This is a genomic window from Gammaproteobacteria bacterium, assembly GCA_035546635.1.
Taxonomy (GTDB): Bacteria; Pseudomonadota; Gammaproteobacteria; order JAURND01; family JAURND01; genus DASZWJ01.
In genome coordinates, this window is record DASZWJ010000028.1 from 230,685 (window position 1) to 346,027 (window position 115,343).

Annotated in this window: 104 protein-coding genes and 1 pseudogene (2 of these 105 cut by a window edge); 61 read left to right on the forward strand and 44 right to left on the reverse strand. The window is 40.5% G+C overall.

Annotated features, from left to right (window positions below; genetic code table 11):
* From VHE99_07815 to VHE99_07930, 24 genes are all read left to right on the forward strand, one after another.
* Positions 1 to 191, forward strand: the 3' portion of a protein-coding gene (locus VHE99_07815) for a beta-ketoacyl-ACP synthase III (protein HVV68916.1). Its footprint begins 766 nt before the window's first position; only the last 191 of its 957 coding nucleotides appear in the window; its start codon lies off the left edge, out of view; its stop codon occupies positions 189 to 191.
* A 267-nt stretch (positions 192 to 458) separates the two neighbouring features.
* The gene (gene fabD, locus VHE99_07820; GenBank protein ID HVV68917.1) at positions 459 to 1,409 is read left to right on the forward strand and encodes an ACP S-malonyltransferase; all 951 of its coding nucleotides are present in this window, start codon (positions 459 to 461) and stop codon (positions 1,407 to 1,409) included.
* 61 nt (positions 1,410 to 1,470) lie between these two features.
* A complete protein-coding gene (gene fabG, locus VHE99_07825) occupies positions 1,471 to 2,214 on the forward strand; it encodes a 3-oxoacyl-ACP reductase FabG (protein HVV68918.1) in 744 nt (247 codons plus the stop codon).
* Positions 2,215 to 2,461: 247 nt separating this feature from the next.
* Positions 2,462 to 2,710, forward strand: coding sequence for an acyl carrier protein (gene acpP, locus VHE99_07830; GenBank protein HVV68919.1), 249 nt, complete (start codon positions 2,462 to 2,464; stop codon positions 2,708 to 2,710).
* Positions 2,711 to 2,888: 178 nt separating this feature from the next.
* Positions 2,889 to 4,124: a beta-ketoacyl-ACP synthase II gene (fabF, locus tag VHE99_07835; GenBank protein ID HVV68920.1), complete on the forward strand. Its 1,236-nt coding sequence runs from the start codon at positions 2,889 to 2,891 to the stop codon at positions 4,122 to 4,124.
* A gap of 411 nt (positions 4,125 to 4,535) precedes the next feature.
* Positions 4,536 to 5,657 carry an endolytic transglycosylase MltG gene (gene mltG / locus VHE99_07840; GenBank protein HVV68921.1) on the forward strand — a complete coding sequence of 374 codons (1,122 nt, stop codon included), beginning with the start codon at positions 4,536 to 4,538 and terminating at the stop codon, positions 5,655 to 5,657.
* A 12-nt stretch (positions 5,658 to 5,669) separates the two neighbouring features.
* Positions 5,670 to 6,314: a dTMP kinase gene (gene tmk, locus VHE99_07845; protein ID HVV68922.1), complete on the forward strand. Its 645-nt coding sequence runs from the start codon at positions 5,670 to 5,672 to the stop codon at positions 6,312 to 6,314.
* Between the two features lie 3 nt (positions 6,315 to 6,317).
* Positions 6,318 to 7,136 carry a ScpA family protein gene (locus VHE99_07850; protein ID HVV68923.1) on the forward strand — a complete coding sequence of 273 codons (819 nt, stop codon included), beginning with the start codon at positions 6,318 to 6,320 and terminating at the stop codon, positions 7,134 to 7,136.
* A 34-nt stretch (positions 7,137 to 7,170) separates the two neighbouring features.
* Complete coding sequence (gene scpB / locus VHE99_07855; GenBank protein ID HVV68924.1) at positions 7,171 to 7,794, forward strand: SMC-Scp complex subunit ScpB; 624 nt, start codon at positions 7,171 to 7,173, stop codon at positions 7,792 to 7,794.
* Between the two features lie 17 nt (positions 7,795 to 7,811).
* Positions 7,812 to 8,531 (forward strand): pseudouridine synthase, encoded by a 720-nt coding sequence (locus VHE99_07860; protein ID HVV68925.1) that lies wholly within the window; start codon positions 7,812 to 7,814, stop codon positions 8,529 to 8,531.
* 135 nt (positions 8,532 to 8,666) lie between these two features.
* The gene (locus VHE99_07865; protein HVV68926.1) at positions 8,667 to 10,991 is read left to right on the forward strand and encodes an NHLP family bacteriocin export ABC transporter peptidase/permease/ATPase subunit; all 2,325 of its coding nucleotides are present in this window, start codon (positions 8,667 to 8,669) and stop codon (positions 10,989 to 10,991) included.
* Positions 10,975 to 13,131 carry an NHLP bacteriocin export ABC transporter permease/ATPase subunit gene (locus tag VHE99_07870; protein HVV68927.1) on the forward strand — a complete coding sequence of 719 codons (2,157 nt, stop codon included), beginning with the start codon at positions 10,975 to 10,977 and terminating at the stop codon, positions 13,129 to 13,131. The genes VHE99_07865 and VHE99_07870 overlap by 17 nt, the downstream gene beginning before the upstream one ends.
* 285 nt (positions 13,132 to 13,416) lie before the next feature.
* On the forward strand, positions 13,417 to 13,692 hold the full coding sequence (locus VHE99_07875; GenBank protein ID HVV68928.1) for a hypothetical protein: 276 nt from the start codon (positions 13,417 to 13,419) through the stop codon (positions 13,690 to 13,692).
* A gap of 354 nt (positions 13,693 to 14,046) precedes the next feature.
* Positions 14,047 to 14,259: a hypothetical protein gene (locus VHE99_07880; protein ID HVV68929.1), complete on the forward strand. Its 213-nt coding sequence runs from the start codon at positions 14,047 to 14,049 to the stop codon at positions 14,257 to 14,259.
* Between the two features lie 73 nt (positions 14,260 to 14,332).
* A complete protein-coding gene (locus VHE99_07885; protein ID HVV68930.1) occupies positions 14,333 to 14,554 on the forward strand; it encodes a hypothetical protein in 222 nt (73 codons plus the stop codon).
* 23 nt (positions 14,555 to 14,577) lie between these two features.
* Positions 14,578 to 14,796: a hypothetical protein gene (locus tag VHE99_07890; protein HVV68931.1), complete on the forward strand. Its 219-nt coding sequence runs from the start codon at positions 14,578 to 14,580 to the stop codon at positions 14,794 to 14,796.
* A 26-nt stretch (positions 14,797 to 14,822) separates the two neighbouring features.
* Complete coding sequence (locus VHE99_07895; GenBank protein ID HVV68932.1) at positions 14,823 to 15,041, forward strand: hypothetical protein; 219 nt, start codon at positions 14,823 to 14,825, stop codon at positions 15,039 to 15,041.
* Positions 15,042 to 15,071: 30 nt separating this feature from the next.
* Positions 15,072 to 15,287, forward strand: a complete 216-nt coding sequence (locus tag VHE99_07900; GenBank protein HVV68933.1) for a hypothetical protein — start codon at positions 15,072 to 15,074, stop codon at positions 15,285 to 15,287.
* A gap of 158 nt (positions 15,288 to 15,445) precedes the next feature.
* Positions 15,446 to 15,667: a hypothetical protein gene (locus VHE99_07905; protein ID HVV68934.1), complete on the forward strand. Its 222-nt coding sequence runs from the start codon at positions 15,446 to 15,448 to the stop codon at positions 15,665 to 15,667.
* Positions 15,668 to 15,807: 140 nt separating this feature from the next.
* The gene (locus VHE99_07910) at positions 15,808 to 17,073 is read left to right on the forward strand and encodes an NHLP bacteriocin system secretion protein (protein ID HVV68935.1); all 1,266 of its coding nucleotides are present in this window, start codon (positions 15,808 to 15,810) and stop codon (positions 17,071 to 17,073) included.
* 56 nt (positions 17,074 to 17,129) lie between these two features.
* Positions 17,130 to 18,284: an acyl-CoA dehydrogenase family protein gene (locus tag VHE99_07915; protein ID HVV68936.1), complete on the forward strand. Its 1,155-nt coding sequence runs from the start codon at positions 17,130 to 17,132 to the stop codon at positions 18,282 to 18,284.
* 9 nt (positions 18,285 to 18,293) lie between these two features.
* Positions 18,294 to 19,397 (forward strand): bifunctional diaminohydroxyphosphoribosylaminopyrimidine deaminase/5-amino-6-(5-phosphoribosylamino)uracil reductase RibD, encoded by a 1,104-nt coding sequence (gene ribD, locus VHE99_07920; GenBank protein ID HVV68937.1) that lies wholly within the window; start codon positions 18,294 to 18,296, stop codon positions 19,395 to 19,397.
* A gap of 125 nt (positions 19,398 to 19,522) precedes the next feature.
* A complete protein-coding gene (gene ribH, locus VHE99_07925; GenBank protein ID HVV68938.1) occupies positions 19,523 to 19,981 on the forward strand; it encodes a 6,7-dimethyl-8-ribityllumazine synthase in 459 nt (152 codons plus the stop codon).
* On the forward strand, positions 19,981 to 21,054 hold the full coding sequence (locus VHE99_07930) for an AI-2E family transporter (protein ID HVV68939.1): 1,074 nt from the start codon (positions 19,981 to 19,983) through the stop codon (positions 21,052 to 21,054). The genes ribH and VHE99_07930 overlap by 1 nt, the downstream gene beginning before the upstream one ends.
* 14 nt (positions 21,055 to 21,068) lie before the next feature.
* Here VHE99_07930 and VHE99_07935 read toward each other — a convergent pair whose 3' ends face one another.
* From VHE99_07935 to VHE99_07975, 9 genes are all read right to left on the reverse strand, one after another.
* Positions 21,069 to 21,728 (reverse strand): S24 family peptidase, encoded by a 660-nt coding sequence (locus VHE99_07935; protein ID HVV68940.1) that lies wholly within the window; start codon positions 21,726 to 21,728, stop codon positions 21,069 to 21,071.
* 338 nt (positions 21,729 to 22,066) lie between these two features.
* Positions 22,067 to 24,064 (reverse strand): adenylate/guanylate cyclase domain-containing protein, encoded by a 1,998-nt coding sequence (locus VHE99_07940; protein ID HVV68941.1) that lies wholly within the window; start codon positions 24,062 to 24,064, stop codon positions 22,067 to 22,069.
* A 9-nt stretch (positions 24,065 to 24,073) separates the two neighbouring features.
* Positions 24,074 to 25,981: a cyclic nucleotide-binding and patatin-like phospholipase domain-containing protein gene (locus VHE99_07945; GenBank protein HVV68942.1), complete on the reverse strand. Its 1,908-nt coding sequence runs from the start codon at positions 25,979 to 25,981 to the stop codon at positions 24,074 to 24,076.
* Between the two features lie 270 nt (positions 25,982 to 26,251).
* Positions 26,252 to 27,076 carry a glucose-1-phosphate cytidylyltransferase gene (rfbF, locus tag VHE99_07950; GenBank protein ID HVV68943.1) on the reverse strand — a complete coding sequence of 275 codons (825 nt, stop codon included), beginning with the start codon at positions 27,074 to 27,076 and terminating at the stop codon, positions 26,252 to 26,254.
* Positions 27,077 to 27,098: 22 nt separating this feature from the next.
* On the reverse strand, positions 27,099 to 28,058 hold the full coding sequence (locus tag VHE99_07955) for a glycosyltransferase family 2 protein (GenBank protein ID HVV68944.1): 960 nt from the start codon (positions 28,056 to 28,058) through the stop codon (positions 27,099 to 27,101).
* A complete protein-coding gene (locus VHE99_07960; protein HVV68945.1) occupies positions 28,051 to 28,971 on the reverse strand; it encodes an NAD(P)-dependent oxidoreductase in 921 nt (306 codons plus the stop codon). The genes VHE99_07955 and VHE99_07960 overlap by 8 nt, the downstream gene beginning before the upstream one ends.
* A complete protein-coding gene (gene rfbG, locus VHE99_07965) occupies positions 28,907 to 30,046 on the reverse strand; it encodes a CDP-glucose 4,6-dehydratase (GenBank protein ID HVV68946.1) in 1,140 nt (379 codons plus the stop codon). The genes VHE99_07960 and rfbG overlap by 65 nt, the downstream gene beginning before the upstream one ends.
* Positions 30,047 to 30,162: 116 nt before the next feature.
* Positions 30,163 to 30,642 (reverse strand): peroxiredoxin, encoded by a 480-nt coding sequence (locus VHE99_07970; GenBank protein ID HVV68947.1) that lies wholly within the window; start codon positions 30,640 to 30,642, stop codon positions 30,163 to 30,165.
* Complete coding sequence (locus VHE99_07975; protein ID HVV68948.1) at positions 30,642 to 31,169, reverse strand: ACT domain-containing protein; 528 nt, start codon at positions 31,167 to 31,169, stop codon at positions 30,642 to 30,644. The genes VHE99_07970 and VHE99_07975 overlap by 1 nt, the downstream gene beginning before the upstream one ends.
* A gap of 315 nt (positions 31,170 to 31,484) precedes the next feature.
* Between VHE99_07975 and VHE99_07980 the strand changes: the two genes are divergently transcribed.
* Entirely contained in the window at positions 31,485 to 31,850 is a 366-nt protein-coding gene (locus VHE99_07980) for a GtrA family protein (protein HVV68949.1), read from the forward strand.
* 8 nt (positions 31,851 to 31,858) lie between these two features.
* Here VHE99_07980 and VHE99_07985 read toward each other — a convergent pair whose 3' ends face one another.
* Positions 31,859 to 33,331, reverse strand: coding sequence for a hypothetical protein (locus VHE99_07985; protein ID HVV68950.1), 1,473 nt, complete (start codon positions 33,329 to 33,331; stop codon positions 31,859 to 31,861).
* A gap of 345 nt (positions 33,332 to 33,676) precedes the next feature.
* Here VHE99_07985 and VHE99_07990 point away from each other — a divergent pair, with 345 nt between their 5' ends.
* From VHE99_07990 to ttcA, 21 genes are all read left to right on the forward strand, one after another.
* Positions 33,677 to 34,606: a glycosyltransferase family 2 protein gene (locus tag VHE99_07990; protein HVV68951.1), complete on the forward strand. Its 930-nt coding sequence runs from the start codon at positions 33,677 to 33,679 to the stop codon at positions 34,604 to 34,606.
* Between the two features lie 9 nt (positions 34,607 to 34,615).
* Positions 34,616 to 35,353: a GNAT family N-acetyltransferase gene (locus VHE99_07995; protein ID HVV68952.1), complete on the forward strand. Its 738-nt coding sequence runs from the start codon at positions 34,616 to 34,618 to the stop codon at positions 35,351 to 35,353.
* 126 nt (positions 35,354 to 35,479) lie between these two features.
* Positions 35,480 to 36,661 carry a hypothetical protein gene (locus VHE99_08000; protein HVV68953.1) on the forward strand — a complete coding sequence of 394 codons (1,182 nt, stop codon included), beginning with the start codon at positions 35,480 to 35,482 and terminating at the stop codon, positions 36,659 to 36,661.
* A gap of 48 nt (positions 36,662 to 36,709) precedes the next feature.
* The gene (gene rffA, locus VHE99_08005; protein ID HVV68954.1) at positions 36,710 to 37,858 is read left to right on the forward strand and encodes a dTDP-4-amino-4,6-dideoxygalactose transaminase; all 1,149 of its coding nucleotides are present in this window, start codon (positions 36,710 to 36,712) and stop codon (positions 37,856 to 37,858) included.
* A gap of 75 nt (positions 37,859 to 37,933) precedes the next feature.
* Positions 37,934 to 39,061 carry a DegT/DnrJ/EryC1/StrS family aminotransferase gene (locus VHE99_08010; GenBank protein HVV68955.1) on the forward strand — a complete coding sequence of 376 codons (1,128 nt, stop codon included), beginning with the start codon at positions 37,934 to 37,936 and terminating at the stop codon, positions 39,059 to 39,061.
* Positions 39,062 to 39,229: 168 nt separating this feature from the next.
* Positions 39,230 to 40,144, forward strand: a complete 915-nt coding sequence (gene rfbA, locus VHE99_08015) for a glucose-1-phosphate thymidylyltransferase RfbA (GenBank protein HVV68956.1) — start codon at positions 39,230 to 39,232, stop codon at positions 40,142 to 40,144.
* Positions 40,116 to 40,652, forward strand: a complete 537-nt coding sequence (rfbC, locus tag VHE99_08020; protein HVV68957.1) for a dTDP-4-dehydrorhamnose 3,5-epimerase — start codon at positions 40,116 to 40,118, stop codon at positions 40,650 to 40,652. Before rfbA ends, rfbC begins: the two co-directional genes overlap by 29 nt.
* A 9-nt stretch (positions 40,653 to 40,661) precedes the next feature.
* A complete protein-coding gene (gene rfbD / locus VHE99_08025) occupies positions 40,662 to 41,543 on the forward strand; it encodes a dTDP-4-dehydrorhamnose reductase (protein ID HVV68958.1) in 882 nt (293 codons plus the stop codon).
* The gene (gene rfbB, locus VHE99_08030) at positions 41,536 to 42,597 is read left to right on the forward strand and encodes a dTDP-glucose 4,6-dehydratase (protein ID HVV68959.1); all 1,062 of its coding nucleotides are present in this window, start codon (positions 41,536 to 41,538) and stop codon (positions 42,595 to 42,597) included. The genes rfbD and rfbB overlap by 8 nt, the downstream gene beginning before the upstream one ends.
* On the forward strand, positions 42,594 to 43,658 hold the full coding sequence (locus tag VHE99_08035) for a glycosyltransferase family 4 protein (GenBank protein HVV68960.1): 1,065 nt from the start codon (positions 42,594 to 42,596) through the stop codon (positions 43,656 to 43,658). The genes rfbB and VHE99_08035 overlap by 4 nt, the downstream gene beginning before the upstream one ends.
* The gene (locus VHE99_08040) at positions 43,658 to 44,833 is read left to right on the forward strand and encodes a glycosyltransferase family 4 protein (GenBank protein ID HVV68961.1); all 1,176 of its coding nucleotides are present in this window, start codon (positions 43,658 to 43,660) and stop codon (positions 44,831 to 44,833) included. The genes VHE99_08035 and VHE99_08040 overlap by 1 nt, the downstream gene beginning before the upstream one ends.
* Before the next feature lie 43 nt (positions 44,834 to 44,876).
* The gene (locus tag VHE99_08045; GenBank protein HVV68962.1) at positions 44,877 to 46,166 is read left to right on the forward strand and encodes a nucleotide sugar dehydrogenase; all 1,290 of its coding nucleotides are present in this window, start codon (positions 44,877 to 44,879) and stop codon (positions 46,164 to 46,166) included.
* Positions 46,154 to 47,170 (forward strand): SDR family oxidoreductase, encoded by a 1,017-nt coding sequence (locus tag VHE99_08050; protein ID HVV68963.1) that lies wholly within the window; start codon positions 46,154 to 46,156, stop codon positions 47,168 to 47,170. Before VHE99_08045 ends, VHE99_08050 begins: the two co-directional genes overlap by 13 nt.
* Positions 47,171 to 47,276: 106 nt before the next feature.
* Positions 47,277 to 48,203 (forward strand): NAD-dependent epimerase/dehydratase family protein, encoded by a 927-nt coding sequence (locus VHE99_08055; GenBank protein ID HVV68964.1) that lies wholly within the window; start codon positions 47,277 to 47,279, stop codon positions 48,201 to 48,203.
* Complete coding sequence (locus tag VHE99_08060; GenBank protein ID HVV68965.1) at positions 48,200 to 49,249, forward strand: glycosyltransferase family 4 protein; 1,050 nt, start codon at positions 48,200 to 48,202, stop codon at positions 49,247 to 49,249. Before VHE99_08055 ends, VHE99_08060 begins: the two co-directional genes overlap by 4 nt.
* A gap of 154 nt (positions 49,250 to 49,403) precedes the next feature.
* On the forward strand, positions 49,404 to 51,281 hold the full coding sequence (locus VHE99_08065) for a nucleoside-diphosphate sugar epimerase/dehydratase (GenBank protein HVV68966.1): 1,878 nt from the start codon (positions 49,404 to 49,406) through the stop codon (positions 51,279 to 51,281).
* Positions 51,282 to 51,283: 2 nt separating this feature from the next.
* Positions 51,284 to 52,666: a UDP-glucose/GDP-mannose dehydrogenase family protein gene (locus VHE99_08070; GenBank protein ID HVV68967.1), complete on the forward strand. Its 1,383-nt coding sequence runs from the start codon at positions 51,284 to 51,286 to the stop codon at positions 52,664 to 52,666.
* 70 nt (positions 52,667 to 52,736) lie between these two features.
* A complete protein-coding gene (locus VHE99_08075; protein ID HVV68968.1) occupies positions 52,737 to 53,966 on the forward strand; it encodes a dicarboxylate/amino acid:cation symporter in 1,230 nt (409 codons plus the stop codon).
* 79 nt (positions 53,967 to 54,045) lie between these two features.
* Entirely contained in the window at positions 54,046 to 54,813 is a 768-nt protein-coding gene (locus VHE99_08080) for an SDR family NAD(P)-dependent oxidoreductase (protein HVV68969.1), read from the forward strand.
* 7 nt (positions 54,814 to 54,820) lie between these two features.
* A complete protein-coding gene (locus VHE99_08085; GenBank protein HVV68970.1) occupies positions 54,821 to 56,290 on the forward strand; it encodes a RimK family protein in 1,470 nt (489 codons plus the stop codon).
* A gap of 76 nt (positions 56,291 to 56,366) precedes the next feature.
* Positions 56,367 to 57,164, forward strand: coding sequence for a tRNA 2-thiocytidine(32) synthetase TtcA (gene ttcA / locus VHE99_08090; protein ID HVV68971.1), 798 nt, complete (start codon positions 56,367 to 56,369; stop codon positions 57,162 to 57,164).
* A gap of 222 nt (positions 57,165 to 57,386) precedes the next feature.
* Here ttcA and VHE99_08095 read toward each other — a convergent pair whose 3' ends face one another.
* The 9 genes from VHE99_08095 to VHE99_08135 all read right to left on the reverse strand — a co-directional run bounded on the left by VHE99_08095 (position 57,387) and on the right by VHE99_08135 (position 69,624).
* Positions 57,387 to 59,279, reverse strand: a complete 1,893-nt coding sequence (locus tag VHE99_08095; GenBank protein HVV68972.1) for a DUF6056 family protein — start codon at positions 59,277 to 59,279, stop codon at positions 57,387 to 57,389.
* A 9-nt stretch (positions 59,280 to 59,288) separates the two neighbouring features.
* The gene (locus VHE99_08100) at positions 59,289 to 61,184 is read right to left on the reverse strand and encodes a DUF6056 family protein (protein HVV68973.1); all 1,896 of its coding nucleotides are present in this window, start codon (positions 61,182 to 61,184) and stop codon (positions 59,289 to 59,291) included.
* A 57-nt stretch (positions 61,185 to 61,241) separates the two neighbouring features.
* The gene (locus tag VHE99_08105; protein ID HVV68974.1) at positions 61,242 to 63,221 is read right to left on the reverse strand and encodes an acetoacetate--CoA ligase; all 1,980 of its coding nucleotides are present in this window, start codon (positions 63,219 to 63,221) and stop codon (positions 61,242 to 61,244) included.
* Positions 63,222 to 63,228: 7 nt separating this feature from the next.
* Positions 63,229 to 64,170: a glycosyltransferase family 2 protein gene (locus VHE99_08110; protein ID HVV68975.1), complete on the reverse strand. Its 942-nt coding sequence runs from the start codon at positions 64,168 to 64,170 to the stop codon at positions 63,229 to 63,231.
* Complete coding sequence (locus VHE99_08115) at positions 64,154 to 65,467, reverse strand: O-antigen polymerase (protein ID HVV68976.1); 1,314 nt, start codon at positions 65,465 to 65,467, stop codon at positions 64,154 to 64,156. The genes VHE99_08110 and VHE99_08115 overlap by 17 nt, the downstream gene beginning before the upstream one ends.
* Positions 65,464 to 66,765 (reverse strand): oligosaccharide flippase family protein, encoded by a 1,302-nt coding sequence (locus VHE99_08120; protein HVV68977.1) that lies wholly within the window; start codon positions 66,763 to 66,765, stop codon positions 65,464 to 65,466. Before VHE99_08120 ends, VHE99_08115 begins: the two co-directional genes overlap by 4 nt.
* Positions 66,766 to 66,784: 19 nt before the next feature.
* Positions 66,785 to 68,104, reverse strand: coding sequence for a TRZ/ATZ family hydrolase (locus VHE99_08125; GenBank protein ID HVV68978.1), 1,320 nt, complete (start codon positions 68,102 to 68,104; stop codon positions 66,785 to 66,787).
* 178 nt (positions 68,105 to 68,282) lie between these two features.
* Entirely contained in the window at positions 68,283 to 68,702 is a 420-nt protein-coding gene (locus VHE99_08130) for a GtrA family protein (protein ID HVV68979.1), read from the reverse strand.
* On the reverse strand, positions 68,635 to 69,624 hold the full coding sequence (locus tag VHE99_08135; protein HVV68980.1) for a glycosyltransferase family 2 protein: 990 nt from the start codon (positions 69,622 to 69,624) through the stop codon (positions 68,635 to 68,637). Before VHE99_08135 ends, VHE99_08130 begins: the two co-directional genes overlap by 68 nt.
* A 260-nt stretch (positions 69,625 to 69,884) precedes the next feature.
* Between VHE99_08135 and gyrA the strand changes: the two genes are divergently transcribed.
* Entirely contained in the window at positions 69,885 to 72,419 is a 2,535-nt protein-coding gene (gene gyrA / locus VHE99_08140) for a DNA gyrase subunit A (GenBank protein HVV68981.1), read from the forward strand.
* 54 nt (positions 72,420 to 72,473) lie between these two features.
* Complete coding sequence (serC, locus tag VHE99_08145) at positions 72,474 to 73,556, forward strand: 3-phosphoserine/phosphohydroxythreonine transaminase (GenBank protein HVV68982.1); 1,083 nt, start codon at positions 72,474 to 72,476, stop codon at positions 73,554 to 73,556.
* Positions 73,557 to 73,663: 107 nt separating this feature from the next.
* On the opposite strand, the gene VHE99_08150 is transcribed toward serC, so the two are convergent.
* From VHE99_08150 to VHE99_08160, 3 genes are all read right to left on the reverse strand, one after another.
* A complete protein-coding gene (locus VHE99_08150) occupies positions 73,664 to 75,925 on the reverse strand; it encodes a hypothetical protein (GenBank protein ID HVV68983.1) in 2,262 nt (753 codons plus the stop codon).
* 487 nt (positions 75,926 to 76,412) lie between these two features.
* The gene (locus VHE99_08155; GenBank protein HVV68984.1) at positions 76,413 to 77,657 is read right to left on the reverse strand and encodes a tyrosine-type recombinase/integrase; all 1,245 of its coding nucleotides are present in this window, start codon (positions 77,655 to 77,657) and stop codon (positions 76,413 to 76,415) included.
* 8 nt (positions 77,658 to 77,665) lie between these two features.
* Complete coding sequence (locus tag VHE99_08160; protein HVV68985.1) at positions 77,666 to 78,208, reverse strand: adenine phosphoribosyltransferase; 543 nt, start codon at positions 78,206 to 78,208, stop codon at positions 77,666 to 77,668.
* 212 nt (positions 78,209 to 78,420) lie between these two features.
* Between VHE99_08160 and VHE99_08165 the strand changes: the two genes are divergently transcribed.
* The 3 genes and pseudogenes from VHE99_08165 (at position 78,421) to ggt (ending at position 82,493) form a co-directional block, all read left to right on the forward strand.
* Positions 78,421 to 79,374, forward strand: coding sequence for a pyridoxal-phosphate dependent enzyme (locus tag VHE99_08165; protein HVV68986.1), 954 nt, complete (start codon positions 78,421 to 78,423; stop codon positions 79,372 to 79,374).
* 80 nt (positions 79,375 to 79,454) lie between these two features.
* The gene (locus VHE99_08170) at positions 79,455 to 80,630 is read left to right on the forward strand and encodes a PLP-dependent aspartate aminotransferase family protein (GenBank protein HVV68987.1); all 1,176 of its coding nucleotides are present in this window, start codon (positions 79,455 to 79,457) and stop codon (positions 80,628 to 80,630) included.
* A 181-nt stretch (positions 80,631 to 80,811) separates the two neighbouring features.
* Positions 80,812 to 82,493 (forward strand): annotated as a pseudogene (gene ggt, locus VHE99_08175) (gamma-glutamyltransferase).
* Between the two features lie 174 nt (positions 82,494 to 82,667).
* Here ggt and VHE99_08180 read toward each other — a convergent pair.
* The gene (locus VHE99_08180) at positions 82,668 to 83,654 is read right to left on the reverse strand and encodes an N-acetylmuramoyl-L-alanine amidase-like domain-containing protein (GenBank protein HVV68988.1); all 987 of its coding nucleotides are present in this window, start codon (positions 83,652 to 83,654) and stop codon (positions 82,668 to 82,670) included.
* Positions 83,655 to 83,715: 61 nt separating this feature from the next.
* The gene (locus tag VHE99_08185; protein HVV68989.1) at positions 83,716 to 85,203 is read right to left on the reverse strand and encodes an oligopeptide:H+ symporter; all 1,488 of its coding nucleotides are present in this window, start codon (positions 85,201 to 85,203) and stop codon (positions 83,716 to 83,718) included.
* Between the two features lie 154 nt (positions 85,204 to 85,357).
* On the opposite strand from VHE99_08185, the gene VHE99_08190 reads away from it, so the two are divergent.
* Complete coding sequence (locus VHE99_08190; GenBank protein ID HVV68990.1) at positions 85,358 to 86,440, forward strand: FUSC family protein; 1,083 nt, start codon at positions 85,358 to 85,360, stop codon at positions 86,438 to 86,440.
* A 72-nt stretch (positions 86,441 to 86,512) separates the two neighbouring features.
* Positions 86,513 to 87,121: a PAS domain-containing protein gene (locus VHE99_08195; protein ID HVV68991.1), complete on the forward strand. Its 609-nt coding sequence runs from the start codon at positions 86,513 to 86,515 to the stop codon at positions 87,119 to 87,121.
* A gap of 20 nt (positions 87,122 to 87,141) precedes the next feature.
* Here the strand turns inward: VHE99_08195 and VHE99_08200 are convergent, their stop codons facing one another.
* From VHE99_08200 to VHE99_08220, 5 genes are all read right to left on the reverse strand, one after another.
* Entirely contained in the window at positions 87,142 to 88,476 is a 1,335-nt protein-coding gene (locus tag VHE99_08200; protein HVV68992.1) for an OprD family outer membrane porin, read from the reverse strand.
* Between the two features lie 275 nt (positions 88,477 to 88,751).
* On the reverse strand, positions 88,752 to 89,828 hold the full coding sequence (leuB, locus tag VHE99_08205; protein HVV68993.1) for a 3-isopropylmalate dehydrogenase: 1,077 nt from the start codon (positions 89,826 to 89,828) through the stop codon (positions 88,752 to 88,754).
* Positions 89,829 to 89,917: 89 nt separating this feature from the next.
* Entirely contained in the window at positions 89,918 to 90,487 is a 570-nt protein-coding gene (leuD, locus tag VHE99_08210; protein HVV68994.1) for a 3-isopropylmalate dehydratase small subunit, read from the reverse strand.
* A gap of 8 nt (positions 90,488 to 90,495) precedes the next feature.
* Positions 90,496 to 91,896 (reverse strand): 3-isopropylmalate dehydratase large subunit, encoded by a 1,401-nt coding sequence (gene leuC, locus VHE99_08215; GenBank protein ID HVV68995.1) that lies wholly within the window; start codon positions 91,894 to 91,896, stop codon positions 90,496 to 90,498.
* Entirely contained in the window at positions 91,893 to 93,491 is a 1,599-nt protein-coding gene (locus VHE99_08220; GenBank protein ID HVV68996.1) for an alpha-isopropylmalate synthase regulatory domain-containing protein, read from the reverse strand. Before VHE99_08220 ends, leuC begins: the two co-directional genes overlap by 4 nt.
* Positions 93,492 to 93,885: 394 nt before the next feature.
* Between VHE99_08220 and radA the strand changes: the two genes are divergently transcribed.
* On the forward strand, positions 93,886 to 95,253 hold the full coding sequence (gene radA / locus VHE99_08225; GenBank protein HVV68997.1) for a DNA repair protein RadA: 1,368 nt from the start codon (positions 93,886 to 93,888) through the stop codon (positions 95,251 to 95,253).
* Between the two features lie 3 nt (positions 95,254 to 95,256).
* Here the strand turns inward: radA and VHE99_08230 are convergent, their stop codons facing one another.
* Both VHE99_08230 and VHE99_08235 read right to left on the reverse strand, forming a co-directional pair.
* Positions 95,257 to 96,411, reverse strand: a complete 1,155-nt coding sequence (locus VHE99_08230; GenBank protein ID HVV68998.1) for an AAA family ATPase — start codon at positions 96,409 to 96,411, stop codon at positions 95,257 to 95,259.
* A 127-nt stretch (positions 96,412 to 96,538) separates the two neighbouring features.
* The gene (locus VHE99_08235) at positions 96,539 to 97,693 is read right to left on the reverse strand and encodes an ABC transporter substrate-binding protein (protein HVV68999.1); all 1,155 of its coding nucleotides are present in this window, start codon (positions 97,691 to 97,693) and stop codon (positions 96,539 to 96,541) included.
* Between the two features lie 98 nt (positions 97,694 to 97,791).
* Between VHE99_08235 and VHE99_08240 the strand changes: the two genes are divergently transcribed.
* Together VHE99_08240 and VHE99_08245 are read left to right on the forward strand one after the other, a co-directional pair.
* Positions 97,792 to 98,541: a SprT family zinc-dependent metalloprotease gene (locus tag VHE99_08240; protein HVV69000.1), complete on the forward strand. Its 750-nt coding sequence runs from the start codon at positions 97,792 to 97,794 to the stop codon at positions 98,539 to 98,541.
* A gap of 143 nt (positions 98,542 to 98,684) precedes the next feature.
* Positions 98,685 to 100,487: an ankyrin repeat domain-containing protein gene (locus VHE99_08245; GenBank protein HVV69001.1), complete on the forward strand. Its 1,803-nt coding sequence runs from the start codon at positions 98,685 to 98,687 to the stop codon at positions 100,485 to 100,487.
* Here VHE99_08245 and VHE99_08250 read toward each other — a convergent pair.
* Positions 100,472 to 100,891: a hypothetical protein gene (locus VHE99_08250; protein HVV69002.1), complete on the reverse strand. Its 420-nt coding sequence runs from the start codon at positions 100,889 to 100,891 to the stop codon at positions 100,472 to 100,474. The genes VHE99_08245 and VHE99_08250 overlap by 16 nt on opposite strands.
* Before the next feature lie 120 nt (positions 100,892 to 101,011).
* Between VHE99_08250 and VHE99_08255 the strand changes: the two genes are divergently transcribed.
* On the forward strand, positions 101,012 to 102,709 hold the full coding sequence (locus VHE99_08255; protein HVV69003.1) for a cytochrome c biogenesis protein DipZ: 1,698 nt from the start codon (positions 101,012 to 101,014) through the stop codon (positions 102,707 to 102,709).
* A gap of 3 nt (positions 102,710 to 102,712) precedes the next feature.
* On the opposite strand, the gene VHE99_08260 is transcribed toward VHE99_08255, so the two are convergent.
* Positions 102,713 to 103,915, reverse strand: coding sequence for a multidrug effflux MFS transporter (locus VHE99_08260; protein ID HVV69004.1), 1,203 nt, complete (start codon positions 103,913 to 103,915; stop codon positions 102,713 to 102,715).
* Positions 103,916 to 104,072: 157 nt separating this feature from the next.
* Between VHE99_08260 and VHE99_08265 the strand changes: the two genes are divergently transcribed.
* Positions 104,073 to 105,014 (forward strand): NADP-dependent oxidoreductase, encoded by a 942-nt coding sequence (locus tag VHE99_08265; protein ID HVV69005.1) that lies wholly within the window; start codon positions 104,073 to 104,075, stop codon positions 105,012 to 105,014.
* A gap of 273 nt (positions 105,015 to 105,287) precedes the next feature.
* Complete coding sequence (locus VHE99_08270; GenBank protein HVV69006.1) at positions 105,288 to 105,413, forward strand: hypothetical protein; 126 nt, start codon at positions 105,288 to 105,290, stop codon at positions 105,411 to 105,413.
* Positions 105,414 to 105,520: 107 nt separating this feature from the next.
* On the opposite strand, the gene VHE99_08275 is transcribed toward VHE99_08270, so the two are convergent.
* Positions 105,521 to 107,137 (reverse strand): Na+/H+ antiporter, encoded by a 1,617-nt coding sequence (locus tag VHE99_08275; GenBank protein ID HVV69007.1) that lies wholly within the window; start codon positions 107,135 to 107,137, stop codon positions 105,521 to 105,523.
* A gap of 198 nt (positions 107,138 to 107,335) precedes the next feature.
* On the opposite strand from VHE99_08275, the gene VHE99_08280 reads away from it, so the two are divergent.
* Together VHE99_08280 and VHE99_08285 are read left to right on the forward strand one after the other, a co-directional pair.
* Positions 107,336 to 107,989 carry a phosphoribosyltransferase family protein gene (locus VHE99_08280; protein HVV69008.1) on the forward strand — a complete coding sequence of 218 codons (654 nt, stop codon included), beginning with the start codon at positions 107,336 to 107,338 and terminating at the stop codon, positions 107,987 to 107,989.
* Positions 107,990 to 108,004: 15 nt separating this feature from the next.
* Complete coding sequence (locus VHE99_08285) at positions 108,005 to 108,652, forward strand: dienelactone hydrolase family protein (protein ID HVV69009.1); 648 nt, start codon at positions 108,005 to 108,007, stop codon at positions 108,650 to 108,652.
* Between the two features lie 24 nt (positions 108,653 to 108,676).
* Here VHE99_08285 and VHE99_08290 read toward each other — a convergent pair whose 3' ends face one another.
* From VHE99_08290 to VHE99_08335, 10 genes are all read right to left on the reverse strand, one after another.
* On the reverse strand, positions 108,677 to 109,975 hold the full coding sequence (locus VHE99_08290) for an ATP-grasp domain-containing protein (GenBank protein HVV69010.1): 1,299 nt from the start codon (positions 109,973 to 109,975) through the stop codon (positions 108,677 to 108,679).
* A gap of 39 nt (positions 109,976 to 110,014) precedes the next feature.
* Positions 110,015 to 110,662 carry an epoxyqueuosine reductase QueH gene (locus tag VHE99_08295; GenBank protein HVV69011.1) on the reverse strand — a complete coding sequence of 216 codons (648 nt, stop codon included), beginning with the start codon at positions 110,660 to 110,662 and terminating at the stop codon, positions 110,015 to 110,017.
* A 66-nt stretch (positions 110,663 to 110,728) separates the two neighbouring features.
* A complete protein-coding gene (locus VHE99_08300; protein ID HVV69012.1) occupies positions 110,729 to 111,103 on the reverse strand; it encodes a hypothetical protein in 375 nt (124 codons plus the stop codon).
* Between the two features lie 20 nt (positions 111,104 to 111,123).
* Positions 111,124 to 111,492 (reverse strand): hypothetical protein, encoded by a 369-nt coding sequence (locus VHE99_08305; protein ID HVV69013.1) that lies wholly within the window; start codon positions 111,490 to 111,492, stop codon positions 111,124 to 111,126.
* A gap of 117 nt (positions 111,493 to 111,609) precedes the next feature.
* Entirely contained in the window at positions 111,610 to 112,089 is a 480-nt protein-coding gene (locus VHE99_08310; protein ID HVV69014.1) for a hypothetical protein, read from the reverse strand.
* Between the two features lie 420 nt (positions 112,090 to 112,509).
* The gene (locus VHE99_08315; GenBank protein HVV69015.1) at positions 112,510 to 113,118 is read right to left on the reverse strand and encodes a hypothetical protein; all 609 of its coding nucleotides are present in this window, start codon (positions 113,116 to 113,118) and stop codon (positions 112,510 to 112,512) included.
* A gap of 17 nt (positions 113,119 to 113,135) precedes the next feature.
* The gene (locus tag VHE99_08320; protein HVV69016.1) at positions 113,136 to 113,747 is read right to left on the reverse strand and encodes a hypothetical protein; all 612 of its coding nucleotides are present in this window, start codon (positions 113,745 to 113,747) and stop codon (positions 113,136 to 113,138) included.
* Positions 113,748 to 113,844: 97 nt separating this feature from the next.
* Positions 113,845 to 114,432 carry a hypothetical protein gene (locus VHE99_08325; protein HVV69017.1) on the reverse strand — a complete coding sequence of 196 codons (588 nt, stop codon included), beginning with the start codon at positions 114,430 to 114,432 and terminating at the stop codon, positions 113,845 to 113,847.
* Positions 114,433 to 114,529: 97 nt separating this feature from the next.
* On the reverse strand, positions 114,530 to 115,138 hold the full coding sequence (locus VHE99_08330) for a hypothetical protein (protein ID HVV69018.1): 609 nt from the start codon (positions 115,136 to 115,138) through the stop codon (positions 114,530 to 114,532).
* 9 nt (positions 115,139 to 115,147) lie between these two features.
* Positions 115,148 to 115,343: the end of a PAAR domain-containing protein gene (locus VHE99_08335; protein HVV69019.1), read on the reverse strand. The gene runs 335 nt beyond the window's last position; 196 of the gene's 531 nt are visible here — the last part of the coding sequence; the start codon falls outside the window, past its right edge; its stop codon occupies positions 115,148 to 115,150.

Below are 115,343 nucleotides of genomic sequence, written 5' to 3' on the forward strand. Positions count from 1 at the left end.
CTAAAAAGCTGAACTTACCTATGGAGCGAGTGGTGTTGACTGTGAAAGAACAGGGTAATACCTCAGCGGCTTCTATTCCTTTGGCGTTGGATATTGCGGTGCGCGATGGGCGTATTAAAAGAGGGGAGAAGTTATTAATGGAAGCCTTTGGGGCGGGGTTTACTTGGGGATCGGCGTTAGTAAAGTATTAGAGTATTCCCTTTTTCAAAGCTAACTGTTTCTTACTGAGTCAGCCTATTAATTAAAGTGATTGCCACACACCGGTTGTCGTGCAGGGGAGGGGCTCAGCAGACACGCTGTGAATACATCCGTGTACGCTCGACGGGTTCATCCATGAACCCGACGGTCTGCTGAGCCCCTCCCCGGCACGACAACCTTACTTTTAAGTTATACGAGCTAATTGGATAGTGACATGTGGGTCGGTTTGTTTTTCAAAGGGAAATGCTTAGGAGATGTCCATGAAAAAAAAACTTGCATTTGTATTCCCTGGCCAGGGTTCGCAATCATTGACAATGTTGGGAGGATTTGAGAATCAGTTTCCGGTAGTCACAGAAACCTATCAGGCTGCATCAGATGCCCTCGGCTATGATCTTTGGGCTTTAGTGCAGCAGGGTCCTGAAATCCAGCTAAACCAGACTGAATTTACTCAACCTGCGCTATTGGTAGCTGGTGTAGCTTTGTGGCGATTATGGAAGCAGCATCCTGGGCAAGTGCCGGATTTTATGGCAGGTCATAGCCTGGGTGAATACACTGCGCTGGTGTGTGCGGGGGCAGTCGATTTTATTGCGGCAGTTACCTTGGTGGCCTTACGGGGTAAGTTGATGCAAGAAGCGGTAAGCCCCGGAAGAGGGGCTATGGCAGCGATTGTTGGTTTGGAAAATGATGTATTGTTAGATATTTGTCAGCATGCAGCACAAGGTCAAATATTATCTCCTGCGAATTATAATTCAATAGGCCAGACCGTATTAGCTGGAGAAGCGGAAGCGATTGCTCGGGCGATTGAACTTGCGCTCAAGGCGAAGGCTAAAATAGCCAAAATAATACCAGTGAGTGTGCCCTCCCATTGTGCGTTAATGCAACCGGCTGCTGAGCGGTTAGCTGAACATTTACAAAATGTCATGATTACCACCCCTGCTATTCCCGTGGTCAATAATGTGGATGTCGCTTGCTATGACCAGCCGGAGAAAATCCGTTCTGCTTTAGTTAGGCAATTATTTAGTCCAGTGCGTTGGGTGGAAACGGTGCAGTATCTGATTGCAGCGGGTGTAGATGGTATGATTGAGTGTGGCCCAGGTAAGGTATTAGCTGGCTTAAATAAGCGCATTAACGCTGATGTGGAGACGCTCACCATAGCAACTCCTGAATCATTTCAAAGTGCATTAGAAAGAACAACAGCTCTCCCCCTTTGATAAAGGGGATATTTCCCTTTCTGTATCACTGTGATCTCTTTAATAACAAAAGGAAATCGATATGCCTTTAACAGGAAAAGTCGCATTAGTCACTGGAGCCAGCCGTGGGTTAGGGCAGGCAATTCTTTTACGGCTGGCTAAGGAAGGTGCGTTAGCTGTAGGCACAGCAACCACTGAAGCCGGTGCTGACGCCATTACTGCCAAGCTTGCCGATGAAGGTTATAAAGGTCATGGATTTGTCTTGGATGTGACTAATCAGGCTTCAATGGAGGCTATGTTAGCTGAAGTACAGTTAGCCTATGGGCTTCCTGCAATTTTAGTTAACAATGCCGGTGTACGACAGGATAACTTGTTGTTGAGAATGAGTGATGATGAATGGATGCAGGTGATAGAAACCAATCTAAATTCGATTTTTAGACTTTCTAAAGCCTGTGTGAAAGGCATGCTGAAGAATCGATGGGGTAGAATAATCAGTATAAGCTCAATTGCAGGGATTTCGGGGAATCCAGGTCAAGCTAACTATTCTGCTGCCAAGGCCGGTGTAATTGGATTTAGCAAATCTCTAGCGCAGGAAATTGCTTCGCGAAATATTACTGTCAATGTGGTGGCTCCAGGCTTTATTAACACTGATATGACCCGTAGTTTAACTGAAGAGCAAAAAAAAGCCATTTTGCCGAAAATTCCTATGGGTCGTGTGGGTGAACCTGAAGAAATTGCCGCTGCAGTGGCTTTTTTGGCTTCGGATGAGGCGGCATATATTACTGGTGTTACCTTGCATGTTAATGGTGGGATGTATATGGCTTAGCTTGATACCTATGGTATATGCTATTGGCTGTCAATTTTTCACTTGCAACTTAATGACTTTCGAATATACTTCATCGGCAGCGGCGATTATTCATCTCAGACTTCTCGTCAAAACTTTGAGGAGTCCCAAGATTTAAGAGATTGTCAGCGGGAAAAGGCGCAGTTTTTCTTCGTTAGAAGCGTAGGAAGTCTATCCTACGTAAAATATAACAAATTGATTTTAAACATATTTTTAGAGGGATTATCACATGATTGCATCATCCATAGAATCACGGGTTATTAAAATTGTGAGTGAACAATTAGGAGTTGAAGAAAATAAGGTCACTGAAGAAGCTTCTTTTGTTGATGATTTAGGTGCGGATTCTCTGGATACCGTCGAGCTGGTTATGGCTTTTGAAGAAGAATTCAACATGGAAATACCAGATGAAGAAGCTGAGAAAATCAAGACTGTAGGTGATGCGATCAATTATATCAAACAGCACATCAAAGCGGCTTAAGCATATATATTGAATCCCGGATGTTCCATGCCGCTAAAGGTGGTCTTCTGTCGTCGCATGCTGACACGATAGAAAGAAATTTTTCAGGCACAGCTGGGAGCGTTTGCAACAGCATTAAATGCCTGAGTTGTTCCTATCTTCCACTGAAATAGCTGAACACACATTTGAGGAACTCATCTTGAAATCTGAAAGAAGGGTAGTAGTGACAGGCATGGGGGCGTTAACCCCCCTGGGACTGTCCGTTAAAGAAACTTGGGATAATTTACTCAAAGGTAAAAGTGGTGTCATATTAATCGATACATTTGATCCCAGTGCACTGAAAACACAGATTGGTGCTTTAGTGCGGAACTTTCATCCTGAGCAGTATTTATCTTCTAAAGACGCACATAAAGTTGATAGATTTATTCAATTTGGTTTTGTGGCAGCCAAAGAAGCTATTGAAGATTCAGGTCTAGCGATCACTGAGGAAAATTCGCCGCGAATAGGTGTGGCCATTGGCTCAGGGATTGGTGGCCTACCATTAATTGAGAAAAATCATTCTGCTTTGCTACAGGGTGGTCCACGTAAAATTTCTCCTTTCTTCATACCCGGGGCTATTATCAATATGGCAGCAGGTATGGTATCCATCAAATTTAATCTCAAAGGTCCTAATATTGCGATTGTGACGGCTTGTACCACAGGTGCGCATAATATAGGCCATGCAGCGCGCATGATTGCTTATGGTGATGCAGATGCGATGGTGGCAGGTGGCGTTGAGATGGCAACGACTGAATTGGGCGTAGGTGGATTTTCCGCTTCACGCGCGGTATCAGTCAGAAATGATGAACCTGAAAAAGCCAGCCGTCCTTGGGATAGAGATCGTGATGGTTTTGTTTTGGGCGAAGGAGCGGGTATCCTGGTGCTAGAAGAGTATGAACATGCGCGTCGACGTGGCGCTAAGATTTATGCAGAGCTGACGGGTTTTGGCATGAGTGGTGACGCTTACCACATGACTAGCCCAGGCGAAGATGGTACTGCTTTAGCAATGCGAAATACCTTGCAAGACGCTGGTGTAAATACCGGTGATATTGATTATATCAATGCCCATGCAACTTCCACACACGTAGGCGATTTGGCAGAAGCGCAAGCCATTAAGAAGGTTTTTGGTGCAGATGCTTATAAAATCCCTGTCAGCTCCACTAAATCTATGACGGGTCATCTACTAGGTGCGGCAGGTTCAGTGGAGGCTATTTTTGCAATTTTAGCCATACGCGACCAGATTGCTCCGGCGACAATTAATCTCGATAATCCAGATGAAGGCTGTGATTTGGATTTTATTCCTCATTATGCACGTCCAATGAAAATCGATTTAGTGTTATCGAACTCATTCGGGTTTGGAGGCACAAATGGGTGTTTGATTTTTAAGCGGATGTGAGCACTCTAACTTCCTTTTTCACAAAGGGAACGTTATTGGATAATTCTGCTTATGGAATCATCATTTGGTTAATATAGAGCATTAACCTAAATTTGAGTGCGCGCCGCCTGAGATCCCGCGATCAAGTCGCGGGATGACGTAGCTTAGGGGATAGCAAAAGCTATCCAAAATGCTCGTCATCCCGCGACTTGATCGCGGGATCTCAGGCGGCGCGCACTAAGGGTAGCAAGGCAAGAAGAGAAGTAATTATTCTAGCACATTGCTAAGAGTCACTTCCGTCCTGTGGTGAATAGTTACGAAAATTATTTAGCCTCCAATCTAGTTCTAAATTGTGTATACTGTCCAAATTCATCACTAAAAGATAGCAATACCTATTTGATACGTAGAATAAACTTCTAACTAGAGAATACTATGCGGCGTTGGCTCTTGGCTGGTTTTTTGTGTGTGATATTATTGGCGCTGCTGATTATTGGCTGGTTGAGCTACCGCTTCTTTTATGTACCTATCTCCACAGCTAGCCAACCGACCTTATATATAGTTTCCCCGGGCGAAACTATCAGTCAATTGGCCTTTAATCTCCATCAAAAAGATAAACTGCCCGATCCTCGTTTCTTTCTACTCATGGCAAAATTACATGGCCATGTCCACTCCATAAGATCCGGTGAATATCTACTGCCTGTCGATATAACTCCGAGGCGGTTATTGCAAAAAATTAACAAAGGTGATGTATTGTTGCATAAAATCACTTTTGTCGAAGGTTGGACTTTTAATCAAGTCATGCGAGCAATCAATGCTAATCCCTACCTGCAACATACTTTACAAAATAAAGATCCCCAAACGATTATGCAAACACTGGGATTATCCCCAGAAAATCCCGAGGGCATGTTCTACCCAGATACCTATCTTTTTGCTTTAGGTACCAAAGATACCAAGATTTTGCATATGTCCTACCAATTAATGCAGAAAAGGCTACAACATCTCTGGTCACAACGCGCGGCAAACGTACCTTACCAACAACCTTATGAAGCTCTGATTGTCGCTTCCATGATTGAGAAAGAATCTGCACAGGCTAAAGAACGGCCTTTGATTGCCGGCGTTATTTTGCGTCGTTTGAAAATAGGTATGCGTTTGCAGATTGATGCAACAGTGATTTATGGTATGGGTCAGAATTATTCTGGTGCCATCACACGCAAAGACTTACAAACGGATACCCCTTATAATACTTATACCCGAGCAGGTTTGCCGCCTACGCCTATTGCGATGCCAAGTTATACGGCAATTAAGGCAGCGTTACATCCACAGGGTGATAAGGCATTATATTATGTGGCCAAAGGTGATGGCAGTCATATCTTTACTGATAATTTGCAAGCACATCATAATGCAGTAGCTGCTTGGCTGTTACCAAAAACCGCGCTGTCGTATGCTTTATCACGGCGCTGTGTATCTGCCGCATTGATGCTGAATTACTTGAAATTATTGGCAGGCAATTCATTATCATTTACCCCCTTTGAAAAAAAGGGGGGGTACAACTAACAAGAGAAATTCATGGCCAAAAAAAGTTATTTCATTACCATTGAAGGAATAGAAGGTGCAGGTAAAAGCACCGCCATGCAATATCTACAGCAATTATTGGTACAAGCACATATTCCACATTGTGTCACACGGGAGCCGGGTGGCACGGAGATTGCTGAAGAAATACGACATGTGCTGCTTAAACATTATACCGAAGTGATGGGCGCAGATACGGAATTATTATTGATGTTTGCCAGTCGTGCGCAGCATATTGCCCGTGTTATTCTACCGGCATTACAGACAGGCCAATGGGTATTATGTGATCGCTTTACCGATGCCACTTATGCTTACCAGGGTGGTGGACGGGGTATACTCCCTGAGCGTATCCTGCAAATTGAACAATGGGTGCAGGGTGGTTTAAGGCCAGATTATGTGTTTTTATTGGATGTGCCAGCGGAGGTTGGGTTAAAACGCATAAAGAAACGTTCCGCAGAAGATCGCATTGAACAAGAAAAATCATTATTCTTTGAAAGAGTGAGGCAAATCTATTTGTCTCGGGCTAGTGCGTTCCCAGCGCGCTATAAAGTGATTGATGCCAGTTTGGAATTAGCACAAGTTCAGGAGAGAATACGTGCTGAAATGGAGTTAATTTTAACCGCTGATTCTCAAGGAGAGTAAGAGTTGAGCGAAACTGACCTACAGACTGCCATAGCTGCGCCTGAATCTGTGCCGTTTGCAGTCGTGCGCGGTGAAGCTGTGACCGTTCTGCCGCATGATTTATATATTCCTCCTGACGCTTTAGAAGTTTTTTTAGAGGCATTCGAAGGTCCTCTGGATCTTTTATTGTATCTGATTAAAAAACAGAACTTGGATATTCTGGATATTCCTATTGCGGAAATCACCCGCCAATATCAACAATATATTGAAATGATGCAGGTGTTGAAGCTGGAGTTGGCAGCGGAATATTTGCTGATGGGTGCTGTGCTGGCAGAAATCAAATCACGATTATTGCTGCCACGCCCGGAAAGTCTTAACGAAGAGGAAGATCCACGTGCAGAATTGGTGCGCCGCTTGAAAGAGTATGAGCTGTATAAACAGGCTGCTGAAGGTTTGGATGCATTACCCAGATTAGAACGTGATATTTTATTAGCATCGGTGCCTGAACCTGATACAAATGTGGCAAGGCCTTTGCCGCAGCTAGAGCTAAGAGAGTTGTTGCTTACTTTGGCTGAAGTTTTACAACGTGCCAAGTGGCGTATGCCGCATTTAATTTCTAAAGAGGTGTTGTCTGTCAGAGAGCGGATGACACAAATTCTGCAAAAGTTGACGGATACGGACTTTACTCCATTTCAACAGCTACTTGATTATGCGGAGGGACGCTTAGGGGTAGTTGTGACCCTGTCGGCTATTTTGGAATTGCTTAAACAGAGCACTATTGAAATTATTCAGGCGCAAGCGTTTGCGCCGATTCATGTTAAAATGCTTAATTCCGCCCTTTAAAAAAGGGTGAAAGACTCCTTTTTGAGAAAACATTATGCCTTTACCAAAAGACCAGATTAAATCCATATTAGAAGCTGCCATTCTCAGTGCCTCAGAGCCAGTTAGCCTTGAGCGTCTATCTCAGCTGTTTGCAGAAGATGAAGCATTGACGGCTATGCAGCTACGTGAAATTCTGCAGGAAATGGCGGAAGATTGTGGTGTTCGTGGTGTAGAGCTAAAGGAAGTTGCCAGTGGATTTCGCTATCAAGTTAAGACTGAGGTCATTCCTTGGTTGATGCGCTGGATAGAGGAGCGTCCGGCACGTTATTCACGCGCCTTGCTGGAAACTCTGGCATTAATTGTTTACCGCCAACCGATCACCCGTGCTGAAATCGAAGAAGTACGTGGTGTTGCTGTTAGTAGCACCATTATGCGTACTTTGCTGGAGCGTGAATGGGTCAAGGTGCTTGGCCACCGTGATTTACCTGGTAGACCGGCATTATATGGTACGACTAAACAATTTCTAGATTATTTCAATTTAAAAAGCCTAACAGAGTTACCGCCCTTGGCTGATATAGCAACTGAACTGCAAAACCTGGAAGGGGCTGAGCAGATGCTTCTGGAGCTAAAAGCGCAGACAGTGCCGGTTGTGGCGGAGCCAGATGTGATTACCGTTTAGCGACTTTAAAAATATTTATGCTTTCTTCAGAAAAACTCCAAAAAATTTTAGCTAAGCGCGGCCTAGGTTCACGTCGGGAAATAGAGCGTTGGATTGCAGCAGGTCGCATCACTGTTGACGGTCATACGGCTAAGTTAGGTGATAGAGCGGATGACAACGCCAACATTCAGATAGATGGCAAACCGATCAAACCAGCTGCAGTTAACAACACTGAGGTGCTGATCTACCATAAACCCGAAGGCGAAGTTTGCACCCGTCATGATCCTGAAGGTCGACCCACGGTATTTGATCGCTTGCCTTCGCCTTCATGTGGTCGTTGGGTCATGGTTGGACGTCTGGATTACAATACTTCAGGATTACTTTTATTTACCAATAATGGTGAACTGGCCAATCAATTAATGCATCCTAAATTTCATTTGCGCCGAGTTTATGCTGTGCGGGTTTATGGGACAGTAGATGCAGCAGTCCTCTTAAGATTGCAGAACAATGTCTCGCTGGAAGATGGTGACGCGCATTTTGATACGCTGGAATTTATGGGGGGTGAAGGGCGTAATCAATGGTATCAAGTTAGCATCAGCATAGGTAAAAATCGCATTGTCAGAAGACTTTGGGAGTCTCAAAATATTCAGGTTAATCGGTTGAGGCGGATTAGTTTTGGTAACATCATTTTACCTCGATCATTGCTGGCAGGTCAGAGTCGGTTATTGACTGCACATGAAATAAAAAGCTTGTACTGAGCAAAGCAGGGGTTATAAAAAAATAGTATTTTTTGGGGTGGGAGAGATTGGCAAAACACCACTTAGATACTATAATTATGAAATATTTTTATGGAATAGTTAGAACCCCTCCACCCCGCATGGATGCTAATCAATATGTTCAAGCAGCTTCTCAATAAAGCACTTAAACCCTTTCGTCTGGTTAAACAAGGTTTTTTGTCGATTAAAACCCGGCTTAGCGCAGTCAAAAAACAACTATTGGTAAAATATAAACGCACGACGGGTGCTGACATAGTCAGGGTAAAAACTGCCAGTATTTTGCAAATGGAAGCCACTGAATGCGGTGCTGCTGCTTTAGGTATTATATTGAATTATTATGGCTGTTATGTACCGCTTGAGCAGCTACGCATAGAATGTGGTGTCTCTCGTGATGGTAGTAAAGCCATCAACATGTTGCGGGCAGCGCGGCATTATGGGTTAAATGCCCAGGGTGCAAAAGTAGAGCCCGAAGCCTTAAGCACACTGACTTTTCCATTAATTGCATTTTGGGAATTCAACCATTTTGTAGTTATTGAAGGCATTAGTGAAACTAAAGTCTATTTGAACGATCCGGCGACAGGTCCGCGTACCGTCACCCTGGAAGAGTTTGACGGCTCTTTTACTGGTGTGGTGTTGTTATTTGAGACGACACCTGAATTCCGTCCTGGGGGACGCAAACCAAATATCCTAAATAGTATTATCCCTCGCCTGCAATCTGTCATAAATCCGTTACTGTTTGTCACATTGGCTAGCCTGGCGTTAGTAATTCCAGGGATAGCTATTCCTGGATTTACTAAAATTTTTATTGATGAAATCTTAATTAAGCATCTCCCAGGGTGGTTACTGCCACTATTATGGGGGTTGGGTATAACGGCAGTATTACGCACGATATTATCCTGGTTGCAACAATTTTATTTAACCCGTCTGCAGTTGAAGATGTCGTTGACTTCCTCGGCGCGTTTTATGTGGCATGTATTACGCTTACCGATGTCCTTCTTTAGTCAGCGTTTTGCGGGTGATATCCAATCGCGAGTCGCCGCTAATGACCAGGTGGCTACTTGGTTATCAGGTGATCTGGCTACTTCTTTAGTCAGTTTGGTTAGCATGGTATTTTATGCCTTAGTCATGTTTTTGTTTGATTGGCAATTGACCTTGATAGGCATAGCTGCAGCAGCAGCAAATGTCGGTGTCTTAATGCATGTCGCCCGCAAAATTGAAAACAGCAGCCGGCGGTTACAGCAGGAATTAGGTAAGCTTGAAGCGATAGAAATGAATGGATTGCAGGCGATAGAAACCATTAAAGCTACCAGCGCGGAAGATGATTTTTTTCAGCAATGGGCGGGATACCACGCCAAGACACTCAATAGCCAACAGCGAATCCATTTATATAATCGAACATTGCAAGTATTACCACAGTTGTTTACAGGCCTTTTAACGGTTGCCATTCTCGGTTTGGGTAGTTGGCGTATTATGCAGGGGCATTTGACTATTGGTGGTTTGGTAGCCTTTCAGAGTTTGTTGGTTAGTTTTAATGAGCCGTTAATGACGCTACTAGGATTTGGTGCGCGGCTGCAAGAAATACGTGCTGATTTGACTCGATTGGAAGATGTTTTGAATCACCCAGAAGATTCGCGATTAATACAGCTACCGGCAGAGGTTTCACCCCCTTCATCCTCGGAAACAGAAATTCCAAAATTTTCAGGCAAATTAGAACTGCGTGATGTCAGCTTTGGTTATTCGTCGCTTGATCCTCCTTTGTTAGAAAACATTAATATAAAAATAACGCCAGGCCAGCATGTGGCTGTGGTGGGGGTGTCAGGCGGTGGCAAATCCACTTTGGCCAGATTGATTTGTGGATTGTATCAGCCTTGGTCGGGTGAAATCCTTTACGATGATGTACCTATTCAGGATATTTCAGCTATGCGATTAAGCCAGTCATTGGGATTTGTAGATCAGGATATATTTTTATTTGAGGGAACTATTCACGATAACCTGACTTTATGGGATCACACGATCACCAGTGGAGCATTGCGTGAGGCTATCCATGCAGCAGCCCTGGAACCCGTGATTCAAACACGTGTCAATGGTTTGGATAGTGAAATAGAAAATGCGGGTGGAAATTTCAGTGGTGGGCAGCGTCAACAGTTGGAAATCGCGCGTGCATTAGCATCAAAACCGACATTGATGGTGCTCGATGAAGCAACTTCTTCGCTAGATGCAGAGACTGAGCAGACCATTATGGAAAATCTCAAAAAAAGTGGCCATAGCCTTTTGATTATCGCGCATCGTTTAAGCACTATCCGAGATTGTGATGAGATTATTGTCATCGATCAAGGACGAATTGTAGAGCGGGGCGCCCATGAGCAACTTTATCAAAATAAGGGCGCTTATTATCAATTGTTACAAAACTCGAATGAGGCGTTTTATGCCCAATATGCATGATGACGAAATAGTAGCTAGTGCAATTGATCAATTGGCATCTATTTTTAATGCCAGTTATACCAAGCCGATTGGTGAACAAAAAGATGTTTTATGGTTAGCGTGTAAGTTAATTGGCGATGCGATCGGTGTCAAAGTGGTAAATCCTGACAACATTCCCCTACACACTACGGTACATAATGTGGTGATGTCCGTTGCACATGCGTCACAGTTTCAAGTACGTAGGGTATTGCTTAAAGGTCATTGGTGGGAAAATGATAATGGTCCATTGTTGGCTTTTAGTCAGGAAACACATCAACCTTTTGTGTTGATTATGAATCATTCTGGTAAATACAATATCATTGAGCCTGCCAGTGGTTATTCACGGCCATTTGAAGCGGAAATGGCACAATCTCTAGATTTTTATGCCTATAGTTTTTACCGTTGTTTGCCCGATATTGCATTAAACCTCAAAGAATTATTGGTATTTGCACTCAAAAATCAGTGGCGGGATATTTTTCGTTTATTATTACTACAGACGTGTATTGGATTACTTGGGCTTTTGATTCCTGTTGCGACGGGCATTTTATTAAATACAGCCGTGCCGTTGGCCGATGTCAGTTTATTGCAGCAGTGGATTATCGGCTTGGTGGCGATTACTTTGGGTATGGTCGCGTTTAATGCAGCGAAAATATTGTCGATGATACGCCTGCGTTATAAAACCAATGCATCGACTCAGGCCGCTATTTGGGCGCGTTTAGTGCGATTGCCGGTGAGGTTTTTTCGCGCCTATACGCCTGGTGATTTGGCGCTGCGGGCTTCAGGTATCGATACCATACAGCAGGAATTGACTGATGCTACATTGCAGACATTTTTAAGCGGTATTTTTTCTGTGCTGACCTTGGGTTTGATGTTTTACTATTCGCCTTTACTGGCAGTTGTCGCTATCGTGATGCTGTTAATATTTTTGTCACTGATGTTTTTCAACGCCAGAATGCAATTGAAATATCAGCGGCCTATAGCACAATTGCAAGGTCGGTTAGCTAATTTAGTTTTACAGTTTTTAACCAGTATTAGTAAGCTGCGCGTCAGTCATAGTGAAGGGCGTAGTTTTGCATTATGGGCAGAAAAATTCAGCAATAAAAATCGTTTGTTTTTTAAATCATCTCTGCTGGAAATTCAGTTTAATATTGTGACGGGTATATTGAGCATTATTGGACTATTGAGTGTGTTTGGTTTAGTAGGTGCAGGTTATGTGAAGATCAGTTTTGGTTCTTTTATTGCATTCAATGCCGCATTTGGACAATTTTTTGCTGCGACAATTGGTTTTGCCAGTATTCTGATGACTTGGATCAGTCTCATTCCGCTTTATGAACGTATTAAACCCATTTTGACTACCCTGCCTGAAAGCGAGGTTTCCGGTTTAGATCCAGGGCCGGTTACGGGGAAAATTGCATTAAGCTCAGTAAATTTCCGTTATTATTCTGAAGGTCCTTGGGTGCTTGAAGATATTTCTTTGGCAATTGAGCCCGGTGAAATGGTAGCGTTAGTGGGTCCAACTGGAAGTGGTAAGTCTACCTTGTTTCGTTTATTACTCGGCTTTGAAACACCGGCGACAGGTGGCGTATTTTATAACGACCAGGACTTAAGTAAATTAAACATTCGGTTATTGCGTGAACAGATTGGTGTCGTGTTACAAAATGGTATGTTATTTGCTGGAACAATTTTTGAAAATATCGCAGGTACGCATCCCTTGACGATGGAAGATGCATGGGAAGTCGCAGCGCAGGTAGGATTGGCGCAAGATATAGAAACGATGTCTATGGGTATGCATACCTTAATTAGCGAGGGAGGTAAAACACTTTCTGTTGGACAGCGACAGCGTTTGATGATTGCCCGTGCCTTAGCGCGTAAACCACAAATGCTGTTTTTAGATGAAGCAACTTCAGCTTTAGATAATCCAACACAAGCGGAAGTAATGCGTAATTTGGAAGCGCTAAAGATAACTCGCATTGTTGCAGCACATCGGTTAAGCACCTTGGTGAATGCGGATCGAATATTTGTGTTGCAAGCCGGAAAAATTGTACAAACGGGTTCATATGATGCTTTAATGCGTGAGCCTGGGTTGTTTGCGACTTTGGCGCAACGTCAAATCATTTCCTAATTTGTATCTACTTATCTCTCTTGGGCACGTATTCCTCCTGTTGAAAAAGGGAAATCCAGGTGGAAAGAGGTCGCTCACACTCATAGACAATATTATTACCTTGAAACTCTTTAAATTCCCTAGGCTTCGCGGCCTGTAACCTCCTTTTCAAAGGGGTGAACATTTACAGTTGCAAGCATGGGAATATGGACTATATATGTAACTATAAGAAGATTTTTGGTTATATCTTGCTCATTTCATATGAAGAATATTAGACTTCAAGTTATTTTTACAGGAGAGTGTCTCATGAATATGCAAGTTCAGTATTTATCAGGTCAGGTTCAATATTTGTCGGATAAACAGTTAGCAAATTTAAGTGGTGGATTATCATTGTTTCAGTCAAGAAGAACTCCAGGCTCGAAAACGATAGGCTCAAGCACAGGGTCGCAAAGAGGCAACCATAATATTCAAATAGTACAGAATGGCGTTGCTTCTAATGGTGGTACTGTAGTGCAAGTTGCAAATATATATACTGCACCGGTTACAATCAATTACAACAATAGCGTAACGTTTCGATTTTAAATGTGATCAATATAAACAGAGTTATCATCGTACCTTGTATAACATAAGTTGTAGATTAGCTAATTTGATCTACAACTTGTGTTTATTTTTTGAAATTATTTCTTTAGAAATATTCCTAGTCTTCTTTTCCCCCTTAAATAAATGCAGTTGCGACATCAGATTCCTAGTGACGACCCTATTTTGGGTGTGGCTGTGGCTAAGTTATTGAAATTTAAGACAATTAAAGCAGGTGTGGGACAGTTTTGAGTGGTAAATACAGAATATTGAACTATAGTTGAGATATGTAGAGGTTAAATATCTCACAAATTAAATATATAAGAGTGTATTAATTAGAATTATTTTGGAGAAATTACAATGATTACTTATATTTGTGATACAGATTTGGAAATAGTGGTTGGTAATGGATACTCTCACAGAGATAGCAAACTTGTGGTGACTAAAGGTTTCACTAAAGGCATACAATTACAAAGTGGACAGGTTCAAGCTCTATCAAATGCCGTAGCCAGCACAGGTGGTAGTGCTTATGCAAGTTCTAAGATTGTCCTAGGAGGTCTTCTTGAATACTAGGAGGTCTTCTTGAATAAGAGGACTTATTTGGTAAATCTCGAAATGAATAATAATTCCTTTTTGGAGTAGTATCATGATTATCTTAAGCGAAGAGAAATTGGAGATGGTAGTGGGTGGATTACTACCAATGCGTCGATCTAGTTCTACAAAAATAATTACAAAAGGATTTACGAAAGGTATACAACTGCAGCCAGGTGAAACTCAAGCACTGGCAAATGCTGTTGCAAGCACAGGTGGCGGAGCTTATGCAAGTGCTAAGATCGTAGTGGGACTGGGGTCGTCAACAGAAGTATGAAATAAGTATTTTGGGAGAGTGCCATGATTATTTTAAGTGAAGAAAAATTGGAAATGATAGTGGGTGGACTTGGATTTCACCAATCTCATAGTTCTACAAAAATTATTACAAAAGGATTTACGAAAGGTATACAAAAAGAGGTGAATCAAACTCAGGCATTGGCAAATGCTGTTGCAAGCACAGGTGGTGAAGCTTATGCAAGTGCTAAGATCGTGGAAGGAGTGAGGGTATCATCATCCTAATCAAATAAGTATTTTGGGAGAGTATCATGATTATTTTAAGTGAAGAAAAATTGGAAATGGTTGTTGGCGGATTTCGCCATTCTAATAATTCTACAAAAATTATTACAAAGGGATTTGTCTTGGGTGTTCAAAAACAGTCGAATCAAACCCAAGCGTTGGCAAATGCTGTTGCAAGCACGGGTGGTAGTGCTTATGCAAGTGCTAAGATCATCGAGGGGGCAGTTTTACGTCCATTACCAGCTTAATAATAGGTAATAAAATTGTCGGAGAGAGTTATGATTATTTTAAACGAAGAAAAATTGGAAATGATTGTTGGTGGATTTCACCATTCTAATAATTCTACAAAAATTATTACAAAAGGATTTGTCTTGGGTGTTCAAAAACAGTCGAATCAAACCCAAGCGTTAGCAAATGCTGTTGCAAGCACGGGTGGTAGTGCTTATGCAAGCGCTAAGATTGTAACACTAGTAAATTTCCTTCCAGGGAGTTGATAGAAGTAGTTCCTTTAAGGCTGTGGTATTTTTTATACCGCAGCCTTAACTTGATAGTTAGGATAAACCGTATTGTGTATGTTCTACAATTCGGTTTGTGATTTAAGTGAATATTTTTAATTGTAGTGATTTTAAAATAAGTCAAAGGAGAGATTATCATGAATAATCGCATCGAATTTGTAGAAGATAGCGCATTGAAAAATATTGTTGGTGTAGGATCAGGATCATCATTTATAAAACTGTCGCTGACTAATTCAAGGCAAGGTGTAACATTTTCTATTAAGGTAGGTCCAATTTCTGTACCTGGGCCAGTACAAATCGGTAACAATTATTATCAGGCTGGTTTAAAGATTAATTTCACTCAGAGTATTACTTTTTAATCAGCCCTAGGAAAGTCTGAATGGAATTTATGCCATTCAAATAAAGCCTAGCAACTTCTGCTATAATTAGCAGGAGTTGCTGGGTAAGTTTTTTTGTTATACTTGTAAACCACATTATATTTTAGGGAAGGGAAAATCCCATGAATACAAATACTACACCATTTCGTGAAGCCGCATTAAAGCAAATGGCCTCTCCAGAGCAACTGGATCAGTTGTTACAGGTTGTAACATTCAGAGCTTGGGTTATAGCTGGGACGGTTTATGCTCTTTTATTTTTTATTGTCGCGTGGTCAATATTTGGCAGTGTATCGACTCGGGCTGATGGTAAGGGTATTTTACTGGCAGGTGGTGGTGATATTTATAATGCGGTATCCCCTGATGGTCCCAGTCATGTGAATACCATTTTAGTTAAAGTGGGTGAGAAGGTGACAAAAGGACAGATTGTAGCGACCTTGTCTCGTCCTGATCTGGTTGATCAAATTCAGGTCACTCGGAATTATCTTTCTAAGCTGCAAAATCAATATAATCAATTGCAGGTTACCTCTAAAACCGAGATTGCAACTCGTGTACAACAAACAACAGATCAACAACAGTCTTTGCAGCGTTCATTCCAAAACAGCCAACAAAAACTTGGCAATCTGCAGCAGTTGCTGGCAATTAAACAAGCCGCTTTTAAAAGAGGTATAGAAACACGTCAAAGTGTGGATCAGACATTCCAGGATTTTTACAATGTAAAAAGTGAAGTTGCAAGTTATGATAACCAATTGGTGCAGTTATCCATAGCTCAAAACAGTTTTAACGATCAATGGCGCGAGCGTTTGCGCGAGCTGCAGCTTAAAATCACCGATGAAACTGCACAATTGCAAAATTTGCTGATTCGCCTAAAAATGTCTACGGATGTGCAAAGTCCCGTAGACGGGGTGGTCACTAATGCTCAGGCAACAGTAGGGAGTATCGTCAATACGGGTGATCCTTTAGTCAGTGTGGCCAGCCAAGGAAAAGGCTTGGATGCGCTAGTTTATTTGCCCCCGCATGTGGGTAAACAGGTCAAACCTGGAATGCAGGCATTAGTGACTCCTACTTCTGTTGAAAAAGCCGAATATGGTAGTATCTATGGCAGTGTTATCAGCGTGGCGGCTTTTCCATCGACGCCACAAGCTATTTTAGCTGCATTGCAGAATCAGGATTTAGTTAAACAATTTACGCGCGATGAAGTTCCGATTGAGGTTAGGATTCGTTTGCAAAATGACCCTAATACTTATAGTAATTTGAAATGGTCATCCTCTAAAGGACCACAGCAGTTGATTACTTCAGGTACATTGGTAAGTGCGATGGTCACTGTGCGTAAGCAAAAACCAATTACTTTGGTTATTCCAGCATTTAAAAAGTTGACTGGGATGCAGTAATGTTTAATCCTTCCCCTTGTGGGAGAAGGGAATATAGACGTAAAAGAGCCTTTACCTTGAATGACCTATTATTATTAGATGACTTATTAACATCAGAAGAAAAATTAGTACGAGATACCGTACGCCAATTTATTGAATCAGAAGTGCTGTCTCTCCTGCCTGATGCATTTGAATCAGGCACTTTTCCCACTGAATTAGTTCCCCAAATTGCCGGGCTAGGTTTGCTAGGCATGACCTTGCCCGAAGCTTATGGTGGAAGTGATGCAGGCGCAGTCAGCTATGGCCTGGTTTGCCAGGAATTGGAGCGTGGTGATAGTGGTTTGCGTAGTTTTGTCTCTGTGCAAAGTTCTTTGTGTATGTATCCCATTTTCCAATTTGGTTCTGAAGAACAAAAGAAACGCTTTTTGCCTGCTATGGCACGCGGTGAAATCATTGGGTGTTTTGGATTAACGGAACCTGATGCGGGTTCAGATCCTGCTAGTATGAAAACCTGGGCTAAAAAAGTAGCCGGCGGTTTTCGCATCAGCGGCAGTAAAATGTGGATTACCAATGCGCCAATTGCCGATATTGCTATTGTTTGGGCGCAGACTGATGAAGGTGTGCGTGGATTTATTGTGGAAAAAGAAATGCAAGGTTTGCAACGGATTGAAATCAAGAAAAAGCTTTCTTTGCGCGTTTCTTCAACAGGTGAGTTGGTCATGGATGATTGCTTTGTTCCTGATGCTAATTTGCTGCCTGGAACTGAACGCGGTCTAGGTGCGGCTTTGAGCTGTCTGACCCAGGCACGTTATGGCATAGCTTGGGGGGTTATGGGGGCAGCGTTAGCATGTTTTGATGCCGCGTTAGCGTACACCAAGGAGCGGCAGCAATTTAATAAGCCAGTGGCTTCTTTTCAATTGGTGCAGAAAGATTTGGCGACTATGTACTCTGAAATTGTAAAAATGCAGGCTTTGAATTTGCGTGTGGGGCGTTTAAAAGAAGAGAATAAACTGAATCCTGCTTTGGTATCGCTAGCTAAAATGAATGGTTGTCAAGCCGCATTACTGATTGCGCGTATGGCGCGTAATTTATTAGGGGCTAATGGCATCAGTTTAGAGTATCCGGTTATTCGACATATGGTTAATTTAGAAGCGGTATTTACCTATGAGGGTACGGACAATATTCACCATTTAATTCTAGGTAAATATATTACTGGTTTAAATGCATTTTAGTCTCGATATATGTCAAAGATTTCCCATGAACATTATTTATTAATGGCTTTAGCGGAAGCTAAACAGCGTAGAGGATTTTGCGCGCCTAATCCGGCTGTGGGCGCAGTCGTAGTCAAAGACGGAATTGTATTGGCTATGGGTTTTCATTGGGCAGCAGGCTTTGCGCATGCCGAGGTAGATGCCCTAAATAAGCTCAGCTTAGAAGAAAGTTGTGGAGCGACAGTTTATGTTACTCTGGAACCTTGCTGTCATCAGGGTAGAACGCCACCTTGTACCCAGCTTTTAATTGAGCGGAAGGTGGCTGCTGTTTATTATGGTTATCAGGATCCTAATCCTTTAGTAGCCAGTCAAGGAGAGCAGCAATTACGTATGGCTGGTATTTTTTGTCAGCATTTACCTGTTCAGGAAATCAATGCATTTTATCAAAGCTATGATTATTGGACTCGCACTAAGCTACCTTTTGTAACGGCTAAATTGGCATTGAGCTTAGATGGTAAAATTGCTGGAGCCCATGGTCAACCTGTCAGTATTACCGGTCTTGAAGCACAAAAATTTACTCACCAAGGGCGTAGGAACTCTGATGCAATTTTGACCACTTCTAATACCATTATTCATGACGATCCACAGCTCAATGTGCGAATTAAACCGCAGCCTGAAGCTAAGCCAGTTTATATTTTAGATACACATCTTAAACTCCCATTGTCTGCCAAGATATTGACTACAGCAGTGTCAGTAACGGTTTTTCATCAGTCTGAAATTGATAGTCAACGTCTGTTAGCGCTAGAAGCTTGCGGGGTGCGCTGCGTGCCTATTCCCACAAAAAATGCTAAACTGCCTTTAGTTGCGATCTTACGCCAGATTGGTGCAGATGGTGTACATGATTTATGGGTAGAAGCGGGTGGAATTTGTTTTCAGGCGTTATTGGCGGAAGATTTGATTCATAGGGCTTATATTTATATTGGTCTTAAATGGTTGGGTGAGTCAGCCCAGGCGGCGTTTTTAGGGCAGATAAATCTTATGCAATCTGCTACTAAAGTCGCATGGCGGGCTTTAGGCAGTGATGGGTTGTGTGAATTGGAGTTTGTTGGATCAAGCCTTAAACATTCACTGTAAAGCTCATCCTGAGCCTTGGCTGTCATCCTGAGCGTAAGCGAAGGATGACAGCCAATGCTTAGGATGACAGCCAAAGCCCAGGATGACCCCTGGGAAGCAAAATTCCTTCGGAGAAACTAAATCTTATGCCTGTTATTACAGAAAAACCTTTAACATCTCCAGCGCGTCTTGCCCTTGTTGTCAGCCGTTTTAACGAAGAAATAACCAGTAAGTTATTAGCAGGCGCAGAACAACGCCTAGAAGCGTATGCTGGGACTGAAGCGACCGTAGTGTGGGTTCCAGGCGCAATTGAGATACCGCTATTAGCTCAGCGACTGGCTAAAAGTGGCAACTATGATGCGATTATTGCTTTAGGGGCGGTGATCCGCGGTGAAACGAGTCATTATGATTATGTGTGTCAGCAAGTTAGTGATGGCTGTCAAAAAGTGGCGCTGGACTCTAATATACCTGTTATTTTTGGCGTATTAACTACGGATGATGAGGTGCAGGCGCTAGCTAGGGTTGGAGGTAATCATGGTCATAAAGGTGTTGAAGCGGTAGATGTGGCTTTTGCGATGATTTCAGTATTGAGGCAATTAATTTAATGCAAGCATTAACACAATGGTTTCAGCGACGTTTTATTGGTACTGAATTAGGTAGTCTGGTTTTGATTCTTTTGGTCATCATTTTGCTTTTTTGGTGGCTGGGTAAGTTTCTTGCGCCAGTTTTGATTAGTATAGTGATCGCCTATTTGCTGGATGGACTGGTTAGAAAATTACAGCGTTGGAAATTCCCCTATTTTTTAGCAGTTAATTTGGTGTTTTTGCTTTTTTTGGGTTCATTGATTCTGGGGCTTTTGGTGTTGCTGCCGTTGATATGGGACCAGTCAGCTAATTTGTTGAATGAGCTGCCGGTGAAAGTGAAACAGATAGAGGTTTTTGTTACTGATCTAGCTCAGCGTTATCCTTCTTATATTTCCAAGGCGGAAATTCAAAAATGGATAGCGAGTTTTCAGTCTGATTTTGCCAGGGTGGGTAAAGTCGCTTTAACTATCTCCATTAGTACTATTTCTAATGTTGTCATGTTAGTCATTTACTTAGTGCTAGTACCCTTGATGGTTTATTTTTTTATGAAAGACCGTGATGCGATACTGAGATGGTTAACTTTATTTTTACCTAAAAAGCGACAACTAACCAATGAAGTATGGCAAGAAGTGAACCAGCAGATTGGCAATTATATCCGTGCTAAAATTTTGGAAATTATTATTGTTGCTATCGCCGCGACAATTGCATTTTTATTTCTGGGATTAAATTATGCAGTATTGTTAGGCTTTCTAGTGGGTTTATCGGTGTTAATCCCTTATGTGGGTGTTATTATCGTGACTGTTCCGGTGGTTGTGGTTGGTTATCTGCAGTGGGGATTTCATGCCGATTTTGTTTATCTGGTGATTGTTTATTCGGTGCTGATGATTGTGGATGGGAATATCTTAACACCGCTTCTGTTCTCTGAAACCTTAAAATTGCATCCGGCTGCGGTGATTATCGCAATTCTTATTTTTGGTAATTTATGGGGATTTTGGGGGATATTTTTTGCAATTCCTCTGGCTTCGGTATGTAAGGCGCTTATGAACGCGTGGTTGCAGCACGGAAATCTTCCTGCTGCTAAGCTGCCATCCTGAGCGCAGCGGTGCGCTCAGGATGACCTCGTGCGGGACGAGGTCATTTTCCTTCTGATTTCAATAACAACACCAAGGATTTTAATGCGATTGGTAAATTGGATAATGGGGTAATTAGGATTAAAAGCTTTTAAAATCTGCTCATCTCCATCTCTTAGCAATTGTCGCACTTTGACGGATTGTTTGATTTTAATGAGAACGATATCACCAAAGGAGGGAGTAGCATTTTTGTCAATAATAATTATATCGCCAGGGCAGATGCTGGCAGCAACGTTCATAGGAGACATCATGGCATCTCCTGTCATTTCGGAACAAAAGAGACCAGTTGTGTCTACTCTGTTTTCTTCACTGACCGTAGAAATCATGGTGTTCAGTGTTCCTGTGTTCCCTGAGTACCATTCATGAATTTTATCTGGTTCAACAAATGGTAGCTGTTTGATTGGTACTGTCGGTTTAGCTTCTTCATCATGCATTATGTCCAGCCAACCTTTTGGCTTTCCGGCAGCTAATTCCAGTTTCCTGGCAAGTTTATGACCGACACTCCCTTTAGCTTTTTTGCTCAATATTTGGCTAATGTAAGCCGGACTCGTGTTGGCAGCATATGCCAAAGAGGCAGCCGTTTTGGACTCCTTAAGGAGTTTATGTAGATTGATTAGCCTGATTTCTTTATTTTCCATGATTATAGCATTAAATAAGTAATCAGTGGTAGTGTAAATACCTAAAAAACTAAATTTATCAATAAAAAATTTAGTAAAAAGCTAAATTTTCTTGTATACTGTTAAAATTAGGCTAGTAAAAAAACTAATGTTTTTGCTGGATGTTTAGTGTTGAAGAAAATAGCAAGGCGTAATCTGTTAATAATTAAAGCAGTTTTCTCCGTGAAAAGAAGGGTAAAATAATACCCAGCATTTTGGTTAGCTGACATAACAAAATAGTGTGTAATTTATGTTCAGAAAAACCTTATCCAATTATTTTTCGTAGAACTATAGCTTTTTTGAGCTATATTATACAACCATTATCTTTCGTGTTGTGAAGTTTCAGCTCTTTCAGTATTTGATTGCTGGTAAGGGTTGGCTGCATTGTCATAGTCTCCCACCTTTTCTGCTATTAATTCGTAAATATTGAGCGTGTGTGTCCCTCCTTTGACGCTGGTTTTTCCTAATGATCGGAAGATAAATTTATGTTGGCTGTGAATATAAATATGCTCGCTGACAATAATAGAGGTGTTATATTGTTTGTTTAGCATTTCTAAGTGGGAGGCTAAGTTCACTACATCGCCGACAGCCGTATAATTCATGCGCTCAAGCGAACCCAGATTACCAATCAAAGTATTGCCAGTATCGAGTCCCATGCGGGTGTTAAATACCGGTTTTTTTTGCATCTGCCAAAATTTATTTAATTCCAGAACTTTCTTTTGACAAGCTAAAGCAGCCCGACAGGCATTAATAATATGCTCAGGATCTGTTGCCGGCGCACCCCAAATGGCCATTAGTCCATCCCCTGTATATTTATCTATCGTCCCAAATTCGGATTTGATGGTTTCAGTTAAAATTTTAAAATATAGAGCTAGCAAAGAGGTCAATTCTTCAGGAGATATTTTTTCTGAGATGCTGGAGAAGCCGGTGATATCAGTAAATAAAACCGTTAATTCGCGACGCTCAAATCCCAGTGTTGCTATTTCTCCCCGGGTGATGAGTTGTGCTACCAACTCTTTTGGCACATAGGCGCTAAATGATTTTAAGCTGGTGCGCATCGCATTGAGCGCATTAATCATGGTTTGATTTTCAGTGATATGAGTTTTGAAATAGGCTTTATGCTCTAGTTGCAAATCTTTAATTTTATCCATTTCTTTCGCTAGATAGACAATAGGTTTTGAGATATTGCGCGAAACAATAATGATTAAAATAATACCTATGGTCAGCACCATCAAAGAAAATAATAAGGCAAAGGTTTTGGCTTTTTTCACTGGATTCATAAAATCATCCAGGGGCGCCAACAATCCTATAGTCCATGATTTATTATCCTGATAAGAAAAATCTTTCAGGTAGGCTAGATAGTTAATACCCTGATATGAGAATAAAAAAGTGTTCTGTTTATGATCTAAAAAATATTGATAGGCTGATGAAATAGGTGAATTTTTAATGTCGCGAATATTTAGTAACTGTGTATTATTTTTTTCATCCTCTATGGCATTGAAGTTAGAATAAGCAATTAATTCGTTTTTGTTCGTCACTATGAAGCTAATGGCATTTTTAACCAGCTTTCTCTCCTTAAGAAAATTGGATAAAGCATCAATGTCGAAATCTGTTGCAATGACACCGGCTAAGCGTTTATTTTGGTCATATACACTATAAGATACAGTCAGTCCAAGTGTTGATGAGCTATAAAATCGGTAAACTTCCAACCAATATTTGCTGGCAGCATTTTGTGCGCCAAGATACCAAGGGCGGTTATAAGGGTTATAATTGTCTGCAGCATTTAAATTGTTCGTGCCAACAATATTTCCATCGGCATCTTTATAAATCCAAGAGCCAGTGATAGTGCTTGTTGTTTTGTTATCAATGGGTCTATTTAGTAAATAAGTAATAAACTTAGTATTGGGTGGTTTGTTTTGAATTTCTGGACGCGAGTAGGGTTTATTAGTGGCGCGAATTTCATTAACAAAGTTTCCTTGATTGTCCACCATATAAATTGCGCTCATATAGGGATAGGCGCGTAATACCCCTTCCATAAAGGTAGTTAAGTATTGTTTGTTTTTAAAGCTCAATGTGCCATTGTGGAAGAGGTGAGCTACCAATTCGGTAACTTGAGCAGGTTTAATGTAATCGTTGATTTCACTGGCAATGATATCCCCATTTTGCTGGACGATTTTTTTTGAAAAAGTAAGACTATGCTGATATTGAGTATATTGCATATAACCAATGATGACACCGGCAGTAATCACAAATAGCGTGACGAACACAATGAGAATATCTACATAGAGGCGACGGGTTTTTTTGATAAAATTTAACATGGATTATCTTTAAGAAGAAAAGCTTTTTCTTGATAAAATATAGCTGCTCACTTCCTTGGTAAAAGTGGTTGATTTGTTGCGATAAAATGTAGTGCATGTTTCGGATGCGGAAGAAAGTGGTAAAGCTATTTTCTGTACTAATTCTTGATTCATTTCCAGCGCTTTTTGGGTAGTTTGATAACCGATTTCTACTAGTTTTTCTGCTGGTATTTTTCGCCCCATGAAGGTATAGGCGCTTAAATCTGGTTGAATCAGAATATCAGCTTTTTTCATATTTTCCCGCTGCTGTGAAAAAGATCCCATTAACATGGAATCAATGAAGGTATAAAACAGCGAAGGGAATTTATAATTTTTTTTCAGTCGGCATTTAATTAACAAGGCGTCCCACCAGGAAATAACGGGGGGGAAAGTATAATCAGGGATAGTGCTATTAAATAAGCTAGAAATAGATATCGCAATTATAGTACCTGAGTTTTCTAAAAAATTGGACATGACATTTACCGGTAAATTATTGACTACACCCCCATCCACATGCAAATCGTTATTTAATACCATAGGTGGGATCACCCCGGGCAATGAAGCAGTGGTGCGTATCAATTCCCACAATTTTCCTTGCTTATGTATGGATTCTTTCTTCTGGGTGATATTGCAGGAAATACAAAAAAATGGTCGTGGCAGGTTTTCTAGGAGATGATTGGAAAACTCTTCTTGTGCGGTGGCTGTGATGCTTTTGCCACTGAAAATTGAAATCAATGGCCAGGTAATTTCACGTGTTGCCAATGTTTTTAGGGTAGATTTCGTGAGCTTGCGATATTTCGCTACAAAGCTGTCAAAATCGTCTGTCATTAGGTAAGCGGCGCCTACTGCAGCACCAGCACTCGTGCCGCCAATCGTATCAATAGGGATATTCGCGTCTAAAAGCGCTTTTAGTGCACCAATATGCGCCCAACCTTTCACCCCGCCGCCGCCCAAGACCACCCCCACGGCAGATCCAGTCATAAAACGTGCTAAGCGTTGAATATCAGCCGGCTTATCCAGAAATATATGGTGATGTCGAAAAAAACTACCTTGATCCAGCCATTCTTTAGTATAACTGGGTAGTTGGTGCTGCGAATCGTAGAATAAAACTAATTCGTTGTGTGTATGAATGTGATGCGTATTAAATAAAGTCAAGGTGATTGGGCTAATTTGCGGCGCTTGATAACCAGGCGCAGTTAGCACCACTTTATCGGCATATCTCATCAAGATATCCGTAATTTCTTGCTTTTGGTGAATATTGATAGGGTATATCACGTAATCACTTCTTTGTTTTAAGCTTAACAAAAGCTGCTGTATATGGTCGCCAGCTTGTTCTATCTCTTGATAACTTAAAAAAGTAGCCTTGTCAGAATTTGGGTAGAGCTGTTGGAAGCTGTGGATGAGCCAATTTAAGTCCTGTTGCTCATTGGCCGGTAGTAACGCGACAAATTGTGCATGATCGGACTTTTCGTAATGTTTTATGATGCCTTGGGCGCGTTTGGTAATGACTTCCAGTATTTTAAAGGCTAATTTAGGATTGTTTTGACAGTATTGCTGAAAATCCTGTTGATGGATCGTGAGCAGGGAACAATCTGTTTGAGCGGTCACGGTTAAAGAACGCGGTGTTTCTGCCAGTAAGCTCATTTCACCGACAATTTCATTAGGCATGATATAACCAATCAATTCACCAGGTTGGTGAGCTGTGGCCGTGGTGGCTGCGAGTTTACCAGAGATGAGAATATAAGCGTTTCGAGAGGCTTCATTGCGAGAAAACAGATGTTCCCCGGCTTTTAGTTCTATTAAGGTAGCGGCAGCTGCTAAGGACTTAATTTCAGATCGATTCAGTGCTGAGAAAATATCGCATGATTTGATAATGTCGGGTATGGATTTGTGCGTCATTTTCTCTATGCCGTGCGAGGTGTGCTTCTGAATGTCTCCTTGGTGCATTCGGGTTTGAAGCAGGTTTTTGGGTTGATTATATATTAGAAGATTAATCTTAGGGAAATCTTAAGGGAGGGATGGCTCTAGCTTCTATTGGGGTACGAAAAAACTCTACTACCTTCTCCCCTTGTGGGAGAAGGTAGAGGGGCTTTTTCGTGCCTTAAAGAGAGGTAAATTGTACTAGATTTTGCTTTGCAGCATTCCTAATAAATATTGATCTTTATAAGTTTATGATATTACTGATGTTTTTTGTTCTATAGGAAACAAAGAATCGCCAACCTGTTTAGTAACAGACCATGGTGCATTGCCAGTTTGCCACAAATTTTCTAAAAAACGTTTGTCGCGCAAGGTATCACAAGCTTGCCAAAAACCATGATGCTTATAAGCGATTAGTTGTTGATCTGTTACTAATCGAGTTAATGGCTCTTTTTCCCAAGAAGTATAATCATTATCGATATAGTCAATTACTTCGGGTTCGAGTACAAAAAAACCACCATTAATTGATCCTATCTCATCGCTTGGTTTTTCTTCAAATCGTGCAACCTGATGGTCAGCATTTATTTCAAGTACACCAAAACGCCCGGGCGGTTGAACAGCGGCCACGGTAGCCAGTTTGCCATGGGTTTTGTGGAATTTTATCTCTTCTGATAAATCGATGTCAGAGAGACCATCACCATAGGTTAAACAAAAGCTTTCATTTGTCAGATAATTTCTAATGCGTTTGAGCCGTCCACCTGTCATGGTCTCAAGACCGGTATCAATTAAAGTGATACGCCAAGGTTCTGAGCTTGAATTCAAAATTTGATGCTCACCCGTCGTTAAATCAATTTTTAAATCAGACATATGGCGATAATAATTAAAGAAAAATTCTTTAATGATGTAACCTTTATAACCAAGGCAAATAATAAAATCGTTTATGCCATGGTAACTGTAGTGTTTCATGATATGCCATAGCAAGGGGCGACCACCAATTTCAATCATGGGTTTAGGTTTTTGATCGGATTCTTCAGCAATACGCGTACCTAAACCACCAGCTAAAATAACTGCTTTCATGTAAAAACCTCAGATTGATGTGTCACAAGATTAATTCTTTTTCTGCAAAATTAACGGTTTGTTCAATAATAGCCAATGGCTCGGCACGAAGAATAATATAAATGCGTAATAGATATTCACCCAAGATGCCTAGTAATAAACTCTGAAAGCCAATACCAAATAAGACTAATACCAGTATACTAATAACCCCGTGTATAATCTCAGGGTGTAATATTTTTTGCCATAAAAAAAACAGCATCCCACAAAAACTGAGGCCTACAAATAAAATACCGATGTAAGAAGCGATACGCAAAGGAACAACAGAATGGTTGATAATACCAGTGAAGCCTAGCTTAAGTAGTTGGAATAATCTAAATTTGCTTTTTCCTGCTTGGCGCGCATCTCTATCATAGGTAAAACCAATTTGGCGAAAGCCCATTCCTGCGATCATCCCTCGCAAGTAAGGGTTAATCGATTTAGATTTTGCTAAAGCTTTAATTACTTTACGATCTATTAGCCTAAAATCGCCAGCGTTTTTAGGGATGGGATGTTCACTGATTTTATCAATAAACCAATAGCCTATTTTGCGAATCGTATGCATGAATTTATTTTCAGGTCGCTTGCGTCTTACGCCATATATCACATGATAGCCTTGTTGCCATAACTGAAAAAATTCTTCTAAAAGCTCGGGTGGATCTTGTAAGTCAGCATCAATTTGCAGGACTGCTTCGCCTTTTGTGTGCAAATAATTTGCTAAAATGGAACGTTGGAAACCAAAATTTTTAGAAAATCGAATTGCCTTAATGCGATTATCAACCTTTGCAAGTTCTTGAATTTTTTCCCAGGTGTCATCTGTTGAGTGATTGTCGGTGAAAATGAATTCGAGTAAACAGCGATCGCTCATTTTGATGGCCAATTGTGAGAGTCTTTTATAAAGACGTTGTATATTATCAGCCTCATTGTAGACTGGAATACTGATGGAGATAAGTGGAAGATTATGCATACTGTTTAATTATTTGCTCGCTGGCTAATTTGATTCCCGCCTCAAGCGTCCATGTTGGACGAAAACCACAAGAATTTTCTAAGCTACTTGGATCTCCTACCATGTAAGGCGTATCGTCAGGGCGTGTTGGGATGGCGCCGAATTTTAACAAATCTTCAGAAACATTTAATACCTTAGCTGTAATGGTAGCAAAATCTCTGACGCTGGTGCCAATACCAGTGCATAAATTGTAAAAACCACTGGCCATTCTTTTTTCAAAAAGATGGTTTAAGACATTCCATATTGCAGCACAGACATCTTGAACAAAAATAAAATCCCGAATCTGTTTACCAGCAGAGAGTAAGACCGGTTGGTTTTCGGTTAAATTTTTGATTAATGAAGGCAGAAGACGATGCGGTCCTTCTCCTCCCCCATAGACATTTGATACACGCATAACGGCAATAGGGCAATTATGTTTAATGGCAGAATCTAGTGCAAGTATTCCTCCGGCTGCTTTTGTCGCGCCATATAGTTTATTGGTTTCAAGCGGATCATTTTCTTTAAGCTTATGCAGGGGAAGCAAATTTTCATATTCTGAAAGGCTGCCAAGACTAATAATTGCCTGAGCCTGACAGTTTGCTGCCCATTTTCCCAATGCTGCCGGCAGCAAACAATTGATTTGCAATAAATTATTGGGATCGCGATCGGAGGGATGAACGCCGGCAGCGGCTAAGTGGATTAATGCATCAAATTTTTTATTTTTCAAGACATTTTCTATATGAAAAGGACTTAATTCGGGTAGCAGAAGTTGATCGATCGCAAAATTTTCTAATTTAGATCGGCCTAAGGATGTGATGCTAATGCCGGCCTTAAGCAGATAGGGAATCAGGTTGCGGCCGATGAATCCGCTCGCCCCGGTCAGTAGGATTTTCACTTTTCTGTCTCTTGCTTAAAATTGAACGCCAATGGTTTATTTGATTTAAAGTTATTTCTTTTGTTTGGTCGGGATTTTCATAGTAGGATTTATACCAAATCGCGGTATTTTCGATCATTTGGTTAAAATCCCAAGCAGGTGACCAATTTAATTGATTGCGCGCTAAAGAACTGTCTAAACTCAGCATGCCGGCTTCAGGTAGATTATGATCGATAATTTCAATTTCAGGCTGTTGCCAATAGCTTGAGAATAATTCTAATACTTGCATCACTGAATAGTTTAACGGTTGGTCAGGACCAAAATTCCATGCACACGTATATTTTTGTGGATCAGTCAATAAAGCGGAAGCTAATGAAAGATAAGCCTGAACTAAAGCTAAAACATGCTGCCAAGGACGCACTGCAGCAGGGTAGCGTAGGCTGAGCTTGGTTTTGTTGGTGATCGCTCGGACAAAGTCTGGAATTAGGCGATCTTCTGACCAATCACCACCACCAATGATATTTCCTCCTCTCGCAATAGCAATCCCCTTATCCGCCGTTCTTTTAGTGAAGGATTCAATATAGGACTGAATAACCATTTCGGCAGCAGCTTTTGAACCACTATAGGGGTCTTTTCCACCCAGTGGATCATTTTCTCTATAAGCCCAAGGCCATTCATTATTTTTATAAACTTTATCAGTAGTCACGCAAACTACGGCTTTTACTGAAGGTGTCTGTCTTGCGGCTTCCAGTAAATTGGCGGTGCCCATTACATTGGAGGCAAATGTTTGCAAGGGCTCAGCGTAAGAGCGACGTACTAACGGTTGGGCAGCTAAATGCAGTATGACATCGGGTTGAAAATTAGAAATAGAAGCTGAAAGTGCTTCATAATTGGTGATGTCTCCGTACTCAGAATCTATAGAATTTTCTAATTTTAATAGGGAGTAGAGTGATGGATTTGTTTCAGGTGGTAAAGAAAAACCCGCAATTGAAATTCCGAGTGACTTTAGCCATAAGCATAACCAGCTACCGCTAAATCCTGTATGGCCTGTTACAAAGATTCTTTTATTTAAGAGTATAGATTCGAAATTCAGCATATTTTCTTATCTTAACAGTATTGAAAAGAAGGGGTCAAGCATTTGCATGATAGAGGTTTCGCTATCAGCGTATTCAGCAGGATAAATAAGATAAGTTTTAATCATTAAAAGGAGGATCACGATTTTAATGCGGCTACCGCTGCCTGTACTTCAGTAGCGTGATTTGGAACGCGCACATTGCGCCATTCTTTACGAATAATCCCTTGTCGATCAATAAGAAAGGTGCTACGTTGAATGCCCATGCTGATGACACCAAATAATTTTTTTTGCTTAATCACATTAAAATAGTGGCACAAGGCTTCATCGGAATCACTAATTAATACAAATGGAAGTTTATGCTTACGAATAAAATTTTCATGGGATTTCAAACTATCTCTAGACACTCCTAGTACAATCGTGTCTAAGGCCGTAAATTGCTCGTGTAGATCCCGGAAATCTTGGCTCTCACGCGTGCAGCCAGGAGTGTTATCTTTAGGATAAAAATAAATCACTATATTTTTGCCACGCAGCTGCGAGAAACTATTAAGAGTATTTTGTGTGCTGACAAATTGCAGATCAGCAACGGGTTGGTCAATGAGTGAACTGGATTTGGGCATTAGCGTTTCTCGGGTTCTAAGATTCCATCCACATTGAGCTCGTCGCACAGCACCATGAATTGTTCCCTAAGATCAGCAATATTAATGTGCGCTGGCACATTGATGCGCATAGACAAAGTTAGCATCATGGTATTGGCATGGTTGGTTTTGAATGGATCAGTCTGTAGGTCAATGATTTGTATACTTTGATCTGAAAAAAAATGCGTGATTTCGTATACCAAGCTTGGGGTGTCCAAAGCAATCACTTGCGCCATATACGGAAGAAACTTTCCCTCAATTTTTGCAGTTTCGCTGCGTTTGACTTCAATTTTTATAAGATGTTCTGGGGATATATTGTTTAGGGCAGCTTCTAGTTTGGCAATGGAGTTCCAATTACCGGCAATGCGTAATACACCAGCGAATTCACCGCCCAAGAAAGCAAAGCGGCTTTCTTCTATATGGCATTGATTTTTAGCAATTAAATAGACGAGTTGCTTGATGACTAATTGTTGGTTGGGGGCTGAGAAGGTGATGTTGAGATGTTCCATTGTAAGTGTATGACCTGTTTGTGGAAATGCTTAAGGAGGTCGCATCATAATATTCGCGTTGACTATAGTCAAATTATCTAATCTGTTTAGGACAAAAATTTGGTATTGGATACAAAAGGGGGGCAAAATAAATAGCTCTTATAGTGACTTTTGGGCTAACTGGTTGATTTGACAGCAATTTAGGGTTTTTATGGGCATATTCCTCTACTCTAGCTATCAGGTGGAGTAATTTTTATCTATTGCGGAGAGAATTTTTGGAGTTTTTAAAAATTTATGAAATACTAAAGCCAGCCTAAAAGTTAAGGAACAAAAGTAATGCATATCAGAACTGAGTTTGCTCGATTTATCGTTGTTGGAATTATAAATACAGTTTGGGGTTACGCGTTGTACTTGTTTTTCTTGCTGTTTCTTCCCTATTTATATGCTTATTCCATCGCTTATATTCTTGGGGTAATTACTTCTTATTTTCTGAATTCACGCTTTGTTTTTAAAGTTAAATTTTCCTGGAAGAAACTTGCTAAATTTCCGATTGTTTATGTAGTACAGTATCTGCTGGGATTATTAATTATGTTCATTGTGGTTGAAAAATTTGGGCTAGATAAATCTTTATCTCTGTTTGTGGTCATCATTTTTAGTGTGCCGATTACTTTTATATTAAGTAGATTCATTATAAAAAAGTGACATAATTTTTAATAGTTTATATAGAGTGAATAGTTATCATTATTTATTACCGATGTATTCTTGTGCTGATCTGCCCCAGAACGCGAAAGTATATAATCTATTTTTTTGTTTTCGATTGGAACTTTATAATATCTAGCTATATATCTTAGCGAAAATCCGTCCTTTGTGATTAAAGGTAAGGAAAGTAAATCTACCGAGTTGTCTCGAGGTATATAGTCTAATAAAATTAGTGCGCTGCGTTTTTTATTTAGGGTAGTTGATATTTCATCAAATGCACTTACATTCTTTTCAAAATATTGATGCGTATATAAAGAATTTCTAGCTGCTACCCAAGTTTTTGCAGTGAGAGACGAAAAAATAAATGGTGCAATAAGAATTAAGAGTAATAAATAAAGTCTAATGGTATTTTTGGGTTCTGCAACAAAAAACAATAAAAAGAAATAAAAAAGTGGAGACATTGTTCTAATTTCACGCCATTGATTGGCATCATAAAACAAAAGTAATATCATGAAATTAGTGAGTGCTATTAACGTTATTGAATAAAACAAACGATTTTTGGTGGTGAAACTTTTATAGATGTAATAAAGTAAAAACCCGATAAGAACATATTTCCCACTAACATACGTAACAGTTTGTTTTATAGCGTGAGGAGAGAAACCAAATTCCGCATAAGATTCAATATTGGCAAGAAAATGATGTCCAAATGAAGCTAGCGCCGCTTTAATTTGTAAAGACTTTATAAGCGGTAATAATGTATCCAGGTAACGAGGTACATACTCATTAACTAAAGAATTTATATTAAATGCTACGATTGCTCCAACTAAAAATAACAAAAAATAAAGTAAAAATTGTTTTTTATTTTTAGCCAGTGGCAGTAATCCAATTAACCAAAAAGGCCAAAAAGGTCTGAAAATGCCAGCGAGGAATAAAAAGACAATATAAGTTCCAATATATTTATTGTTATTTTCAATATTATATATTTTATAAATTAATATGCTGGCAATCACTGCAAAAAAAACATGGATAACTTCTTGCATATAAGTCATCGCATATAGATTTAAATAGGGGAATAGCAGAAATAATATAGTATATAAAATTTTCTGGGAAATCGTTAAAAACTTCTGAGTTGAAACCAGCAATATTGAAATAAAAATAAGTGAAAAATTTGTATATATAAAATTTGCGTTGTGCCATCCACCAATTTTTGCAATAAAGCCATTAAACAAGGGGTATGCGAATCCATGCGCATCAGCCCCAAATATTCTGGCGCCTTCTCCATTATAAGTTATCGCAGCCTTTAAAGTGGAGTTCAGAAAAAAAGACCTTGAATTAATATAGTACAGAAATTCATCTGACCATACAGGCAAATAATTTTTTTCTACTTGGAAGAATAAATAGAGGTATACACCTAATGTTGAAAATAAGATGACGCATAAAATTACATTTTTAACATAAGCAGTCACTAAAGCATTTTGAGACAAATTCACTCTCTTCCTCCGTGTTGAGCCGGTGTATTTATGTCATGCATCATAATATTGGTGTTGGTTAGAGTCAAATTGCCTAAAGCCTATTCTAAACAAGTAGGATCAGAGCCGTGCTCTCTTAAGGAAGATTTTTGAACTGAAGTTCTTTAAATACCCCCCCCTGGCCTAACAGACTGTGCTTCTTTTCAAAGGCAGTTATTTAGAGTTTACTGTTAATATACTTTATAGTATTCATTGCAAAGTTTACCAATAGTCGGTAAAATTCAAGATTCAACATTTGGTGGAGTTATTTCTTAAGAAATCCTTAAATCAAATAAAGATTCTAACATTTTGTGGTTAAAAATGCCTTATATTTCAATTGTTATACCTGTTTATAAAGCAGAAGGATGCTTACATGAACTCTATTCCAGGCTAAAAAATTCACTCGAAAAAATTACAACTGATTTTGAGATTCTTCTGGTGGAAGATTGCGGTGGCGATCGTTCTTGGGACATTATCCAGGAGTTAGCGAACCAGGATAGACGTATTAAAGGTATACAATTCAGCCGGAATTTTGGACAACATTACGGTATTACTGCCGGCCTTGATCTTTGCCAAGGAGAATGGGTTGTGGTGATGGATTGTGATTTGCAGGATAGACCTGAAGAAATCCCCCGCCTACATGAGAAAGCATTGGAGGGCTATGAAGTGGTGCTAGCTAGGCGTGGCAAACGTAAGGATTCCCTATTAAAACGTTTGGGTTCTCGCCTGTATAATTATGTTTTTCGCTATTTTACTGATATTAATCACGATTGGGAAGTGGGTAATTTTAGGATTATTTCAAAAAAAGTCGTCGATAATTACCGCCAGGTGCGTGAACAGTTGCGTTTTTTTGGTGGTATAATCAGTTGGATGGGTTTTAACACGGCTAGTATTGATGTGCAACATGATGCTCGTTTTGATGGCAAAGGTTCCTATTCATTTAAAAAGCTTTGTAAGCTGGCGATGGAGACCATCATAGCACACTCGGATAAACCATTGCGCCTGGCCGTGGGATTTGGTTTTTTTATTGCGGCCTTAGCTTTTATTTATGGAATATGCGTGATAGGACGTGCTTGGTTATATGGCTCAGCTATTATGGGTTGGAGCAGCCTTATTGCATCAATTTATTTTATCGGCGGAGTAATTATTGCCATATTGGGTATTATGGGTATCTATTTAGGCAAAAACTTTGATGAAGCCAAAAAAAGACCATTATATATCATTGCAAAATCGACGAATAATTTAGCCTAGGGCGCGCACATGCATCGTTTAATTAGTCATTTGGATTGCCAAAGATTTGGCTTCAAAATTGCAAAAATAAATTCTTGGGATATTGATGTTAATGATACCATCCATCAGTTACGTAATGAGTCAGTCAAATTAATTATTGCCAGAGTGAATAATAAAGATTTGGCAATTATAAATTCGCTAGAAGAATATGGTTTTCGATTAAAAGATATTCAGATCACTTATCAATGTAAAATCGATCAATCGTGCCTAGAAAATTTTCAACAAAACTCCAACTTTGTCATTAGAGAAGCAGACACGAATGATATTCCCGCAGTTAGTTCAATTGCCTATGCTTCATTTTTAAATTATGGGCATTATTTTGCTGATGCTAGGTTAGATAAAGAACGATGTGGAGAAATATATCAAGATTGGATCAGAAATTGTTGTATAGATAAAAATTTTGCAGATATCGTACTGGTTGCGACCATTAATAGTAATGTGGTTGGTTTCGTCGCGTTTAAAATCTATAACAGTGAAGGCAAAAAATATGCTTCTGCTGCGATAAGTGCAGTAGCAGAAAATTATCGTGGCAAAGGTATTTATAAGGCGTTGATTAGAAAAAGTCTGGTTTGGTGTTTAGAAAATCAATGTAAATGGCAGGAGCATAATATATTGGCAATAAATTATCCTGTAAGCCATGCATTATGTAAATTAGGCTTTACTGTTGTTAATGCATTTATGACTTTCCATTACTGGCTTGACGAGTAATTCGGGAACAAATTTTTGCGCTTAGTTTATGTGTTTTTACTGTTTATGGTCAGTTTGCTACTAAATGTCAATTGGGTGTAATTGTTAATAGTCAAGGTCGAAGATAAAGTTACGATGGGATTTAATATGAATTCAGGTGCACAGTCGGTTATTGAAACGAATAGTTTTTGGACTGCTGAGCTAGCGCGTAAAACATTTTTTTTTATTAGTGTTTATATTACTAGTTTCTTGACTTTTTTTCGCGAATCTCAGAGTGTTAAAGATGATATTTTTGTGCATATAAAGATGGTGTCTCAGGTTGTAAATGGCGAACTTAAGATACCTCACGTTGGATTTCAATATACAGTTTATTATATTAATAAGTTATTTCATTTATCATTTAATATTGCAGCTTTTATGCTGCTTGCACTTGCATTTACATTTTTGGCATATATCATTTTTCGGCTTCTGAAACATTTTTTAGAGGTGTCTACATCGATAGGTATTTTAAGTACCACCTGTTTATTGTTAGTATCGGCACTATATATCCCTTGGTTTAATAAATACATTTTTTTGGGGCAGGGTAGCCCTAACGTATGGCATAATCCAACACTTATTATGGTGAAGCCTTTCGCTTTTTTAGTGACTTATTTATCTATTTTAGCTTTGGATTCTAAGAAATTGAAGCATTGGGTATTAGTTTCTATTCTTCTGTTGCTGAGCATGGCGTATAAACCAAGTTTTGGGGTGGTATTTATTCCCGCTTTTTTTTATTTTATTGTTATCAATCATACTAAGGAATTAACAGTTTATATTAAGGCAGGCTTGGCAGTTTTTCCTAGTTGTTTATATGCACTATATCAATATTATGTTATGTCGTATCAGTTTAATAACAATCCTGAGCAAGGTGCTATACAACTCTCTGTATTTGGTGTATTGCATTTATTTACTCACAATGTGTTTATATCTTTGCTGTTAGCTACAGCTTTCCCATTGTCTTTAATGCTATTTCGTTTTAAGCAGTTTGTTTCTAATAAATATTTACAATTGATATTGATTATGTTTGTTATTGCTTATGCGCAGATGGGACTTTTGGCGGAGACTGGGCGTCACTTCGGTGATTGTAATTTTTTCTGGGGTTATCTAATTGTTTTGCAGCTATTGTTTGTTTTTAGTTTCATAGAATTTGTTAAGTGGGTTAAAACTGCTAAATCACAAAATATTCTCGTTAAATCGGAGATAGGATTAGTATCAATAATATTTGCTTTACACCTTTTTTCAGGGATTTATTATTTTAGTAGAATAGTACTTTTAAATAACTTTAGGTAGCTAGTTGTTTTTATAAATCCCTTACAAGATAAAGTTGGAGGATTCACATTGACAATACCATTTAACAAACCTTATATCGTTGGTCACGAGCTTCAATATATCAGTGAAGCCCATGCCTTGGGCAAATTAGCTGGCGATGGTTCATTTACTAAAAAATGCCAAGCATGGCTTGAACAAAATGTAGGCTGCAAAAAAGCTTTGTTGACCCATTCTTGTACGGCAGCTCTGGAAATGGCAGCCATTCTCCTTAATATTCAGCCGGGTGATGAAGTGATTATGCCGTCATATACCTTTGTGTCTACGGCAAATGCATTTGTGTTGCGCGGAGGAGTGCCGGTATTCATTGATATTCGCGCCGATACGCTCAATATGGATGAAACTAAAATTGAAGCTGCCATTACTCCCAAGACCAAAGCCATTGTGCCGGTGCATTATGCTGGTGTGGGTTGTGAGATGCAGGTGATTATGGACATAGCTAAAAAGCATAATCTCTATGTGGTGGAGGACGCGGCACAAGGAGTTATGTCATCATACCAAGGACGTCCTTTGGGAAGTTTTGGACACATGGCAGCATTCAGCTTTCATGAAACTAAAAATATTATTTCAGGAGAAGGCGGAGCACTTTTAATTAATGACCCGCAATTCATTGAGCGGGCTGAGGTTATTAGAGAAAAGGGCACAGACCGTAGCCGTTTTTTTAGAGGTGAAGTCGATAAATATACCTGGCAAGATATTGGCTCTTCATTTTTACCAGGAGAAATTATTGCAGCCTTTTTATGGGCACAAATGGAAGAAGCTGAGAATATTACCTCCCATAGACTTGCGTTATGGGATGCTTATCATGCAAGTTTTGCGGGGGCAGAAGCTGAGAAACTGCTGCGCCGACCTGTTATACCGGGAAATTGCCAGCATAATGCGCATATGTACTATTTATTATTGCCGGATTTGGCGCGGCGCACAAAATTTAAGCAGCAATTACAAGACAATGGTAACATACATGCAGTTCCACACTATATTCCATTACATAGTTCACCCGCCGGACAAAAGTTTGGTCATACGCCTGGCAAAATGGATATGACTAATACCCTGGCCGATTGCTTAATTAGGCTGCCATTGTGGGTAGGTTTGGAAGATAATTTGGACTCCATCGTGGATCAGGTAAATAAGGCTATTCGTTCAAGTCAAGTCGTAGTTTGACGATGGTTGTGTTTTTTTAAGATATACGGTAGCATGACATTCCACATTTAGGCACATATTAGATCGAAACATACTATGCAATTTATTGATTTAAAAGCACAATATCGTTATATTCAAAATAGCATTCAACAACGCATCAACCAGGTTCTGGAGCGTGGTCAATTCATCAATGGTCCAGAAATTAGTGAATTAGAAACAAAATTAGCGCAATATGTCGGTGCAAAGCACTGTATAGGTGTGGCAAGCGGTACAGATGCTTTGCTAATAGTGCTTATGGCGCTTGATATTCAGCCCGGTGATGAAATCATTACTACTCCCTTCAGCTTTATTGCTACCGCCTCAATGATTAAGTTGTTAGGTGCAGTTCCTGTTTTCGTAGATATTGACCCTAAAACCTATAATATTGATCCTAAAAAAATCGAGCAAGCCATTACCCCTAAAACCAAAGCCATAATGCCGGTTAATTTATATGGCCAGTGCGCAGATTTTGATGTAATTAATACTTTGGCGAAAAAATTCGGCTTATATGTGATTGAGGATGCTGCACAGAGTTTTGGGGCTAAGTACAAAGGCCGTCAATCCTGTAACTTAAGCGATGTCGCCTGTACGAGCTTTTATCCTGCCAAGCCATTGGGTGCTTATGGTGATGGTGGTGCCTGTTTTACTGATAACGATGAGTTGGCCTTGCAGTTACGGCGTATCAGAAATCATGGTCAAGATCGTAGTTATCACCATGTACGGGTAGGCATTAATGGTCGTTTGGATACTATTCAGGCTGCTATATTGTTAGCTAAATTAGAGATATTTCCTGAAGAATTGGAGCGCAGGCTAGAAATCAGTCAAAAATTTGATGCCTTATTGTCTAAATCTGTAGCAACTCCTTATATTGAACCACATAATCAAAGTACTTACGCTCAATATACGATACAGGTTAGTGATCGTGACGCAGTGATTAAAGCTTTGGCACAAAATCAGATCCCAAGTGCGGTGCATTATCCGACTCCCATACATTTACAGCCTTTATTTGCTGATTTTGCACAAAGTCATATACCACATTCACTTCCCCATGCTGAAGCTATGGCTAAAACTGTCTTGAGCCTGCCATTTCATCCTTATTTGCAGGATCAGGAAATTGAAAATATAGCGGAAGTAGTCGTTGCTGCAGTTACCGCCACAAGTGAGGCTTTGTCTCTTTGTGGTTGAAGTTAAATACTCAAGCCTTCATTCTTGGCTTAAATAGTCAGTTTTACCGCCTTCTCCCAAGAGGTATAGACATTAAGTTACAAATTTCCCCTTATCAAAGGGGAAATTTTCTGGCCAAATTAATAATGGGACAGTGTATATGAGCTTTAGCAAGTTTTTAGGTGACCTATGAAGGGAATAATTTTAGCCGGTGGTTCGGGTACTCGTCTTTATCCTCTCACTAAAGCTGTCAGCAAACAATTAATGCCAGTCTATGATAAACCCATGGTTTATTACCCATTATCGACTTTAATGTTAGCGGGCATACGCGATATCCTGGTGATTACTACCCCTGATGATGCTTGGCAGTTTAATAAGTTACTTGGTGATGGTTCGCAATGGGGAATTTCCATTAGTTATGCTGTTCAGCCTGAACCAGGTGGATTGGCGCAGGCTTTTTTGATTGGTGCAGAATTTATTGGCCAAGAAAGAGTCTGTTTGATTCTCGGTGATAATATTTTCTACGGCGATGGACTTAGCCATTTGTTACAGAATTCAGTGAAAAACTGTGATGGTGCCACCGCTTTTGCTTACTATGTAAAAGATCCACAACGCTATGGGGTTATTGTATTTAACCAATATGGTAAACCTGTAACAATTGAAGAAAAGCCACAGGAGCCGCGCTCACATTTTGCGCAGACAGGACTCTATCTTTATAACAATGATGTAATTGAAATTGCTAAAAATTTGCAACCCTCTGCCCGAGGTGAATTAGAGATTACCGATCTTAATATGGCTTATCTACGCCAAGGTCGCTTGGAAGTAGAAATTTTAAGCCGGGGTATGGCTTGGCTAGATACGGGCACCCATCAATCTTTATTAGAAGCTTCACAATTTGTTGAAGTAATCGAAGCCAGACAAGGTTTAAAAATCGCTTGTCCGGAAGAAGTGGCATGGCGTATGGGCTTTATCAATGATACGCAGTTAGAACAGACTGCACAGGAATTATATAAGAGTGGTTATGGTAAATATCTGTTGAATTTATTGGAGAGGAATTTAAGTGAAGGTCACCTCTATGAAGCTGCCAGGCTTGCTACTTATTGAGCCACAAGTCTTTAAAGATCCCCGTGGATTTTTTTTAGAAACGCATAATCTGCGAAATTATCTAGCGAAAGGGATATCTACTTCATTTGTACAAGATAATATTTCACGTTCGGTGAAAGGCGTGTTGCGTGGTCTACATTACCAGCTAGAACACCCTCAAGCTAAATTGGTTTCAGTTATTCGTGGCGCGGTATTAGATGTAGTTGTAGATATTAGAAGAGGTTCACCAACCTTTGGTCAATGGCAGGGGGTTGAATTGAGCGATGAAAATCATTTGCAACTCTTTATTCCTGAAGGGTTTGCGCATGGTTTTTCTGTGCTTTCAGAAGAGGTTGATTTTCTTTATAAATGCAGTGATTATTATCATCCAGAGTCTGAGTTTGGTATTCGTTGGGATGATCCTAATATCAATATCAGTTGGCAAAATTCAGAACCTATTCTCTCCCAAAAAGATAAAGCTTACCCCCTATTGAGTGAAGTTGTACCCGAGCATTTACCCAAATTTTGAGGTTCTAAAGTGAAGTTATTAGTAACAGGCGCAAGCGGGCAGGTAGGTAGTGAATTTAGAAAACATCAAGAACTTTCCAAAGAGCATCAATTAATCGAGCTAAGCCGCCAGGGGTTAGATATTACACAAGCCGCAGCGGTAGACTCCATACTCCAGCAATACCAGCCTGATTTAATTGTCAATACCGCAGCTTATACTAAAGTGGATATGGCAGAGCAAGCATCCGAATTGGCTCATGCTGTCAATGCTCAAGGTCCCGCATATCTAGCCGCAGCCTGCGCAAAATTACAAATCCCACTGATTCATATTTCTACAGATTATATCTTTGATGGCGAAAAGGCGACCCCTTACACAGAAGAAGATATGCCTAACCCACAAAGTGTTTATGGAAAAACCAAGTGGCTGGGGGAGGTCGCTATCAGAGAAGCGCTCAATACCCATATCATTTTACGGGTCAGCTGGGTTTATGGTGTTCAGGGACATAATTTTGTCAAGACCATGTTGCGCCTCGGCCGGGAAAAAGATAGGCTCACTATTGTCGATGACCAGATTGGCGGTCCTACCGCAGCAAAAGAAATCGTAGATGCCATATACAGAATTGTCAGTAAAATTGCAGTCGGAGAGGTCATATGGGGTACTTATCACTTTTGTGGTGCGCCTTTCGTCAGTTGGTATCAATTCGCTCAAGCTATTTTAGATATTGCAGCACAATATGAAGTATTGAAAGTACAAGAAATTGCAGCAATTAAAACTGAGAATTACCCACTTCCTGCCAGACGTCCTAAAAATTCAATTCTGTCATGCGAGAAAATTATTTCTCACCTGGATATAAAACCGCAACCTTGGATGAATGCATTAACCGCTGTGATACAGGAATTATATGATGAATGACTATATGCCTCAGACTATGCTAGTCACAGGCGGGGCTGGGTTTATTGGTAGCCATTTTATCCGCTATGCGCTAAAAGCCCATCCCCATTTAAAAATTGTTAACCTAGATATATTAAGCTATGCTGGCTCGTTAAAAAATTTGGAACTACTTCCTGATGCAAATCGACATGAGTTTGTGGTCGGCAATATTTGTGATAGCGCACTGGTATCTCATTTGCTCAGTAAGTATAACATAGATACCATCGTGCATTTTGCAGCAGAAAGTCATGTAGATCGATCTATCACAGGCCCAGCTGCATTTATAGAAACTAATCTTAATGGTACTTTTATTTTGTTGGAAGCTGCCCGGCAATATTGGCTCAATGAACGTCAATTAAAGCCAGATGCGTGCCGTTTTCACCATGTTTCTACAGATGAAGTTTATGGGACATTATCAGAAACTGATCCGCCATTTACTGAATTGACGCCTTATGCACCCAATTCTCCTTATTCTGCCAGTAAAGCCGGTTCAGATCATTTGGTCCGTGCTTATTATGAAACCTATCATCTACCGGTGACTATTTCCAACTGCTCCAATAATTATGGGACTTACCAGCATCCTGAAAAATTTATTCCTACCGTGATCCGTAGTTGTCTCAATTGGCAGCCTATCCCGGTTTACGGTAATGGCAAGAACCGGCGTGACTGGTTATATGTTGAAGATCATTGTTCAGCAATTGATAAAGTTATTCGTCAGGGTACGCTTGGTGCAAAATATAATGTCGGCGGAGAATGTGAAGTAGAAAATTTAAAATTGGCTAAAGAAATCACTCATATTATGGATAAATTATTTCCAAAAAATAATACCCATGAAAGCTTGATCTCGTTTGTGACTGATAGGCCAGGGCATGATTGGCGCTATGCAATGGATATCCGCAAAATTTCCAGCGAATTACAATGGTTTCCAGAGACCTCTTTAGAAGATGGATTATTAAAAACCATAAAATGGTATGCACAAGAATCTTCCGCCAATGTGGCAAGGTCTGTTGATTCTGCGGCTGAGTTAAAAGCATGAGAGTTTTAGCGTTGACTCGTTATGATCGGCAAGCCGGTAGTTCCAGGTTGCGAACGTTACAATACTTACCATTTTGGCAAGCATCAGGCATTGAAGTGGATTTTTCGTGTCTTTTAGATAAGCATTATTTGGCAGCGCTCTATGGAAAACGTCAAATAAACAAATTCCATATCATTAAAGCTTACTTGCGACGCATAAAACAATTATTACAGGCTAAAAAATATAAATTTTTATGGATAGAAAAAGAATTATTTCCCTGGATGCCGGCGTTAGCAGAAAAAATTTTACATAGACTAAACATACCTTATGTTGTCGATTACGATGACGCAGTATTTCATTATTATGATTTACATCGTCAACCGTTGATACGGAGCATGTTGGGCAAAAAAATTGACCAGGTCATGCACCATGCTAGATTGGTCGTGGCGGGAAATGAATATCTGGCCAATCGTGCGAAAACGGCAGGCGCTAAAGAAATCGCCATTATTCCTACGGTGATTGACATAACGCGTTATGCATTACCGGTGGCCACAGAAGATTCAACAGATTTAATTATTGGTTGGATCGGGGCTCCGACTACTTTTCGTTTACTGCAGACATTAGCGCCTGTGTTAGCAAAAGTTTTACCTAAATATAACGCAAAATTGTTAGTGGTAGGTGCTAAGGGTGAAGGTTTTGCTGATTTACCGGTTGAATGGTTAGACTGGAGTGAAGACTCTGAAGTAGAGGCTATTCAGCGTATGTCTATTGGAATTATGCCTTTACGTGATGTTCCTTTTGATCATGGTAAATGCGGTTATAAATTGATTCAATATATGGCTTGTTCCAAACCCGTGGTTGCCTCGCCTGTGGGTGTCAATAGCCAAATAGTGCAAGAGGGCAAGAATGGGTTTCTCGCTCAAACGGAAGAGCAATGGCAGGAAGCGTTGGAACGTTTATTGCGTGATGCCGGATTGCGGGACGCTATGGGACGACAAGGACGGTTATTAGTGGAGCAAAAATACTGTTTACAAGTGACAGCTCCTGTAATGATTGACCTTTTTCAAAAGACTTTCAAATAATGACTAAATTAATTGTTGTTGCCCACCAATCACATACTTTAGTGAATCTACGGTTTCACCTGATTACTGATTTTTTAAAAGCTGGGCTTAAGGTGACCGCTTTAGCACCACCGGATCAATATTTTGAAAATGCTCGTCAAAAACTCAATTCCATTGGCGTTGAATTACTACCGCTAGCGGTGCGCAATACCAGTTTAAATGTTTTCAATGATATTAAGCTTTTTTCGACATTAAAACGTTATTTCCGCGAGTTAAAGCCGGACCTGTTATTTTTTTATTCGATCAAACCCGTTATTTTTGGCAGTCTTGCTGCGAAGTTCAGTACACGGGCTAGAGTCAATGTCATGTTTCCGGGATTAGGTTATGTTTTTACCGGAGATTCTTATAAGCAACGCCTACTGCGTTTTTTAATAAAACCACTGTATAAATGGCTATTGGCTAGTGTTGATAACACATTTTTTCATAATGCTGATGATGCGGCGTTATTTTTACAATCAGGTTTAGTCAAACAAAACCAAGTCGTATTGACTGATGGTTCTGGGGTCGATACCCATCATTTTGCGCCGTTACCTTACCCTCAGCAACTTAGCTTTTTATTTGTAGGGCGTCTAATCCGCGATAAAGGCATCAATGAATTTATTGAGGCGGCAAGATGTGTAAAACAACAATACCCCGAAGTACGTTTCTTGATTGCGGGAGGGTTACACAATAATCCGACCGGACTAACGCAAAGCGCTTTGGATGAATTAATACAAAGCGGTGTGGTTGAATACCTCGGCGAATTAATGGATATCCGTGAAGCACTTAAGCAAGCTTCCGTTTTTGTATTGCCTTCTTATCGTGAAGGTTTGCCACGTTCAGCTTTAGAAGCTATGGCTACTGCTAGACCCATTATTACGACAGATGCGCCAGGATGTCGTGAAGTGGTGCGTTTGCAACAAAACGGTTTTTTAGCGCCGGTAAAAGACGTTGAGCATTTGGTAGAGTTTATGCATTATTTTATTGAACATCCTGAAGCGATTGCCCAAATGGGTGCAGTTAGCCGCGAGATAGCTGTCCAGCGTTTTGGGGTTTCTCGGATCAATAGAATCATGCTAGAGGCTATGAAAATTTTTCCTAGGATAGAAAATGAAGATATGGATGCTGCGAAAAACATAACTGCCCACCCACTTTGAAAAGAGGGAGGGAGGTTAGCGAAAACTTTCTGAGTAAATTATTATGCATAAATCGCGTCAGTTAGCTGTAATTGGTTTAGGATATGTTGGCTTGCCCGTGGCGGTAGCGTTTGCAGCAAAACGTCAAGTCATTGCTTTTGACATTAAGTTGCAACGTATCCTTGAGCTTAAAAATGGTATTGATAAAACCGGTGAAGTATCTACAGAAAATTTGCAGCAAACCCATTTAAAATTTACTGCCGATCCCGAAGATTTGCACCAGGCTGATACCTTTATCGTCGCAGTTCCTACCCCAATTAACCGCGCCAAACAGCCAGATTTTACTCCTTTAATCGAAGCTTCAAAGTTAATCGGTCGTTATCTCAAACCTGGCGCAATTGTGATTTATGAATCAACAGTTTATCCCGGTGCGACGGAAGAGGTTTGCGCTCCTATTTTAGAGCAAGCCTCGCAATTGCAATCCGGGGTAGATTTTTTTCTAGGATATTCACCTGAGCGTATTAATCCAGGTGATCGCGAACATTCGTTTACTAAAATATGTAAAGTAGTTTCAGGACAAACTGAAGAGGTGTTAGAGATAATCGCCAATTTATACGCAGAAGTGGTAGAGGCGGGAGTTTATTCTGCGCCTAGCATCCAAGTGGCTGAGGCAGCTAAAGTTATTGAGAATACGCAGCGCGATCTCAATATCGCCTTGGTTAACGAATTGGCTATGATTTTTAACACCTTGAATATTGATACTGCTGAAGTGTTAAAAGCCGCAGCGACGAAGTGGAATTTTTTGCCATTCAAACCAGGACTAGTAGGGGGGCATTGCATTGGCGTTGATCCCTACTATCTGACACATAAAGCACTCATGAGCGGTCTGCACCCTGAAGTCATTTTAGCAGGGCGCCGTATCAATGATGATATGGGCAAATATATCGCTGCCCAAACCGTAAAACAGTTGATTCATGGGGGTGTTGCGATCAAGCAGTCACGCGTCGCAGTTTGTGGTTTAACGTTTAAAGAAAATTGCGCCGATATGCGCAATAGTAAGGTCGTCGATGTGGTACGAGAATTACAGGATTATGGCATTGAGGTAACGGTGCATGACCCTGTCGCCGAAGAGGCAGATATTCATCAAGAATATGGATTACAAACTGTTGATTTTGCCAATCTCGCCCGTATGGATGCTTTGATTTTAGCTGTTCCACATCAGTTTTATTTAGATAAAACACTGACGCAATTGACACAGTGCCTTTCAAACCCATTTAAGCTGGTTGTCGATGTTAAAAGTGTATTGGATAGAAATGCATTGCATACACTGGGAGTTCAATTATGGCGACTATAGCTTATCAACAATTATGCCAACGTTTATCGCAGGAAAAATATACTTGGTTAGTTACAGGTGCGGCGGGTTTTATTGGCAGTCATTTAGTTGAGCAATTGCTGCGACTTTCGCAGCAGGTCATTGGCTTAGACAATTTTGCAACAGGGTATCAACATAATTTACAACAAGTATTAAATAATCTGCCGCCTGATCGGGCACAGCTTTTTCATTTTATCGAAGGTGATATTCGTGATTTAGCCGTTTGTCATCAAGCAACCGAAGGTGTTGATCTGGTATTGCATCAGGCGGCATTAGGTAGTGTGCCGCGCTCAATTAAAGATCCATTAACCACGCATGCGGTGAATGTTGATGGATTTATGAATATGTTGACGGCTGCGCAGAAAAATAATGTCAGACGTTTTGTTTATGCTTCTTCCAGTTCGGTGTATGGCGACTCTCCAATACTGCCTAAAGTTGAACATCACCTTGGTCAATTATTATCGCCATATGCTGTGAGTAAAATGACAAATGAACTGTATGGTAAAGTGTTTACCCGTTGTTATAATTTTGTGACTTTTGGGTTACGCTATTTTAATGTATTTGGCGCAAGGCAGAGCCCTGTTGGACCCTATGCTGCGGTGTTACCGCGTTGGGTACAGAGTTTGCTATCGGGTGAGCAGGCGGTAATTTATGGTGATGGCACCACTACCCGTGATTTTTGTTTTATAGATAATGTGGTACAGGCAAATTTATTAGCTGCTATGACGGATAATTCAAAAGCTTTTGGTCAGGTGTTTAATATCGCGGTGGGTCAGCAGACTTCCTTGAATGCCTTATTTAAGCAAATAGCGACTTTGCTGGGTGTTGCTGATGCCGGCCCGGTTTATCAAGCGTTTCGTCCTGGTGATATCAAAGATTCGTTGGCGGATATCACTTTAGCTAAAGAATTATTGGGTTATGTGCCTACACATGATGTGAATGATGGGTTGGGGGTGGCAATGGCTTGGTATAGAAAGCAAAAATAAAGTATAGCTTAAATCCTTCTCCACTAGCGGCAAAAGGTTAAATTAAGCACTGTAGTGCCTATGCCCAGAAGGGGAAGAGGAAAAAATTAAAGAATGTGAGTAAATAATGACTACCTATCTTGTCACTGGTGCAAATGGTTTTATCGCAAATCGCCTTTGCACACATTTACTAAACCAGGGGATCGCTGTTATAGGCACCGTGCGTGATGCATCACGTTCAGTCCCCAAAGGCGTGCAGCCCAAGGTCACAGGTTCGATCTGTGCGACTACCGATTGGAGTTCGGCTTTAACAGGTGTTGACGTAGTCTATCATTTGGCCTCAACAGTACACCGACTAGACATTCAGGATGCTGCAATTTATCAAACAACCATTACCGCAGCCACAGCCACATTGGCAGAGCAGGCAGCAGCCGCGGGTGTTAAGCGACTGGTACTACTCAGTACCGCCAGTGTTTATGGAGAAACAAGTACGAATTCATTAACAGAAGATGCGCAAAAACAGCCCGTTACACTTTATGGAAAAACCAAACTGCAGGCTGAAATGGAATTGCAGGCTATCGCACAACAAACTGCATTAGAAACTGTGATTGTGCGCGCACCCATGGTGTATGGTAAAGACGCGCCAGGTAATTTCAATGCATTAGTTAGATTGGTACAAAAAATCCCTTTGCTACCTTTTGGCTTAGCCCTGGAAAAACGCAGTTTTATTGGTATTGATAATTTATTAGATTTTTTATTGTTGTGCGCGAGGAGCCCAGCGGCAGCCAATAAAGTATTTAATGTTGCTGATGATGATGATATGAATTTGAAAGACTTATGTATGATGATTGCTTTGATACTCCATAAAAAATGTTTGTTATTACCTGTTCCACCGGCGCTCATGCAAGTGGGTTTAACAGCCATAGGCAAAGCGAGTATGTATAATAAGTTATTTGAATCACTGAGACTGGATGTGACGCGGGCTAAAGCCGTGTTAGCGTGGAAACCAGCCCATACGTTACATGAGCAGTTAATAAAAGCTTTGCAGTTATGATATACCTAATTTTAATACTATTATTTATTCTCTCCCTTGTTATAACCTATGGTTATATCCATTTAGCAGTGAGAAAAAAATGGCTTGATGTACCTAATCAACGCAGTTCGCATACGCGCATTGTTCCACGCGGTGGCGGCTTGGTGTTTATTAGCTTATGGCTGTTAGCCGCCGTGATTGCCAGCTTTTTTCAATTGTGGACTGTTAGACAATTTCTGGCTGTTATTCCTTCCGCTATTATAATCGCGGTTACCGCTTTTTATGATGACCGTCATTCTTTATCAGCGAAATATCGCTCATGCGCCTATGTGGCTGCGGCATGTATCAGTGTTGGTGCATTAGGGGGATTCGATCATCTCATCATTGCCAAAAATTTAAGCATACCTTTGGGTTGGTTAGGCTCTATCATCGCTATTTTAATCATCGCATGGTCGATCAACCTGTTTAATTTTATGGATGGTATTGATAGCATCGCTGGAGTTGAAGCTTTATTTATCTTGGGTGTGGGTGGTTTTTTCCTGCAACAATCAGGCGGGCAGAGTATGGCATTTTTATCTTGGATGCTAGCAGCCACGATTGCCGGCTTTCTGGTGCTCAATAAATCTCCGGCCAAAGTATTTATGGGTGATGTGGGTAGCGCCAGTTTGGGTTTTATTATCCTGGTCATCGCTTTATTGGCAGATAAATACTATGGGATTCCATTGTTGCTTTGGCTAATTTTGTATGGTGTATTTCTATTTGATGCGACTATCACGCTGGTACGCCGCATATTGGCCAAGGAAGTCTGGTATCACGCACATCGACTTCACGCCTATCAACGTTTGCATCAGTTAGGGTGGAGCCATGGCCAGGTAGTATGGGCAGTCATTGGAGTGAATTCTTTTTTGGCGGTTTTGGCAATTTTAGGCTTTTATTATCAAAATTTAATGATTTGGTTGGCTATCTTTGCACTGGGAGTTTTGGTATTGTTGTACAAAATTGTGGAAAATCTTAATCCTATGTATCGTAAACCCAATTACTTGCCTCCGTTGAAAAAGGGGGATTAAGGGGGGTAGAGGCATGAAGCCACTTATTGACGCTGGCATCCCGGCAAGCTTTGTAGCTTGCGATCCACTTTTCAAAGTGGTGTGAATACTTGCTTGTAAATATAGAATGGTCAGGTATCGTTACGCAAAGCTATTAGGAAATATATACGTGAAAATGAAATATGCCACCTTAAAGAAACGCTCTATTGTGTTTTGCCATGACTTAGTGATGATCGTATTGGCATGGTATGCTGCTTATTGGCTGCGTTTTAACCTGGGCGAGGTGCCGGCAGATAAACTTCAACAAGCTGAAATTATTCTGCCCATGCTCATGGTCATACAGGTTGGGTTTTATTGGATATTTGGTTTATATCGCGGTATATGGCGCTTTGCCTCGTTGCCTGATCTGATGCGTATTGTCAAAGCAGTGGTTACGGCTGTTATTCTCACGATAGTCATACTTTTCTTGGATAAACGTCTCATTCAGGTACCGCGCTCCATTTTTCCGCTTTATGGTTTATTGCTTATCATGTTTTTAGGTGGGTCGCGTTTCCTTTATCGTTGGTCTAAAGACAAAGGTAAACGACATGGCAAGCGGGTTTTAATTGTAGGGGCAGGTCAGGCTGGTGAAGGTATAGCCCGTGATTTGAAACGGGATGTGAATAGAGAATATCATGCAGTGGCTTTTGTCGATGATAGGGTTAGCAAAGAAGGTCAGGAAATACAGGGTATACGCGTCGTAGGGACGACCAGAGTGATTCCGGCGATTGTTAAACGCTATCAGATTGATTTAATCATTATTGCTATGCCGTCTGCCCGATCTGCAGATATGCGGCGTATTGTGGAATATTGCGAATCAACTGGCGTGCCATTTCGGACACTACCGGGATTAGATCATTTAGCTAGTGGCAATGTTAAAATTGATGCCTTACGAGAAGTCTCTTTAGAAGATTTATTAGGTCGAGACCCAGTATCATTGGACTGGCAGGATATCCGCCGTGGCATTGAAGAGCGGACGGTCATGGTGTCGGGCGGTGGTGGTTCAATCGGATCAGAGCTATGCCGGCAGGTGGCGCGCCTTGCTCCTAAAAAGCTGATTGTAATCGAACAAAATGAATATAATCTGTATTCTCTTAAAATGGAAATCAGTCAGAAATTTCCAGAAATTGATTTTATGGGTTATTTGGTTGATGTCACTGACCGAGTTGCAGTACGTGAAGTCATGTGTCAAAACCGAATAGATGTCGTATTCCACGCAGCAGCGTATAAACATGTGCCTATGTTGGAAAGCCAGTTGCGAGTGGCAATACACAATAATACCTTGGGTACGCAGATTCTCGCGGAAGAAGCGGTAGCGACCAAAGTTAAAAAATTCGTATTAATCTCAACGGACAAAGCCGTAAATCCTAGTAATGTGATGGGAGCTACTAAAAGAGCAGCGGAAATTTTTATACAAAACTATAATGCCCATTCTGATACAAAATTTATAACCGTACGATTTGGTAATGTCCTGGGCTCTGCTGGGAGCGTTGTGCCTTTATTTCGTAAACAAATAGAGTCGGGTGGCCCAGTGACTGTGACTCATCCAGAAATAACACGTTTCTTTATGACTATCCCCGAAGCGACACAATTAATTTTACAAGCCACAGTGATGGGGAGTGGCGGTGAAATTTTTGTACTTGATATGGGAGATCCGATTAAAATACGCTATTTGGCCGAACAGATGATCTTGTTAGCCGGTTTAACGTTGGGAGAAGATATAGAAATTCAATATACCGGCTTACGTCCTGGTGAAAAACTTTATGAAGAACTATTTCACGAATCTGAGGCGCTTAAAAAAACTGCACATGAAAAAATCTTACAGGCCTCTTATCGCGAACGCGATTGGCCAAAACTGCTTGAGACATTAAAAGAGATGAAACAAGCCTGTGATGAGAATAAAGAATCGAAATTGTGGCATCTGTTGTTATTATTGGTCCCAGAGTACTCAAGAGCAGCAATTATTGAGCTTGTTGGGAATAATCAACCCACTCTCGTACCCGAAGAAATATAATTATGGAAAAAACTATAACCATCTATGGTGCAGGCTATGTAGGGCTGGTTACTAGTGTTTGCTTTGCAGAATTGGGCAATCATGTATTATTGGTTGATATCAATGCACAAAAAATCGCGGAATTGCAGCAGGGAATCAGCCCAATTTATGAACCGGATTTAGAAGAATATTTGCAACGTCATATCAATACCACTGGTCGAATAGCATTTAGTACGGATTTAAAAGCAGGGGTCGACCATGGATTATTTCAATTTATTGCAGTAGGTACCCCTTCAGCCGAAGATGGTTCTGCCGATTTACAAAGTGTATTTGCGGTTGCAACCGGTATTGCTGAATGTGCAACGGAATATCGTATTATTGTCAATAAGTCCACAGTCACAATTGGTACTGCCCAAAAAATAAAACGCTTGATGCTGGAAAAATTGCAGCAACGCGGGGCTCATACTGATTTTGATGTCGTTTCTAATCCTGAATTCCTAAGGCAAGGCGCTGCTATCTACGATTTTATGCAACCCGACCGTATTATTATCGGTGCTGATAATGATCGGGCAGCTAAATTACTGCATGAGCTATATCAGCCATTAGATGATAACAGCCAACGTTTTATTTTCATGGATAATAATTCAGCTGAGCTAACCAAATATGTGGCCAATGCGTATTTGGCTGCGCGAATTAGTTTCATCAATGAAATGAGTCATTTGGCAGAGCGTTTTGGTGCTGACATTGATATGATCCGCCGCGGAGTTGGCTCTGATCATCGTATTGGTCACCAATTTTTATATGCAGGTTGTGGTTTTGGTGGTTCTTGTTTTCCTAAAGATGTGCGCGCACTGAAAAAAATGTCAGAAGAGCTAGGGTATTCACCCGCCATTCTCAAAGCGGTAGAAAGCGTGAATAACCAGCAAAAACGCGTGTTGTTCAATAAAATTTCTACTTATTTTCAAGGAAATGTTGCAGGTAAAACCATAGCCATTTGGGGTTTAGCATTTAAACCCAATACGGATGATATGCGCGAAGCTTCCAGCTTAGTATTAATTGATGCATTATTAGCCGCTGGAGCGAAGGTACAAGCATATGACCCGGCAGCAAGCAGTTTAGCACAAAGAATTTACGCGCAAGCTCAAGGTTTTAATCTATGCACGAAAGCGAATGATACTTTAGCAGGCGCTGATGTGTTGGCGGTAGTGACTGAATGGGATGAATTCCGCCACCCGGATTTTGATTTAATCAAGAGAAAATTACGTTATCCGGCAGTTTTTGATGGTAGAAATTTATATGCGACTCAGGTTTTAGCTGAACATGGATTGAGTTATTTTGCTATTGGACGTGGAGAGAAGTTGAGTCATTCTTTGTCTGCTTCCCTTGTGGAAGAAAGTATCTTTTAGATTTTCATCTCTCCCTTCAGTCACAGACGGAGAGGTGAATGAATTAATTGAAAACCTGCGAGTTCAATTGATGAATTTGACAATAAAAATTTTGCTTGCCATGTTGTTGGGGTGTGTCGCTGGATTATTAATACGCATGAATGCCGGCCATGCCATTATACAAGTCCTATTGGATGATATTTTAAAAACCGGTGGTAACATCTTTATCACTATTCTGAAAATGCTCGTAGTGCCCGTGGTGTTTGTGTCTCTAGTCTGCGGCAGCAGTTCTCTGGATATCAAAAAATTAGGCCGTATTGGTGGTAAGACTTTAGTTTTGTATCTCATCACGACAGCCATTGCTATCACTTTGGCCATTTTGTTCGCCAGCATTTTTTCAATTGGCTCTGACTTGCAAGCAGCATCGACTACACCGTTAGCCATCAAAGAAGTGCCTTCCATTAAAGATATTATCAGTAACCTATTTCCAAGCAATTTTTTCAAAGCCCTTGTTGAGGGTGAAATGTTGCAGATCATCGTCTTTTCCATATTATTTGGTATGGCACTTTCAGCTGCCGGAGAAGCGGGTAAGCGTATAGGTGCAATTTTTCGTGATCTCAATGATGTAATCATGCACTTTATCACGATGATGTTGCAGCTAGCGCCTTATGGTATTTTTTGTTTAGTCGCTGTGAGCTTTGCCCAGATGGGCTTTAATTTAATCGGCCAGCTATTCGGATATTTCTCTATTGTCTTGTTAGTATTATTAATACATCTGACCGTCACTTATTCTTTATTGCTTAAAGTAGTTGGTGGCTTAAACCCGCTGATGTTTTTTAGAAAATTTTATCCCTGCATGTTATTTGCTTTTAGTACTTCAAGTAGTAATGCCTCTATCCCAGTCGTATTGGAAACGGTAGAACATAAGCTCGGAGTCAAAAATCAAGTGGCCTCATTTATCGTGCCTTTGGGTGCGACCATCAATATGGATGGTACTGCTATTATGCAGGGGGTAGCTACGGTATTTATTGCCCATGTTTATAACGTGCCTATTGGATTGACAGGTTTTTTAATGGTCATCATGATGGCTACTCTGGCTTCAATAGGGACGGCCGGTATTCCCAGTGTGGGTTTGATTACCTTGGCAATGGTTTTGAAGCAGGTTAATGTGCCGGTTGAAGGCATTGCCTTGATTATCGGGGTTGATAGGTTGCTGGATATGGCAAGAACAGCGGTTAATGTGTCGGGGGATGCGGTGGTAGCCTGTATTGTTGCTAAAAATGAAAAAAGCATGAATACAGAGGTTTATGATACGGTTTAGGGGGGGAGAGTTCTTTTCCTTCTCCCCTTGTGGGAGAAGGAAAAAAGTGTAAACGGAGGATAGAGGAGGAGGACTTAAAATGCAATTCAGCAATCAAGTTGCAGTTATTACCGGCGGCGCTTCCGGTATGGGTGCTGAAACTGCCAAGCAATTAACGCAAGCCGGAATGCGAGTAGCCATTTTAGATCGTAACTTGGCTCAAGAGAAACAAACGGCACAGTTAATCAATGGAATAGCCATCACTTGTGACGTAACCAATAGCAGTGATGTGACTCAAGCTTTTGCACAAATTGAAGCAGAGCTAGGAGTCCCACGCGTTTGTGTCAACTGCGCCGGTATCTGCCCGGGTCAGCTGATCGTAGGCAAAGATGGCTCTCCATTGCCGCTTGAAGACTTTACTCCCACTATCCAGGTTAATTTAATCGGCACTTTTAATGTGCTGCGGGTAGCAGCCGCACGCATGGCTACATTACCTCCTATAGGCGATAGCGAAGAGCGTGGTGTGATTATCAATACCGCTTCAGTTGCCGCATTTGAGGGGCAAATAGGCCAGATAGCCTATAGTGCTTCCAAGGGCGGTGTAGTGGCTATGACATTACCCGCCGCAAGAGAATTGGCACGTTTCGGCATCCGCGTTATGGCTATTGCGCCAGGATTGATTGAAACCCCCATGTTGAGAGGCTTGCCTGACAAGGTGCGTGATAATCTTGCAGCCTCGGTGCCCTTTCCAAAACGCTTTGGTAGTCCTGCTGAGTATGCTAAGCTAGTCCTACATATTGTTGAGAATCCCATGTTAAACGGTTCGGTGATCCGACTGGATGGGGCATTGCGAATGGCGCCTAAATAGATACCTCATGTTAAGCATAGTCGTTGTCAACAATCCAAAAAAATGGAATTTTAACATTCCCGACGTAGAAATTGTCTCCGCCAAGTCCTACCTCACTGATAGCAAATATTCTGAAATTCGCAATATTCGTATCTATAACCTTTGCCGTTCTTATCGTTACCAAGGCATGGGTTACTATGTTTCTTTATTAGCTGAAGCGCGGGGACATCGGGCTTTCCCTAATGTCACTACGATTCAGGATCTAAAATCACAATCTATATTGCGTGTGATGTCAGATGAAATTGACCAACTGATTCAAAGCAGCTTCTCCAAGCTAAAATCAACAACTTATAATTTAAATATTTATTTTGGCAGAAACGTTGCCAAGCAATACGATAAATTAAGTCAGCAGCTTTATAATCTATTTCAGGCACCTTTACTGGAAGTCACTTTTTCATATAATAAAAAATGGCTGCTACAAAATGTCAATCCTATACCCATCACTGAAATACCAGAAGGCCATGAACCTTATTTGATAGAATTTGCCAATGCGTATTTTTCGAAAAAACGTATTCATTCTTTCCGTAAAACTGCATCCATTTACGATTTAGCCATATTACTCAATCCCCAAGAAAAAGTTCCACCTTCCAATAAAAAAGCCATCAAAAATTTTATCGATGCGGCAGAGTCATTGAATTTCCGAACGCGTTTAATTACTAAAGATGATTTCAGCAGAGTGGCTGAATTTGATGCGTTATTTATTCGTGAAAGAACTGAGGTTAATCACCATACTTATCGCTTTGCGCGTCGCGCCTATGCAGAAAATTTGGTGGTTATCGATGATCCCGAATCAATAGTGAAATGCACGAATAAAGTCTATTTAGCTGAATTGTTAACTAAAGCAAAAGTACCCATTCCCAAAACCATTATTGTGCATAAAGACAATGCTAATCATATCTCGCGTCAATTGGGATTGCCCTGTGTACTAAAACAGCCTGATGGTTCATTATCTACTGGTGTTATTAAAGTAAGTCATGAACAAGATTTAAAAAATGAGGTAGAAAAATTTTTAAATCGTTCTGACTTGATTATTGCGCAGGAATTTATTCCTACGGAGTTTGATTGGCGTATAGGTTTTATAGACAAACAGCCATTATTTGCTTGTAAATATTTTATGGCTAAGGATCATTGGCAAATTTATAATCTATCTAACAAATCTTCATTGTTTGGATGTGTTGAAGCAGTTCCCATCCACACTGTCCCGACTAAAGTATTACAATTGGCAAAAAAAGCTGCCGGTTTAATTGGTGATGGTTTATATGGAGTTGATTTAAAACAAATAGGCAACCATGTGGTGGTGATTGAAGTCAATGATAACCCCACGATCGATAATAATCAGGAAGACATTTTGCTTAAAGATGAGCTGTATTTGACGATTATGCGCTCGATATTAAAACGTATCGAGAGCAAAAAAAGTATGAGTGGGGTCAAATCTTGACATATGACATTGAAGTAAGAATCAATGTCATATGTTAAGATTTGACCCCATTCTATAAAAGTTTGGAGTGTGTTTTTTGAAAGTAGAATCTAAAATAGAAAAAAAATTACTGCACTATACAGGAAAAGCCATTGCTGATTATCACATGATAAAAACAGGCGACAAAGTGATGGTCTGTTTATCTGGTGGTAAAGACTCATTTACCATGCTCACTTTGTTAAATTTATTGCGTCTGCGCTCCAACAACAAATTCCAGATTTTTGCATTTACTTTAGATCAGGCGCAACCTGGCTGGGATGATTCACAATTGCGAGCTTGGCTTGATGCTAAGGAGATTCCTTACGAGATTTTACGTCAAGATACTTATTCCATTGTGAAGGATAAAATACCTGAAGGTAATACTTATTGTTCATTGTGTTCGCGATTACGGCGAGGAATTATTTACACCTATGCTAAAGAAAAAGGCTTTACCAAAATTGCGTTGGGACATCATCGTGATGATTTGATTCGCACTTTATTAATGTCGATTTTATATAATGGTGATATCCGCTCTATGCCACCGAAATTATTAACCGATGATAAAAAAAATATTGTGATTAGACCAATGGTGTATTGTCAGGAAAAAGACATTATTGCTTATGCACAGGAAAAAGAATTCCCCATCATACCTTGTAATTTATGCGGTTCTCAAGAAAACCTGATGCGGCAACGTGTCAAAGTTCTCATTGATGGGTTAGCCCATGAAAATCCGAAAGTGCCGAGTAACATACTGCATGCACTCAGTAGTGTACGTCCCAGTCAGTTGATGGATGAACGCTTATGGGATTTTAAAAATTTGGAAACTATGGCTGAGGCGGTTGTTGTTGAAGGTTAGTTAACTCCCCTTTTTCAGAAATGTTGTCATTCCCGCACAGGCAGGAATCTATTTATTTTCTGGCACAGAGCCAAAATCAGGATGGATTTCCGCCCGCGCGGAGTGAAAGTGTTTTTTTATTGGGTGGGTAGTTACTCAAAGTTAATATTTCATAATTATGTTGTCAATTTGCATCATACGTCATAAATTTTGACAAAAGCAAAATTTATCCTGATTTAAATCTTACTGATTAACTTCTATTCTTTTAATTTTATAACCAGGCAAACTCTTGGTTAGTACGCAAACCTGATTATCTATTTGGCCATTTGCAGAAATAATGGTCATTGCATAGTCAGGAGTAAATTTTAGTTCAAAATTTTCAAATCCTTGCTTTCTTTTATCTTTAGATAAATTGTTTACGTTGCTAGGATAAATATGAATAGAGACAGGTTGTTTATTTGGGAGAGAGCTGCAGGATCCAGCATTGTATACCCAGAATAAATTATTATCTTTTATAAAGGTATTAGAATTTTGATTTTTCTGAGCTATAGATAACTCTTGCTCAATATCACTCCACAATGCGACAGGCTTAATGGTGATTTTTGCGGCTGGAAAGCCATAATATTTAGCAAAAGATCGATTTCGCCAATCAGCAGGATCTGTTGCAGAAAGGTCGCTTATATAGATATTTTTCGTGCGAATAAGTAAGGCTTTATTTCCAGAACTAGCTCTCCAAGCATCAATGGCGGGTATATGGTAAGGGGGTAAGATAACATTATTCACTTTATTGTTTTTGTAAAGCATCATCAGCTGTACTCGCTTTTGAAATTGGTTATGAAATAACCTGATATTAAAATAGGTTGATGTCATGCTAATAACCAGAGCTGCCAAACAGATAGCCGCAATGATTGGATAGAGCCATTGCCAAAATTTTTTGGAGTACTCTTGTGAAAAAATAGTGGTTAAGCACATAACTAGAAAAATATCGGGGAAAAATGATGTCCTATCGCCAGACATAATATGAGGTACGCCCATCATGGTATAGGCTGAAATGAACGATAGGATAAAGAATAATAAACCCCGTGGATTATTTTTATAATTCTTAAATAACAAAACTATAAAGACGATAGTGGGTATCATTATAATGATACCTGTTAAAACGTGAATATGCGCTTGTTTAGACATTACATATGCGGCCAAAACAGCCAGTAACGCTACGGCAATACTTAATATTTTATTTTTAATATAACCATTTCCTATGAGCAATAATAGGGTCAACATAGCTATTACACCCAAGGGAATACTGTCAGCAACAGCTTGAGATAAATGAGTTCCTATAGACTGATTTAGAGTAATAAATTTTTTAATGTAATAACCAATGCTTGTAATATGCGGATAAGCAGCTGCTATACTGTGGGCTCTGACATAGTTGCCTGGAGCAATAACAAGGATGATTACACCAATAAAATAAAAAATACTACTGGATATAACCCAGGTGGGAATCTTTTTGTAACGACGCCAGCAATAAATATTAATAAATAACAGGAATATGAGTATCGTAATGTTCAAGCTTTCATGAACTATTCCCAGTAATAAGGCTGCCAAAGAAAACGCGATTATTTTTAGCCAACCGGATATGTTTATAGGTTGGTTTGTAAATAATTTTAAAAAGGGATAAATGAAATATAATGTGGCAGTCATAGGCCATAAATAAAAAAAAGCGCCGACTTTCCAAAAAGAGGCTTCAGCTAATTCGATAATGCAAAACCAGGCAATGGTTGTAATGAAAATTAAGGTTGCTAAATCTCGTAATTTATTCGGCGCACGTAATGTGGTAGTTAAGAAAATGCCATTGATGAGTAAACAGAATATAGCAGCATTAAGTAGATTGAATAGAGTTATAAAGGGAAGCAATGCGTCCATAGCAAAATAAGCTGATATTCTTCCGCTCCAAGTAAGGTAAAGTAATTTGGTTGTAGAGAAAACTTGAGAAATGGCATCAGCTATACTGGAAAAATGTAAGCTATAATAAAAATCATCTACCATTTGAGGATAAAGACTATTGATAATCGCTGTATATATAAACAAAGATATGAAGAATAATAGAATGGGTATTTTTTTTAGGTGTATGTGCATGGTGCTTCCTTAAATATAAGATAAAAATTCACTTGTCCAATCAAAAATTGTTTTTCCGTCAATAGTACTATATTGACCTGTTACTATTTGCTTTATGGGATAGTAAGGTAAATGCGCGGCAAATACACACACATCACTTTTTGTTTTACCTTGATCTGAAATTACTGTAGTCATGTTATCTGGCTGCCATGCAAATCCCAAATCTTCAAAGCCATTTGCTCTTTTAGATTTAGCAAGGTTATTAGAATCCTTGGGGTAAACATGGAGAAAAAATGGATTTTTATTTTCAATTGCCGCACAGGCACTGCGGGTTGTTACATAATAGAATGTGCGGTTTATAACCAATGTACTAAAGTGAGTTTTAGCTTGATCAACATCCATGACTTTTTCTAGAGTTGACCACCTTTCCACAAATGGACGCAGAATTATTGGAGAATGGTAGAGTAGAGCAAGTTCATGTTCGTTGAAATCTCTAACCACCAAATGGGGCGTATATAAAAGGAGGTCTTTATTTGGAAGATTTAATTGGTTTTTGATGAGAGGTTGCAAAATGATCGGTGTATTATTCTGTTGATAAAGCGACATTAAATTTTCGCGATTTACCTCTTGCTCATAGATAAATTTCGTTTCTTTGTAATTATGAATCATGCTCGGCACTAAAAAGAACAAAAGAGATAAGCAAAATATTGGATAATAAACATTCCAGCCTTTTAACGAATTTTCATTGCATATAACAGAGAGCATGGCAATAACAAAAAAGATATCTGCAAAAAAAGCCATTCTATAACCGAACATAATCCAGGGTGCAACGATTGTGGCATAAGCAGCAATTCCTGATAGTAAGATAAACAGAGCGCATCGCTTACCATTTGGCGAAGGATTTAGTAGATTCAATAGGATAAAAATTGTGAATAAAGATAGAAATAAACCGGTGCTAATTAAATTAGGCTTGATCCAATTAGGTGTTATCAACAGAAATGTAGCGAGTAGTGTTACTCCCAAAAGTAAGGTAACCCATACTTTTGAATTTAAAAATTTTTGCAGCAACAGGATGAATAGTGCAGCTAATGTAAGTAAAAATAAAGGCTGAGAGCCGTTAAAACTAATATAGTGTTTATAAATAACAAATGAAAGCTGGAGTGTTTTATGTATTAATCCATCGTGAACTGCTCCGTGTGCAGCGCGCACATAATTGCCTGGAGCAATAATTAATATCAGAAATGAAATAAAAAACAAAGCAGTAGCAACCAGACTCCAGGTTGGAATATCTTTGTTTCGAAAATGACAACAACTAATCGTTAGAAGTAGCAAGAATCCTACAGGTACTGCTAAATCTTCGTGGCTCATTCCTAGTAATAAAGCACCTATAACCAACAATATAACTCGCCCATATTTGCCAGCAACAATGTCATTATTTTTCAATAATAAAACTAAAAATGGATATATGAAATATAAGGCACCCGTAAGCGGCCAAAGGTAAACTATTGCGCCAGTTTTCCAAAAAGCAGATTCACCAAGTTCAGGTATAAAAAACCAAAGTACAAAAACAATGAATAAAATTGTAAATAAATCACGAATTTTATAGAGAGGTCTTAAAAGCGCATTAAGAAAAATACCATAGATGAAACAACAAAACATAATCGCATTTAAAAAATTAAATATAGGAATAAGTCTTAAAAATAAATTTATAACAAATACCAGAGACACTCTTCCGCCCCAGTGCAAATAACTAGCTTTTATACCAGAGTAAATCAAGCCAATGAGATCTGAAAAGCTGGAGAAATTTGGTATAGCTAGGAAATCATCGGAAGCTAATGGGGTTAAGCGGTTTATTATTAAAAAATAACAAAAAATTGCAAGAAATAAAATGTAACTTGTCAATTTGATTAAGCTGCTTTGACTCATTATGACTCCATGATTTTATTATCAAACTTTTAATCTTTGCACCTTGATAGCTTACCCTTATTTGCGTAATTCTTCTAAATTTTCAAAATATTTCAGGGATTCGGGATTGGCTAATGTATCTTTATTGTGAATAGGGTGCCCCTGAATAATATCACGTACTGCCAATTCGACAATTTTTCCATTGATGGTTTTGGGAATATCTGGGATTTGTATGATTTTATCAGGAATATGGTGAGGAGAGGCGTTTTGTTTGATTATTGTTTTGATGTTATTTTTCAATTCTTCAGATAAGGAAAGACCCGCGTACAGTTTAATGAATAAGATAATGCGGGTATCGTTGTTCCACGGTTGTCCAACTACCAAGCTTTCTAAGATTTCAGGAATTTTTTCCACTTGACGATAAATTTCTGCTGTACCAATACGCACACCTCCAGGATTTAATACCGCATCAGAGCGACCATAGATAATCATGCCTTGGTGTGCAGTTAATTCTGCATAATCTCCATGCGCCCAAATTCCAGGGAATTTAGCAAAATAAGCGTGATAGTACTTTTTGCCATCAGGATCGTTCCAAAAGTAGATTGGCATAGCAGGAAATGCTGCCGTACAAACGAGTTCGCCTTTGGTCTCATGAACTGAATGTCCCTGATCGTCATAAATTTCAACTTTTAACCCTAGACCGCGACATTGTAATTCACCGCGATAAACAGGTATTAATGGATTTCCTAAAGCAAAACAGGAAACAATATCAGTGCCGCCAGAAATCGACGATAATTGCACGTCTGGTTTAATATGGTTGTAAACATAATCAAAATTAAACGGCAAAAGAGGGGAGCCAGTTGATAAAATGGTGCGCAATGAAGTTAAATTATGCGTAGTGATAGGATCAAGATTGGCTTTTTCAATTGCAGAGATATATTTGGCACTTGTTCCAAAGACGCTAATTTTTTCTTCAGCCACTAAGTCAATGAGTGAGCTTTTTTTAGGATGAAAAGGCGAGCCATCATAAAGTACCAGTGTAGCGCCAGTGGCCAGGCCGCTAACTAGATAATTCCACATCATCCAGCCGCAGGTGGTGAAATAAAAAAAGGTATCGCTGTTATGGATATCTGTATGCAGCATCAACTCTTTCAAATGTTGCAGCAGCACCCCGCCAGCACCATGTGCGATACATTTGGGAACACCAGTGGTGCCAGATGAGTATAAAATATAAACAGGATGATCGAATGGCAGTTGGGCAAAGCTAATTTCTTGAGATTCGGCTACTAAAAAGTCATTGTAATATAGAGTATTTGTTAACGCTGAGATATCAGGTGTTGGTTGAGAATAAGGAACAATAAAAGTTTTTTCTAGAGAAGAGATTTTCTCTTGTAAATCTCGTATTTTTTCTAAAGAAGAATGGGTTTTGCCGTGGTAATAATAGCCATCTGTAGCAAACAAAACTTTTGGTTGTATCTGATTAAATCGATCCAAGGCACCGGCGCTGCCAAAATCTGGCGAACAAGAAGACCAAATAGCGCCTATACTGGTTGTTGCTAGCATAGCAATGATCGTTTCGGGTATATTAGGCATAAATGCAGCCACTCGGTCATTGACAGTTACGCCTAAATTTTTTAACCCCGCAGCAAGTTCCGCTACTTGTTTATATAAAGATTGATAGCTGATTTCACGGCGTTTACCTATCTCATTGCGAAAAATCAAAGCGGGTTTAGTAGCATGCTTATGGCGCAAAAGGTTTTCTGCAAAATTTAATCTAGCACCTGTAAACCATTTGGCACCTGGCATTTTTTCAGGGTGAACAATTACTTTTTCCCAAGATTTGCTAGCAATAACTGCGCAAAAATTCCAAATAGCTGGCCAGAACAATGCGGGGTTGTCAACAGACCATTGGTAGAGTGAAGGATAATTTTCTAAATTTAATCCATGTTGCTGGTTTACAAAATTTAAAAAATGCATCATTTGGCTTTTAGCCATATTTTCGAGAGAAGGTTTCCAGACTGGCTGTTCTGGTGATGTGGATTGTTTATGAGTGTTCATGAATTTTTTATTTTTGAGTACAGATTGTTTTAAAAATACTGGGAATTTTTTTGTAAAGCATGGTATAGGCTGAACAAGTTTCTTTAGCTTGTTCTACGGAGCCTTTCAGTAGTGCTCTAGCGCAGCGGCTTATGGGCTCAATTAAAAAAGTTGCAAGGAAAAGAGTCGTGGCAGATAGGGTATTGAAATTTTTGAAAGCATATAAAGTACGGCTTTGTAAGCTATAAAATAATCTTTTTGCTTTGACTTGGTTGGAAGAGCCGCCTCCAGCATGGAAGATTTTAGCATCCGCTAAATAAAAACTAGTCCATCCGCGTTGTTTGGCACGCAGGGAAAAGTCCACTTCTTCTAAATAAACAAAAAATCGTTCATCGAATCCTTGTAGTTGGTTATAAAGTTCTTTGCGGACAAGAAAAAAAGCGCCCATGATTTGATCAACTTCTCTACTGTCCATATGATCCCATTCCTTCATAAAATGAGGATGCGAAAACCTTTCTAAGCCGAGCATTTTCATTAAATAGGTACTGGTTTTGGGAAAACGCGCGCAACTTCTAGCCACCTTACCCTCTTCATCCATTAGCTGCACGCCGACAATACCAATGGTTTTATTTTCTGGAGCTTGCATAAATGCCAGTGGTTTTGCTAACGAGTCTGCATATAACAACGTGTCGGGGTTAAGGAATAATAAATAATCAGCAGTTGAGTCTTTGGCGCCTTGGTTGCAACCATAAGCAAATCCTTTGTTTTCAGAGTTTTTAATTAAAAAAATCGGTAAATCAAGTTGCAGAATTCCATCTAGAGAGTTATCGGTTGAGGCATTATCAACAATAAATATTTTGTTTAATATAAAAGAGTCTTTTATGACAGTGTTAGCTATAGAGTCAAGACAATTTAGCAATTGCTTTTTAGTGTTCCAGTTTACGATGACGATATCAAGAGTTGCTTGCATGTTTTACCTTTATTTTGTAAAAAGAGTTTAACACTAACGGCACTTTATAGATTAAAAATGTAAAGATAAAGAGTTGTAACCAAAAGCTTAATCCTACTAAAAATGCATCAAAAAAATTACTCAGTAATAATCCGGCAACTATATGAGCATAAAACATCAGAGCTATAGGATTTTTGCGGGTAGCGTAATGAAAGCAGAGGGTAGTTATAAAGCCTAAAATACTAAAAAGTATAATAATGCCTGGCCAATCAAAATCTAAAAACCAGGAGAAAAAGAGCGTATAGACATTGGTTGGATCTGGAATATTGATATAAGGAAATATCGCTGCTGGTATAATAATATCATTGTTAAATAGGTGGGCAATTTTAAGAAAAAAGCTGAGACTATAATCGTGTGGAAATGGAATGGTTAATACAGGGTAAATTACAGTTTCATTAAAGGCAACAATTCCCCCCAGTAGATATAACTCTATATTTTTTATAAGTGATAAGAGGTTAGATGTCGATGAGATGCCTGTATTCAGGTGAACCCCTTTATGCATAATGATGGCAGGTATAATAAAAGCACAAATGATGAATAAGCCACTGATAAATATTTTTTTTAGTTCTAATTTTCTTACCAGTATGAAATACATGCTAAAAAAACTAAATAGAAAATAAATTACGGCCATTCTAGCCGTTGTTAAGAGACAATACAGTAGTACTGTGATAAAAAAACCCACGACAATAAGTTTATTTTTTAGGGTTTTATGAGAATAGTATTCAATGAGGGCAACAAGAGATAAAAAGCCGAACCAGGCAATTAAATATTTAAATATACCTAAGCCTTTATTGTATACCACGGCTTGCCGCAGTGTCATGAAAAATTTGCTAAGTGGATTTAAGTAATGATATTGCAAAAATTCATGTTGATGTGTTAGGGATATTTGATAAAGGTAATAGCAATAATAGGGAAAAAGTAACACACACAGTACCAAGCCTGCGAGCAAGGTAGATGGAATCCATGATCGCGAGGATGTCTCGTTAGTTCCAGAAAGAATATAATTTGGTTGAGATTGGCTATTTATAACAAATCTACTGAGGAAGCCCCCGTAACTAAAACACAAAATTCCAGTAGTGAAAATCAGTAAAGTTTTATTGCTCAATGCATAATAATCATTGGGTAAAACCACCAAGAGTAATAGCAAGATTGCCCAGTAACCTGAAAATATGACGGCAGGATGAAATATTTTTTTGCTAAAACGATAATTGATTAGTCCTATGATACTAATGATGATGGCGCATATAAGTGTGTTCATAAAATAGCCTTCCTGTGTGCAGTCAATTTAAATGCAAAAGGATGCTGTTTGATTGTTAGCCAACGAGCTATTAAAGTATCTGTTATGACTAACATCATATATATGAAAGCACTTAAAGTGGTGATATACGCTGAGGCAACATATCCGTATAACGGGATGAACACAATATTGCCTATCACGTTAGCAACCAGTGCACAACACACATATATTAACATCCTTATTGTTTTTCCTTTAAGTTCCAACGTCTTATGTACTAACATAGCCATTTGCCAGCAAATAGCCCCTGCGGCAACTGGGAGCACCAACTGGGTTGCAGAGTGATCATTTGTACCCAAGATGATTCTGGTAAGGATAGGGGCAACTTGGCTTAACGTCAATAAGGCCATGATGCCAATTATGATTTCTAACGTAATCGCTTTTTTTAATAAGTTAAGGGAGTCTTTTTCTTGCCGCTGATTCCATAGACGCACAATACGTGGATGGGCTGCATATAATACGGGTGCCAGCATCAGGCCAAAGGAGTTATATACCACATCATAGACGGCAGAATAGGTGCCTACTGCCTTGGCATCCATGAAATAATTAATGATATATCGGTCTGAAGTGTTGAGTAAGGTCGATAATCCAATCCAAAGTGTCAGAGGAATTCCAAATGGCATAATTACTTTTTTGATTATTCGGGTAAAATTGCTATGCCAGGCAAAATCTATTTTTATACCCCGTGATATCACATAACAGGCAATAGAAAGGGTCAAGGCAGAACCCAGTAATAGTACCGTGTAGCTTTTGATGCCTAATATAAACAATAAGCCTAAAGGTAATGTAATGATAAAAAATCCTCGGCAAAACTCTGCCAATATAATTTTTTTGGGCTTCAACATAGCTTGTTGTACACTGACCAAGAGGTTATAAAATATTAAGGCAAGGACAGCGATAGTCGCAATAAATAGATTTAATGGCGCTAAGTGCAGATAGGTGATTGCAAAAATTAAGAAACCTATAGCAAACAATAAAGTGGTCAGCAAAGTTGAGAATAAAATGGCGGTGCTAAAAATCCTACGTTGTTGAGTTGAATCAAAACGTGAGTAGTAACGCAATATTGATTGAGATAGCCAGATGGGCGCGACATTGCCGGTAAACAAAATAGCTGCTTGTATTAAGGCATATTCGCCATAGATTTCACGACCGAGTAAGCGTATAAACAAGGTAATAGATAAAAGCCCAGAAAATGCTGGAAACATTCTAGCGATAAAATAGTATAAAGAATCTTTTTTCAGCTCATCCAATCTAAATTTCATGGGCTAAAATCCTCACTAGCTACTTATTTGCTATGCGGTTCTTCCAAACATCCGCTTTCGCAATAATTGCCGCTGGATCCAAGGTCAAAAATTCTCCATTTTTATACAATTGCTTGCCGGCAACCCAAACATCCGTCACCTGTTGGCTATTCGCTGCATAAACGATCTGCGATACTGGATTGTAAATGGGTTGTGTATTGGGGTGTGACAAATCAATAGCGATGATATCGGCGGCTTTTCCAGGAACTAATGAGCCGGTGATTGAGCCTAACCCTAAAGCCTTAGCACCATTTAACGTAGCCATGCGCAATGTTTCCTGTGCATTGACCGCAGTTGGGTTTTGGGCGACAATTTTACCTAACAGCGAAGCACTGCGCATCTCACCAAACATATCAAGATCATTATTGCTGGCAGCGCCATCTGTGCCTATAGCTACATTAATACCGGCATCCAGTAGTTTTTTGACTGGGCAAAATCCGCTGACTAGCTTTAAATTAGATTCTGGGCAGGTAACGACTTGGGGATGCGTTTGGTGCAGAATCTCCATATCTTCATCATTGATCTGTGTCATATGCACGCATTGTAGTCGCTCAGAAACTAAACCCAAATCGTAAAAACGTTTCAACGGACGTTTATTAAATTCTTGCAAACTTTGTCGAATTTCGGCGTCAGTTTCATGCATATGAATATGCATTAGTAAATTATGCTGATCGGCATAAGCTTTAGCTTGTAACAGCGCCGCATCGTGAACAGTGTAGGGTCCTTGGGGATGAACAGCGGGTGTAATCAAGGGATGATGGCGCCATTTTTGGCAAAAATCATCCATTTTAGTTAGATATTCTTCTACAGTTTTCGCCTGTCGTGTTGGGACATTAATAATTAAAGAGCCTACTAAAGCACGTAAGCCAGCAGCAACTGTGACCTCGGCGCTAATATCACTATAGAAGTAATTTTCATTAAAACAGGTAGTGCCGCTGCGGATCATTTCTAAAAATGCCAATTGCGAGCCATCGCGGATGAACTCTTCATCCAGCCAACGACTTTCAGCTGGCCAGATATGTTCGTTTAGCCAAGTCATTAATGGTAGGTCATCCGCCATACCACGAAATAGCGTCATAGGGCTGTGGGCATGGGCATTGATTAGGCCAGGCAATATTGCATGATTATTTAAGGTTATGTTGGATTTGCTTTCGTATTGGGCATGAGCTTCTGTTGTAGGTAATAATGCTAGGATACGTCCTTGATCGATTGCCAAAGAATGGTTTTCCCAAATGGTGTCAAAGGGTTCTATGGGAATGATCCAGCGGGCATGAATCAGGGAATCAATTTGGGTTTTCATGATGTCCTTTGAGTATTGGTGAGGCTCAACGCTAGTTGTCATCCTGAGCGTAGCGAAGGATCTGTCCTTATGCCGGCACTCATGTTATGTGGGCGTCACAATATGGAGATCCTTCGCTATGCTCAGGATGACATTACACTCAGGATGACAGCTATGGGCGGCAGCCAGAGTGAGCAGTTCAAACTTTAAATACTACTTTCTTGTTTAGGGTATAACCAATCAAAGTATAACAAACCATGCCACATAAGAAACCGATATCATGCGGCATTTTCAGCAACTCGACAACCCCAACCAGGCAGAGGTTGCTGGCTAAGTAAGCAATGACAAACACAATGAAAAACTTGAACGCTTCTTTGTGCCAGTGATGACCACTCTTAAAGGTAAAATATTTATTCAATATAAAACTACAGACGACACCAATTAAAGTGCCAATCAGATAGGCCAGAGCATAATTCACTCCGAACACGTGAAATGCAGTCAAGGTTGACCCCATACCGACAATGGTATTGATAACCCCAACCACCAGGTATCTAAGAAATGTCGGATCTATTAGTCCATTTTTTACGAATGATATAAATTGGTCTTTGCTTGCTTTCATCAGATACACGGCCTAAATACTCCCCAATCACCCCTAATGCTATTAATTGCACGCCACCCAAAAATAAAACACTCACCATTAGCGATGGGTAACCTGGAATAGGGTTGCCATACAGCAGGGTGCGAATAAGGAAAAAGATTCCATAAAGTATACTTGTCAAAGCAACGATTATGCCTAAATAAGAGGCAAATTGTAGGGGCATTTGACTAAAAGAAGTAATGCCCTCCAGGGCAAAATTCCATAATTTCCAATAGTTCCATGAGGTTTTGCCTGCATGGCGCGGTGGACGATTATAATGAATTGTTGCCGTCTTAAATCCTACCCAAGCGAATAATCCCTTCATAAAGCGCCGCCGTTCAGGAATTTGCTGTAATGCATCTACCACTGGGCGTGAAAGAAGTCGAAAATCACCGGTATCCTCAGGGATTTTAGTTTTACTCATTCGGTTAATAGAACGGTAAAACAGGTGGGCAGTCATGCGCTTGAGCCAACTTTCTCCTTCACGCACATTGCGGACTGCATTGACCACATCAAAACCTTCTTCCCACTTTTTCACCAGTTCAGGGATTAATTCAGGAGGATCCTGTAAGTCTGCATCCACCGGAATCATCGCATCCCCAATAGCCAGATTAAGGCCCGCTGTCATGGCGGCTTCCTTGCCAAAATTTCTTGAAAAATCAACAACTTGTATTCTTTTGTCTTTTTCCCGTAATTGTAGTAATTTTACCAGAGTTTCATCTTGGCTGCCATCATTAATGCAGATCATTTCCCATGCATAAGGTAGAGGTTGCATTGCCGTGACCAGGCGCTCATAAAGGGTTAAGATATTATCAGCTTCATTGTACAGCGGAACTATTAAACTAATTATCCCTTGGGCTGGGATATGTGGGATATGTCCTGATATTGATTGTTTTAAGTCCATATTTCACCTGTTTTTTAATCAAAGAGTACTAAATCACCGAATTTTCACCGCATCTAATGAATTATGCAACAAGACATCAATAATTGGTAATCTTTTCAAACATTTAAGTCAAAATGCTGCCGTCCCATTTGGCATAATTTTATAAAGAGTTTTTTCTCAAATTATAGGCTGTATGCATAAATTGTGATAAAATAGTCCATTAATTGTTGTTGGAATTTTCCTATCATAACCATTTGATTTTTAATGCAAAAAGGCTGTTCATGCTCACCCACTCCAAAGAAATCACTCGCATATCCATCGAACAAGAAATGAAGCAATCCTACCTAGATTACGCCATGAGCGTTATTGTAGGCAGGGCTTTGCCCGATGCACGTGATGGGCTTAAACCCGTACATCGGCGGGTGCTATTTGCCATGCAGCAATTGGGCAATGATTGGAACAAACCGTATAAAAAATCTGCGCGTATCGTCGGTGATGTGATCGGTAAATACCATCCGCATGGCGATAGTGCCGTATATGACACGATCGTACGTATGGCGCAGCCATTTTCTTTGCGCTATTTGTTGGTCGATGGTCAAGGTAACTTTGGTTCAGTCGATGGCGATGCCCCTGCAGCCATGCGTTATACCGAAATCCGCATGTCAAAATTGGCGCATGCTTTACTGGCGGATCTGGAAAAAGAAACTGTCGATCATGTGCTCAACTATGATGAAACTGAGCAGGTACCCGTCGTATTACCCACGCGTATACCCAATCTATTGGTTAACGGTTCATCGGGTATCGCCGTCGGCATGGCAACCAATATCCCTCCGCATAATCTCAACGAGACCATAGGCGCCTGTATCGCTTTACTGGACAATAAAGAAGTCACCATTGATGAATTAATGACGCACTTGCCAGGCCCAGATTTCCCCACGGCCGGCATTATCAATGGCCGTGCCGGTATTTTACAAGCCTATCGTACTGGCCGCGGTCGCGTACTATTACGCGCTAAAACCAATATAGAAATTAATGAAAATACTGGCAAACAAGCCATTATCGTTAATGAATTGCCTTACCAGGTCAATAAGGCACGCCTCTTAGAAAAAATTGGCGAACTGGTCAAAGATAAAAAAGTCGAAGGTATCACCGCCATACGCGATGAGTCTGACCGTGAAGGCATGCGAATTGTGATTGAAGCGCGTCGCGGTGAAAACGCCGAAGTATTGCTGAATAATCTGTTTTTACAAACGCAGTTGCAGGTTACCTTTGGCATCAACATGGTGGCTTTAGATCACGGCCAACCGCGTGTGATGAATCTCAAAGAATTGCTAGAAGCTTTCATTTCTCATCGCCGTGAAGTAGTCACCCGTCGCACGATCTATGATTTGCGCAAAGCACGCGAGCGCGCGCATCTATTGGAAGGTTTGGCTGTCGCGCTAGCTAATATTGACCATCTCATTGCTTTAATTAAAGGCTCAGTCAGCCCGGCGGAAGCTAAAGAAAAGCTGTTAGCAGAAGTATGGGCACCTGGTTTAGTTGTTGATTTGCTACAGCAAAATGGCAGTGAAATTTCTCGGCCTGAAAATCTAACTGAAGGATATGGATTACTCGCCTCGGGTTATCGCTTATCACCGGCGCAGGCACAGGCCATTTTGGACTTAAGGCTACATCGCTTGACTGGTCTGGAAAAAGAAAAAATTCTCCAAGAATATCAAGATTTATTGCGCCTTATACAAGATTTATTAGAAATTCTTGGCAATCCAGAGCGTCTAATACAGGTTATCCGTGAAGAATTGCTAGAAGTGAAAGAACAATTTGGTGATGCACGCCGCACACAAATCATGGAGAGTGAAGAAGATTTCACCATGGAAGATCTAATTCCTGAAGAAGCAGTGGTGGTCACGGTATCGCATGGTGGTTATGCTAAAACTCAGCCTATCACTGATTATCAGGCGCAAAAGCGCGGTGGTAAAGGTAAATCTGCTGCAGCCATGAAAGAAGAAGATTTCATCGAGCATTTGATTGTCGCCAGCACCCATGACACCTTATTATGTTTTTCAAACCGCGGCAAAGTGTATTGGTTAAAAACTTATTTATTACCGCAGGCCAGTCGTCTGGCGCGCGGCCGACCGCTAGTGAATCTGTTGCCTTTAACTGAGGGTGAGCGTATCAGTGCCATACTGAGTTTGCGTGAATACACCCAGAATCAGTATGTAGTGATGGCCACAGCGCGTGGCACCATTAAAAAAGTCGCATTACCTGATTTTTCTCGTCCACGTAACGATGGCATTATCGCCGTAGTTTTGGAAGAAGGTGATGAATTGGTGGGTGTGGATATTACTGATGGTGAGCGCGAGATTATGTTATTTAGTGATGCAGGCAAAGTAGTGCGCTTCCATGAATCACATCTGCGTCCTATGGGACGCAAGACACGCGGTGTACGCGGTATTCGTCTCAAATCCACGCAGCGTGTTATTGCGATGATTATTGCCAGAGCAGAGGGTACGATTTTAACCGCTACAGCTAATGGCTATGGTAAACGCACTTCTATTGAAGAATATCGCCAATCAGCCCGTGGCGCTCAGGGTGTTATCTCTATCCGTGTCAATGAACGTAATGGCGAAGTCGTGGGTGCTTTGGAAGTTGCTGACAGTGATGAACTCATGCTGATTAGCGACCAGGGTCGTTTAATACGCACCCGGGTCGATGAAATTTCTCTGGTAGGCAGAAGCGCCCAGGGGGTTAAGCTGATCCGTTTAAATGAAGCTGAGCATTTAGTCGGTATTGAGCGCATTGTTGATGTGCAGACATAGTGAGTTACGAAAAATTTTACCAACCCGCAATATAAAAAACAGGAGTTATCTTCAATGCCTAGAGTGTACAATTTCAACCCCGGTCCTGCTACCTTGCCTGAAGCAGTATTAAAACAAGCCCAAGATGAATTGCTTAACTGGCAGGGTCAAGGTTTGTCCGTATTGGAAATTAGTCATCACGATCCGGCTTTTTTAAAAATGGTTGAAACTGCTGAAGCGGATTTTCGCGAATTACTAGCCATTCCAGAAAATTATAAAGTTTTATTCTTGCAGGGTGGGGCGCGCAGCCAGTTTTCCATGGTGCCATTGAATTTATTGCGCGGCAAAACCAGTGCTGATTATCTTGATGTGGGTATTTGGTCAAAGATGGCGTTGACTGAAGCATCACGCTATTGCAACGTGAATATTGTTGCAAGTGGTGAGAAACAAAATTATATCTCCATTCCTGAAGAGTCTTCTTGGCACTGTGATCCTAATGCGGCATATTTGCATTATGCGGATAATGAAACTGTCAACGGGTTGGAATTTAGCAAGATTCCAAAAATAACTGAAGTGCCATTGGTCGCAGATATGTCCTCGAATATTTTATCCCGCGCCATTGATATCTCTCGCTTTGGCTTGATTTACGCTTCAGCCCAAAAAAATGCTGGTCCTGCCGGTCTCACTCTAGTCATTGTGCGCGAAGATTTATTAGGCCAAGCCTTGCCGATCACGCCAACCATGTTCAACTATAAAGTTCATGCAGACGCTCATTCTATCTATAACACCCCGCCTACCTTTATCTGGTATATGGTTGGATTAACGTTTAAATGGTTGAAACAACAAGGTGGCGTAAGCGCGATAGAAAAAATCAATCAGCGTAAATCTGAAAAACTTTATCACTTTATTGACAATAATGATTTTTATAGCAATCCAGTTGATAAGCGTTATCGCTCGCGTATGAATGTGGTATTTCGCTTGGCTAATGAAAATTTAAACGCATTATTTTTACAGGAAGCTAATGCGGCAGGACTTGCAGGTTTGAAAGGTCATAAGTTGGTAGGCGGCATGCGTGCGAGTATCTACAATCCCATGCCTGAAGCTGGCATTGATGCTCTAATTTCATTTATGCAAGATTTTGCTCGACGTAATGGTTGAGCTTCCTGAAGCGTTGTCATTCCCACCCAGGCGGGAATGACAGTGTTTTTTATAGGGGGTGAGTTACAGTCAGGCAATCTTTCATGTGGCGCATACCCTCATTGGAACTAGTAAGAGGAATTAATTTGGGCATGGGAATCTTCTTCATTATGAGCTAATGAACTGCTATCTGGCGCAAGTGGTCGTGTTGGAACTTTAAATTCCTTTGGTATTTTCCCACTGGTTCGCAATGAGTTATTTTGTGGAAATTCGAACGGATAACGATAAATATTCTGCACCCAAGATTTTCCTTTTTTTATATTCTCTTTTGCGGATTCATGTATTATCTCTAACCATCCAGTATACTCTGGTTTAAGAACAAGCAGCATTCTGACGGTTATTTCTAAAATTGCAACTGATTTAAAAGTTATCTTTTTAAAAAGATCTTCAAGACTATTAAATTGCAAATTGGCTAACTTATCCTCCAATGACGCGCCTATACAATTTCTTAAGGCATAGCATAGGCAACGAGCCGCAGTTTCATAGTTCGCAGTAAATTTCATAAATTTCATTTGTTTGCGAACAAGCAGAGCTTCTAAATCAGATTTAAACTTTATAAACGAAGGACCCGTAATTTTTTTTATATTTTCTAAGTCGGGACCAATATGGTCGAGGGTGCGTTTATGCTCCAGCGGAGTTGATTGAAGCAAATTTTGCGAGGATGATCGATTAAAGAAAGAGGAAGGGGTCTGTCTAGAATTTACTGGATTCATTTTAAATTCAGTTTCACTGATGCTCAGTTGTCTGTTATTCATATCAAATGTAGATTCCGGCTCTACGGCAGGAGGGGTGCCTGTGGGTAATTCTAAAGATTTAAAGGAAAAATTTTCTCCGTGCGCTTCTGATGAAGATGAGGGAAAAACATCAGATAAAGACAGCTCAGTCAATGTACTAGAAAATGAATCAGGCGTTGATATAGGAGGTGTCGGATTTATTTTTCTTCCCCATGCAGATACATCCATTTGGCTATTTTCTCGATCAATCGGAAATTCGCGTCTCAGGAAAGGAGGAGTCGGTTCTGTCGACTTTCTTTTTAATCTATTAGGAGATGTTGTTAGCTGAGTTCCCAGTGAAGAAGAGGAGGACATTGATATGGGGGGAGCTGGATTTATTTTTCTTCCATAGGCAGAAACATCCAATTGACTACTTTCTCGATCAATCGGGAATTCGCGTCTCAGGAAAGAAGGAATCGGTTCTTCGGACTTTCTTTTTAATCTACCAGGAATGATTGGAAGTTGAACTTCTAATGAAGGAGCGGAAGAAAGTTGTGTGAAGAATGCCGGAGTTCTTTTGGCTTCACTTGCATCTGTCGATAATTGTCGTATGTTTTTAAGGTCAGATGTATCAGTAGAGAAGCTTTTCGTTTCCTGAAGAGAAGATGATGGCTGAAATTCTGGCGCTATTGTAGAGGTGAGCGTTTCCGATGTGGCTAAAGTTCTTCCAGGTGGGAGAGGGGAAGCTACTTCCGCTTTTGATTCTGGAGATGAAAGTGGAGAACCAACAGGTATGGAATAATTACTTTGATAGAAAACATAACCAACATCTTTGAATTTTGTTAAGTCAACACCTTCTTGTAAATTTTTAAAGAGTTGTTGAGCGGTAGGATTTGTTACATCTACGAAAGTAAAGTAATCATGATAACCATAAAAAGCAATGGTATGGTATTCATATTTTCCGATTTTGTTCTTTAACCAAATGTTAATATTGCCATATCGTGGTGAATCAGTGCTTTCCTTTAACGTTTTTTCAATTGTTGCTAAATCTTGATTATAAGATTCTGGTTTCCTTACTTTCATCATGGTGGCTCTACCATTTGAAGTTAATTTAATCTCCTGTCGGTGAGTAAATTTTGATTCATCACTGGAAATTTCAAGATGAGTATAGTAAGGCTGGAAATTTTTATTGCTACTTTCGGCGATCACTATTTTTCTGTGGGAGGAAGCCGGCTCGCCAGTCTCTGTTTTAAAGAAAAAAGAATGATACTCATCTTCTTCCTCTTCTCTTACCTCAGGTCTTGGCAGATCTTTGTCATATCGAAGAAACTCTCCGCTTGCATCATCTTTGCCGTCTGGTATTTCGGTGCAAGGATGTCTAGTTAATGTATTTTTGCTGGGGCGCACGCCTTGACCCGGGTAAGTCATGTGGCGCTTGTGCAGAACTTCGCTAACAAAAAGAATATTTAAATCACAGCGTGAGTCTAAATTGGGTAATGGATCTCCTTTTTTAGTTAATACAAGGTTTGTGGCGGCTTGCATTAATGATAGTTCTGATATAGGGTGGGTTAATTCTTCTTTTTTTAGAGGTTGATTTTGTTTTTTTTCTGAAGACATTTGCTTTTCTCTTTTAAGTTTTGGACTATAAAAACTATATTTAAATTCGGTTTTAAGGAACCTTATTATATCTTGCTTAAAGCTAAAATTCGAATAATATATAATAAAATAAGAATAAAAATTAAGGAAACATTAAATTTTATGTTTTTTCCCAATTTGACGTTGCCTGGCTTGCTGGTTTGGGTTTCAGGAATAAGTTGCAGGGTGGGTGGAGAAGGCAGTTAGGATTTCGATTAATTTAGTTCCTGGAATGACCATAGTATTGCATGAGCCAGTTTTTGAAAGTGGGATCATCAATAAAATATTTGGGCAAGCTCCCTGTTTGCATTAGAACCTAATTTGTCTCAAGCCTTAGTTCATTTTATATTTAAAAACTAATTGGATTTAAATTGTCTAATTATACTTATTTATAAATTATATCTAATTTGAGAGATTAGCTATGTTAATTGGATGCTAGTAGGTAGTGCTAGGCTATAACTTGATGGGACTATTCGTCGGGTTTGATCTTTTTCTTCTTTCCAGAGGCATGGCGTGCACGTAATTCAATATCAATATATTTATCGGTAATTGCGCTGGAGCCATGTCCGGCATCATCTCTGACATGTTCTCGTGGGCGGTGTTTGACATCATCTGAAATACCAGTATGCCGCAGCCAATGGACTGTGGCTGCTTTCAGTTGTTCTGCTTCTTCAGTAAAACCATCATTTCCTAAGCGAGAAACTGCTGCATTAAAACAATCTTGTACAATGGCGCGGATTTGACGCGTACTATTGATAGGCCCTTGTCCGCGTATTTTAGGTAGCAGGGGCGTGGTTTCGCCGGGATAGGGTAATGGGGTGAGGTTTAAACTTTGTCGGTAACGTTTTAACGCAGCTAACATGGCGTCACTCACCGTAATGATACGTTGCTTGTTGCCCTTGCCTACAGTAGTAAACCACCAATTGCCGTCCATATCTTTTTGAAAATGCCCCATTTGTGGTTCCCAGCGCTTGCTAGCGGCCAGCTCAGAGATTCGAAGATACATGCCGTACAATGCGTTCATCATAAATAATGTACGTTCATGTTGCGGATCATTGGCGGCTAACTGTTCTGCTGTTTCCAGCACGTAGAACCATTGGGTTTCGCCTAGGCGGCGTATGACGGAAGTAGTTTGGTATTTGCGCAGGAACTTACTTTTTTGGCGGATTTGCGCCACGGGGTTTAATTCAACATATTCTTCTTGTAGCAGATAACTGAAAAAACTTCCTAGGATAGCAAACAAAGCTTGTAAGGCTTTTTGTGAGAGCGTGTATTTTTTAGGATCAGCCGTTTCCCCACGGCTGTGTGCGACTTTATTCACAGTTGCGACAAAAGGACGCCACGCGGGATTAGTCATGCGAGTACCATTTTTATCTAAAAAGCGCGGCACGTTTTTAATACCAATCCAGGTGGCGGGAGGCTTTTGGCAAAACTCCACGAAGCTTTCAATATCATGGCGTCTAATTTGGTTTAAGGATTTACCCGCAATCCACCAACTCCATTGCAGTAAACGTTCAATCTCACGACGATAAGAGGAAAAAGTGGCTTCACTGCCGCGATAAGCGCGTAAAAATTGCGCCGCCTGGAAATAATCTTGCGTGCAATTAGGCAGGCTTTGGCAAGGGTTTTCTATAAAGTTATTTAGGTATTCTAAGGTGTCAAAGAGTGGGGCGGGAGATTGCTTTAAATAATCCGTTGTTGGTTTTGACTGCATAGGGATTCTCAATATTTTAATACTGAATGTACAGAATAACTGTTAAGCTGATTTTTGCCCTGCAATGCTTGCAATTCAATCAGAAAAGCCAGGGCTGCAACTTGGCCGCAAGCAGCTTCTGTCATATCAATCACAGCTTTAGCAGTGCCACCGGTCGCTAGTAAATCATCCACTATGAGTATACGTTTGCCTGGATGTATTGCATCTTGGTGCATTTCTAAAGTTTGTTCTCCATATTCCATCGCGTAGGAGGTACGAGTGGTTTTTGCAGGTAATTTATTGGGTTTTCGTACTGGAATAAATCCAGCCTGCAAGCGGTACGCTACCATGGCTGCAAAAATAAAACCACGCGCTTCGATGCCTATTACTAAATCAATGCCGGCGTTGATAAAAGGTTCTGTCAAAGCTTCTACGGCTAGATGTAATCCATTAGCATCCTTAAGCAAAGTGGTGATATCGTAGAATAAGATCCCTGGCTTTGGAAAATCGGGGATTTCACGGATCAAATGCTGGAGATATTCGGTAGTTTTGGTCATGACAGGTGATTTCATGCGATACATTCCAGGTGAGAATTGGGTGTCTGCTAGTTTATACTGTAAAAATTTTCTCGTCGATGGTATAAACTTTACCTCAAAATTAATAAATACTTAAACACTCAGAGTTTGCTCTGTAGAGTGCGAAAAAAGCTTGTCATTCCTGCCTACGCGGGAATGACAAGCTTTTTTCGTACTCTACAGATGATATCTGTCACAAGGACATACCCATGATAATTCAAAATATACTGCAGGCCATCGGCAAAACTCCGATTGTAAAGCTCAATCGCATCGGTGCTGAATTGCCTTGTGAACTTTATGCTAAGTGCGAATTTTTAAATCCAGGTGGCTCTGTGAAAGATCGCATTGGTTACTATATGGTAGAACAGGCTGAAAAGCGGGGTGAGATCAAACCGGGTGATACATTAATTGAACCAACTTCGGGTAATACTGGCATTGGGATTGCATTGGCTGCTGCAGTGAAAGGTTATGACGTCATTATCACCATGCCGGAAAAAATGAGTCACGAAAAGCAGGTAGTGCTGGAGGCGCTGGGTGCCAAGATTTATCGCACACCTTCTGAAGCCGCGTGGGATGCGCCGGAGAGCCATATTTCTTTAGCTAAACGTCTACAGCAGGAAATTCCTAATGCTCATATTTTAGATCAGTATGGTAATCCTGATAATCCGGGCGCGCATTTTAAATTTACTGCCCAGGAAATCCTCGATGATATGGATGGACAACTTGACATGGTGGTGGCCAGTGCCGGCACTGGGGGCACTATCACTGGCCTAGCCAGGCGACTTAAGCAAGCAAAGCCGGATATTAAAATCATTGGTGTGGATCCCATTGGTTCCATATTAGGCGGCGGTACTGAGGTAAAGCCCTATCTGGTAGAAGGAATTGGTTATGATTTTATACCCAAAGTGTTGGATAACAGCTTGATAGATGAATATATCAAAATTAATGACAAAGACTCTTTTTTAATGGCGCGACGCTTAATCCGTGAGGAAGGTTTATTGGTGGGCGGCTCCTCTGGTGGAGCAGTGTGGGCGATGTTGCAAGCCGCTGCAAAACTGCGTGCTGGACAACGGTGTTTAGCTATATTGCCTGATTCCATACGCAATTACATGTCAAAGTTTGTAGATAATAAATGGATGCAGGAGCATGGTTTTATTCAATAAATACCAGTGTTTACAAGAACTTGAAAGCTGCAAAGCAAGGATTTTTAAATCCAGATGAAGCATTAAAATGGAGTAATCAAATGAATAATCGATTAAATGAGCCGGCAAAACAACAAAAACCAGCCACCCGCGTCATCCATGCCGGCCAGCATCCCGATCCATCCACGGGTGCGGTGATGATGCCAATTTACGCTACTTCGACTTATGCCCAACAAAGCCCAGGACAACACCAGGGCTATGAATATTCCCGCACTAAAAATCCCACGCGTTCGGCTTTTGAGCGCTGTATTGCTGATTTGGAGTCAGGGGAGCAAGGATTTGCTTTTGCTTCAGGCATGGCAGCTACAGCAACTTTACTTGATTTACTATCCTCAGGCGATCATGTATTGGTGATTGATAATGTTTATGGTGGCACTTATCGCTTATTTGAAAATGTGCGCCGGCGTTCTGCAGGCTTACAATTTACTTTTGTAGATTTCACTGATATGGAAACAGTAAAAGCCGCAATTTTGCCGACAACTAAAATGATATGGGTAGAATCACCTAGCAATCCGTTGTTAAAACTAGTCGATTTAAGCGCAGTAGCGGCTTTAGGCAAAGCGCGTGGTATATTGACTGTGGCTGATAATACATTTGCCACACCCATGGCACAGCGACCATTGGAATTTGGATTTGATATTGTCATGCACTCTACCACTAAATATATTAATGGCCATTCCGATGTGATTGGTGGTGCTGTTGTAGTGCAAGATAGCGCATTAGGTGAACAATTGGCTTATCTGCAAAATTCCTCAGGGGGTGTTGCCAGCCCTTTTGATAGTTTTTTGACATTGCGCGGCGTGAAGACTTTGGCTTTGCGAATGGAGCGTCACACTGAAAATGCGTTTCGGTTGGCAGCTTGGCTTGAGAAGCATCCGCGCGTAGCTAAAGTCTATTATCCAGGATTGCAAAGCCACCCGCAGTATGCATTGGCGCAACGTCAGATGCAGCTGGCCGGCGGGATGGTGAGTGTAGAGTTATGTTATGATTTAAAGAAGACTAAGCAATGTTTATCCCGCTGTCGGTTATTTACTTTAGCGGAAAGTTTGGGCGGCGTTGAAAGTTTGATTGAACATCCGGCGATTATGACGCATGCGTCCATACCCAAAGTTGAGCGGGAAAAAATGGGCATTACGGATAATTTTATTCGTCTGTCGGTGGGTATTGAGGATGTGGAGGATTTACAGGAAGATTTACGCTTTATGCTTGAGTTTTAGTTTGAATATTTTCCTCGTGTAAGTAGAAGCATCAATCTAAGCAGCATATCTCTTTCCCATACCCCTTGCACTGTAACCCCTCTCCCGTCTGTGACCGAAGGGAATCCCCTTGCGGGATGGGAGAGGGGTTACAGTGCAATTGGCTGAACGAGTATAGCTATAATTCGATAAGGATCAATCCATGCAAAAACTAAAAATCCTCGCTATCTGCTTACTGCTATCCATACAGCTTGCAAGTTTTGCTGCCTACCCACCTCCAGTGGTTGCACAGCATGGCATGGTCGTTTCCAGCCAGCCTCTGGCCTCGCAAGTGGGTGTGGATATCCTACGTCAAGGTGGTAATGCTATCGATGCGGCTGTCGCTGTCGGATATGCATTGGCTGTGGTCTATCCTGCTGCAGGTAATTTAGGCGGCGGTGGTTTTATGATGCTGCATCTGGCGGATGATAGAAATGTATTTCTGAATTTCCGCGAAAAAGCGCCCAAAGCTGCAAGTAAGGACATGTATCTTGATGCGCAAGGTAACATAATTCCTGGACGCAGCACAGAAGGGTATTTGGCTGTCGGTGTGCCGGGAACAGTATTAGGCTTAAATACCGCATTAAAAAAATACGGCACCATGTCACTAAAGCAAGTGATGGCGCCGGCGATCAAATTAGCTGAGCAAGGATATGTGCTGACAGCAGAGGACGCGAAAGTTTTAAATACCGCGACAGATAGTTTTAAGAAACAACTGAATGTCGCAGCGATATTCCTTAAAAATGGCCAGCCTTATCAAGCAGGCGAGCGTCTGATACAGGGTAAACTTGCGCAAACTTTAAAATTAATTGCCGCCAATGGTAGTGATGTCTTCTATAAGGGTAGTATTGCTGATCGTATTGTTAATGCCTCAAAAACCAATGGCGGCATTCTGAGTAAGGAAGATTTTACTGACTATACCATGAGCGAATTATCGCCAATTAGCTGCGATTACCACGGTTACACGATTGTGTCAGCGCCACCACCGAGTTCAGGCGGGGTGACTTTATGTGAAATGTTAAATATTCTTGAAGGTTATCCATTAGGATATATGGGCTTTCATTCGGCGGCTATTTAGTTGAAGCCATGCGTTATGCCTATTATGACCGCAATAATAGCCTGGGTGATCCCGATTTTATTACCAATCCGGTGGCCAAATTAATTTCCAAAGATTATGCGCAAGAGATCCGTAATAAAATCTCCGAGTTTCGTGCTACACCTTCTAGTGAGCTTAAAGGAGAGCCCGCTCATGAAGATGTGAATACCACACATTTTTCTATTGTGGATGTTAAAGGTAATGCGGCCAGTGTGACCTATACATTGAATAGCCGCTTTGGTGCGAAGGTGATAGCGGGTGATACGGGATTTTTTCTTAATGATGAAATGGATGATTTCACCAGTAAATCTGGAGTGCCGAATCAATTTGGATTGGTGCAGGGAGTTAATAATGCCATCCAGCCGGGCAAGCGTCCCTTGAGTGCGATGGCTCCTACTTTGGTGTTCAAAGACAATAAATTGTTTATGGTTTTAGGTGCTCCAGGCGGTTCTACTATTATCACAGCCGTATTGCAGACTATTTTGAATGTAATAGATTATGGCATGGATATTAAAACTGCGGTGAATATGCCGCGTATTCATTTCCAATGGCTGCCGGATAAAATATGGGAAGAACCTTGGGCGATACCTAAAGATGCAGCGGAAAAACTGGCGATGGAAGGGTATCAATCCGCGCCGGCACCGTTTATATTGGGTATAGTGGAAGCGATTTTAATTGATTCAAAGAATCATACGTTAAATGGGGCAGGGGATGATCGCATGCCGTTAAGTACGGCTTTAGGATATTGACCCACCCCATTAGAAAAAGGGGTGGAAGGCCGCAAGGCCTGAGGGGGGATTTAAAAAGCTGATGAGTACTAACACACAATATTAGGCACCCAAAACTCTCTAAATCCCCCCGCAGGCCTTATGGCCTATGACCCCCTTTTTCAAAGGGGGTGAGGCTTTATTAAAGATAAGCTCCTAAACCTTAAGCACTTCCTGAATATTAATACCGGTGTAATTGTTCATATGTAAATAAACCAGTAGATAATGCGCCAATGGAACATCAGCAACTCTGTGCAGATAGGATGAAGCTTCGCGGAACATCAAGCCATTCGGGGTGCGTATGGCCAATCCAATATGAGAAATATATAGCGGTGTACCAATTTGATTTTCTAATTTGGCTCTTGGATTTACAATTTCGATAATACTTCCAGAAGGTATCTGATTAAAAATAGAGTCTACTGGTTGTTGTTGTGCGTCGAATAAGCGCGTCATGGGTAAATAAACTAGCTGACTGTTTTGTGGTGAAAAATATCTGCTGAAACTTTGTAGCTCCCGCAAACGCTGCTGTATCGCTGAAGGTGATAAGGGCTGCAAAAGTTTAAGCTGGCTGACATTCATTGAAAGAAACCAGTTTGGTTTATCGATGCGTATTTCCTGTGAAACTGAAATAGGTTTGCCTTGGTTATCTACAAAGCTCGCGGTAATATCACGAACATAACCTTTATGCGCGTTATTTAAATTCCAGTCCGTTTCCATAAAATGATTACGGTTAATAAACGCCGGTTTGCCATTACGGTAGTTAATGTTTTTGATATTGCGTTGAAATTGCGCCAGATTATTCGATTCAGCTAATGACACGATGGTATTAACATAAGTCACACAATCAAAAGCGTCTGTTCGATAAAGTGGATTTTGGTTGTAACGGCTATTTTCACCCTCGCCTGCTGCATCAAAAAGATAAGGTTTGCCAAGAAAATAAGCGCTATAAGCAGCTAGTTTGGCTTTGATATCTGAAGTTTTTTTGGTAGAAATGGACTGAAATAATTGTTGAATTTCCTGGTCGTATTGAGATTGTTCATAGGCAGGGATAACTGTGGGTTGTTCTGCGTTTGATGCGGCAAAGCCCATCGGCATTAACAACAAAACAAAAGAATAAATTAATAATTTAACAAATTTTTTCATATATGTTGTTTAATTTTAAAAGCCAGAAAATGATAATAAATTATAACATAATTTTCATTTTTTACCAAATTTTCAATGCCTTAACCTCTTTAGTTGTAGTCCACATCAAAACTTGACGAGTTAGCAGCGCTAAGATAACTCCGGCACCAATAGCACACCAGCCTAACCATGAGAAAATATGACTAAAACTGGGGTTAGTCACAAGAGGGTTATTGCTGCCCGTGCTTCCTAATGCAATATTAGAAAAGAAACTAGCCAATATGGCCGCGACACCAGTCATTAACATCCAAGTGGCCATAAAGACTCCCTGCGAAGCTACGGGTGCCAAGTAGCCTATCATCGCAAACCCTATAGGTGAAATGCATAATTCTCCTAAGCTTTGCAGAACATAACAGAGTGCTATCCAAATAAAACTGCTATAACCGTGGCTGTCAGCCAATTGTATTCCCAGGGTCAAAATCAGAAACGACAGGCCAATAAATAACAGCGAGCAAGTGAATTGCAATGGCAGTGAAATATTCAAGCCACGCCGTCGCAAGCGAGAAAATATATAGTTCAACACGGGCCCACCGATAATGACAATGGTGGAATTAATGCCTAATGCCCACTGCGGCGCAATTTTCAGACCGAATAACTGTCGGTTAACGTTATGTTCGATAAATAGATTAAGACCCATAGGCATAAACAAATACAGTGTCCAGAAAATAATAGACAGTATCGTCAGTGTTAAGTATCCCCAGATTTTGTTTTTAACGGCTAAATCATTTTGTTTTCTGGCAATGCGGACAATATTGAATAACATCAGTATGCCCAATATCAGTACCAGATTGCGTGTCAAAAGCACATGTTGTAATAGTGTCGGCAGCAGTAAAATAATTGTTGTAATTAAACTCACGCCAATAAGGGCATTACAGAAGCGCATATGGATGGGTTTATGGCTTAAAAAGGTATTACGATCACGTAGGGTATTCCAGTTAAAAGCGGCGATGATTAGGGCAATCACATTACCAGAAGCGGTTATCAAGAATAAATTATGATAATCAGCCCGTAATTCAAAATATCCGCTTAAAATAAAGCCTAATAAAAATCCCATGCATAAGGCGCTGTAATTCCATAAAAATGCGCCTTCGCGGCGTTGGTCTTCGGGTGCAAACAATTGGGTAAGCAGGCAGTTAATGCAGGTGATATTCATCCCAGCGCCTACGAGAAAAAGTGACAATCCCCAATACAGTTGCGTGATATTAGGAACAGCGATCAATACACAACTGACGATTTGTAATAGCATGGCAAGGATAAATAATACCCGGTAACTGATGAAGCGCCCGCCACAATAGCCGCCTAATAAATGTGCAGCATAATTAATCGCAAGGAAACTGCCAGTGAGGGCGGTTGCGGTGGCATTAGGTAAATGCAAGGCGTGGGTGGTATAAAGCACCAAGGTAGAATAAAGCACTCCCAAGGATAAGGTGGCAAATAATTGGGTAAATAACAGGGCAAAAGCGCCTCTTTTCACCTGTGCACTCGTGTTGAGGCGGGGTAATTCTTGCATTGGCTCAAATCCTTTAGAGGTGAAAATCTTGGTAAGGAATTTTGTTTGGAAGCATTTATTCTACTGCGTTTAGTATGCCTGTGACTATAAAGTATTTCATTGTATACTCGAATCACTCGAGTTATTCGAGCTTTACCAACCACGCATTAAAAATATGATGAAAAACCCACTTTCTAACATCTCAGCATTTTGGCGAAATTTTGATTTCACCTCTCCTCGCGCTATTAACAGCCTAAAAACCGCTATTGCCTGCGTGATTGGCTATTTATTGGTGATATGGACACCTTTGCCACAGCCACAGTGGATTGTGATTACTATTTTAGTTGTGATGAGTGCTCAGACCAGCTTAGGCAGTTTAACCATTAAATCTTACATGCGTTTTTGGGGAACTGTTGCTGGTGCTGGAATTTCCGCAATTATTTACCTGTGTATTGGTACTGATCCAGTGGGAATGACTATCGCCTTATTTATAGTAGTTTTAGCGTTTGCCTATGTAGCTTCCAGCCCAGGTGATGCAAGTTATGCAGGAACATTGGGTGCGGTTACAGTTGCGATTATTTTATTAAATCCGGTGGTTAATCTGCAGATTATATCAGCACGATTTATAGAAATTATTGTGGGCATTATCATTTCTTTGCTCGTGTCTAAGTTAATTTTTCCTATTCATTCTCAACATTTGTTACTGCATAATCTAGCCAATAATCTACTTAATTTGCAGCGCAATTTTGATCGTAGTCTTAAAATGGAACCTCAGCATTTGGAGGCTGAAGTAGATGGGTTAGATGCAAAAATAGCCAGTAGTTTTGCTACGCAACGGAAATTGATCCGTGAAGTGGGCTTTGAATTAAAATACCGCCAGCAAAAACCCTTGTTTCAAGAGATTCTGCAAACACAAATAAAAATATATCGCGCTAATAATTTGATGTTTTTAAGTGCGCATGTTTCAGAGCAAAGTGTGCAGGTTATCTCAGAACTTACAGGATTAGAAAAGTTCAAGCTAGAAGCGAACCAATCGTTTATGCGACTGGCTGAAGCTATACGTTCTGAAAAAAAACACAAAATTGAGTGGGTAGTAGCTGAATTAATTGATGTCATGGAAGGTGAGTTCAAGAAAATTATTAACCAGAAACAATATGAGCATATTGCTTATGTGAATGCTTTTTTATTTGGTGCACGTATGTTTATGGTGGAATTAATTGAACTTGGTAAGTTGATAGAGGCTATTCAGAGAGAATGAGTCTAATCTATTGATACAATAGTCCAACATAGACTATAATGTAAAAAATATACACAGCCTATTGGGATACTTATGCTATCAGCTGAATTCAAAGCCGCATCAACCAATGCAGAAACCATTGCAAAACTATTGCATCCTTATGCTGAAACAGTCGTCCACAATCTTAAAACTAATAAAATTGTCTCAATTTTTAATGCTTTCAGCAAACGCAAAGCAGGTGATGATTCCTTGCTAGATGTGGAAAAAGAATTTGATTTGAAAAATGAAATTCTGGGCCCCTATGAAAAAATTAATTGGGATGGACGACGTTTAAAATCCATCAGCAACGTCATTCGTGATGGCAAAGGTCGACCGATTGGAATTTACTGTATTAATCTAGATATTTCAGTGCTCATGGAGTGTCAGCAACTTCTGCAAGCCTTTATGCAAACAGAGGATTTGTCTTTAAGGCCAGCTGTTTTATTTAAGGATGATTGGCAGGAACGGATACACCAGTTTGTCCATGATTATATACAAGAAAGGAATTGGCATTTCAGGACCTTAACTTTAGAGCAGAAAAAAATACTAGTGATGAAACTACATCAAGAAGGCGCATTTGAGGCTAAAAATGCAGCGCAATATATTGCGAGTATTTTGAAAGTTTCGCGCGCTACTATTTATAATTATTTAAACTTGTCCTGAGCGCAGCGAAGGAATGACAGCTAAAAACTATACTGCAACATTAAACGATTATAGTAAAATGTTCCTTTGCTAGGATCACCAGTCTGAATACCTAAACGTTCGCGCAGCGATAAACCTTTCAATGGTTTAGACTTAAATGCATAAGTGACATCAAAGTCAGTTTCTGCGGTATTTACAAAAAATGGTTCGGTGTAATATTTGGCGTAACTTGCACTTAGCGTTAGTTTTTTGTCAAAGGCAAATACCGTACCCATTATTTTAAAAGCGTCCCCTGGGGCTTTTTCTACCAGACCTGCAATCATAGAGGTTGTATACAATGGGTCGCTGGCATAGCCTGCGGTATAAGGAGAGACAATATCACCATTATGGAAAGCACCATCTTCAGAAAATACTTTATTCCAAGCAATCGTAAATCGTCCAATGGGTGCTTCAATACCTGCAATTGCACCTAAGGCATTCGAATTGGCAGAACCATCGGCTACCTGCCCCAGTATGTTGTCCCCATCACCGCCTTCTGTTAAACCTTGCACGCCGAATAATGGATTAATTTTTGAGTGATTTATGAAGGTGTATTGCGCATCACCATACAGCAGTTTGCCGAAATCAAAAAACTGATAACCCCAGAGTTGTGCGGCCACTCTTTCGGTTTTGTAATTGACCCCTAAGGCCTGCGCACCATCATCTGTGGTATCTCCCAAGGCTTTAATACCTTGACCGAAATTGGCAGGATTATATAAATTGGTTGCAGAAAAACCATCGGCAACTCGGCTTTTAAATTCCCATATACGCAATGCAGAAATGGTCAAGTCAGGATTAGGTGTAAAGGTGCCATAAACCCCGCGATAGGTTGCTGGAATCATACGAGAGTCAGACGGCCCCATCCAGGGTGTATTAATCAGCTGATCGCCGCCGCGGATCAAGAAGTCGCCGCGTTTATATTGCAAATAGAGCTGCCCTAAAACGGTGATGTTATCTCCCGGCAGTGTGGGATCAACGTGTTTAGGGTTATCGCTGTTTAGACCCAAATCTTGCGCAGTATATAATGCTGCACCTGCTTGAAAACCCCCTAAAACAGGCGCCGTGAGAATGCGGATATTACCGCCCAAAGAGTATGCAGCTTGGCTAGGATCGTTAAATTCGGAGGGTACTTCGTGAAAATTACGGCTAAAATAATAGCTACGAATGTCACCATCAATGGTTGTTTGATCTAGGAAGTGAACGATTTCGTCATAAAGGCTGTCTACTCCTGTTGCGGTATCGGTACTATTATCTGCAAATGCAGTCTTACTTGCAGCAAATGCTCCTAGACTGAAGAGTGCTAGGGAAGCTAACGACTTAATTTGAGCTGTTTTCATCAGATTCAATATCCCAGTGATTTTATTTTATGGTTATCCTACGCTTAGTCAGCATCCTAAAAATGCGGGTATTTAAGCATAAAAATATGACAAGAATATGACGAATTTTTGGTGTTAAACGTGAAGAGCTAGTGGGAGTCTTTAATTAGTCGCTGGCGCGAAATTCAAAAAGTGCACGTCATTTCGGCATCCATGCAGGGACGACGTACTACTATTGTTTTTGAGAAAACTAAAAGAACATAAAATTGGTTTTTGCTGAGGTTCAAAGTCTAATATTAACAATACTGCAGAATAGCATCCGTCATTTCCGTAGTTCCCACAGATTTTTTACCATCACTATAAATATCACGGGTGCGATATCCAGCATTGAGAGCTTTCTGGATAGCTGTTTCAATACGCTCTGCTTCCGCATATAAATCAAATGAAAAACGTAACATGAGCGCCACAGAAAGAATCTGCGCAATGGGATTGGCGATATTCTGTCCGGTAAGATCAGGCGCAGAACCGCCGGAGGGTTCATAAAGATTTAATCCCGATTCGCTAAGGCTAGCCGAAGGCATTAAGCCTAGGCTGCCAGGTAATGCGGCGGCAGCGTCAGATAAAATATCCCCAAATAGATTGGAAGTTAAAATGACGTCGAACTGTCCAGGGTTAATGAATAATTGCATGGCGCAGTTATCCACCAGCATATGCTCGCATTTTACATCAGGATATTTTTTAGCAACTTCAGACACCACTTCGCGCCAGAGTTTAGAAGTATCCAACACGTTGGCTTTATCCACGGACGTGATTTTTTGTTTTCTTTTGCGTGCAAGTTGAAAACTGCGCTCGGCGACTGAGGCAATTTGGTGCTCATTATATTCAGCGACATCTGTAGCATGGCGGATACCATTTTGTAGAAATTGTTTGTGTTCTCCGAAATAAATATCGCCGATTAATTCACGCACAATCAAAATATCCACACCTTGGGCAGTGAGGGTGGATTTAAGTGGTGAAAGTTCTTGTAGTGCAGGATAAATCTGGGCCGGACGCAGGTTAGCATTCAGGTTTAAAGTTTTACGTAAGGATAGTAGTGAATTTTTTTCGCAATTCTGCCATTTGGGTAAGTGTGCATCTTTGACCGGGCCGCCAACAGAACCAAACAGTATCGCATCGGATTGTTCACATATTTGTTTTGTTTCTTGCGGGAAATGTTGGTTATATTTATCAAAAGCGGCGCCACCGATTGCGCCTTCTATCAGAGTAAAATGATGATTAAATTTATCGGCAATAGTGTTTAATACGCGGATAGCCTGAGACATGACTTCAGGACCTATACCGTCACCTGCGAGGACTGCGATGGTTTTTTGCATGTGATTTCCTGGTGTGATTGTGGTTGGCGTCGTCTTGTCATCCATGCCAAGACGACGCCAACTCAAGGGGAGAAGGAAAAGGCGATCCTTTAATCACCTTTCTTAAAATAACGATCAATCTCTTCCCTATGCTGCAATAAATAATTCAGATCATCCAATCCATTCATAAAACAATATTTGCTAAATGGGTCCATATCAAAAGCGAACTCTTCATCTTGATTGGAGCGGATTTTTTGTGGTTGTATATCAATCGTTAATTCATAATTGCCTTGCTGTGCTTCTTGAAGCATTTTAGCAATCACGTCTTTAGGCTGAGTCAGTAAAATCAAGCCATTTTTAGCACTATTGCCGCGGAAAATATCGGCAAAAGATTCAGCAATTACTGCGCGGATGCCCGCTTCTTGCAGCGCCCAAACCGCATGTTCACGTGACGACCCGCAGCCAAAATTATCCTTTGTAACTAGAATACTGGCTCCAGCAAACTGCGGCTGATTAAAGGCAAAGTCTGGGTCAGATTGGCGTAGGCGTATAAACAGATTTTTACCATAACCTTCGCGCGTCACTCCAGTTAAAAATTGCGCTGGAATAATTAAGTCTGTATCGACATTATCCATGGCCAATGGGATGACTTTGCCGGATATTTGTGTGATTTTTTCCATGACTGACCTCAAAAATAGGATTGGGGTGAAACAATTTTACCGGCAATGGCGCTGGCCGCAACAGTGGCAGGTGAGGCTAGGTGCGTAAAACTACCCGTGCCTTGACGCCCCACGAAATTGCGATTGGTGGCGCTGATGCAGCGTTTTCCCGCAGGTACTTTATCGTCATTCATGCCTAAGCACATGGAGCAACCCGGCATACGAAAATCTGCACCTGCAGCCTGAAAAATTTTATCCAGACCCTCAGCTAATGCTGCCTCCATCACCGCTTCTGATCCAGGTACTACGTACATAGTGACATTGGGATGGACTTTTTTGCCTTGCAGTATTTTTGCTGCCACACGCAGGTCTTCAATACGGCCATTGGTACAAGATCCAATAAATGCCCAATCTACCGGTGTATTAGCAATGGGTTCACCTGCATGTAAATGTACGTATTCTAAAGCGTGTTGCGCCATAGTACGTTCATTGGCAGGTAGGTCAGTGAGTTTCGGAATATTTTCATTAATTTGCACTGCTTGGGCTGGATTAGTGCCCCAGGTGACCATGGGTTGTAAGTTACCAATATCAATGGTGATGTCTTTATCATAATGGCAACCGGGGTCGCTGGGTAAAGTTTTCCAGCGCGCGACGGCTTGTTCCCAAGCTGCGCCTTTAGGGGCATAGGGGCGGTCTTTCAGGTAACGATAAGTGGTTTCATCTGGGGCAATTAATCCGGCGCGGGCGCCGCATTCTATGCTCATATTGCAGATGGTCATGCGCTCTTCCATACTCATGGCGGAAATGGCCTCTCCAGTGTATTCGATCACATGACCATTAGCGCCACCAATGCCTATTTCGGCGATGAGTTTCATAATGGCATCTTTAGCAAATACGCCTTTTTGGAAGTGTCCGGTGAAATGCACACGCATGACTTTAGAGGGTGATAATAACAAACATCCAGAAGCTAAGACATTGGTCAGTTCGGAAGTGCCAATACCAAACGCCAATGCGCCGAACGCGCCATGTGTGGAGGTATGAGAATCGCCGCAGACAATGGTCATGCCAGGTTGCGTAGCACCCAATTCTGGACCGACCACATGCACGATACCCTGCTGGCTGCTATCAAAATCATAAAACGGAATTTTATGATGGTGAGCGTTTTCGCGCAGTAGCTCCACTTGTTTTTTAGCAGCAGCGTCAAAGATTTCATGGCGATTTTTACGAGTGGGAATGCTGTGGTCTATGGTTGCAAGGCACAGCTCGGGATTATAGACCGGTATGGCGCGTTCACGCAGCGTGTGGAAGGCTTGCGCAGAAGTCACTTCATGTAGCAACGTGAAGTCGATCGCAAATACAGTGGGGTGTCCTGGCTTCTTGGCAACGGTATGGGCATCCCAGATTTTTTCTATGATGTTTTTAGGTTTCATTGAACCTCCTTGATACGGAAAAATTCATATATATAGGCCTGATTGGTGGCATTAATGAGCGCTTTTAATGCAGAAATTTCAATATCATTATCTTCTCCTATGCCGGTGAATAGTTCATCACCGACACGGATGACGATTTTGCTTTGGCTTAAGGCTTCTATGCTTTTGCTTGCTGAATGGCTATGGTAACTCTCAATCGTGATACCAGGAAAATATTCAAGAATGGCTTTGTGCAATGCGGCCAGGGGCGACTCGTGTCCTTGATAAGAAATCGTAAAAGATTCTGGCAGAGAAAAAAATCCTCCCGTGATAGAAAGGGTGCTGTTATCTCCGGTTTTAGAATAATCAAACTGCGTAGCTTTAATGGGTTGACGATAGAGGAGATAAGCTTGCAATAATTCGGTATCGGTAATGCCTTTGCGGCGGTCAGCATATTGATTCTTTATAAATTGCGCAATGGCAGCTTTTTCATGTTCTTCGCAAATATAGCCAAATTTTTCAATAATGGTTTTGGCATGATTACCCCCGCTTAACGGTCCGAATAAAAAAGAGATTTCTTTGCCTATGACGCGGGGATCAAAAGGCTGATAGGCTAGGGGATTTTTAATCACGGCATTGGTGTGTCCGCCTGATGAATGGCGGGCAGCGTTTTCACCAGTGATTGGCCAGTGTGGTTGTCTGGGTAACATATATAAATCGACAAAATCGGATAATTCTTGCAGTACTTCTGTGTTGACGTTGGTGGTAAACGACTGTGCATTGGCGCCTCTATCGCCGAAGTGCTTGATATACATAATGCATTGCTCTAGCGAGACATTGCCGGCACGTTCACCTACGCCGTTGATGCAGCCTTCGATCTGGGTGACGGGACCAAAAAAGATAGCATTCATCGTGTTTTCCAGAGCCAAGCCAAAGTCATTATGGCAATGGGCTGACCAAGTGATATTTTTATCTGGAAATTGTTTTTTGATAATAGCGGCGTGTTGTTTCATGTGCTCGACAAAGTATTTTTCACCTTCTAATTTGCAGGCGCCGCCTATAGTGTCAGGGCAGTTAATGATGGTGGCTCCGGCGCTGACAGCGGCAATAATGGCCTCAGTCACAAAATTAAAATTTTCACCCATGCGGGAATAACCTTCTGGGCTGAATTCCACCTCCAATCCGGCCTCGCGCGCTTGTCTGATAAAGCGATATAAATCTTTGAGGATAGTGTCTTTCTGATTGGCATAATCACCTAAGGATGAAGCCATTAAATTTGGATCAACTGGCAAATAGGTATGCAGCCGAGCTTTTTGATGGCTAATGGCTGGTTGTAGCGCATTGATGGTGATTTCTATTTGCTGCTCACGTAGTTGGCATAATCCGGCAATGATGGGGCTGTTATGGTTTTCTGCGATCAATTCACTGGCGATGGTGTTGACGATCATAAAATCGGTTTGACTGGCCGAGGGAAATCCAGCCTCCAGTACGTCAATCCCAGCTTTGGCTGCTAAACGCGCATATTCAATATTTTTTTCAAATGCCATACCTGCGCCTGGGCATTGTTGGCCATCGCGCAATGTGGTATCAAAGATCTTAATGGTTTGGGTGTTCATCGCTTTCTCCGTTTACAAAAAATGTGTCGCATGTCTTTTGAGTACAGGACAGAACGCATTTAAATTTACTGAGCTTTGGTTTGTGAACCTTAAGTGGCACATTGCAATAGTTTAGAGCTATTTCGTATATGGGTACACTTTAATTGTGATGTTTTCAAACCAAAATAAGATTAGTTTGCGCTGGTAAGTCGCAAAGGAAGGAGGGTAAGGAGAAGCTGAGTTGTTAGGGTGTGGTTGGAATGTAGGGTGTTAATAAAATTGATTCGCAAATAAGGGGAGGAATTATTCTGGCGGTTGTTCATAAACTAACCTCAAATATCTGTATATTTATTTTGTGATTATACGATAAAATCCCTTGATCTGTAAAGATTTTATATGTTTTATCGAGAATCCCATGAAACTAAAACAAATTTATGTCTGTGAGCAATGCGGCTCTCAATCTCCTAAATGGTTGGGACAATGCACGGATTGTGGTAGCTGGAACAGTTTTCTTGAAGAAGTCATTTCTGCAGGAAAATCTGCGCAGAGCCCAGCTGCGGGAGGTTATGCGGCTGCTAGCGGTTCTCAGGTAACGCATTTGCGTGATGTGCCCTTGCAGGCAGAAGCGCGGCTATCGGCTGGTTCGGAAGAATTAGATCGTGTGTTAGGTGGCGGGTTGGTGGCTGGTTCAGTGGTTTTGATTGGTGGTGATCCCGGAATAGGTAAATCGACTTTGTTGTTGCAAACTTTGTGTCATTTAAGTAAAAGCCGTCGTGCTTTATATGTCACCGGTGAAGAATCATTGCAGCAAGTCACTTTGCGAGCGCGTCGCTTGGAATTGCCCCAAGAACATTTACAATTATTGGCTGAAACCCATGTGGAGCGAATTATTGCTGTAGCACAGCAACACTCGCCGGAAGTGTTAGTCATTGATTCTGTGCAGACGTTGTATACCAATTTACTGACTTCAGCCCCAGGAAGCGTTAGCCAGGTACGCGAAAGTACGGCGCAGCTGGTGCGTTATGCTAAGCAAGCTAATGTCGCCTTGTTTTTAGTGGGACATGTGACTAAAGAAGGTACTTTGGCGGGTCCTCGAGTATTGGAGCATATGGTAGATACCGTGCTGTATTTTGAGGGCGAGCGTGATAGCCGCTTTCGAGTGATTCGCGCAGTAAAAAATCGTTTTGGCGCCGCTAATGAACTGGGAATATTTGCCATGAGTGAGGGTGGATTGCGTGAGGTGACTAATCCCTCAGCGATTTTTCTATCGCATTATGATGCTCCGATTGCTGGTAGTGTGGTAATGGTAAGTTGGGAGGGCAGTCGGCCGTTATTGGTTGAAGTACAGGCATTGGTTGATGAAAGTCACTGGGGCAATCCACGTCGAGTAACCGTGGGTTTAGAACAAAATCGCTTGGCGATGCTGTTAGCAGTGTTACATCGTCATGGGGGCATTGCTACTTATAATCAGGATGTGTTTGTCAATGTGGTAGGCGGGGTGCGTGTATCGGAAACGGCGGCGGATTTGGCGCAGGTATTTGCTGTATTGTCCAGCTTGAAGAATAAACCTTTGCCCAGTGATTTAGTGATTTTTGGAGAAATTGGTTTAGCAGGAGAAATCCGCCCAGTACAAAGTGGGCAAGAGCGTTTGCGTGAGGCAAGCAAACATGGGTTTAAGCGGGCGATTGTGCCAAAAGCGAATTTGCCCAAGAATAAATCTATCTCTGGCATGGAAGTAATCGGGGTGCAGCATTTGCAGGAGGCGATTGGGCAGGGGATTTAGTTGTTAAGAAGGCACAGTGGATGCTGTGGGTGTTAGCTGGCGTAAAAATTCCTCTATCGGTAAACAAATAATACCATCTTTGAGCAAGCGTTCCTGTCCCCGATACAGCAGAATAGGCAAGGCTTCTGGATAATCTGTGCAGAAGGCTTTTAACCCAGATAAATCTTTATTGTTAATTTTATTTGAATTTTTTACTTCTATTGCGGTTAAATTATTCGCGCCATGAATGATAAAATCTACCTCAACGCCATAACGCGTGCGCCAATAATACAATCTGTTGGGAGAACCCTGATAATCATTCCAAGCGCGTAGATGTTGCGCCACTAATCCCTCTAATCCAGGACCATCTATTTCCGTAACTTGATCGATAAAGCCGACCGCGCGCAGGCTTTTGTATACGCCTACATCAAAGTAATAAAATTTGGGATGAGAAATAACGGCACGTTTGGCTCTAAGGGTAAATATGGGTAATTGAAAACACAACAATAAATCTTCCAGCACTTCAAGATAACCTTCTACCAATTTGCGCGAAATTTCACATTCACGCGCGATATTATTTATATTTAAAATAGATCCATGCGAAAAACTCATGACTTCAAGAAAACGTGAAAAATGACCAATATTGCGTACTAAATTTTCTGCTTTAACTTCTTCTTCTAAGTACAATCCTACATAGGCTTTTAAGGTTTCAGCCATATTTTCACTACTGAAAATTAGAGGAACTAATCCGTATTGCAGTGTTTTTAGTAAGGAAAATTGTTCTTTCAATTCTCCGGCCATAAACGGATGTAAATGTTGCACTATGGCACGACCGGCCAGCAGGTTAACGCCAGCGCGTTTTAATTTACGCGCGCTAGATCCAGTTAAAATAAACTGCCAGCCTTGTTTTTCTTCAATAAGGCTATGCACTACGTTCAGTAAATCCGGCACTTTTTGTATTTCATCAATGATAATGGTGGTAGATTTGCTGGCGCGCACGACTTCTTCTAAGCGTTCAGGGCGCGCCTGGTAATGACGAAGAATATCCATTTTTAATAGATCAATTTTTACGGCTTCAGGGTAGTTTTCTGCTAACCAGGTTGATTTGCCTGTGCCTCTTGGGCCAAATAAGAAATAGCTGTAAGTAATGGGCTTAAGATATCGCTGAATAAGATACATAAAGAAAATCCTAAAAAATTTACCTATAAGGTTAATTTTATCAGCTAAAATTTACCTGTAAAGTTAATTTTATCAGCAAAAATTCACTTATAGGGTTAATTTTTGTTAGAAAACCTTTAGTTGACACTTAGTATTGAACTGCCAAACTCCTTTGCCCATGTTGAAACCGCATCACGGTAATAGATTTATCGGGTATGGGACTGTTTGAGTAATTCATCGTACCAGTTACACCCTCAAAATTGCGTGTTTGCAGCAAAGCCTTACGAATTTGCGCAGAATCAGTGGATTTAGCCTGTGAAATAGCTTGGGCTAGCAGGCGCACAGTGTCATAGCCAAGACCGGAGAAACCACTGTCAGGTGGCTGTTGCCACGCATCTGTATAGGCTTGGATAAATTTTTGTACCTGGGGATCAGGATTGGCCTTATTAATAAAGGCATGAGAGGTAAAGTACAGAGTACCCGGGAGGTTTTTGGGTAGTTGTTCGAGGCCGCTTGAGTCCAGGCTGTCACAGGCCATAATGGGCTGATTGAAGCCGGCATTACGGAGTTGCATGATGATTTTAAGGCTAGTTCGAGGTCCAGCAGCTAAATAAATAATATCGGGTGCAATTCCTTGCTTTTTCAATACACTTAGTTCGGCAGCAATATCGGGAGAGTTGGCGCTGTACTGCCCATAGGCGATAATTTCACCACCCAGTTTCCGGTAAGATTCTTCGAAAAATTGGCTCAGCGCCTGCACAAACGGATTATCGCTTTGTGTGATAAGTAGGGCATGGGTGGCTTTTAGGCGGCGTATGGCAAAGGCGGCGGCGGTGTAAGCCTGCTCATCATCAGGGAAACTGGCAAGAAATACCCAGCCAGGGGCGATATCGGGTAATTTGGGTGAGGTGGCGCCGGATGTGATAAATAATTTATGGTTGCTTGCCAAAGGCGGAATAGCAGCAAGCGCCATATTGGCATTGGAGAGGCCGATCACGGCAATTACGGCCTTTTTATAGGCAAAGCTTTCTGCTTCCTCTTTGATAACCTGGGTATCAGTTTTGCCATCTCTTAAGTCTAGTTCCAATGGGCTTCCTAGAATGCCGCCTGCGGCGTTAATTTCATGCACTGCCAGCATTGCGCCACGTGAGGAGTAGATGTCTAGTATGCTTTGGGGGCCGGTCAGATTGTAAATTGCGCCGATAACAATAGGGTGCGGGCGTGGTTTGGATAAGGCATACGAAGCTGGCAGGCAATAGAAAATGAATAATACCAGTAAGAATGCTTTTTTCCATTGAATCATGATTCACCTCCTTGTGACCATTGATTATTATTACATGTATTGCAGGTTGAATGAAAGAAAACAATAGTAGCAGTGTAACTCCAATCGGAACCAAAGTTATGCCAAAAAATCTCAGCGTTGAATCGGGTACTTTGTTGTTGAACCAGACTATAGTGCCTTTTGTCGTCATACGCAGTGTTAAGCGTAAGCGCACGATTGGCTTTAAAATCGATAATCAACAGGGCTTGGTTATTCAAGCGCCATTGCGCACTAGCCTGAAAGAACTAAAAAAAATGGCGCAAAGTCAGGCTAAATGGATTCTAAAAGAATATGCGGCGATGGTGCATTTAGAGAAAACTTCAGCAGAGAAGAAACTAGTGACTGGGGAGCTGGTGCCTTACTTAGGGAAACACTATCCGCTGCAGGTGCATGGAGGTTTGCATAGGTCTGAAACCTGCTGTTTAGCTGATAATCAGGTGCATGTCAGAATACCCCAAGGGTTGCCGGAAAATAAACAGCGGCATTGGGTTCTCTGCAGATTAAGCCGGTGGTATCGAGAACAGGCAGAGGTAGTCGTGAAACAGCGTCTGCAAGTTTGGGTCGAAGTCTCGGGGCTTAAGCCCAGCAGCTGGCGTATCACCAGCGCCATGCGGCGTTGGGGCAGTTGTAGCACTGAAAATCGTATTTGTATTAATTGGCGGCTTATTTTTGTTTCACTGGAATTGATTGATTATGTGATTGTGCATGAGCTTTGTCATATTGCGCATAAAAACCATTCTAGGGCTTTTTGGGCGCGGGTTGAGGAGATTTTACCTGATTATCGGTACAGGGAAGCGGAATTGAAGCAGCAGGTGATGCATTTTGCTTAGTTCAATTACAAAGTGGGTTTTAGCCAACAAAAAAGTCTTGTTTACTAATTTTTAGTAGATCCCTATATTAATACTCTCTTAACATAAATTAATTATAATAATACCTAAATTTTTTATAAATTAATTGTGTGGAAAGTATTGTAATGTCATCAGAATCCAAAACTAAGATAACTGAATCAGTGTCGCAAGAAGTATTTATAGAGAAACTTGAACGCTTTTTAAAGCTTAATCCAGAAGAGAATCGGCAATTGATTGCTAACTTGCAGGAATTTAAACAAGGATTTTGCTTTGAGCTCAGTTTGTCTAGGGGGCTTATGCGCCAAGCAAAAAATTTGGATTGGTGGAATGATACTTATAAAGCTATTTTAGCTTGGAGTGGTAATCCAGAGCATTTGAACGAGGCATTAAAAAAATCTTTTATGCAATTTGCCCATGAAGTGCTCGATTATCCGCCTAAAAGTGGCGCAATTTATGATATTTTAGCTTCAGGAAGCAAGCGGCAAGTAACAGGGGAAAAGGCACCTGTTACTTTAGAAGTAGATCGCTTACATCTTATGGGTGGAAATTTTTCTAAGTCTTCTTCTGCAGAAAATGGATTATTACAGGAAGCTTTTCAGAATATTAAAGAAATGAGCCAGGAAGGCGTTTGTTTAATTAGAGGCAAACGGCATGTTTGTGAATTGCATTATTCTAATAAAACCTGGTCATTTTTTGACTCTGAATATAACCCTAAAGAACCATTAGGTGAACAGGTGGGGATGCGGGTTTTTCAAGATCATGAACTCGATGCATTATTTAAGGCGATTGTGGGTTCCATTGGTAGTGATATTGGTATTTACTTAGTAGAGTTGCGGGATCTGGATGCTAAGAAACAACACCAAACTTTGCCATTCCAAAGCTACTATGACTATCTCCAAAATTCAAAAGCGAAAGAGTTTTTTTGTGGCAGTCGCATGGCGGTAGAAATGCTGCAATTTGCACCCGAAATTTTTCTTTCTCGCTATAGTTCTACCACTATTCCTCCCGTTTTTAAAATAGCCATAGCACAAAGTGATGAAGATTCTTGGAAGATAGCTATGGGTAAAGGCTCTGCAACCATTGATACTCTTATAAAATTAGGTGGAGATGTTAATACACCATTTACCTTTAACCAAAGAAATACACTTTTAATCGATGCGGTATTAAATGACAGGGACGATATGATAGATTTTCTTATTGAAAAAAAACCACAATTAAATTATCAAAATGCAGCAGGTGATACAGCATTGATATGCGCAGCTAAGGCTGGAAAGTTAGATGTTATAAAAAAGTTAATAGGTGCAGGAGCTAACATTAATCTAATAAATAGAAAAGGACAAAATGCAGTGATGTGTGCTGCCGCTAATGGCCATTTAGAAGTGGTTCAGTATTTAATTCAACATAAAGGGAAATTATATGAAAGAAATCATCAAAAGGAAACTACATTAATGTTGGCTATTGCTAACGGCCACACAGATGTCGCACAGTTTTTATTAAATCATTCTGAACAATTCTTAAAGCAAGAAAAATATAAAAAATTTATTTCTGCTTGGATAGCAAATAAAGATGAAGATGACGATAGTGCATTTACCTTGGCATTGAGATCTGATGATGAACGTATGCCAAAAATTCTTTTGCCGTATTTAACTTCAAAACAGCGTGAAATATATCAAGAACATTTATCTAAAATTTCAAGTCCACCTGTTTCCACAGAGGCAGAGGATGATGAAGGTGAGGATTTGGTTAATGATGCAAAACAACATAGTAAAACCATGGAAGGATTGTTAACGCAGGGGTTTCATGCGAAAAGTCATTCAGCTGCTATAAGTAAGGCTAAGGATTCAAATCCATCTCTTGAGGAACACCAAATAAGTTTGCAGGTTACAGTAGCTCCAACGCCAACTAGCAGTGCTCAGGATAGTCCATAACTGTTATAATCAGCTGATGTAACAAGTTGACTGGCAATATACTGTTCTGATGTCGAGAGACTAGCGGATATAACGTCGAGAGCGGTCGTTAAATTTTGTCTAATTCTATCGATTTTGTCTTGATGTGTTTTGCTGTCGAGTTCGAGTTCTTTAATTGTTGTTATTAGATTCATTATTTTTGGCGCTATTTTAGCTAATGAGGCATGTTCTGTAGTCAAATATTCCTGCAAGTTCTGAGGTAAAGTATACTTTAGTAACAGTTCTTCGTAAGCTAAGATTCTTTGAACTTGTTCTATTGTCGTTTTTTTTGATGGAATTATTGCAGATAACTCAGAAAATATATTTTCAATTGAAAAGGTTTGAGTTTGAGTAGATAATTTAGAAAATAAGGGTTTGCTTTCCATATTTTTTTCTCATTATTTTGTTTTTCTTAAAAGGGTAATAGCGAATTCGCTGTAAAAAAGTAATAGACGGGAAATAATAGTTAAACAAACTGCAAAGTTCCAAGGAGGGGGTATCACCGTATGCACTTTGAATTTCTTAATTTTGTCCTGGCCTTTGTCGAAGGCTTTGCACTTATTCTTTCTCCATGCATTTTACCTATCCTGCCGATTATGTTGTCAGGCACCATTGAAGGCGGCAAGAAAAGACCCTTAGGTATTATCACGGGTTTTACCATCGTCTTCACCTTGTTTACCTTGCTATCTCACTATTTAGTCACCCACTTGGGAATTAACCTCGACCGCCTACGAGATGCAGCGTTTATTTTAATTATTCTATTTGGCATCGTCATGGTGTCCAGTTATTTAACAGACAAGTTTAGCTTATTGACGCAAAAAGTAGCTAATTTTGGCACAAGTTTCGCTTCGGGAGAACAAGAAGGTGGCGGATTTTTAAGCGGTGTATTGTTGGGGGGATTGGTCAGTTTAGTCTGGACGCCTTGTGCCGGTCCGATTTTAGCTGCAGCGCTGATACAGATCGCAGTGCAAAAAACTGCGCTAGGCAGTTTTTTTGCGTTATTTGCCTTTGCTTTAGGCAGTGTAATGCCGATGGTTATTATCGCTTTGTTGGGTAAAAAGTTAGTGCGTAGTATCGGATTTATAAAAAAGCACACTGAACTGCTGCGCAAGATTTTTGGTGTCATTATCATTGTGACGGCGCTGGCTTTAGCTTACATCAGCCATTTTCGCCCGGATTTGTTTGCGTTATTGGCAGCCCCAGGGACAGCCCCTCCTGCAGAAAAAACTAAAGCAACAACGTCTCCGACTACAGGTTTGATAGATGAACTGCTGATTCCTTATGCGGCGCCGGCATTGGCAGGGCTTGGACCTTGGATTAATTCTGAACCATTGACGTTAGCGCAGTTAAGGGGCAAGGTGGTCTTAATTGATTTTTGGACGTACTCGTGCATTAACTGTATCCGTACCTTGCCTTTTTTGCTGGCATGGGATAAAGCTTATCACAATCAAGGTTTAGTGATTATTGGTGTACATACCCCAGAGTTTGAATTTGAAAAAAATGCGGATAATGTTCGCCAAGCGGTGGCGCGTTTTGGGATTCATTATCCAGTCGCGTTAGATAATCAGTATGCTACCTGGAACAATTACCAAAATAGTTATTGGCCAGCGCATTATTTGATTGATAAGCAGGGTAGAGTGGTTTATCAGCACTTTGGTGAGGGGGATTATGCGACGACGGAGCATAATATCCGTGTGCTATTGGGGCTTAATCCTATGCAGAACATGGCAAGTTCTGGGTTGAATGCCGCTATGCCAAGCTATGATGAGACGCCAGAAACTTATTTAGGTTATGTGCGTTCGGGAACTTTTGCAGGGAAGGAGGCACCTGTAACGGATGAAACGGCTAATTACACCTTTCCAACCCAGCTTCCCCGAGATGATTGGGCGCTACAAGGTGCGTGGTTGATTCATGGTCAAAAAATTGTCGCTATGGCTGCCGGCAGCGCTATTAAAATTCATTTTCGCGCTCAGCATGTGTATGTGGTGATGGGCAATACCACCCATAAGCCGCTTCGCGTAAAAGTGCTGTTAAATGGTCAGCCGATAGGAGCAGAAGGCGGCGCTGATGTGCAAAATTCTGAAGTCACAGTTACGGCGCAAAGGCTGTATGAAGTGGCGGGCTTTCCAGAGGTGGCGACGGGAGAAATTACTTTAATTATTGAAGACCCGGGTGTTGAATTGTATACCTTTACTTTTGGTTAGAACTTATTCCTTATGCAACAAATAAGTTTTTCTCAGCAATAAAACCCATGCCAACAATGTTAATAACCCCATGGTGCCAACCACGCGCTCAATCGGTGTGACGGTTGATGAGTGTTGACTAATCAGATAGCTGATGACGGAAGCGATGGCGAATTCCATGGCCATAGCGAATGCAGTAGCAAAACCAATCAACTTGGGAAAGGGACGGACTATGCCTACCGCTGCGGGGACAATGACTAAACCTGTGCTTAGCATATAAATCAGCATGGCAGCGCCAAAGACGATAATATTATCCCAGCCGGTAAAACCGGCACTTAACATCACTAAGCTGGAAATAGAAATTAACAAAATACCAATGGCCAGTACGCGATCTATTCCCCATTTAAATGCCAACCAACCCGCTACCAGGGTACCAGATAAATGCGCTGCCCACATTGCAGCATTAAGATAACCAAACTCTACTCGACTCAGTCCGATATTTTTGATAAATAAAAACGCGGCTGTGGTGGTATAGGCTTTTTCGCCCGCCATCATAAACGCCACGCAGAGTAAAAATCCCCAAAAGGGTGCATTTCTCGTAATGGTTTTGTAATTATTAAAAATGACCGATGGTTTAAGCGCTTCAAGTGAAAACTGAAAGTTTTTTTTCGGTAGCGACCACCATAATAAAATAAACACGATAGCGCCATAGCAAGTCAGAATAAAAAAGATCCAACGCCAGCTTAGAAAGGTCGCCAAATAACCGCCGAGAATAGGTAGAATAAAAATCCCAATAGCATTACCAGTGAAAATATAGCTGAACACTTGCGCTGCATAACGGTTTTCAAAACGGTCATTGACAATGGCGCGCCCCATCAAAATAGTGATGCTTACGCCTAAGCCTTGAATTAAGCGTCCGGTTAACAGGATATGAATATCAGGACTGAAGGTGCAGATCAAACCGCCTAAGATAAAAAGCGATAACCCAAATAATAGAAACTGTCTGCGTGCAAATGCCTCGGCGATGGGGCTGCAGATAAACATGCTAATGGTTTTGCCAAATATGAAAAAAGTAACTGTCAGTTTGATGAGTGCATCTGAGGTGCCAAGACTGGTAGCGATAGAGGGCATAGCAGGCGCATAAATGGATTCTCCCGCTAATCCTAATAACCAAGCACCTATGAGTAAGCTTGCATAGTACAGTATGTTTTTTTGTGTAGTTTCCAATGGGTATCCTTGGTAAATGCTGGGCACTTTTTATAGATTTTATGGCTTAAGACTGTGCATATATGATATGATATTTCTACTTGGTATTCCATGTGACCAAGCAAATAAATGTAAAACAGTTCCAGGATGGAACAACAAAATTTCAAGGAGGAAATTTATGAAAGCAGTACAAATTAGTAATTATGGTTCCCCAGAAACACTCAAAATAATTAACGACGCTCCAAAGCCCACCGTTGCCCCAGGCCAGCTCTTAATAGAAGTGCATTCCGCTGGCGTCAATCCTGTTGATGTAAAAATCTGTGAAGGCCGCTTACAGCAGGCAGTGCCTTTAAGATTTCCAGCGACTATTGGACTTGATTTCTCCGGTGTGGTAGATGCCGTGGGTGATAATGTCACTGGATTTGAGGCCGGTGATGAAGTGTATGGTCAGGCCAGTTTGTTAAAAGGTGGGGCAGGGTCATTTGCTGAATATGTGGTGGTGGATGCAAAAAATGTTGCACATAAACCTACCAGTGTTAATGCGACTTCTGCTGCTGCATTACCATTGGCTGGAATCAGCGCTTGGCAAGCTTTGGTCGATCATATTGGTATTTCTAAGGGTAAAAAAATCCTGATCCACGGTGGTGCGGGTGGTATTGGCATTTTTGCTATATTACTTGCTAAACATTTGGGAGCTTATGTGGCGGCTACAGCCAGCACGGAAGATGCGCAGTTTGTTAAAGAGTTGGGTGCGGATGAAATCATTGATTACAAAAAGCAGGCTTTTGAAAAATTGCTGAATAATTATGATGCGGTTTATGATGTAGTGGGTGGTGATACGTATGCCAAATCATTCAAGGTATTGAAAAAAGGCGGGATTATTGTTTCTTCTATTGAGCAGCCGCGCACTGAGCTGGAACAACAATTTGGTGTTAATTCCGTTATTCAAACCACTAAAGTGAATAAAGAAGATTTGTCTAAACTGGCGGGTTTAGTGGATAAAGGTATTATCAAGGTGGTGATTGATAAAACTTTCCCTCTGGAACAGACTGCAGCAGCGCTTACCCATTTAAAGAATAACCACAGCCGGGGTAAAGTTGTGGTTCAGGTTAAGAAGTAATTTGCAGCAATCTTCGGGCTTTTATCCTCGCCAGCTTTCTAAATGTTGGCGTGGATGAAGGTTTTTCTTTTTTTTCATGTGTTTATTAATATATTCTCAAGTTATTTCTTCAAAATTTCCTGTTTCTCAAGGGAGCTGCTCGGAAAATACACAATTATTTTTGACTCAGCGATAGAATACTGGCAGAATTCGGCTGTAATTTTATATGTTCATTAGCTGCGTGTGTATTTGCGCAAAAAACAATAAGTTAAGATGTAAACTTCGGGTGATATCATGAATACGTTCAAGCTTTCTTCAGTAATATTGGTAGCGACATTGGTTATGGGTAGTGCTTTGGGTTGTGGGTCGGCTGATACGAAGCCTCAGCCGCAAGATGAATCGGATGTGCAAACGGATTAGTGGTTACCTACTTTTCCCGCAAAACAGATAGTCCCCTCTCCCGCTTGCGGGAGAGGGTTAGGGAGAGGGGATTACCTGACTGGTGGGAAAAGGAAAGAACAAAATATTTAATCCATCAAATGCTTAGACCGATGGTCTAACTGCCGCATTAATTTATTTTTCAAGGAATGGGTAATCTTCTTCTCATGCCAGAGGCGCGCCAGCTCTGTCCGCTCCACTTCAACAATCTTCTCCGAAAGGAATATCGTGTCTCTTAGCTCAATTTCTTCATTATGGTTAGCGGCATGACTGTCGCCATGATCTTTTATACTTTGCTCCATCTGTATTTTCAACGCCTTATATTCTTTCATGCGAAACTTGACTTCTTCTAACAACTGCTTGTCCCCTGTAACCAATTTTTTGTATTCCGAAAGCCAATGCAGGACGGCTTTAGCTATTTCCGCGCGTGCGGATAATTCTGCTAAGTGCTCCTGGTATTTCTCGTGTTTTACATGAGCATGAATACCTAACCTCCTGATTATAAAGGGAGCCGCTAGTCCTTGTAAAATGAGGGTTGCCATAATCACTGTGAATACCAGAAAAACAATCAGATCACGTGGGTGTTTTTGGTGAACTATGTTGGCTAGATAAGGCACTGCCAAGGCAGCGGCGAGTGAAATCCCACCGCGCATACCCAGCCAGGAAACAATAAAGGGATATTGCCAAGGTGGAAGAGGGTCTTTCTTGCGAATGCTGGGTATTAAACGTGAGAGGTAGGTAGCAGGGTATACCCATAAAAAACGGCCAATAATTACCGTCACAATAAGGGCTAAACTATAAAGTACTAAGGAATTTATCGGTAAAAATGAAATATGATCCCAAATAGTATCTAGATCCAGCCCTACCAATAAAAACAAAATACTCTGCAATGCAAAACTCAACATAACCCATACTGAATGTCCGATAATCCTCACTTCAGGTTGAAAGCGCTCCATATATTTATGGCCAATGATTAGTCCAGTCACTACCGTTGCTAGTACACCACTTCCCCCTAAGCGTTGTGCCGGTAAATAAGCTAAAAATGGCGTCAACAGAGATAACATGATCTGCAAAATGGGATTGTTAATTTTTAAACTTAATTTGCCAATCAGGTGTCCTAACACAAACCCATAAACTGTTTCAGCAACGATGATGATAAAAAACGAAGATACAGCGCTTACCAATGAGAATTGATGGGTGAAAATTGCTGCCAGTGAAAAACGGAAAAGCGTTAAGGCTGCCGCATCGTTTAACATGCCTTCACCTTTTAAAATCGTAATAATGCGTTGTGGCAGGTCAACTTGCTCTGCTATCGAAACTAAGGCCACGTCATCCGGGGGTGATACAATAGCCCCTAAAAGAAACGCCATAGGCCAGTTAAATCCTGGGATAAACGAATGTACTATAATGGCTACTAGGAGGGTGATAAATACCACATGGCCAACCGAGAGCATCGCAATGGGACGAAGATTTTTTTTAACATCTCTCCAGGACGTGAAAGTGCTGATCTCAAAAATTAATAATGGTAGGAAAATATTCAGAATCAGCTCGGGATCAAGTTGTACCTCAGGTAGTCCAGGTAGGAGAGCTATCAGCATACCGGCGATCACTAGTAATAATGGCAAAGGTATAGAGGATTTGCCAAATAGCATGCCAACGCTGATGATTAATGCAAATAAAACAATATAGACTTCAAGATGGCTCATAAAGGTATATGATTACATTCTGGGCTTATAGTATAACGTAAATATATGGGGGTCGTCTGTTTTGACTAAAGTTTATTTACTTTTTTACGAGGAGCTATGATTTTTTACCGGCGGATGCATAAGGTTAGTTTCTCCTGCGTCACAACACCGTATGAATCCATTAAAGATGTTATATGATGTTATATTAAGGATAAATCCATGCACTTCAAGGATCGTAGTGAAGCAGGGCAATTGCTGGCGCAAGCCCTGAAAAAATATCAAGATCAGCCAGTTGTTGTCTATGCCATCCCCCGAGGCGGAGTGGTGACAGCAGTCGAAATCGCTCGTTTATTGCATGCCCCCCTTGACCTGATTATTAGCCGTAAAATCGGCCACCCCTATCAGCCGGAATATGCCATCGCGGCAGTAGCTGAAGATGGACATATGTTAGGTTCAAAAGAAGAGCTACAGGCGGTTGACCCACATTGGCTGGCTGCGGAAGTGGCAAGCCAACGTAGGGAAGCTAAACGTAGAAGGGAGCACTATCTAAAAAACCGGCCAGAAATTCCCGTTCAGGGAAAAATTGCTATTTTAGTAGATGATGGCATTGCCACAGGTACCACCATGCGTTTAGGCATTCAGGAATTAAAACATCGCCAGTGTAAAAAAATTATTGTTGCAGTGCCGGTGGCGCCTAAATCGACAGCTGATTTAATAAAAAAAGAAGCGGGTGAGATAGTGGCGTTGGATATTCCTCAGGATTTTAGTTACTTGGGCGCAGTAGGTGCTTATTACAGTGACTTTGCTCAAGTCGAAGATGAAGAGGTGATCGCTTTGCTCGATCAATACGCAAAAGAATCAAGCCAACAATAATTCTTTGAGGTCACTATGCATATTGAAATTCCAGAAAAATTAATAGAAATTCAGCTGGAGGATGTTATTTTGGAGGGTATGCTATCTCTGCCCAAAGATGCCAAAGGTTTAGTGGTATTTGCACATGGTAGCGGTAGCAGCCGCTTATCGCCACGCAATAATTATGTGGCTAGTGTATTGCGAACAGCCGGTCTTGGCACTTTGCTGATCGATTTATTGACCGCAGAAGAAGATGAAGTCTATGCGACACGCTTTGATATTGAACTTTTAACGGAAAGATTACTGGCCATTGTGTTATGGCTTAAAACACAAAAGTCAGCGCAATTCTTGCCGATCGGCTTATTCGGAGCAAGCACCGGCGCTGCTGCAGCATTGAAAGTAGCAGCCAGCCAAGAGGTGAATATTTCGGCAGTTGTATCAAGGGGTGGCCGACCAGATTTGGCATTGGATGAATTACCGCGGGTAATGGCTCCTACACTTTTAATAGTGGGTGGTAACGATTTTGGTGTCATTGAATTAAATCAGCAGGCTTATTCAGCGTTATCTGGAGTCAGGAAAATGGAGATAGTGCCAGGAGCAACCCATCTGTTCGAGGAACCTGGAACTTTGGAAAAAGTTTCAGAGTTAACGGCAGCCTGGTTTCTTAAGTATTTTTCTGAGTAATCAAAGCTATAAAAATAGTTTTTATTAATCCGTAAATTCAAACGGCAAAAGTTTTTTACTTGCTTCAAATTTGGCAAATAATTCCTGTTCATCACTTGCGCCCAAATGTATTAACCCATAACGATAACTTTTGCCGTCCTGCATAATGGCATCTAAATACTGTCCTTTTTGTAAATGCATTTCAAAACGTCCCTCTGGAAAGGTGTGATGAAAAGTAAAAAAATCTTGCTCGGTGGGTACTTTGGCGGCTAGTTTATTATTAAAGCGGCGTAATACAAAGCTTGCTGCAATATTAAATTTTCCTTGGCGGTGTTTTATCTCGGGTCTTTGTCCTAGCGCTAATTCCACTAATGCTTGATAGCTATTATAACCATCTACTTTTTCATACAAATCGGCAAACTGAGAGCAAATGCGAGGATTCACTTCGATAATGTGTTGCGTGCCATCTTCAGGGTTGTACATGAATTCGATGTTAAAAAATGTATTATCCAAATCGATTCCCAAGATAAAGCGTTTTGCTATCTCCATCATGGATTGTTGTGCAGATTGCGGCAATTGTGAAGGATAGACAAAACGTTCAAAACTATAAGTGCCTGGATACATAATAGAATCTATAATGCCCATGATAATCACTTGCTTGTTATAGACAAACCCTTCCAAGGTAACCTGCCATCCGGTTAATAGATTTTCTGCTATCAGATAATTCCCGCTTAAATCAAAATCAGAATAATTGCGTAAAAACCAGTTGAGTTGCTGCAAAAATAAATCCGGTGGTAATAATTGCGTTATGTTTTTTTCAAGCTGTGTTTTATCAAGAATTTTTTCTGCCATGATAGAAAAATACGATTTGACGGGTTTTATGAAAGCAGGGAAGGGTAGATTAAATGTTGATTGGGAAAATTTCTGTGGATCTATCAACTGAAAATCAGGGGTGGCTTCAGGTACGATGTGCTTTTGAGCGATGCGGCTATAATATTTATGTTGACAGGTCAGTACACTTTGTGGGGTGGGTCCGGGTAATCCAAGGCGGTGGGCAAGGATGCTGGCGTAGATGCTGCCAGGATAATCATCCGTGCTAAATAAACCATCGATGGCATTTTTTTTACAGAAATCTAATAGGTGATTGAGATCATCAGCGGGTACAAATGCTTGTGGCATATTGGTAAGGCATTTGCACAATATGCGATCCAAAATGCTGTCGTCATAATTTTGGAAGTGGATATTGTAGTGCTGTTGAAAAGTGTCAGTTTGCAGCTCGCGGCGATCACGACAAGTAGTGCAGACGACTAAAACATTTTTTTTGGGTTTTTTATGTCGTTCCATGACATGTATTTTCCAGTATTAGATGTTGTTTACTAAAAACTAATCGTTTTTAGTGTAATATTGTACACCAATTTTAATACGTTGACGTCCATTTTGCATACGCCAGCGATTGGTATCTCGTAATGAATAGACACAACCACAATATTCTTGCTGATAAAATTCCTCACGCTTAGATATCTCTATCATGCGTTGTGAGCCGCCATCTTTACGCCAATTAAAAGTCCAGTATATCATGTCTGGATAGTGGGCTGCTGCACGTTCTCCGCAGCCATTAATTTGTTCCATGTTTTTCCAGCGGGAAATGCCTAAGGAACTGGTAAAAACCTGAAAACCATGTTCAAAAGCATAAAGCGCAGTACGTTCAAAGCGCATATCAAAACACATGGTACAGCGGATTCCCCGTTCAGGTTCATTTTCCATGCCTTTGGCGCGTTCGAACCAAGCATCGCGGTCGTAATCACCATCTACAAAGTCAATGCCATGTTTTTTTGCAAAACGGATATTCTCATTTTTGCGAATTTCATATTCTTTTAATGGGTGAATGTTGGGATTGTAGAAAAAAATGGTGTAGTGAATGCCGCTTTCCAGCAGGCGTTCCATGACTTCGCCGGAGCAGGGGGCGCAGCAGGAGTGTAACAATAGTTTTGAGGCATTTTCAGGTAATTGTAATTGTGGGAGTTGGGGCATATTTCTCTCGTCCTACTGTTGAGTATTATAGCTGCGTTGTCCAGCTGTCGTTATCCTGGGCTTCGCTCAGGATTTTTTCTGTCTGAGAATATAAGCTAAGAATAATAACAGAATAAATACCGGCATGATAATTGGGAATAATATGGGAAATAGTACTATAGCCAAAACTACCCAGACAAAAGCAAAAGAACTAATTAAAAATACTAAAATCCCAGGAATAACAAAGAATAACAGCACAGCAATCGTGAATATAGCGATGGTCAGTATGATTAATCCCCATGCGCCAGTGCTGATAACTACAGCAATCCCCAGTAAAGGAAAAAATATGTAAGAACCAATGACTGATAGTAAAATCAGCACAATGGCGATACATAGCGCTTTGCCAATACCAGACATTTTTTGGGGCTGCTGAATTGGTGTTGGATTCTGATTTTCAGACATTTTCTTATCCTCCAGTCAGTTTATTGAGATTCTGGTGGATGCGTTTGAATATATCGTTCCGCACCAATCGCTCTACGCAACGGAGCAGCCACCGCTCTATGCACTGCTGCGGCTTCCCCAACTGTATTATTTTTTTGTTGTTCCGGCACCACTATGACTTTAGGTGCTTCTTTAGAAGTAGAATGGGCTGGAGTTGTCGAGGTAGGCTTCTCAGCTGGCGCGCTGCTGCTGGCAGGCGGTGTTGGCGTTGCAGATGCCGACGGCGCAGGCGCAGTTGTGCTGGCTTCAGGCGGCGTTGGGGTGGTTTGTGTTTCTGCTTGTTTTTGGCAACCACTTACTCCAATGCTTAATAATAGCGCTATAAAAATAGCATTTAATGTTTTTAACATAACAATACCTACATTAATTATATATTATAAATATAGGATAAATATTTGAAAAAGCCAATAATTTAGGAAGCTTTTCATTCTGCGCCTATTTAAGAGGGGTAGGGTAAGTAAGGTGGATTAGGAGTAGGGATAGGGGGCATAAGGCGCAGGTAATAGCGTGAATCCGCAAATATCAATAGACTCAGTGCAGGTGCAGTCTTCCTCAGTTCTATCTGGATACCTTTCTGACTGGGAGGCATTGCAGTACCATTTACCGTTATTTATCACAGTGCTAATATCGATCACTTGATGATCGTCGGGATGCAAAACGAGATAGCCTTCGGGGGTGTCATAGACACAATCTACCCTATAGTTGTTAGCCATCACGGAATCAAATTTGGCATCGCTTAAATCAACCATGGGCACATGATGCGAATGCCAGCCAGGCATTTGAGGGCTGAAATAAGTAGCATAGTCGGTGGAATCAGGATTGCTGGAGACAATGGTTTCCACCAGGGGGCAGATTTCAGCCTGTGCAGGGTTGGCTATTGAAGTAGCTGCCAAACAGCCCAGTAGGGTAATGAGGATGGATTTTAGAAGGTGCAATTTGGTTTTCATATCCCTGCCTACCAAAATGTTAATGAATTAGCCAGTTCGTCCAGATTCCAATCTGGGTATAAATGGTTTAATAGTTATTATAGTACATTTTCTCTCTAGTTATGTTTCATTAAAGATTGGATGTAATTAGTTGCCGGCGCGAAATTCAAAAGTAGTGCGTCGTCCCTGCAGGAAGCAGGGATCCACGCCGCAGGAAAGCGAAACTTTAACTTCTTTGTTAACTGGATCCCTGCTTCCTACCGGACGCACTGCTATTGAATTTTGCGCCAGTCACTAATTATTGCCAATAAATTGTATGGCATTATGGTTGCATTTTGGCTGTAATCATGGTTTTTTGTAAGATGAGTATTTGCCGAAGGCTTTAACTTATCAATTGGCCTTGGCCGCATAGTTGACAAAATTCCAGCATTTTTGTGTGGTTTAGGGTATATTTTCGGTAAAAGATTCTAATGTAATGGAAAATTTTCTATTTTTTGGATTATAGGTATAGCAATTATAACCGTATTTATCGTTTTCAGAATTTGTGTTTGAAATGCAAAATGAGTCAAATTGATTAAACGTAGTGGTGTGATGCCAATGAAATCCCATAACTCCAGTAGTAACCTGATGTATCAATTGCATATATTTCGAAGATTTACATTCGATGATAGGATCATTACTGAAGTTGGCTTCTTGATTAGCATATATTAATTTGGTAATTTGTGATGAAGAAAATTTGTAGACTCTATTGATATGTTTATTTCCAAGAGCTAAAAGATATATTGAATGACCATCTTTATTTATTGTGCAAATTAGATACTCGTTGCTATTAAAGTTTGTAAAATTTCCTTGACAATAGCTATATATTTTATAAGAACTATATTTTTTATCATAATATTTTAATATATCTGGCTCTAAATATTTTCGTGCGATAGCATTATTTTTTTCCAGAGCATTTAGCAAATTGTTCCAGCTTGAAGGATCATTTGCAAATACAGTAGGTACAAATATAAATAAGAAAAAAAAACCATGTAGAATTATTTTTTTCACTAAAGTATTCCAAGTATTTAGCTGATAGCGTTTATTAGATTATTGATGACAAATTTACCTGCAATTGCTTTGTAACAAGCATAAAACCTATTATACGGATAAGTATAATATCCAAACCCAGCGCAAATGGAATAATCTTGCATTTTTAGGGCATGTTTATTCCCAAAACATAATACTTCTGGTTTGTTTTGATAATTGGGTGGATTTTTAAAATCTAGTTTGTATGTGGCATCAAGTAGATCAATTATTTTGAATTTGCCGTTATGAGATAACAGAATGACATATCTAACCTCACCTGTTTGGGGGTTAACAATGCTGAGTCCATAATCTAATTCTCGAATATTTCTATTTAAAAAATTTCCTGTACATGATGAATAAATTTTATATTGTTTATGATATTGGGAGTAACTTATTAAAGCTTGGCTATTTATATTGTTATAAGCAACGATATTATTTTGGTTTAGATCAGATAAGAAGTTGGGAATTTTGTCATTTTGTATTGAGTTAATGCGTGAAAAGCTACTGCTGACATCCCCGTAATATATATTGGGTGAATAGTTGTAGCTGTTGTCCGCAACTATCCCTAGGCTATATAAAAGGAATAATATTGCTATTGATAATCGGTTCATAATCTTATGTTGATTTCATTTGAGGTTGGTTTTTTACATTTTAGTGTTTTGGGTATTTGTTGTGTGGCTGATTCCTTTGGTTATGTCAGAGTAATGACTAATGGGTTAACCAACCGCCCAATGCAACAATACTATTTCTACTTAAGCTATAGGCATAGCACAAATAATCGTAGAAATCACTTCCAGCGCAAACAGTGTCGAATTTATTAATAGGGTGCAGGCTCTCATCTCTTATTACGTCTGTGGTGCTATCAATGTCTTTAATTTCTTTTTTCAATGCATTTTTAGTGAAACAAAGTAAATCGGGTATTTCCTCAATCCAGTTTGTTGTGTTTTCATTTTCTAATGTGTAACTAGATAATTCTATTGTTTTATAATATTCCATCGGATTAAGGAGTAAAACATATTTCATTTCTTTGGTTTTAGTATTGATAATCTGAATAGCAAATTCATCATGGTTTTTGTGAGTAAACCCTATTCGGCAGTAGTTGAAAATTTTAAAGTATTTGTATTCATGATTTAATAATTTCAAATATCTTTTGTCTACTGTTTTTCTAAAAATTCTGTTTTTTGTTGCAATTCTTTTATCAAAATTATGTTGATCTTCAGGATTAACGTTTAGCCCATAGCATGTCTTGGAAGTAAGGATAAAAATTAACAAAAGTAAAATTAGAATTTTTTTCATAATTTATCTTTTTTAATGCATAAGTATCTCATATTTTGTATAACTCCGCGCGCCCATTTTGGAGCAGGATTTAATTATAGGACGAACAGCTATAAATTTATTTATTTTTTATGTCGGAGGCAGGCTGTGCTATCTCGAAATGATAGGCTGGATCACCCGAATTTTTTGGGTCAAGAACTTTAGTTACTCGGGAATCATGATGAGCAATGTATAAAAATTTTTTTGGGTTTGATATTGAAGATGGTGCTACATCAAAGACGTTATACACACTCGGTGTTTGTCCGATATGTCTGGAAATAAACTTGCCATTTTTTGCTAATTCATTAATCTTATTCTCCATAGCCTGTCGTATTTGTGCGGGTGTCTTTCCACTTTCTTTCTCATCTAAATACACCTGTTGAACTTGTTGTCCTGCAAGCTTATATTTTATTTTTTTGCCATTTGACATATTGCGATACATTGCATCTGCCTGTCCCTTAGAACTTCGAATAACGCTGCTGATTGTGGCGCTTGAAAGACAGGCTTTAGATAAAATTTCTTTCAATATTTGCAAGGAATAAGCTGTAACATTAGGAATATCTTCTTTTTTTGTAAAATATATAGTCACTTCATCCGGTGTTGGACATTTGGCAAAAATTTCTATTCCTTTTTTATCACTAATTGGAGTCATTTTGCCTTTATGAGTTTGTGATGATTGTTGGGTCATATAATTTCCTTAATATTTAACGATCTCGATAGTGATTTCATCGGCATTATCGCTGCTCACAATTGTAGTGCGTCCTTTGTTATCAGTATTACCTTGGAAAACTCCTTGTGGAGTTGTTATGCGATATAACACGTTGGATAGCGGCTCCCCAGTCTTATCATGATAAATTATAAAATGTTGGTTATAGGTTTCTTTTGGCTCACAT

Bases quoted from the DNA above. Each gene is read 5' to 3' on its own strand.
- fabD (HVV68917.1), top strand. From the start codon at position 459: ATGAAAAAAAAACTTGCATTTGTATTCCCTGGCCAGGGTTCGCAATCA.
- fabG (HVV68918.1), top strand. From the start codon at position 1,471: ATGCCTTTAACAGGAAAAGTCGCATTAGTCACTGGAGCCAGCCGTGGG.
- acpP (HVV68919.1), top strand. From the start codon at position 2,462: ATGATTGCATCATCCATAGAATCACGGGTTATTAAAATTGTGAGTGAA.
- mltG (HVV68921.1), top strand. From the start codon at position 4,536: ATGCGGCGTTGGCTCTTGGCTGGTTTTTTGTGTGTGATATTATTGGCG.
- tmk (HVV68922.1), top strand. From the start codon at position 5,670: ATGGCCAAAAAAAGTTATTTCATTACCATTGAAGGAATAGAAGGTGCA.
- scpB (HVV68924.1), top strand. From the start codon at position 7,171: ATGCCTTTACCAAAAGACCAGATTAAATCCATATTAGAAGCTGCCATT.
- VHE99_07860 (HVV68925.1), top strand. From the start codon at position 7,812: ATGCTTTCTTCAGAAAAACTCCAAAAAATTTTAGCTAAGCGCGGCCTA.
- VHE99_07865 (HVV68926.1), top strand. From the start codon at position 8,667: ATGTTCAAGCAGCTTCTCAATAAAGCACTTAAACCCTTTCGTCTGGTT.
- VHE99_07870 (HVV68927.1), top strand. From the start codon at position 10,975: ATGCCCAATATGCATGATGACGAAATAGTAGCTAGTGCAATTGATCAA.
- VHE99_07875 (HVV68928.1), top strand. From the start codon at position 13,417: ATGAATATGCAAGTTCAGTATTTATCAGGTCAGGTTCAATATTTGTCG.
- VHE99_07880 (HVV68929.1), top strand. From the start codon at position 14,047: ATGATTACTTATATTTGTGATACAGATTTGGAAATAGTGGTTGGTAAT.
- VHE99_07885 (HVV68930.1), top strand. From the start codon at position 14,333: ATGATTATCTTAAGCGAAGAGAAATTGGAGATGGTAGTGGGTGGATTA.
- VHE99_07890 (HVV68931.1), top strand. From the start codon at position 14,578: ATGATTATTTTAAGTGAAGAAAAATTGGAAATGATAGTGGGTGGACTT.
- VHE99_07895 (HVV68932.1), top strand. From the start codon at position 14,823: ATGATTATTTTAAGTGAAGAAAAATTGGAAATGGTTGTTGGCGGATTT.
- VHE99_07900 (HVV68933.1), top strand. From the start codon at position 15,072: ATGATTATTTTAAACGAAGAAAAATTGGAAATGATTGTTGGTGGATTT.
- VHE99_07905 (HVV68934.1), top strand. From the start codon at position 15,446: ATGAATAATCGCATCGAATTTGTAGAAGATAGCGCATTGAAAAATATT.
- VHE99_07910 (HVV68935.1), top strand. From the start codon at position 15,808: ATGAATACAAATACTACACCATTTCGTGAAGCCGCATTAAAGCAAATG.
- ribD (HVV68937.1), top strand. From the start codon at position 18,294: ATGTCAAAGATTTCCCATGAACATTATTTATTAATGGCTTTAGCGGAA.
- ribH (HVV68938.1), top strand. From the start codon at position 19,523: ATGCCTGTTATTACAGAAAAACCTTTAACATCTCCAGCGCGTCTTGCC.
- VHE99_07930 (HVV68939.1), top strand. From the start codon at position 19,981: ATGCAAGCATTAACACAATGGTTTCAGCGACGTTTTATTGGTACTGAA.
- VHE99_07935 (HVV68940.1), bottom strand. From the start codon at position 21,728: ATGGAAAATAAAGAAATCAGGCTAATCAATCTACATAAACTCCTTAAG.
- VHE99_07940 (HVV68941.1), bottom strand. From the start codon at position 24,064: ATGTTAAATTTTATCAAAAAAACCCGTCGCCTCTATGTAGATATTCTC.
- VHE99_07945 (HVV68942.1), bottom strand. From the start codon at position 25,981: ATGACGCACAAATCCATACCCGACATTATCAAATCATGCGATATTTTC.
- rfbF (HVV68943.1), bottom strand. From the start codon at position 27,076: ATGAAAGCAGTTATTTTAGCTGGTGGTTTAGGTACGCGTATTGCTGAA.
- VHE99_07955 (HVV68944.1), bottom strand. From the start codon at position 28,058: ATGCATAATCTTCCACTTATCTCCATCAGTATTCCAGTCTACAATGAG.
- rfbG (HVV68946.1), bottom strand. From the start codon at position 30,046: ATGCTGAATTTCGAATCTATACTCTTAAATAAAAGAATCTTTGTAACA.
- VHE99_07970 (HVV68947.1), bottom strand. From the start codon at position 30,642: ATGCCCAAATCCAGTTCACTCATTGACCAACCCGTTGCTGATCTGCAA.
- VHE99_07975 (HVV68948.1), bottom strand. From the start codon at position 31,169: ATGGAACATCTCAACATCACCTTCTCAGCCCCCAACCAACAATTAGTC.
- VHE99_07980 (HVV68949.1), top strand. From the start codon at position 31,485: ATGCATATCAGAACTGAGTTTGCTCGATTTATCGTTGTTGGAATTATA.
- VHE99_07990 (HVV68951.1), top strand. From the start codon at position 33,677: ATGCCTTATATTTCAATTGTTATACCTGTTTATAAAGCAGAAGGATGC.
- VHE99_07995 (HVV68952.1), top strand. From the start codon at position 34,616: ATGCATCGTTTAATTAGTCATTTGGATTGCCAAAGATTTGGCTTCAAA.
- VHE99_08000 (HVV68953.1), top strand. From the start codon at position 35,480: ATGAATTCAGGTGCACAGTCGGTTATTGAAACGAATAGTTTTTGGACT.
- VHE99_08010 (HVV68955.1), top strand. From the start codon at position 37,934: ATGCAATTTATTGATTTAAAAGCACAATATCGTTATATTCAAAATAGC.
- rfbA (HVV68956.1), top strand. From the start codon at position 39,230: ATGAAGGGAATAATTTTAGCCGGTGGTTCGGGTACTCGTCTTTATCCT.
- rfbC (HVV68957.1), top strand. From the start codon at position 40,116: ATGAAGCTGCCAGGCTTGCTACTTATTGAGCCACAAGTCTTTAAAGAT.
- rfbB (HVV68959.1), top strand. From the start codon at position 41,536: ATGAATGACTATATGCCTCAGACTATGCTAGTCACAGGCGGGGCTGGG.
- VHE99_08035 (HVV68960.1), top strand. From the start codon at position 42,594: ATGAGAGTTTTAGCGTTGACTCGTTATGATCGGCAAGCCGGTAGTTCC.
- VHE99_08040 (HVV68961.1), top strand. From the start codon at position 43,658: ATGACTAAATTAATTGTTGTTGCCCACCAATCACATACTTTAGTGAAT.
- VHE99_08045 (HVV68962.1), top strand. From the start codon at position 44,877: ATGCATAAATCGCGTCAGTTAGCTGTAATTGGTTTAGGATATGTTGGC.
- VHE99_08050 (HVV68963.1), top strand. From the start codon at position 46,154: ATGGCGACTATAGCTTATCAACAATTATGCCAACGTTTATCGCAGGAA.
- VHE99_08055 (HVV68964.1), top strand. From the start codon at position 47,277: ATGACTACCTATCTTGTCACTGGTGCAAATGGTTTTATCGCAAATCGC.
- VHE99_08060 (HVV68965.1), top strand. From the start codon at position 48,200: ATGATATACCTAATTTTAATACTATTATTTATTCTCTCCCTTGTTATA.
- VHE99_08065 (HVV68966.1), top strand. From the start codon at position 49,404: ATGAAATATGCCACCTTAAAGAAACGCTCTATTGTGTTTTGCCATGAC.
- VHE99_08070 (HVV68967.1), top strand. From the start codon at position 51,284: ATGGAAAAAACTATAACCATCTATGGTGCAGGCTATGTAGGGCTGGTT.
- VHE99_08075 (HVV68968.1), top strand. From the start codon at position 52,737: ATGAATTTGACAATAAAAATTTTGCTTGCCATGTTGTTGGGGTGTGTC.
- VHE99_08080 (HVV68969.1), top strand. From the start codon at position 54,046: ATGCAATTCAGCAATCAAGTTGCAGTTATTACCGGCGGCGCTTCCGGT.
- VHE99_08085 (HVV68970.1), top strand. From the start codon at position 54,821: ATGTTAAGCATAGTCGTTGTCAACAATCCAAAAAAATGGAATTTTAAC.
- VHE99_08095 (HVV68972.1), bottom strand. From the start codon at position 59,279: ATGCACATACACCTAAAAAAAATACCCATTCTATTATTCTTCATATCT.
- VHE99_08100 (HVV68973.1), bottom strand. From the start codon at position 61,184: ATGAGTCAAAGCAGCTTAATCAAATTGACAAGTTACATTTTATTTCTT.
- VHE99_08105 (HVV68974.1), bottom strand. From the start codon at position 63,221: ATGAACACTCATAAACAATCCACATCACCAGAACAGCCAGTCTGGAAA.
- VHE99_08110 (HVV68975.1), bottom strand. From the start codon at position 64,170: ATGCAAGCAACTCTTGATATCGTCATCGTAAACTGGAACACTAAAAAG.
- VHE99_08115 (HVV68976.1), bottom strand. From the start codon at position 65,467: ATGAACACACTTATATGCGCCATCATCATTAGTATCATAGGACTAATC.
- VHE99_08120 (HVV68977.1), bottom strand. From the start codon at position 66,765: ATGAAATTTAGATTGGATGAGCTGAAAAAAGATTCTTTATACTATTTT.
- VHE99_08125 (HVV68978.1), bottom strand. From the start codon at position 68,104: ATGAAAACCCAAATTGATTCCCTGATTCATGCCCGCTGGATCATTCCC.
- VHE99_08130 (HVV68979.1), bottom strand. From the start codon at position 68,702: ATGAAAGCAAGCAAAGACCAATTTATATCATTCGTAAAAAATGGACTA.
- VHE99_08135 (HVV68980.1), bottom strand. From the start codon at position 69,624: ATGGACTTAAAACAATCAATATCAGGACATATCCCACATATCCCAGCC.
- gyrA (HVV68981.1), top strand. From the start codon at position 69,885: ATGCTCACCCACTCCAAAGAAATCACTCGCATATCCATCGAACAAGAA.
- serC (HVV68982.1), top strand. From the start codon at position 72,474: ATGCCTAGAGTGTACAATTTCAACCCCGGTCCTGCTACCTTGCCTGAA.
- VHE99_08150 (HVV68983.1), bottom strand. From the start codon at position 75,925: ATGTCTTCAGAAAAAAAACAAAATCAACCTCTAAAAAAAGAAGAATTA.
- VHE99_08155 (HVV68984.1), bottom strand. From the start codon at position 77,657: ATGCAGTCAAAACCAACAACGGATTATTTAAAGCAATCTCCCGCCCCA.
- VHE99_08160 (HVV68985.1), bottom strand. From the start codon at position 78,208: ATGAAATCACCTGTCATGACCAAAACTACCGAATATCTCCAGCATTTG.
- VHE99_08165 (HVV68986.1), top strand. From the start codon at position 78,421: ATGATAATTCAAAATATACTGCAGGCCATCGGCAAAACTCCGATTGTA.
- VHE99_08170 (HVV68987.1), top strand. From the start codon at position 79,455: ATGAATAATCGATTAAATGAGCCGGCAAAACAACAAAAACCAGCCACC.
- VHE99_08180 (HVV68988.1), bottom strand. From the start codon at position 83,654: ATGAAAAAATTTGTTAAATTATTAATTTATTCTTTTGTTTTGTTGTTA.
- VHE99_08185 (HVV68989.1), bottom strand. From the start codon at position 85,203: ATGCAAGAATTACCCCGCCTCAACACGAGTGCACAGGTGAAAAGAGGC.
- VHE99_08190 (HVV68990.1), top strand. From the start codon at position 85,358: ATGATGAAAAACCCACTTTCTAACATCTCAGCATTTTGGCGAAATTTT.
- VHE99_08195 (HVV68991.1), top strand. From the start codon at position 86,513: ATGCTATCAGCTGAATTCAAAGCCGCATCAACCAATGCAGAAACCATT.
- VHE99_08200 (HVV68992.1), bottom strand. From the start codon at position 88,476: ATGAAAACAGCTCAAATTAAGTCGTTAGCTTCCCTAGCACTCTTCAGT.
- leuB (HVV68993.1), bottom strand. From the start codon at position 89,828: ATGCAAAAAACCATCGCAGTCCTCGCAGGTGACGGTATAGGTCCTGAA.
- leuD (HVV68994.1), bottom strand. From the start codon at position 90,487: ATGGAAAAAATCACACAAATATCCGGCAAAGTCATCCCATTGGCCATG.
- leuC (HVV68995.1), bottom strand. From the start codon at position 91,896: ATGAAACCTAAAAACATCATAGAAAAAATCTGGGATGCCCATACCGTT.
- VHE99_08220 (HVV68996.1), bottom strand. From the start codon at position 93,491: ATGAACACCCAAACCATTAAGATCTTTGATACCACATTGCGCGATGGC.
- radA (HVV68997.1), top strand. From the start codon at position 93,886: ATGAAACTAAAACAAATTTATGTCTGTGAGCAATGCGGCTCTCAATCT.
- VHE99_08230 (HVV68998.1), bottom strand. From the start codon at position 96,411: ATGTATCTTATTCAGCGATATCTTAAGCCCATTACTTACAGCTATTTC.
- VHE99_08235 (HVV68999.1), bottom strand. From the start codon at position 97,693: ATGATTCAATGGAAAAAAGCATTCTTACTGGTATTATTCATTTTCTAT.
- VHE99_08240 (HVV69000.1), top strand. From the start codon at position 97,792: ATGCCAAAAAATCTCAGCGTTGAATCGGGTACTTTGTTGTTGAACCAG.
- VHE99_08245 (HVV69001.1), top strand. From the start codon at position 98,685: ATGTCATCAGAATCCAAAACTAAGATAACTGAATCAGTGTCGCAAGAA.
- VHE99_08250 (HVV69002.1), bottom strand. From the start codon at position 100,891: ATGGAAAGCAAACCCTTATTTTCTAAATTATCTACTCAAACTCAAACC.
- VHE99_08255 (HVV69003.1), top strand. From the start codon at position 101,012: ATGCACTTTGAATTTCTTAATTTTGTCCTGGCCTTTGTCGAAGGCTTT.
- VHE99_08265 (HVV69005.1), top strand. From the start codon at position 104,073: ATGAAAGCAGTACAAATTAGTAATTATGGTTCCCCAGAAACACTCAAA.
- VHE99_08270 (HVV69006.1), top strand. From the start codon at position 105,288: ATGAATACGTTCAAGCTTTCTTCAGTAATATTGGTAGCGACATTGGTT.
- VHE99_08275 (HVV69007.1), bottom strand. From the start codon at position 107,137: ATGAGCCATCTTGAAGTCTATATTGTTTTATTTGCATTAATCATCAGC.
- VHE99_08280 (HVV69008.1), top strand. From the start codon at position 107,336: ATGCACTTCAAGGATCGTAGTGAAGCAGGGCAATTGCTGGCGCAAGCC.
- VHE99_08285 (HVV69009.1), top strand. From the start codon at position 108,005: ATGCATATTGAAATTCCAGAAAAATTAATAGAAATTCAGCTGGAGGAT.
- VHE99_08290 (HVV69010.1), bottom strand. From the start codon at position 109,975: ATGGAACGACATAAAAAACCCAAAAAAAATGTTTTAGTCGTCTGCACT.
- VHE99_08295 (HVV69011.1), bottom strand. From the start codon at position 110,662: ATGCCCCAACTCCCACAATTACAATTACCTGAAAATGCCTCAAAACTA.
- VHE99_08300 (HVV69012.1), bottom strand. From the start codon at position 111,103: ATGTCTGAAAATCAGAATCCAACACCAATTCAGCAGCCCCAAAAAATG.
- VHE99_08305 (HVV69013.1), bottom strand. From the start codon at position 111,492: ATGTTAAAAACATTAAATGCTATTTTTATAGCGCTATTATTAAGCATT.
- VHE99_08310 (HVV69014.1), bottom strand. From the start codon at position 112,089: ATGAAAACCAAATTGCACCTTCTAAAATCCATCCTCATTACCCTACTG.
- VHE99_08320 (HVV69016.1), bottom strand. From the start codon at position 113,747: ATGAACCGATTATCAATAGCAATATTATTCCTTTTATATAGCCTAGGG.
- VHE99_08325 (HVV69017.1), bottom strand. From the start codon at position 114,432: ATGAAAAAAATTCTAATTTTACTTTTGTTAATTTTTATCCTTACTTCC.
- VHE99_08330 (HVV69018.1), bottom strand. From the start codon at position 115,138: ATGACCCAACAATCATCACAAACTCATAAAGGCAAAATGACTCCAATT.